A 115,343-nucleotide genomic window follows, 5' to 3' on the forward strand; every position below is an offset into this window, starting at 1 on the left:
CTTTTTCGTCGTGATCTATTGAAAGATCAGCGTTTCCAGTTCTGAAGCGCCTTGACCGCACCGATCATGGTGTCTTCGCTATGCGCGAACGAGAAGCGGACATAGCCCTTGCCGCGCATGCGGTCGAAATCCGTCCCCGGTGTCGTCGCAACGCCGGTTTCTTCGAGCATCTGCTTGCAGAACGCTTCGCTGTCATTGGTCAGATCGCGCACATCGGCATAGAGGTAAAACGCACCATCCGCCGGGGCGAACTTGGTGAAGCCCGCCTTGGGCAGACCATCGAGCAGGATTTCACGATTGCGCGCATAGGCCGCGATGTTGGCTTGCAGCTCGTCCTCGCAGTCAAAGGCCGCCACCGCCGCCAACTGTGACAACGCCGGGGCCGAGATGAACAGGTTCTGCTGCAGGCATTCGACCACACGCATCAGATCGGGCGGCACAATCGCCCAGCCCAGACGCCAGCCGGTCATGGAAAAGTATTTCGAGAAACTGTTGATGATGATGGCCTCATCACCGAATTCAAGGGCTGTGCATTCGGCAACATCGCCAAATGAAATGCCCTGATAGATCTCGTCACTAATCAGGCGAATACCGTTTTCACGGCAATAGGTCGCCAGTTCCCGATAGGTTTCAACATCAATCATGCTGCCCGCCGGATTGGACGGGCTGGCAACGATCAGGCCATCAACCGGTTCATCCAGATCAAGCAACATCTGAACCGTCGGCTGATAATGGGTTTCCGGTCCGGCGGGCAGGTTGATCGTATCAATACCCAGCGCGCTCAGAATGTTGTGATAGGCCGGGTAACCGGGGGCTGCCATTGCAACACGATCACCGGCATCAAAGGCCGCCAAAAACGCCAGCACAAAGATTGATGACGAGCCACTGGCGACACAAACCCGCGCCGGATCGACAGACATGCCGAATTTGGTTTTGTAATGCCCGGCAATGGCTTCGCGGAGCGGATCGATGCCCATGGCGTTGGTATAGCCGATCAAATCGGACTCGAGCGCCTTGGCAGCGGCTTCGCGCACCTTACGCGGTGCCGGGGTTCCAGGTTGGCCGACTTCAAGGTGATAAACAGCCTTGCCTTCCTTTTCGCGTGCATTGGCCGCACGCATCACATCCATCACGATAAAGGGCGAAATTGCACCACGAAGGGATTGCTTCAATGCCATTTGTGGGGTCCTGACATGTGTTTAAGAACAACAGGGCAGGATGATCGATGATCCCTGCCCTGTTGGTTGGTTTCTTGATTACCGGGTTCCGGCCATGCCACCACCTGCCGGGTCGGCAAGGAACTGGCAGCTTTCCGGATGGGGTGGCGTGCCTTCAAGGCACTTGATGACATTGACCGAAGACGCCCCATCGGAATTCATCGAAACACCCGATGCAGCACCAGTACCAATCAGGTCTTCGGCCATGGTGGCGATCTGTTTGGTCGCACCGGCCGGCGTGCCCGTGCCAGCAATGCCGTAATAGTATTCCCAGACAAACGGGTTCACCATCAATGCCGGCCCCATAAGCGGGGTTGAAATCATATTTGCATCCCCCGCAGCCAGATTAAGGCCAAACGCATCCGCGCCAAGACCCGCACCAAACGGTTTGTTCATGGTGGTGACACAGGCAACCGCATTGGCCGCACGATCCACAACGACAAAGCCACTGCGGCCAGCACCGGCCTGTGCGGCCTCAGAACCCGATGCGATATCCGCCAGATAACGGTTCAGGATATCGGCAAGCTCGCCACCCTCGGAAATGACAGAAGCGCCAGTGTTGGATCGCGGCGGATAGGCCAGATAAAGCGTTTCATTACCAACCTTGACTTCGGTCGCGGTTTTCCACTGCGGGCGATAGGTACGCATGTCATCAGCTGTCAATGTGCCGCCCGCCGCCGTCACGGCATTGGCGATATCCGCACCCAACGCACCGCTGTAAAACTCGCCCGGTCCCTTGACGCGCAGTGATGTCAGAAGCGCCGCCAGATTGACCGCACGGATACGGTCGCCGACTTCAAGCATCTTGCCATCCGGCATAAATGTCGCGCGCAATGCCGGGCTGGCTTCAATCCGGGCACGGTTTGCCTCGATATCCTTAACCAGCGACCGCGATACCGGCACGCCAAGGCGGGCATATTGTTCAGCAGCACTGATCAGCGAGCCCCACTGCAAACGACCATAACGTGCGCTCAGCGCATAAAGGCCGCGCGGAACGGTCGGGATGGTAGTCGGCGTCTGATCGGAACCGGTACGTGTGCCCGGACGCGGCCAGAAATCAAGGACTTCGACCTTTTTTGTTGCGCGATCATGCACAACACAAACCCCGCCACCGCCAATGCCGGCAACGGATGGCTTGGTCACGGTCATGGTGGCGTAAAGCGCCACAGCAGCGTCCGCAGCCGTACCACCGGCAGACAAAACATCCCGTGCATTCCGGACGGCACGTGGCTCATCAGCGACCACACCACCGAAATAACCGGACACTGCCCCTATTTGACCAAGATTTTCTGTTTCATTAGCACTACATGCGGCAAGACCGGCAGTCATTGCGATTGCGACCGCGATCCGCCATGATGGCTTGCGCGTCGGCACGGAACCGACATCAGTCGAACGAAAATATGGAACGCACATTTTGCTCAGACGCATTATTACTCTCACTGCCATTTTCCTTGTTGCCCTGCCTAGCACGGTTTTCGCGCAGGGTCGTTCTTTTATCCGCGATACAGAGATCGAGGAAACCCTTCGGATGTATGCCACGCCCATTTTCAGGGCAGCGGGCCTCGATCCGAATGGCGTGTCCATTTATATCGTTTCCGACAACAGCTTGAACGCATTTGTTGCCGGGGGCCAAAAGCTTTTTATCAATACTGGGCTGTTGTTAAAAGCAGAGACTCCCGAACAGGTTATCGGCGTTGTTGCCCACGAGACCGGCCACATATCGGGCGGGCATCTTTCACGCGTTCATGACCAGTTGCGCAATGCGTCTGCAATCTCGATTCTTTCCACAATTGCCGGTGTTGCTGCCGGTGTGGCTGCCGGCCGGTCTGATGTCGGTACTGCCGCCATTCTGGGCGGTCAGAACGTGGCCACCCGTAACTTCCTTGCCTATTCGCGGACCCAGGAAAGCAGTGCCGATCAGGCCGGTGTGAAGTATTTAACAGAGGCAGGCATTTCGTCGCGCGGGATGCTGGAATTCATGCAGACCCTTGAAGGTCAGGAATTGCTGAGCACGGCAAGCCAAGACCCGTATCTGCGCAGCCACCCGTTGACCGTCGAACGTGTCGATTTCCTTGAAAACTATGTATCCAACTCGTCGCTCAAGGATGCCAAGGTCAGCACCGATCTGTATGAGCGCCATGCCCGCATGCGCGCCAAACTGTTTGCCTTTACCAACCATATTCAAAATACCATGCGCACCTATCCCGAAAGCGATACGAGCATTGCCGCACGTTATGCCCGCTCGATCGCCTATTACCGGGATTCGCAGCTTGAGCCCGCGCTTGAGATTATCGAAGGCCTGATCGCCGAGGAACCATCCAATCCGTATTTCGAAGAACTGAAAGGCCAGATTCTTCTGGAATTCGGGCGTGCGCGCGATGCCATCCCGCCACTGCAAAAATCGGCTGAACTTTCAAACGGTGCGCCGCTGATCCGACTTCTTCTGGCGCATGCGATGATCGAAACCGGCGATGAGGCGTATCTTGCCCCGGCCAAGGAAAACCTGATCGGGGTACTGTCGCGCGAACGCGGCAATGCATCGGCATGGCGGTTCCGTGCGATTGTCGAAAACCGTCTTGGCAACGAAGGCGAAGCATCCCTGTCACAGGCTGAGTACAGCCTTTTGACCGGTGATCGGCAAGCGGCGAGCTACCATGCGGTGCAAGCCGACCGTAAGCTCGAAAAGGGCACGGCCACATGGGTTCGTGCGCAGGACATTCTTCAGGCGACCAATCCTGATGGCGTACCGGGCAAGGACGCCTCCAATTGACGTCTTCGCCCGCACTGCGCGCCAAGCCAAAGGCCGCGCGCGCCGTCACATCCAGAAGGGTTTTGGCGTCTGTAATGGTCGTGCTGGGATCGCTCGGCATGGCAAGTTGCAGCCTGCCCGGTGCTGGTGTGGATGTCAGTGGTGACCTGAAACTTCTGTATGCGCCTTTTTCATTATCCAACCCGCCGCGCTATTGGCAGGTCAATCAAAAGTCTGACGTGAACCCGGCCCCGCTTGGCTGGGAAGACAAGGACGGACGCATCGCGCTTGCCGCGCGCCCCGGCATGGGGGCATTTGAAATCGGTCGGCGGACAAATGTGATCGTGCTGGCCTCGCCCTTTTTGTCTTTTGATTGGCAATTCAACAGTGCGGCCCAAGTCGGGGATGTTGAACTGGTGCTTGGCTTCCGACGTCAGGCACAGGGAAGCTGGACAGAAAGCGATCTCGGATCCGGAAAACCAACCATGGATCAGGAAGTCCGCATCGCCGTTGGCCAGTATGAAGTGCGCTACGGTGAATGGCACCGCGAATATTTCGATCTGGCGACGCTTTATCGTCGATATTGGCCGGATGCCAAGGCCGACGAGGTGCGCCTTGTATGGATTGGCATTGTTTCGGGCGATGATCACATCGCCGCACAGAATAGTGTGACACATCTAACGCATATTTTACTTTCACGTTAGCAACGACATCACGTATCAAAAACCATCACATTTCATCAGGGTCAGGACCACGGCATTACACACTGGCCAGAGACAAAAGGACGTCCAATGAACTCCCATATCGCAAAACGCTTTCTTGCTGGCACAGCACTTGGTATCGGCATGCTGTTTGGAACACAGGCAGCTTTCGCGCAGGATAGCCTGAGCGCTGAACAGAAAACCGAAATCGAAGGCGTTATTGAACAATACCTGCTTGGTAACCCGGATGTTCTTTTGCGCGCGATCCAGAATGTACAATCCTGGCAGGCCGCAGAGCAGTCGCGCCAGCAGGCTGCGGCCATCACCCCTGTCTGGGATGCGCTGGTTGCCGACAGTTCCGTTCCTTCGGTCGGGCCGGTTGATGCGCCGGTGACCGTGATCGAGTTTTTTGATTACCACTGCGGTTATTGCAAGCGCGCCTTTGATGGCGTGAAGGAAATTGCCGAAAACAGTGATGACAAGGTTCGCACCATCTTTGTCGAATTCCCGATCCTGAGCGAGGAAAGCACCCTTGCCGCGCGCGCAGCACTTGCCGCCGACAAGCAGGACAAATACATGGAAGCGCACGAAGCCTTCATGACCAACCGTGGCCTGCTTGATCAGGAACGTATCAATGAACTGGCCGCTGGTGTTGGCATCGACGTTGAACAGATGCTTGAAGACATGAAGGCACCTGAAATCACCGGCATGCTGGCACAGTATTCGAGCATGGCGCGCGCCGTTGGTATCTCCGGCACCCCGGCCTTCCTGATCAACGGCACGCTGGTTTCGGGTGCAGACATGGAGCGTGTAAATGCGCTGGTCGATGCCGGACTGAAAGACGCATCCTGATCAAGACGAGCTGACCAAAAGCAAAACGCCAACATGTGCAGTTTTGTTGTTTCGCCTTCTCAATAAAAAGCAAAAGGCCGTTTCGATACTGAAACGGCCTTTCTCATTACAGCTTATCGCAAGGATATCGCCTAGATAATCCCCGCCAGTGGCGAGGACGGATCGGCATATTTCTTTTTGGGCATCCGGCCAGCAAGGAAGGATTCACGCCCGGCAATGATGGCATGTTTCATGGCGCGCGCCATCCGGATCGGGTCCTTTGCCCCGGCGATTGCGGTATTCATCAAGACACCGTCACAGCCCAGTTCCATGGCAACGGCGGCATCGGATGCACTGCCAACGCCCGCATCAACCAGAACCGGCACATTGGCATTTTCCTTGATCAGCGCAATATTGACCGGGTTCAAAATGCCCATGCCAGAACCGATCAAAGACCCCAACGGCATGATCGCGCAGCAGCCCATATCTTCAAGCATCTTGGCCTGAATGGGATCGTCGCTGCAATAAACCATCACATCAAAGCCATCCTTGATCAGGGCTTCGGCCGCCTTAAGCGTTTCGGGCATATTGGGATACAGCGTTGCCTGATCGCCCAGCACTTCGAGTTTCACCAGATTCCAGCCGCCGGCTTCGCGTGCAAGGCGCAGCGTACGCACAGCATCATCGGCGGTAAAACAGCCGGCCGTATTGGGCAGATAGGTGTATTTTTTCGGATCGACATAATCGACCAGCATCGGCTGGTTCGGGTCGGTCAGGTTTACGCGGCGCACGGCAACCGTGACGATTTCGGCACCGGATGCCTCGATCGCGATTTTGGTTTCCTCAAAATCCTTGTACTTGCCGGTGCCCACCAGCAAGCGGGACGAGAATTTCTTGCCTGCAACAACGAAACCGTCGTCATCTGCCGCAGCCAGGCCCGCTTCATGTGACCCACCGCCGATAAAATGCACGATTTCAAGCTTGTCGCCATCGGCCAGCCGGGTTTCGCCATAGGCCGTTTTGGGAACGATTTCGAGATTGCGTTCGACCGCGACCTTGGTCTGGGCGATTCCAAGCTCGCCAAGAAGTTCGGCAACGTTTCCAGCATTTTCGATGGTGCGGTCTTCACCGTTGATCGTAAGACGCATCTTTCCGTTTCATCCATGTGGTATCAAATTATTCACAATTGCCGCGCAGTATGCGCAGCACGCTCGCCCGAAGCAAGCCGTCTTGCATCGCTTTTTGGTGTTGATGGCCCGGCAAGCTCGCCTTGCTGGTCAATCATGCACCCCGGAAGCATCAGGGCCGCGTTGCTAAGGCCAATGCAAAGTTGCGTCAGACTTTGGTCGTGTTATAAACGCAACTCCAAATGTTGGGCATTCAGAAGCGGATTGCTTCGCGGTTCGGGCATTCCTGAACGGTCGAGACACCCTGCGGACTGATGCGCGATGGATGCTTCGAAGCAAGAATGGAAGTGAACGAGTTGACTGGTTTTAAGCAAAACCGACAAGAAGACTCTGGCATTCTTGGCAATGCTAAGGCATATACGCACACATCGGTTGCGATCCTTGAAGCTTTCGCCGCATTGTTCATGGCGAAATTCGGGATTCATCTGTCCAATATTCAAAAGCGGAATGCATTCAGACACGATTTAAACGTCTCGAAAGCTGCAAACGGCATGATCTACGGCTTTGGCTCCCGGAGCACCAAGAACGCCCTGGATGCCATGCGCGGATTGATCCACACACCATCATAAAGATATCGAAATGAGCAAGTTCAACATCGACAATGACGCCATTCGCCAGCTCGCCGAGCTGCTGGACGACACCAATCTGACCGAAATTGAAGTTGCCGCAGGTGACAACCGTATTCGCGTCGCCCGTCAGGGCACCATGGTTGCTGCTGCTCCGGCTGTGGCGCCGGCTGCTCCGGCTGCGTCCGCGCCGGCTGTTGCGGCGCCGTCTGATGCCGCCTCCCATCCGGGTGCGGTTAAATCGCCGATGGTCGGCGTTGTCTATTTTGCACCGGAACCAGGTGCGGCTCCGTTCATCTCGATCGGCGCAAGCATTACCGAAGGCCAGACCCTGATGCTGATCGAAGCGATGAAGACCTTCAATCCGATCCGCGCACCAAAATCTGGCAAGATCACCCAGATTATCGCGAACGACGGCCATCCGGTCGAATATGACGAGCCGCTAGTCATTATTGAATAAGCCGGGGTATCAACCGCATGTTCGACAAAATCCTGATTGCCAACCGTGGCGAAATCGCGCTTCGTATTCAGCGCGCCTGCCGCGAAATGGGCATCAAAACTGTCGCGGTGCATTCCACTGCTGATGCGGACGCCATGCATGTGCGTCTGGCCGACGAATCGGTCTGCATCGGCCCGGCAGCATCCAAAGACAGCTATCTGAATATTCCGGCCATTCTTTCGGCTGCTGAAATCACGGGGGCCGAGGCCATCCATCCGGGCTATGGCTTCCTGTCGGAAAACGCCGATTTCGCCTCCATGGTCGAAGAGCACGGCTTTGCCTTCATCGGCCCGACGCCAGAACATATCCGCATGATGGGTGACAAGATCACGGCAAAACAGACGGCCGAAAAGCTTGGCATTCCGTGTGTTCCGGGTTCTGATGGTGAAATCACCAGCGTTGACGAAGCCCGCAAATGTGCCAAGGAGATCGGCTTCCCGGTCCTGATCAAGGCATCAGGCGGCGGCGGCGGTCGTGGCATGAAAGTGGTCGAGCGCGAAGAAGACCTTGCCGAAGCATTTTCCATGACCCGTAAGGAAGCATTGCAGAACTTTGGCAATGCCGCCGTTTACATGGAAAAGTACCTTGGCAAACCGCGCCATATCGAATTGCAAGTCATCGGGGATACGCACGGCAATGCCGTTCACCTGTTTGAACGCGATTGCTCTTTGCAGCGCCGTCACCAGAAGGTGCTTGAAGAAGCCCCGTCTCCGACCCTGACGCCGGAAGAACGCGAACGTATCGGTTCCACGGTTGCCAATGCCATGATCGGCATGGGGTATCGCAATGCCGGCACCATCGAGTTCCTCTATGAAAATGGCGAGTTCTATTTCATCGAAATGAACACCCGCCTTCAGGTGGAACACCCGGTCACCGAAATGATTTCCGGTGTTGACCTTGTGCGCGAACAGATCCGTGTTGCAGCTGGTCTTGAGCTGTCATTCAAGCAGGAAGACCTTGAAATTCATGGTCATGCCATTGAATGCCGCATCAACGCCGAAGACCCGCAGACCTTTGTCCCGTCACCGGGCAAGATCAAGGAATATCATGCACCTGGCGGTCTGGGCGTTCGTGTCGACAGCGGTATTTATACCGGTTATTCGATCCCGCCCTATTACGACAGCATGATCGCAAAGCTGATTGTTCATGGTCGCGACCGTGAAGAATGCATGATGCGTCTGCGCCGTGCGCTGGCGGAATACGCGATTGGCGGCATCAAAACCACCATTCCGCTGCATCAGACGCTTCTTGCCAACCCGGACATCCAGAAAGGGGATTACGACATCCACTGGCTGGAAAAGTTCATGGGCATGAATAAAACGCTGTGATCAGCGCCTAAGCCAATTTCAAACGGGAACCTTCGGGTTCCCGTTTTTCGTTTGAGATTTAAATCAAAAATTTAATCGCGCTTCCCTATTATAAGGGACCGGTTCAAACGGGAAATGGCAACGACCTTGTCGCATGCGACCGGGTCACTCATATGTAAACAACCACCAGAAAAACAGGACCAAAGCAATTATCACTGCGATCATGTCAAACCAGCTGACCCCTGATCTTTTGATCCGCGCCTATTCCGTCGGCCTGTTTCCCATGGCCGAAAGCCATGACGATCCAACCCTGTACTGGATTGATCCGGAGTGGCGCGGCGTCTTGCCGCTTGACGGGTTTCATGTCCCGCGCAGCCTGCGCAAGGCTGTGCGCAAGGGCACGTACAAGATCCATGTCGACCGGGCCTTTCCCGACGTCATCCGCGCCTGTGCGGAGCCCACCGATACCCGCGATGATACCTGGATCAACAGCAACATCCTTGATGCATATTGTGCGCTTCACAAGATGGGCTGCGCGCATTCGATCGAGGCATGGAAAGACGGCGAGCTGGTTGGTGGTTTGTATGGCGTCAGCCTGGGCAAGGCGTTCTTTGGTGAAAGCATGTTTTCACGCGCGACCAATGCGTCGAAAGTCGCCCTCGTCCATCTGGTCGCGCTGATGCGTCAGGGGGGCTACAGCCTGCTGGATACGCAGTTCGTCAATGATCACCTCAAACAGTTCGGGGTCGAGGAAATCCCGCGCGAACGCTATCGCAACGAGCTGGCCAAGGCACTGACCGGGCGCGCCAACCTTCCGTTTGAAGTCGATCCCGAAATCCTTGAAGAAACGCTGACAGGCGGCGATAGTAAGCCACACGCGCCCTCCTGAGTTCAGCCGAGCCGATTGCCCTTCACGCCAAGACGAGCACCCCATGCAAATTCGCCCCGCCACCGAACAAGATGTTCCAGCCATTCTTGATATTGTCGCCCCCATCCTTCGGGCCGGGGATACCTATGCCATTGATAGCAATCTAAGCGACGATGAGGTCCTTTCCTATTGGATGGGAAAGGACAAGGTCACACTGGTTGCCGAGGAAGACGGCAAGATCGTTGGCACCTATTACATCCGCCAAAATCAGGGTGGCGGCGGATCGCATGTTTGTAATTGCGGCTATATGACATCCCCTGCCGCCAGTGGCCGGGGCATTGCGCGGCTCATGTGTGAAGATTCGCTTCTTCGTGCCAAGGATCTTGGATACCGCGCGATGCAATTCAATTTCGTCATCGCCAGTAACGCTGCCGCCGTTCACCTGTGGCCGACGCTTGGGTTTGAGATTGTCGGCCGCCTGCACGGTGCCTTCATGCACCCGACATTGGGCGAAACCGATGCATTGGTGATGTATCGCAAGCTGTAAGCAGCACAGATACCAAGACAGAAAAAGGGCGGGAACCATCTGGCACCCGCCCTTTTGTTATCTAAAATCTGTTCGGATCAGAACAGGAAACGCACGCGAAGGGTTCCTTCGATCGCCGAGAGTTCCTTGCGAACGCCCTCGCCCGGTTTGATTTCCTCGTCGACTTCAACCACCACATAGCCGACACCGCCTTCTGAGCGCAGATACTGGCCGCTGATGTTGATGCCACGACGGGCAAACACATCGTTGATCTTAAGCAGCACGCCCGGCACGTTGCGGTGAATGTGCATGAAGCGGGTGTGGGTACGGTCCTTAACCGGAAGCGATACTTCCGGGAAGTTCACAGCCCCCAGGGTCGAGCCGTTATCGGAATAGGTGATCAGCTTGTCAGCGACCTCGATCCCGATATTTTCCTGGGCTTCCTGGGTAGAACCACCGATATGCGGGGTCAGGATGACGTTGCTCATACCGCGCAGTGGGCTCTCGAACTGCTCGTCCTTGCCTGCCGGTTCGACCGGGAACACGTCAATTGCCGCACCGGCCAAATGACCACTTTCAAGGGCGGCGGCCAGATCTTCGATCACAATGACATTGCCACGTGCCGCATTGATCAGGTGTGCGCCCTTTTTCATCTTGGCTAGCTCAGTCGCCGTGATCATGTTCTTGGTCTGCTCGTTGGCCGGAACATGCAGCGACACCACGTCCGATCTGGCAAGCAGTTCATCCATCGACGAACAGGAATTGGCATTGCCCATGGCAAGCTTATTGATGACGTCAAAATAGATGACATTCATGCCAAGCGATTCCGCCAGCACAGAAAGCTGCGAACCGATATGGCCATAGCCGATGATACCAAGCGTCTTGCCACGTGCCTCGTATGAGCCATGGGCATTTTTCAGCCAGTCGCCTTCATGGGCGGCTGCGTTACGTTTGGGAATACCACGCAGCAGCATGATGATCTGGCCAAGCACAAGCTCGGCAACCGAACGGGTGTTGGAATACGGTGCGTTAAACACCGGGATACCGCGCATCGCAGCGGCCTGCAGATCAACCTGGTTGGTGCCGATGCAGAAACAGCCGATCGAGGTCAGCTTGGACGCAGCTTCGATAACGTCTTCGGTCAGTTTGGTACGGGAACGAATGCCCAAAAAGTGCGCTTCGGAGACAACGGACTTCAGTTCGTCCGCGTCGAGCGCAGCAGGGTAATGGTCGACATTTGAGTAGCCGGCCTCTTTGAACATCTTTACAGCGTTTTCATGGATACCTTCGAGCAGGACAACCTTGATCTTGTCCTTCTCCAACGAAAGTTTGCTGTTCACGGCGCACCATCCTTTTCTTCGCGAGGGCGACACGGGAAAATCCCCGAGCCGTTTTCAGACCAATTCCAAATGGCCTGTGGCACAATGAAATAGGACTTAGATGCGCTTCCGTCAAAGGCTTTCCCTTGCGTAAATGCGCATTGCGCCTATCTTCTGAACGCATATACCGGCTAATGCGTATAAAAATAAGGCCTCGGGAGTTAAACCGGGCGCCATGGGGACCATCTGCAGGAATTCAGATTTGGCTGTCGAAATCAAAACCGTCACCGATATTCATCAAATCGGACAGGCCCAGTGGGACAAGTGCGCCGGGTTTGACAACCCGTTTGTCAGCTTTGCCTTCTTGTCCGCCATGGAAGACAGCGGATCAACTACTGCTGAAACCGGCTGGCAGCCGTTTCACCTTGTCGCAGAAGATGAGACTGGTGATGTCATCGGGATTGTGCCGCTTTATGTCAAAGGCCATTCTTACGGCGAATATGTTTTCGACTGGTCATGGGCAGAGGCCTATGAACGTGCCGGGGGGCGCTATTACCCCAAACTGCAATCGGCTGTGCCATTTTCCCCGGTGCCGGGCCCGCGGCTGCTTGTCGCCAAGGACCATCCCGATCCCGACAGCGTGCGCAACGCCTTAATCAACGGCATGACGATACTGCCGGAAAAGCTTGGCATGGCGACACTGCATGTCACGTTTTGCAGCGGCGATGAAAGCCAGTTGATGGAACAGGCAGGTTTTCTCGCGCGCACCGGCATGCAGTATCACTGGCGCAATCGTGACTATCAGAATTTCGATGATTTTCTGGGCGCACTGAATTCGCGCAAACGCAAAAATCTACGCAAGGAACGCAAGCAGGTTCTGGAGGCCGGATACAGTTTCAAGGCACTGCGTGGGGATGACCTGAAATCCGACCATTGGGACCGGTTTTATCATTTCTATCGCGATACATCTGACCGCAAGTGGGGACAGGCCTATCTGACGCGCGACTTCTTCGATCTGCTGCATGACCGTATACGTGATCGCACGGTTCTGGTATGTGCGTTCAATGACGATGAAATGGTGGCCGGTGCTCTTAACTTGATCGGGTCTGAAACCCTGTATGGCCGCAACTGGGGTACGATCGACCGTACGCCACTTCTGCATTTCGAAACCTGTTACTATCAGGCGATTGATATCGCGATTGAGCATGGCCTTAAAACCGTCGAGGCCGGGGCACAGGGCGAACATAAAATCCAGCGCGGCTATGAACCGGTAATAACCCATTCCGCCCATCTGATTGCTGATCCGGGACTGAAACGCGCAGTCGCGCAATTTTTGACCCAGGAGCGCAATCACATCAGTCAGGACCGCGATTACATCCTTTCCGAACACAGCCCCTATCGCAAGGAACCATCAGGGTCGTAACCCAACACCGATGCCCCAAACAAAAAAAAGGCGCGGGAAATTCCCGCGCCTTTTGGATTGATATGTCTTAGGCGTCAGACAGTACGGACGTCATTGAGGAAGCCGTTAACGTGACTGCGAAGTTCGTCATTGGCGGCCGCCAATCGCCCGACACTGTCAAGCTGGCCACTGGAAAGGTCACCACTTTCGGTGGTTGCACTGGCAACGCTTTTGACTGCATTGGTGATGGCAACGTTACCGTTCGCAGCCCCTTCGACGCTGCGCGAGATTTCCTCGGTTGCAGCGCCCTGCTCTTCAACTGCACTGGCGACAACCGACATCAGTTCATCAATCTTGTTGATGGTGTCGGCAAAGCCACGCACAGCTTCGGCAGCAGCCCCGGTTTCGCTTTGCATCTCGGCAATCTTGGCCGTGATCTGTTCGGTTGCCTTGACCGTCTGGGATGCAAGGTTTTTGACTTCACCGGCAACCACGGCAAAGCCTTTGCCGGCTTCGCCCGCACGGGCGGACTCGATGGTTGCGTTCAAGGCCAACAGGTTGGTCTGATCGGCAATATCACTGATCAGATTGACCACCTCGCCAACGCTTTGTGCCGCTTCATTGAGTTTTTCAACACGCTCGTTGGTGCGTTCTGTCTGACCGACCGCTTCCTGCGTGATTTCGGTCACGCGGGCAATCTGCGAGGAAATCTCGGAGATAGAGGCCGACAACTGAGCGGTTGCAGATGCCACGGTTTCGATATTGGTCGAGGATTCTTGCGCCTGTTCGGCCACGTCCTGCGCATCCTGGTTGGCGCGTTGGGCGTGTGACGTCAGCGTCTCGGATGCGGAACGGACATCATCAAGGGCGGCGTTCACCGCATGCAGAACATCCTGGATTTTTTCGTCAAAGCCCTTGGTAAGAGTTCCCATGCGCTGGCTACGTTCAACCTGACGCTGGGCCTCGACTTTTTCCTGTTCGGCCATGCGGGCACGTTCACGTGCGTTTTCCCGGAAGACTTCAAGCGATTTGGCCATGGCGCCCACTTCATCGGCACGTTTCATGTCAAGCGTTTCGATGTCAAGATTACCAGCAGCCAGTTTACCCATAGCGTCGGTCATCTTACGAATCGGGGTCGCAATCATCCGCGACAAGGTACCACCAAACAGCACGGCCATGATGATAAGTAGAACGACGCCAACACCAAGCGTGACTTGGAAGATCTGCATGGCTTGGGCGACTTCTGCCTCAACATCAAGAATCATTTGATCGATATTCTTGGCAAGCTCGCTTGCAACCGTAGTGACCTGGTCTGATAGTTCACGCGGCTCACCCGATGCTTCAATCGCACGAGCATGGTTAACCGTCAGATAGTGGCGCATCAGTTGTGCTTGTTGCGCTGCAATTTCTTCCCATCGGTCGATAGCGCCGTCCATTTCTTCAATCAGGGCAGCGATCTCTGGGCTGATTGAAGCATATGTCTTGAGCACATCCGTACGAATGTCGATTTCTTCGCGCGCTGTTTCATACCCAGCCAAGCCAGCGCGGTCGCCGGTCGTCAGGAAGTAGATAAGTTCCTGACGTGCGACAAGATAGGCGCGATCAAGGTCGCGATAGTCGCGTTCAAATTTCGAGAGATAATCGCGCTGATCGTTGGCGTTGCTGACCTGCATGGTCGAAAAAACGCCTGCGCCAGCCACCATCAAGATTACCGCGATCATAATAGCAAAGCAGCTCATCAGCTTTGCCGGGATAGAGAGGTTCTCAAAGAATTTCATTGTATTTCTCCCTACAGACCGCTGCGACGCGCGAGTTCATTGAGATTGACCTCAACGGTCACGGCCCCGATCGGCTGACGATCTGCGTTGCTCATGGTCATGTTGAGCTGGGCAAGCCAGGCGTCAGAACCCTCGTTATATTCGGCCTCGTCGATAAACACAGCGTCGGGACCATTCGGATAGGTATTCTGAAACTTCGCTTCATCCCCCTGCCAGAAGTCGGACGTGATGGAGCTTTGCCCTACATTCAGGCCAACGGCGTCCATCACAAATATCTCGGCAAACATACCACCGGAGCGTGCCTGGACTTGTGTCAGGTAGCTCGACAGCGGATTGGTCAGAATTGCTGCAACCAACGGCTGATCTTCTGCTTCGCGTTCAGCGCGCCACTGAAGGTCTGCCGCATCAATCTGTTCTTGTGTCATGTCCTTGCGCAGCTTGTTCTGCGAACTAATGGACAGCTCAACAACCGGATTTGCCAACCATTCCCGAATGTTTCTAATCACTTCATCCGTGATCAGTGCATTGGGGTCCCCCGGCAACTCTGCCTTGGCAAAAGCAGCATGTGGCAGAACAAAAACTGTCGCTGCGAGCATACCGGCCAAAGCCACACCACTTTTGAATTTCATTCGCTTACTCCCCAGTCTATGCCAATGGCAGATCAAGACTATCTATTAGTATAGATTCTTATACAAAAGGTAAAAAACAAATACAACCTTTTTTAGAATCTATAGCGATGTGGAACCGCACGAGAGGCGCTTCCACATAAGCTATATGTGGATTGCGCGCAAAGAAACAACACTGCGACCTTGGGATATGCGGGAAATGGGCGACTGAAATCAGGCAAGAAAAAAGCGGCGGTAAAAACCGCCGCTGAGTTTGGTTGGGACACGAGCAAACTGCAGAAGATTACGTTGTTCCAGGCGCGAGACGCGCCCCTGCAAAGAACAACTGTCCATGCTGTCATAAGCAGGATGCGTGCCAACTTTATAAACCCCTCAAAAAACCGTGGTTTTTCGGGAAATTCCGGTCGCCATCCCACATGACTGAAATACGTTACCTGATAATCTTTGCATTTCAAAATGCAAAGATTGCAAAATGCGAATTAATAAGTTTGCATTTTGCAAAAATATGCTGGAGAGAATTAGAACCGCTTAATTTTCAGTAAGCTTATACACCTACTTAGCGCGTTTCTTCTTCGTCCGACTATTGAAGTTCAGAAGCGCTGGCGCCTTCTCGATGATTTCCTCGAGAATGGATTTCGCGATCTCAAGATCGTCCTTTGCAGAGTCGTCGAGCTGACTGATATAGCGCGGATCGGAGATCATCCGCTCTGCCTCATAAAGGGTCCTGAGTTCACTTTGGAACATTTCGCGCGCACCAAGCGGCAGGTTTTCCTTTGCACTCATGACAAAGAAGAATTTCAGGCTCGTCTTGATGACAATCCTGAGCATGACGACCTGAAGCTTGTGAAACTGTTTTTCCAGTTCTTCTTTTTTAGGATGGGATTCGAGCTTGTTCATCCGCTCCATAATCACCAGAGACAACGCCTTGAAGTTGTCGACTTCCTCACGAAACGGTCGATAACCGGTGACGTCGGACTTGTCGGCGTTCTTTTCAAGCGTATTGGCCAGCGCGATCAACTTTCGCGCACGCAGCTCAAGTCTGGATAGGAACTCCTCGACTTCGTTCCGAAATTTTCGTTGTGCAGCCTGGCTCATGATATTCTGGCGTTCTTTATATGATTATGCCCGGGGAACGATATCCCCGGGCACCAATCTATACTGCCAATCATTAACAACAACCTGAAAACCGAAAAAGGTCCATTTTAACCGGCCATTTCCGGATCTTTTTTCTGTTGTTTCTCGCCATTTTCATCTTCCGGATAACGGAAGGTGACAGCATCGTCTTCGATATCGACCAGCACAGCCCCACCCTTCGAAAGCTTGCCAAACAGCAACTCTTCGGCGAGCGGTTTTTTGACGTGCTCCTGAATGACGCGGCCCAACGGACGCGCCCCGAAAGCCGCATCGTAGCCGCGTTCGGCCATCCAGGCCCGCGCTGCTTCGGTCAGTTCGATCGAAACATTGCGATCCGCCAGCTGTGCTTCAAGCTGCAAGATGAACTTGTCGACAACCATCTTGACGACTTCCGGCTGCAGGTTGGCAAACGGAATCACCGCATCCAGACGGTTACGGAATTCCGGCGAGAAGGTGCGCTTGATTGCCTCTTCGTCTTCGCCAACACGCATTTCACGTTTGAAGCCGATCGGCGGCTTAGCCATGTCAGATGCACCGGCATTGGTCGTCATGACCAGCACGACATTACGGAAATCGACCGTCTTGCCGTTGTTATCGGTCAGTTTGCCATGATCCATGACCTGCAGAAGAATATTGAACAGGTCCGGATGAGCCTTCTCGATCTCGTCCAGCAGCACGACCGCATGCGGATGCTGATCAACGGCATCGGTCAAAAGACCACCCTGGTCAAACCCGACATAGCCCGGAGGCGCACCAATCAGGCGTGATACGCTGTGGCGCTCCATATATTCGGACATGTCAAAGCGGATGAACTCGATCCCCATGACCGTTGCCAACTGCTTGGTGACCTCCGTCTTACCAACGCCGGTCGGGCCCGAGAACAGATAACTGCCAATCGGTTTTTCCGGCTCACGCAGACCTGCACGGGCCAGTTTGATCGCACTGGCAACTGCTTCGATTGCCTTGTCCTGGCCAAACACAACCGTTTTCAGGTCACGCTCAAGATTTGCCAGCGCCTTGCGGTCATCGGTCGAAACCGATTTTGGTGGGATGCGGGCGATCTTGGCGACGATTTCCTCGACGTCACGCTTGCTCACCGTACGTTTCCGTTTGCTGGGGGCGACCAGCATGCGCGATGCACCAACCTCGTCAATCACATCAATTGCACTATCGGGCCGCTTGCGGTCGCTGATGTAACGCGATGCCAGCTCAACCGCAGAACGCAGGGCTTCGTTGGTGTATTTGACCTGATGGTGCTCCTCGTAATAGGGCTTGAGCCCCTTGAGGATCTTGACGGTATCGGCTTCTGACGGTTCCTCGACATCGATTTTCTGGAAACGACGCACAAGGGCGCGGTCCTTTTCAAAGTGACCCCGGAATTCCTTGTAGGTGGTTGAGCCGATGCAACGCAGTGACCCGCTTGCCAGTGCCGGTTTCAGCAGGTTGGAAGCATCCATTGCCCCGCCCGACGTCGCACCAGCACCAATCACGGTGTGAATTTCATCAATGAACAGTACAGCACCTTCGTACTCTTCAAGTTCCTTGACCACAGCCTTCAGGCGTTCTTCGAAGTCCCCGCGATAACGGGTTCCTGCCAGAAGTGCGCCCATATCAAGGGCAAAGATCGTCGCGTTTTCAAGAACCTCTGGCACATCGCCATCATTGATACGGCGCGCGAGCCCTTCGGCAATGGCGGTTTTACCAACGCCTGGATCACCGACATAAAGCGGGTTGTTCTTGGTACGACGGCACAGAACCTGAATGGTGCGGTCAATCTCGTTCTGGCGACCGATCAGCGGATCGATCTTGCCGCTCTGCGCCTTGACATTGAGGTTCACACAATAGGCTTTAAGCGCCTCGCCCTCGGCCGGGCCGCTTTCGTCGCTTTCTGGCGACATGCCTGCAACCGGCTCTTCATCGGCACCGCGCGGAATGCGACGCTCATTAAGCTCGGTCGCCTTGGCGATACCGTGTGAGATGTAGTTTACCGCGTCAAGACGGGTCATATCCTGGAGTTGCAGATAGTAAACCGCGTGTGATTCCCGTTCAGAGAACAGGGCAACAAGCACATTGGCACCGGTCACTTCCTCGCGGCCAGAAGACTGGACATGGATCGCAGCACGCTGGATCACGCGCTGGAAACCGGCGGTCGGTTTGGGGTCCACCAGACGCGCACTGATCAGGCCGGAAAGCTCGCTATCAGCGAATTCCAGCAGATCGGAACGCAGCCGATCAATATCAACCCGGCAGGCCTTCAGCACTGCCAGCGCATCCTGATCTTCGGTCAGCGATAACAGAAGATGTTCAAGAGTGGCATATTCATGCCTGCGCTCCGACGCATATGCGAGCGCACGGTGCAGGCTTTCCTCAAGATTGCGCGATAGCATATGTCACTCCTTCTCTAAGGTACACTGCAGCGGATGCTGGTTCTGGCGGGCCAGGTCCATGACCTGGTTTACTTTGGTCTCTGCGATTTCGTAGGTGAATACACCGCACACTCCGACACCCTTGCGGTGCACCTGAAGCATGATCTCGGTGGCTTCTTCACGTCCCTTTTCAAAAAACCGTTCCAGTACGTGAACGACGAACTCCATCGGAGTATAGTCGTCATTCAGCAACAGCACTTTGTACATGGACGGCTTTTTGGTCTTGGGCCGTGTCTTTGTTACGATCCCCGTGTTCGGCAGATCAGTGCCGTCATTATCCTGTTCAGTCATCGTCTACTTACCGGAACCCTTATTTCCTGCATGATCTCCATGATAGGTCATTGCCAAACTCTTTCAAAGTCCGCTACGCGGTTCTCACTAGGAATTTATTGTGCATCCGAGTTTCGTTCGTTGTCCATCTTCGATTCATTTAGGCTGCGAATAACGCACTGCAAGATCAGGCGACAAACTTCGTGATTATTGTCACTCCAAAATTATCCGGGACGCGAAAAGACACATAAAAAAACGGGCATGGCTAAAAGCCATACCCGCTTGGGACTGGAAGGTGCTGGGATATCCAACATGCATCCATTGCCTCATTTCAGCGCAACATTCGTTGCCTTGCTAATCGCATTCAGGCCGTCCGAAAAGGCAGAAAACATCAGCTCCTGCATCTTTTCACCTTCGGCCAAACTGCTTTCATAGCAGCGATTGACGATGCGTGAATGCAGCTCCTGAAGGTCTGCAAGGCTTTCAACCTTGGTCAGCTCATCAAGATCATCCTGCGAGGCTTCAAATTCTTTTTGCATCCACGTCGAAAGCTCAGTGCCAATGCCACCGGTCTTTTCAAACATCGCCATGGTTGCCTGCCAAACTTCCTCGAAACTTTTCTTCTGAGTATCAAGCAGCTCTTCATACTGAGCAGCAACCCTCGACCCGGCACCGGAAAAAACACCGGCCTGACCGGTCATGGTTTCAAAGATCTTGCCGAATGCCTCATTGGCAGCAGAAACACTTTCTTCGAATGCCTCATTGCCAGCAGTGACCATTGCTTCGACCTCTGGCGTCTTCCAAAGTTCGAAATAGGGCTCCATCCCCGTTCCGTCGATGAACAATGCACCAAAGCCAAAAACGTCGCCCTGTTTTGGCTCCACCTTAGGTTTGGCATCAACCGGCTTTGCGGTTGCGGTCGACTTGGATGGGGTTTGCGTCGTGGCCGGCGTTGCCGCAGGCTTGGAGACAGCAGACTCTGCCACCACGGTTGCCGGTGCAGCCGATTTCTCAGGCGTCGCGGGTGCCGCGGCCTTCGGCGCAGGTGCAGATTTCGATGCCGTACTTGCCGGTGCCGCAGCAGCCTTTTTCGGCGCAGACTTGGCAACGGTTTTCTTTTTCTGGGCAGAGGAAGCGGCAGACTTGCTGGTTGCCGTAGTTCTGGGTTTCGTGCTCACAGTATTGGCCTTTTCGCTTTTGGTGGGGGATTTGGGCGCTGTCGACTTGTTTGCTGGCGAAGTCACCTCGTCAGCAGGTCGCGCGGCCCCGGAATTCGCAACGGAAGGTTTCGTGGCAGATTCAGCCTGTTTTGATGCAGGCCCAGATGGCGAAGATGTCTCAGCCTTGGCAGGTTTCGGGGACTCTGCATTTTTTTCGGGAGCACCGGCCGACGCGGCATCTTTGACCGGCGTTTTGGCTGCAGATGCATCACCCTTCGCAGCCGTCTCAGAAGAAGCTGCCTGGCCTGCAGCTTTGGTCGACGCACCGTCACTCGGCGTCTTTGCCCTATCGGGCGATGATGAAGACGACGCCTTTTGCGCTTCCGCCGACGGTTGTTGAGCTGCGGCTTCGATCTCGGAAGATGTCATTACCTTCCGCTTGGCAGGCGCAGACTGCGCTGCCGACGGGACTGAAGCTGCTACAGTTTTGGGTGACGACGCGGAAGCCTGCTTGGTTGCAGTTTTCCCGGCTAGTTTCTTTTTGGAATCAGCCATTGCCTCAACCTCCTGATCACCGGAATATCCATCCGGATCAATGTTGCATTGCAACATAACCCTAGATGGAATTACCCCGTCGCGTCAAGTACAGTTTAGTGACAAATACGCCATATTTCCCGGCACGCCTCCATCGGAAAACACCGGAATTCCAAGAAATTTTTAAAATGGCAACTTGATCAAGGCATTAGCCCACAGTTTTGCTGCATTGCAATAAGTTTAGCAGACCGGGCGATAACATGAACACGTCACGCCATCGCCCGGTTGCAATATATTGGAGCCCTAACGAAGCATATTTCCGCGCACGGTTCTGTAAAACTCACCGGAGTCGCTGTTCTGGACATGATGCATCTGTGCCGCCGATTGCGATCGTGCGTTTTCAGCGGCAGGCGGCTCAGGAAGGTCTTTTTCAACCGAAGAAAGGTTTGCCAGAACTTCCGGGAACTTAAGGGCACGCAAATCATCCACACCGGATGCCCAGGTACCCAGGGTGATGCCACCCGACGAACACCCTATGGCGACCCAATAAAAATCGTCGGAATACAGACGCAGACCATCACGGTTTTGCGTTCCAAAACCTTCGGCCTCCAGCGCATCGGTGATGGCAAGATAAGAATCGCGGTCAATACGATCAACCGCCTCTTCGCCCCCAAAGGCACCAAGCGGTGCATTGACCTCTACATTGATTTCCTTGACCTGTATCGGCCCGAAGACACGGGTGGTCAGATTGAATTCCTCAAACCCGGGATACGGCGTTAATTCAAAGACGCGGACTTCCTTGTAATATTCGGCATTATAAATAATGCGAATTTGTCCTTCTGCATCGCCTGCTGCACAAGCCTGACGAAGATCATCGGCATTAAGATAAGAAAACCATGATGCCTTTCGGACAAGCGGATTACTGACGTCACTGGTTTGGGTAAATGTACAACCCGCAAGGCCTGCAATCACCAGTGCGGCAAGACCTGCTTTGGCCCAGTTGGCGCTGCGGGTCCCCGTATTGGTGTGAACTGGAGCCGTCTTTTCTGACATTCGATCCTCGATTTTTTGCTAATCTGGAGATATAAAATACAGTCTTGCGAATAAAAATGGCCATCTCAAGGCCCGAGTGACGACCACCGAAATTTGATGCTCTTAAACATTTGTTTAAGGCTGTGATGCGACAGTGAACTTATTTAGTTCTTGGGGAAACCTCAAAGCCGAGCCCGATATAATGCGTTTAATGACCCTTTCCGGGCCAACTGCAATGGCCAAAGCTCTGTCCGTGACGCGCTCGCTGAGCATGCGTGGCGTTGTTGCTGTGCTTTTGTGTCTGGTTGCGACTATTTCATTCACTGTTCTCTCGCCGTCCGCTGTGCAGGCGCGGACTTACACGGCGATGATTATTGACGGCGACACTGGCGAAACGCTTCACGAATATCGGGCGGATCACAAGGTCTATCCGGCGTCGCTGACCAAGATCATGACCCTTTACATGGTCTTTGATGCCTTGGAACATGGCAAGGTATCGCTTTCGACTCGGATGAAGGTTTCCAAACGCGCCTGGGGCCAGGCCCCCTCCAAACTTGGTCTTCAACCGGGCGAAACCATTTCCGTCAAGGACGCTATTTTGGCGCTGGTTACCAAATCGGCCAACGACATTGCGGTTGTTGTCGCCGAACATCTTGGTGGCACCGAAATCAAGTTTGCCCAGATGATGACGTCCGAAGCACGACGCCTTGGCATGTCACGCACCACCTTCCGCAATGCATCCGGCCTGCCCAACCGCGGGCAGATGACTACCGCACGCGACATGATCAAACTGGCTGTGGCGCTGCGCAAGAATTATGGCAGCTACTATCATTACTTCGCGACCCAGAAGTTCCGCTTTGGCAACCGCACCTATGGCAACCACAATAATCTTCTGGCGTCCTATTATGGTACCGACGGGATCAAGACCGGCTATATCAACGCATCGGGCTTCAACCTTGTCGCCTCGGTCAATCGCAATGGCAAACGCCTGATTGGTGTTGTGTTTGGGGGGCGCACGGCCCGCACCCGTGATGACCAGATGAAAAAGCTTCTTGATCAGGCCTATATGAAGCTGACCAAGGACGGTGAAATTGTTGTTCCGCGTCCGCGCATCAGCCCGGAAGACAAAATCCTGCCGGCGGATGCCCAGTTGCTGATTGCCAAGCGCAGCACGCTTCGCGAAGCAGAACAGCCGGGCCGGATCGACACCCAAACCGTTGTCACCCGCCTGAAGCCGGAAGCCGGTGCGGGCTGGGGCATTCAGGTTGGCGCATTTAGCGACCAGCGCCGGGCACAGGAAGCAGTCCTTGCCGCGGCACGTACCGCCCCCGATGTTCTGCGCCTGACCCGCGCTGCGGTCGAGCAGCAAGCCAGTGGTACCGGTGTTGTCTATCGCGCCCGTCTGCTGGGCTTTGATGGCGAGAACGAAGCACGCGCTGCGTGTGATGCGCTCAAGCGTGAAAACGTGGCGTGCATCCCGGTCAATGCAGGTGATGCTGGCTAAAATCCAAATTCCAAGAGATACAAAAAGGCCCGTCAGTTTTTCTGACGGGCCTTTTTAATTTTGTCTTGGCTGAACGCCTTAATTAGTGACCGCCACCCGGGGCAAAGAAGTCATCCGAAGACAGACCGCTTTTGACCAGCTGATCGGTCACCTGCCCCTTCAAACGTTTCAACCCGGCATCATCGGCGGCCTCACAGCGGGCCACGATGGCAGGCTGGGTGTTGGATGCACGCAGCAACCACCAGCCATCATCGGTGCTGACACGCACGCCATCAATGCCGCTGACCTCGGCGCCGGCTTCGGCAAGGCGGGCACGGACTTCTTCAATCAGCGCGAACTTGCGGTCATCCGGGCAGTCGATACGGGTTTCCGGCGTATTGACCGCAACCGGCATGGCGGCCCGCCATTCGGCAAGGCTTTTGCCACTTTGAACCAGAATGCGATACAGGCGCACGGCAGCATAGGTTGCATCGTCATAGCCGTAATAACGCTCGGCAAAGAAGATATGGCCACTCATTTCACCGGCGATCGGTGCCTTTTCCTCGATCATCTTGGTTTTGATCAGGGAATGGCCCGTCTTCCACATGATGGCCTTGCCACCAATCCGGTTGACCTCGTCAAACAGGGTCTGACTGGCCTTGACATCGGCAAGGATCGCAGCCCCCGGCTGACGCTGCAGAACGTCTGCGGCATAGATCTGCAACAGCTGATCGCCCCAAAGGACGTTGCCCTTGCCATCAATCACGCCAATCCGGTCACCGTCACCGTCAAAGGCAACACCCCAGTCGGCATTATGTTTGGCAACGGCGGCCTTGAGGTCAACTAAGTTGGCCTCAACCGTCGGATCGGGGTGGTGGTTGGGGAAATTGCCATCAATGTCATCAAACAACAGATGATGCGTACCAGGCAGCTTGGCCGTCAGTTTGCGAACTACGTCACCGGCTGAACCATTGCCGCAATCCCAGACAATCGTCATCGGATTGGGGACATCGCAGTCAAGCTCGGCGACAAGGCGTTCGACAAAGCGATCCTCGATATCGATGTCGCTTGCCGTGCCCTGCCCGGTTTCGAAATCACCGCTGGCGGCAATTTTGCCCAGTTGCTGAATGGCGTCGCCAAATACCGACTTGCCAGCATTAAGCATCTTGAAGCCGTTATAGTTCGACGGGTTATGCGAACCGGTAACCATGATGCCGGCATCGGTTTTTTGATCATAAACCGTGAAATACAGCATCGGGGTCGGCCCGCGACCAATGCGCACCACGTCACAACCGGTCGACAGAATGCCTTCGGCCAATGCAGCAGCCAGTTCCGGCGAGCTCAGACGACCATCACGCCCCAAGGCGACGCGCTTCCCGCCAGATCTGCGTACCATGGTGCCGAAGGCTTTACCCAGCGCATTGGCGTCTGCCGCATGCAGGGTTTCGCCAACAACGCCACGCACGTCATATTCGCGCAAAACGGAGCTATCAAACTTGTGTCCGGCGGAATTCGTCATGATTAGGATTTGCCTCCGATAGATGCACGACCAACACAGGAATAGCTGAAACCGTTTTCAGCCATCTCGTTCGGATCGTAAACGTTACGCAGATCAACGACGATCGGGTGTTTCAGCGCGTCCTTGATGCGGTCAAGGTCCATACCGCGGAATTCGTTCCACTCGGTCAGAACCACCATTGCATCGGCGCCTTCGACGGTATCGTAAGCGTTGTCGCAATAGGAAATGCCATCGAGAAGCTTCTTGGCTTCTTCCATGGCTTCGGGGTCATAGGCCTTGACACTCGCGCCTGCCGCGATCAGGGCAGGAACGATATCAAGGCTCGGCGCATCGCGCATGTCATCGGTATTGGGTTTGAAAGCCAGACCAAGAATACCGATGGTCTTTCCCGCAACAGAACCACCACAGGCCGCGATCACGCGATCGGCCATCGCCTTTTTACGCTTGGCGTTGACATCGACAACGGTTTCGATGATGCGAAGCGGGCTGTTATATTCCTGTGCGGTACGCACGAGTGCGATGGTATCTTTCGGGAAACAGGACCCGCCATAGCCCGGACCGGGATGCAGGAACTTCTTGCCAATACGGCCGTCAAGACCGATGCCGCGTGCGACATCATGGACATCCGCACCGACCTTTTCACAAAGATCGGCAATTTCATTGATGAAGGTGATCTTGGCGGCAAGGAAGGTGTTGGCCGCATATTTGATCATTTCCGACGTTTCACGGGTGGTGAAAACAATCGGGGTCTCGATCAGATACAGCGGACGATACAGATCCGACATCACTTCGCGGGCGCGCTCATCACTGGTGCCGATGACGACGCGATCCGGGCGCATAAAATCGCCAATCGCCGATCCTTCACGCAGGAATTCCGGGTTCGAGACCACTGCAAATTCTGCATCCGGGCGCTTTTGACGAATGATGCGCTCGACCTCACGACCGGTTCCGACCGGGACGGTCGATTTGGTCACAATGACGGTGAAGCCATCCATGGCTTCGGCGATTTCCTCGGCCGCGGCATAAACGTAACTCAGATCGGCATGCCCATCGCCGCGACGGGTCGGTGTGCCCACGGCAATAAAGACAGCGTCCGCATCCTTGACCCCTTCCTTCAGGTCGGTGGTAAAGGTCAGGCGGCCTGCCTTGACATTATTTTCGACCAGAACATCCAGACCGGGCTCGTAGATCGGCATGATACCGTCTTCGAGACGGGCGATTTTTTCGACATCCTTATCGACACAAACAACGTCCGTACCAAACTCGGAAAAACAGGCACCGGAGACAAGTCCAACATATCCGGTCCCGATCATAGCTACGCGCATGGAGGTTTTATCCTGGTAAGTAAATCCCGACCGGAACAGATCACATCGCTATTCCGGTCGGACATTGTTGACATGAATGGTTATTCTGCCGCTTCGCCTTCAGCGAATTCGTGAATAAGCTTGCGGACATCGTCGCGCATATCTTCACGGGCAAGGGCAAATGACATCGTGGCTTTCAGGAAGCCGATCTTGTTGCCGCAATCAAAACGACGACCTTCGAAATTATAGCCATAGAACGGTACTTTGCCGATCATTGCGGCCAACGCATCAGTCAGCTGTATTTCATTACCAGCGCCGCGCGGAATGTTTTCAAGCACCTCGAAAATGCCGGGATCAAGGATGTAACGCCCGATGGCGGACAAGGTCGAAGGGGCTTCTTCGGGTTTTGGCTTTTCCACCATGCCGCATGCACTGACAAGGCGGCCATTGGTGCCTTCGATTTCGAGCACACCATAACGGTGAACTTCCTCGCGCGGGACATCCATGACGGCAACCATGTTGCCACCCGTACGGCCATAACTGTCGACCATCTGCTTCATGCAGGGGACTTTTGACTGGATAAGGTCATCTGCCAGCAACACGACAAACGGCTCGTCACCGACCAGCGACTTGGCGCATAGAACGGCGTGCCCGAGGCCAAGCGGGTTGCCCTGACGGGTATAGGTCACACGACCGTTTTCCGGGATCATTTCAAGCGCCTTGGACAGTGCTTCTTCCTTGCCGCGCTCGGTCAGGATCGCTTCCAACTCGGCAGAGCGATCAAAATGGTCCTCAATCGCGGTTTTGCCGCGACCAGTCACAAAAATGAATTCTTCGATGCCGGCCGCAATGGCTTCTTCGACAGCGTATTGAATAAGCGGCTTGTCAACGACCGGCAGCATTTCTTTTGGCATTGCCTTGGTAGCGGGCAAAAAACGGGTTCCCATGCCTGCGACCGGAAAAACTGCCTTCTTGATTCTTTTTGACATTCAATACTTTCCTTTTTCAACCGCTGCACGCCAGTCCGTATTGGAATTGCCCGCATATATGCTTCTGCCACAATTCCAGAACACGGATCAAGCAAGCGCACGTATTATTGACGCTAATCTTTACATAGCCGTAACAAAAGGCTTCGCGCGGCATTGATCTTTGAGGCCAGATAGTCCGATCCACCGTGATCCGGGTGGACCGCCTTGATCTGCTTTTTATAGGCCCGGTTAATTTCCTCGCGGGTGGCATTATCCGACACACCCAGGATTTCTCGGGCCTCTTTCACCGTCATGCCTGACGCACTTGAACTCCTTTTGCCACCTTGGCCTTGCTCGTTATGGTTGCGGTCGCTTCCTCCGTTTTGTGCTCCGTCTTCGCCGTAGTCTTTCTGGCGCCAGCTTTGCCATCCCGTGCAATCGGGGCGGCGTTCAAGATAGGCTTCCAGAACCGCCCGGCTTTGGTCGGTTGCACTGCAACAGTCAACATAAAGCGACTGCAGGTCGTCAAGTCCCAAGCTGTCAAGATCGGCCCCGGCAAAGGGACCGCTGACAACGCCACCGCGCATTTGCCCGGTTTCAAGATCAAGCACCATATGCAGAAATTCGGTACGAATTTCCGAACTTGATCCCGCACAGGATGTGCGGTTGCCAAAACTTCCCGGCTGGGCGCGTTTTCGGGACGCGGCAAAGATCCTGCGAAAAATTGGCCACAGGAATCCAAGCTTCATCATCCGAAACAAAAACGGCACAGTCGCCGCCAAAGCCGCACCCATCGCGGCAATCTTGCCTGTGAGCAACAACCAGCCCGCAAGCATGATCAACACCAAGATGATCAGAAATAAGACAATTTTACGGATTTCTTTGGGCTCGGCCTCTGTCATCCACCGAATAAAGAAGCCAACCCCGATAAATGCTGCGATGCCGATCAAAAACCACTGCATCAACGCGGCTTTCGCAATTGATGACCAAGCCTGAGCACTTCCTCGGACCCGGTTTTCTTTTGATAGATCGAAAGTCCGGACTGCCCGCCCACCGCATAGCTTGCCACTGCGCCCAGCAAATCACGAAGCTTGCCGGCTGCACTGGCATCAAACTGTATGAAGGCACCGCCGGTTATCCGCGCAATTTCGCCAAAGGCAAATGCCGCATCCCGGTCATGGCCTTCCTGAAACATGAATGCCTTTACCCCCTTAAGCGCCAGTTTCCCGGCAATCGGGGCCAGATGATCTGGGTTTTCCTCGATACAGTCGCCGACATAAATCAAGGCATCGATTTTTTTATCACCCGCTTCACGTTCGACATGGGCCAGAACCCGTTCGATCTGAGTATGCCCGGCACGGCAGGTGACCTTGGTGATATAATCGCGAAATGATTTGGCGTTGCGGCACCAGCCACTTGATTTGCATTCCGAAAGCCCGCGAAAGAAGACAAGCTGCACATCAAGGGCGCCGACACCATCGACCGCTTCGAACATTTCCGCCTGAATTTCAGCCGCGCTGTCCCAGCTTGGCTGGCGGCTGGCGGTTGCATCCATGGCAAAAATCAGTCGTCCCTGTGCCGGCCCGGATGATGGCGCGTGTACCGCCATCTGCCGCGCTTTGCCCAGGAAGTCTGCCACTTCATTGGCGTCGGATGTCTCTGGAATGATGTCTTTGCGCGTCAAGGAGACCTGCCTGCTTCATATTCCGGTTGGACAATTTGTCGTCCCACAAGATATAGGCCGGATGCAGTCAGATCGGCAACTCCTCGCCGTCGGCCGGTTTGAAGCCGATCACTTCCAGAAGCGATCTGACTTCCTGACGGGCGGCCATGTGCGACATGCTCATCGGGATACCGACGCCCTTTTCACGCAGATCAAGCAGCGTCAGACCTTTGAGGAAAAGTTCGCGGTAAATCACGCGTTCGCCAAAACCCGGCGCCTGACGGAAGCGGATGCGATCAGCCAATTTGTCAACGATTTCGGCAATGTCGCGTTTGTTACGCGCATCAAGATGCGAAAGACGGTTGCGCATGACGATCCAGTCAATCGTGCCGCCATCAATCGCCGCCCTACGCTTGCGCGCATCCCAGACCATCTCGGCATAGATGCTGGGCCCCTTGATATCAAGGCTGTCCGGGTCAATCCGCGCCAGCATATCAAGGTCGATGAAGCTATCATTGATCGGGGTAATCAGCGTATCGGCACAGGCATGCGCCAAACGAGACAGGTAATTGTCACTGCCCGGGCAATCCATGACGATGAAGTTGCAGCCGATCACCATTTCACCAAGTGCGGTCGTAAAGCGTTCGCGCTCGTCCAGCTTGGCTTGGTTGGCATCGGGCAGTTCGCTGCGATAAATCGGCCGATGATCGGGCACCGGAAGCTTAAGGCCCTTGCGGTCGTTAAAGGCGTTCCGGTTTTCGACATAACGTGTCAGCGTCCCCTGACGGGCGTCGATATCAAGCGATCCGACCTTGAATCCCATCTTCATCAGGGAAACGATCAGATGCATCGCTGTTGTCGATTTGCCTGACCCGCCCTTTTCATTGCCGATCACGATTACATGGGCGCGATTGGACGGCGGTTGTTTGTCCGTTGCCGTCTGCTGGCCCGCGCTGTCCCCGTTCGCGCCGGTCTGTTGCACCGTCATGATAAAATGCTCCGTATCTTCAGGCTTTTTGACTTTGTCCCCAAGGCCAACCTCCCCAATGAGCCCGTTTGCACCCAAAAATCAAGGTAAAAGAGATCACGATAACAGGCATCGGTTGACTGCCCCCTAGCCAATCTAGATGCACAAAGGTAAAGATAAGGGTAGCGCAATACAAAAATGCGCCTGAAAACATATAGAAAGGACGCAATGTGAGGTATCGGGCGGCTTTGATCGGCAGCATGTTTGCAAGCCTTCTGGTGGCAACACCACAGATGGCCGTCGCACAGCAAACCGGTGGGTTCGAGCAAATCCCGCAAGACCAGAGCCCGATTGTCTTTGCCTCAGACGTCGAGGGTCAGAACAGCTTCCTGCGTCAGTATCGCGATAACAGTACGGTCTTTGTCGGCCGCTGGTATGCGCCACGCTCGGTAAGCGAATCCCCTGCCGCTGCAAGCGATCTGTACCTTGAGACTGTCTATACGACCTCCGCACCCGGTTTTCGGTTTAGCACCGCCATGGCGTCCGAGCAGTTGCTTGACATGTTTGACGCGCTTCGCGGCCGCACCAGCCTGAATGGTGCAAGCTTCGTGCAGGAAACCCGATATGGCCCGATTGCCCTGTCGCCCTTTACCCGCAACGGGTCGCAATGCGTTTCCTTTGTCGGGCAATGGGACCCGCAAACACCGGCCCAACGAGGCAGTCGCCTGCTCGGCTATTACTGCACCCCGACACAGGTTCAGGCCACACGTAGCAGCAGTGCGCCGCTCAGTGGTCTGCCAATGATTGATGCCCAGGAATTCGCCGCCGGATTCTTTGGACGATTGAACATTGAGCTTGCGGAAAATTCGGCAATTGCCGCCACTGTTGTCGCACCAGCAGATGACACCCCGCTTCAGCAGCCAGAAGGCGAAACCACCCCGCCGCCGATTGATGGCATTGATATCATCACCAACTGGCAATCGGTGCGCGGAACCGGCACGCTGCGCTTTGATCAGCCATCTGGCGAAGGCACAATGATCCTTGATGATGACCAACGTCATTGCGAGGGCATCTGGCGCCATGAAGGCGGTGCCTATCAAAGTGATACGCTTCCGTTCGGAAGCTGGTATGTCTATTGTAACGACAGCAGCTTTGCGCGCGGTATTTACACCAGCGAATCCCCGGCTGTTGTCACCGGTAATGGCAAGGACAACCAAGGACAGGCTGTCTATTTCCGCCAGGCAAACTAAACCCACCACCCTAAACAAGATACACGTGATCATGACTGCAGATATCCAAACCATCGTCATCGGGGCCGGCGTTGTCGGCCTGGCCTGTGCCCGTTCACTTGCGCGAACCGGCCGTGAAGTCCTGATCATTGAACAGCATGATGCGATTGGCACCGAAACCAGCGCACGCAACAGCGAAGTCATTCATGCCGGGATCTATTACCCGAAAGGCAGCCTGAAGGCCGAGCTTTGCGTCACCGGGCGCGAGATGCTGTATCGTTATTGCGAAGAAAACGGCATCGAACACAAACGCACCGGCAAACTGATTGTCGCCACAGCCGAAGACCAGATGGCCGCACTGGCCGGGATCAAGGACAAGGCATATGAAAACGGTGTCACCGACCTTGTCTGGCTGTCCCGCGAAGAGGCCCTTGAACGCGAACCGGCCCTTCATTGTGTCGGTGCCCTTGAAAGCCCGTCCACCGGCATTGTCGACAGCCACCAGTTGATGGTCACCCTGCTGGGTGAGGCGGAAAACAACGGCGCAACACTTGCTATCAACACCAAGGTCACAGCCGTCAGTTTCGAAAACGGGCTTTATACCGTCTGCACCACCGATACCGACGGCGAAGAAATGAGCCTGACCTGTGCTGAACTGATCGTTGCCGGTGGCCTGCACAGCCAGACCTTGGGCCGGAACTTTACCGGCCTGCCACAGGCATCTGTCCCGCCGCAGCATTATGCGCGCGGCTGTTATTTCACGCTATCGGGCAAGGCACCGTTTTCCACCCTGATCTATCCGGCCCCCGAACAGGCAGGCCTTGGCATCCACCTGACCCTTGATATGGGGGGACAGGCGCGCTTTGGCCCGGACGTGACATGGGTTGATGCACCAAACTATGACGTCCCCGAAGAACGCCGGGCAGCCTTTGCCGAAGCCATCCGCAAATACTATCCCGATCTTGATGAAAGTGCGCTTCAGACCGGCTATGCCGGGGTGCGCCCAAAAATTCAGGCCCCGGGCGAAGCGGCGCGTGACTTCATGATTGCTGATGAAAAACAGCACGGGCTTAATGGTCTTGTAATGCTCTATGGTATTGAATCACCGGGTCTTACTGCATCCCTTGCAATTGGCAGCCGGGTGACCGAGTTGATCACACAGCAAGGCGCAATGAAGGCAGCATCATAAGATCGCCCATATCATCAGCGATGGATAAAGGCATGGCCAAGCAACCTTACAGCACGTCAGGGCGGACCCGACAACCGGCGCAAAATGCGTCTGGCGGAAAAGCTGCGCCCAAATCCATCTCGCGCCGACATTTCCTTGGCGCTGGTGCGACGGGGCTTGGCGGGGCATTACTGGCATCAACACCGCTTGGCGCAGTTGCACAGCAGCTTGAACCTTTTATCCCCGCCCCCAATAGCCTGACCGAGGGTCTCCCCGGACTGACCGACACCGGTAAGCCCGAAAAAGACTTCGTCGAGGAAATGCGCGATTACGTCGTTGCGATCAGTCGGTGGGCAAAAAGCTATCGCAGTGACTTTTCGATCATTGCGATGAATGGCCTGGAACTGACCGAATTTCTTGAAAAAACCCTGTTTGCGACACGCGGCGTTGCGGAACCGGCCAGAAACTATTTGCGGGCACTTGACGGCATTTTGGTCGAAGCCCCGTTCTACGGCTTTGAAAAATACGGCGAAGCCACCAACGCCGAAGAAACCAAATACATCCTCGGCTATCTGGAACGGTTGAAACTTGAAGGCCTGCAATATCTTGCGGTCGACTACACCGAAAATCGATCCGACATGGACAAGGCACGCGCGCAGCTTCGGGGGCTGGATGCCCTTTATTACGCGGCCCCACCGCCGGGCATGCAGCTTTCATCGCTGGCAAAGGTTCCAAGCACACCTTTCGGGGCAAACCCGCATGTGATCGACAATATCCGCGAGGCAAAGAACTTTGCCCTGGTGCTTGATAGTTCGCCCTATGGCACCAAGGACGCCTATGTCGATGCGCTGGTTGCAACCAACTATGACACGTTGATCATTGATCCGTTCCATCGCGGGACCATTCCGCTGACTTATGATGATATGAAGCGGCTTCGTTACAAGAAGACCGGAACACCACGGAACTTGATTTCGTACCTCAATATCGCAACAGCCGAGACATATCGCTATTACTGGCAAAGCGGATGGCGCGCCGGAAGTCCCGATTTCCTCAGTGAAGGCAACCTGATGGCACGTTGGGGACAGGAAAACCACGTGCATTACTGGTCACGCGAATGGCAAAGCATCATCTTTGGCAGCGAAAACAGTTATCTCGGCAACATCATGAAGCTTGGCTTTGACGGTGTTCTGATGGCGGGTATTGATGAATATTCCTGGTGGCTTGACTACTAGGTCGCGCAGACATTTCGCATTCCATCATCACAAACATATGACCTGAACCTGTGCGTGATTACGCCAAGGACATTTGACGCAGCACCCCTGTTTGGGCAGTGTGGTGGGTGTCGAATGTCGGCAATTCAAAAACATAATCTGCATCGCGGCGCCAGGAGGCCCATATGTCCGAACCCATCATCCACTATTTCTTCGTGCAATCACCGTGGTCTTTTTTCGGGTTTCGCCGCGTTGTCGACATTGCCAAAAAACATGGCGTGCAAATCATCCATAAACCCTGCCGGGCAGCCGATGTCTGGGAACATGGCGGCGGCGTGCCCTTGGCAAAACGCCCGAAACCGCGTCAAGAATACCGACTTGTTGAGCTGAAACGCTGGTCGGATTATCTCGGCATTCCGATCAATCTGCATCCGACCTATTTCCCGGTGGATGAAACCCTTGCCGCGCGCACGATCATCGCCGTTCAGGACGATGGCAAGGACGTCAGTACTTTGACTGAAACCCTGATGGGGGATATCTGGCTGCGTGAACGTGATGTTTCGCTGCCCGCGACCGTGCGCGAGGCCCTGATATCAAGTGGCCTTTCGACGGAATATCTCGAACATGCCGACCTGCCAGAGATCGCCAAGATCTATGACGAGAACTGCCAGTCCGCACGCGATCGTAACATCTTTGGTGTGCCGACCTATTTTGTTGGTAACGAGATGTTCTGGGGGCAGGACCGCCTTGATTTTGTTGAACGAACGCTTCAACAGAACCCCTGATCAAGCGCGCCATAGCACCTTAAAAACCACCAAAACAAAATATTATGCGGGCACTTTTTCGCCTCTGGCACGTTAACCAGAGCAGCAGAAACAGTAAAAAAGCCCGCATCTAAATGACACAAAGCGCATCTGATTTTCAAAAAGACTTCCAGAGCCAGCTTGAGGAAAAGACACCGAACGAGCCGGAATTTCATCAGGCAGTGGAGGAAGTCGTCGGCTCCATTGCCGGTTGGTATCTTGATCAAACCGAGATGCGCAAAAATGCGGTTCTTGAACGCTGCACGGAACCGGATCGCGTGCTGCAGTTTCGCGTGGCATGGGAAGATGATGACCAACAGATACAGGTCAATCGCGGCTGGCGCATTCAGTTCAATCAATCGATGGGCCCCTATAAGGGCGGCCTTCGGTTTGCCCCGACGGTCAGTACCAGTATCTTCAAGTTTCTCGGGTTTGAACAAACCCTGAAAAACAGCCTGACCGGCTTGCCGATGGGCGGGGCAAAAGGTGGTGCCGACTTTTCACCAAAGGACAAATCCCCGCAGGAAATCGGCCGTTTCTGCCAGGCATTCATGCAGGAACTTTATCGCCATATCGGGCCAGATACCGATGTGCCCGCCGGGGACATCGGTGTTGGCAGACGCGAAATCAGCATCCTTTTTGGTCACTATATCAAGCTGACGCAAAAGTGGACCGGTGCGCTGACCGGGAAAGGTTGCCACTTTGGCGGCAGTGCCGGGCGCACAGAAGCAACCGGCTATGGCTGCATCTATTTCCTTGGTCACATGCTTGATCAGGAAAACAAGGAAATCAAAGACAAACGCATTGCGATCAGTGGTGCAGGCAATGTTGCGCTTCACGCCGCGCGCAAGGCCATAGAACTTGAAGGCAAAGTCATAAGTCTGAGTGACAGCTCCGGCACCATGCACTTTGCCGATGGCATGACAAACGACCTTCTTGATCAGGTTGATGACTGGAAAAACAACCAACGCAAATCGCTGTCAGAATTTGACGGCGGCAAGAATGCTGACTTCCTTGAAGACCAGAACCCCTGGGGGCTTGAGTGCGATATCGCCCTGCCCTGCGCGACCCAAAACGAGCTTGATGAACAAGACGCTAAGCGGCTTGTTGAAAACAAGGTGATGATGCTCTGTGACGGCGCGAACATGCCGCTGACGGCAAAGGCACAGGAAGTATTCATCAACGCCAATGTCCCGCATGCCCCTGGCAAAGCATCCAATGCCGGCGGCGTTGCAGTAAGCGGCCTTGAACAGAGCCAGAATGCGCAGCGTCTGAGTTGGGATACGGAAAACGTCGACAAACGCCTTCGTGAAATCATGTCCAAAATTCACAAAGACTGCATCGAAAACAGTCCGGACGGAAAAATCATCAATTATCGCGATGGTGCCAATCTTGCTTCGTTCAAGCGCGTCGCAGAAACCATGAATGCATTCTGGCTTTCGTAATCAAACCCGGCCGTTGATGCGATTGTAGTTTGCGGCTCTCTCACGACTGAAACCAAGGAGTTTCCCCATGAAAGTTGCCGATATCGCAATCAATTTACTGAGTGATCTTGGCGTCAAACATGTATTTGGCATCCCCGGTGACGCGATCAATGACATTACATTTGCCCTTGAAAACAGGGATGAAATTGATTTTGTCCTTGTCCGCCATGAAGAAGGCGGCGCATTTGCCGCATCCGCCCAGGCAAAACTGACCGGCAATCTTTCATGCTGTGTCGGCACGGCGGGTGGCGGTGCCATCCATCTTCTGAACGGCCTTTATGATGCCCGTCATGACCATGCCCCGGTTCTTGCCATCACAGGCCAGGTTGATTCGGAATTTATCGGCACCGAGTATCATCAGGAAGTTGACCTGAAAAAGCTGTTCGAAGACGTCACCGTCTATTCCGAGACAATCATGGATCCGGCACAGGCCCCGCGTATCCTCAAAGAAGCCTGCAAGGCCGCGATTGAAAATCGTGCGCCCGCCCATGTCTGTATCCCGAACAATATCGCCAGTGCCGATTGCGCCGATGATCCGATCAACATTGCAACCTTGTTGGCGACCCGGGAAGTTTCCCCGTCCAGCGACAACCTTGATCACGCTGCCAAACTGATTGATCAGGCATCAAAGCCCGTCATACTTGCCGGTATCGGTGGTGCCGAGGCAGCCCAAGAGATCTTTGATCTGGCGCACCGGATTGATGCACCGATCGTCAGAACCCTGCGCGCCAAAGACTGGCTTGATGACGACGATCCCATTTGCATTGGTGGGCTGGGCCTTCTGGGTGGCAAACCGGGTCAGGAGTCTGTCGAAGATTGCGATTTGCTGTGCATCATTGGCGCCGATTTCCCCTATCAGGAATTTTTCCCAAAAGATGCCAAAACCATCCAGATCGATAGCAATCGCAGCCAGATCGGCAAACGGCTTGATATTGATGCCCCGTTGATCGGCAGTGCCAAGCTATCGGTGCAAGGCCTTCTGGATCGCGTCACCCCCAAAGACACCGAAACACAGCGCAAACACTGGATCGACAAGGTCAAGGATCAGCAAGACGATTGGTCAAAGATCGAGAAGTCCGACAAAAGCCCGCTTCATCCTGCAAGCGTCATGTCCGCAATCGGGGACCAAGCCGCCGACGATGCCATTTTCCTGGTTGATACCGGAACGACCACAGCCTGGGCCGCGCGGCATTTGCGGGTAAAACGTAACCAGCGTTTCACCCTGTCATCCGGCCTTGGCACGATGGCCTTTGCCCTTTCCGGGGCCAATGGTGCGCAGCTTGCCTATCCTGATCGTCAGGTCGTCGCCATTGCGGGTGACGGCGCATTCAACATGCTGATGGGTGAACTTTTGACCGCAGCCGAATACGACCTGCCGATTACGGCGGTTGTCTTTGACAACAGCAAGCTTGGCTTCATCGCACTGGAACAGGAAGCCAAAGGTCTGCCCGAACATGCAATCGCCTTTAAAAACCCGGATATGGCGGCCATCGCCCAGGCCTGTGGCTGTCTTGGCCTGCGTGCGGAAAACACCAAGGAGCTTTCAAGCGCGCTGTCACAAGCGTTTGCAAGCAAGAAGCCAACCGTCATTCAGGTCCCGGTTGACCCTGACGCCCTGATCATGCCACCAAATCCGACCTTCTCGCAGGCACAGAAATTTGCCGTTGCCAAGGGGCGGGAAATGCTCGAAAAGCTGAGGTCCTAGGCCCAAATGCCCTGATCAATCCTGCTTTATTTTGCAGGTTCAGCTCAGAAAAAAAGCGTGGCAGCAAAGCTGACCACGCTTTTTTTTCGAATATGTTTGTGACTGTTATCCTAGGCGTTTGACGTGATCGACAACGAAACCATCTTCTGACGGATAGCTATTTTCGATCATGGCAAGGGCCTTGGTTTCGTCGCTGGCCGCAACTTCATGAGTTTGAACATCAGCCCAGCGGTCATCAAAGAGGTCGTGGGATCGGTTCTCTTTGACACATTCGCGCACAGCCTGATTGTGCAGTTCAACTTCAAATACGGTTTGGCGATGGCCTGTGAATGCAGACATATCCGCCGCTCTCCTTATATTTTGTTCGCTGGCGCCGCCCAGACGCCAACCTGTCCTGAACCGGGAATCTCAATCACAAGACACCCAACCGTGAGTCTACGTTTCGCACCTTAACGAGCCGTAAATTATCCGGTTAATTGATACTTCCAGATTAATTGCTCCGGTTTCAAGTGCGAATTTGGCATAGGCGCATGACGAATGCCCTGATTCAGGACAAATCGCCGCAAGTGCGCTGCACCATAAAAGCCAGGTTGAAACCGGCCAATTTCACCCACAAAAGAATCTTGGTCGGATCGAAAATGCCGCCTGCCTTCAAACAGCGAAGATGCTGCAGCGCACAGTGCGCGCAATAAAATTACAATGCTGCTTTGGCAAACTCCGAATAATTCCACACCAAAGCAGCCCCTCAACCGAAACGATCTTTTTTGCACATTCGCGGAATTAGAAATTGATCCAACGCACGATGCATCAAACATAAAGGGATAAGCAGGAAACAGCCTGCACCAGAAAAATGATGCTGCCAAGAGGCTGCAAGAGGATGAACGTCTTTTCCGATATCGCCTTTGATGACCACGAACAGGTCGTCTTTGCCAGCGACAAAACCACCGGCCTGAAAACCATCATCGCGGTCCACAACACCAATCTTGGCCCGTCACTTGGCGGCTGTCGCATGTGGCCCTATGCCAGCGAACAGGACGCCATTCATGATGTTTTGCGCCTGTCGCGCGGCATGACTTACAAATCCGCCCTCGCCAACCTTCCGCTTGGCGGCGGCAAGTCGGTCATCATCGGTGATCCCCGAAGCCAGAAGACGCCAGAATTCTTCCGCGCAATGGGTCGCGCTGTCGAGCAACTTGGCGGGCGCTATATCGTTGCCGAGGATGTCGGCACCAGCCCCGAAGACATGGGTCATATCGCAAGCCAGACCAAGCATGTCGGTGGCATCAATGATGGCAAGGATCCGGAGCGCACCGGTGATCCGTCCCCCTTTACCGCCTATGGCGTTTTCATCGGGCTTAAGGAAGCGGTGCGCTTCAAACATGGCAGCGACGACCTTACCGGTATGCGGGTCGCGGTGCAGGGTCTGGGGCATGTTGGATACCACTTGTGCCGGATGCTGCATGCGGCCGGGGCCAAGCTGATTGTTGCGGACCTGAACGCCGCCAGCATGAAGGCCGCCGCCATGGAATTTGGCGCAACCGCGGTTCCGGTTGATAAAATCCTGTCGGTTGATGCCGATATCCTTGCCCCTTGTGCCCTTGGCGGGGTGATCAATGATCGTACTATCGAGGAACTCAAGGTTGGTGTGATCGCCGGTGCGGCCAATAACCAGCTTGAAGATGATCGCCATGGTGAGATGTTGCGCGAAGCCGGGATTTTGTATGCGCCGGATTACGTGATTAATGCCGGCGGTGTCATCGAAGTCTATTACTGCCGCGAAGGCAAAACGGTTGCCGAAACCAACATGCATATCGAAGGCATTGGTGAAACCGTGCGCGAGATTTTTGAACGCGCCAAGGACCAGAACCTGTCGACCGGCTTTGTCGCCGATCGCCTGGCCGAGGAACGCTTTGGCCTGAAAAAGTAACAGTGCTGATCAAGCAGCACCAACCACAAACAACAAAGGCGAGGCCCATGTGGCTTCGCCTTTTTCGTTTTCCTGAATGTCTTGAAGCAGCTTATTCGGCGGCAATCGGTTCGATATTTGCCGTCACAGCCGCTGCATCATCGCAATCGCAATTGCCGCAGGTCTTGGCTTGCAGCAGTTCTGCGCGCATGTGGCAGGCGCATTTGCCACATTGCGGCGCGCAACCATGGAAACGGAAAACTTCCGCCGGACGTGTCGCCCCGCCCTGCTCGGCGGCACGGCGGACGTCTTTTTCCTTGAGCGCATTACAAATGCAGACATACATGGTGCGATTGCAATCAGTTATTAATTACGTATCGACACCTCTAAGATAAATGCGAATGGTTTTCAAACACTTTTGCAACAAACCCGGACAAAAAAATTCCCCGCAAGGCCGAACGCCTGCGGGGAATTTTCGAAAAACTGTTTTATCACAAGGTGATAAAAGTGATCAGGCCTTTGCGATGTGGCTGACCACTTTGGTCACACCTTTGATCCGGCGCACGATCGACAGGACCTTTTCAAGCTCTGCATCGCTTTGTGCCTCGCCCATGATGTAGACGACATTCTGCACCGACTGCCAACGATAGTTGACGGAGCTCACACCTTTTTCGGCCAATAACAATGCCTTGATCTGGCTTTCGATCCAGACGTCGGACACCGACTGGGTTGCCGAATCGGTCGGAACTGCGTTCTTGCCATATTCATCTTCGGCCCGGTGATAGGCATCAATCGTCTCCTGATCGGCGATCACCAGATGGTCATAGACCGTTTTGATCCGGTTATCCTGTTTGACCAGCGACATGACGTCGTAATACTTGCCCTTGGAATCCACCATGCCGGTGACCATGACATTCTGTTCCCAGATGTCGATATTCACATCCATCAGATAGGTGTGATCGACCTTGGAGAACTCGCCAAGGATGCCGGACTTGATCTGGGTATCTTGCCACTGGTCATTGCCGGTGCGGTCTTCCAACGGCATTTGCAGCGGTCCGCAGGCCGCCAGCGGCACAGCCAGCAACGCACATACCGATACCGTTTTCAGAACACGGCCGATGCCGCGGTTTACCTTGATCATTCCTGTTCTCCTTGTTCATGCCTGCCAGACATGGGTCAATCTTCTTGCGTCAGTTCAAACGCCGCAGGACGTCTACTGTTCCGACCAATAGCTATTGCAGCCAATTTTGACGAAAAAAAGCCCGACTGAGCTCAGGCGAGCACATCCTACATCAGAGATCATGAATAAAAGAAAGAAAAATGGACCGGGAATTTCGTCCCGGTCCATCTGAAAGGTCCATCTGGCAGATCAATCTTCTTCCATCGACATCAGCGATGCGTTACCGCCCGCTGCCGTGGTGTTGATCGTGATCGTCTTTTCAGTGGCAAAGCGATGCAGGAATGCCTCATCAGGCAATGCGCCGTCATCCTCGGCCCCGCTATCGGAAATCAGCGACAGGATCGCGCCGTCGCGCTTGGCCAGAAGCTGCTTGAACGACGTCACGCGATCAAGCGATGCCACGCAGGATACCCCGGCGATATCGCCATCATACATAGCACCCAGACCGGTGTTGGTGCCAACCGCCTTGACCAGCTTGGTCGGAAGGCCCGCCTGCTGTGCCAGTGTCGGAATATCGGCAAGCCATTTCTGATCACCCGCAAGGATCACCGCATTGCCCGCGGCAAGGGCGGCCCCCAGATGGCGGATGATTTTTGCCGGTTCGGCGTCCTTGTCCGCCTGGATCAGGTAAACACCACGGCCCTGACAATAAAGATCGTTGGTTTCACCGGTCGGCCCGGGCATCCGGGTTGGTGCGACAAAGCCGTTTTCCGAAAGGGCGGCAAAGTTCGCCACATGATCGGCCCCCGCCATCAGGGCATCATTACCCGATGCATCCATCTTGGCCGACAGCTTTTCAAGGATGGTCACGCGCGCATTGCCGTCAGTTGCCTGCCATTCTTCCTGGGCGGCCAGCATCGCTGCATATTCGTTGGTCGCAATGACATCCTTGACGATGATCGGTGCACGATCGTCTGACACGTCATCATTGGAAATGGTATTTGCCTTCGCAATCGGCTTGGCAAAGCGTTCGACATAGTGCGGACCACCGGCCTTTGGACCGGTCCCGGATTTGCCCTGCCCGCCAAACGGCTGGACACCAACCACCGCACCGATCTGGTTACGGTTCACATAGCAGTTGCCAACGCGCAGTTTCTGCGAAATTTCGCGCACGGTGGTATCAATACGGGAATGGATACCAAGGGTCAGGCCATAGCCCGATGCATTGATCTGATCGAGGATCTTGGGCAGATCGCGCGCCTTATAGCGCACCACATGCACAACCGGGCCGAACACTTCGCGTTCAAGCACATTGATCGACGGGATTTCGAAGCAATGCGGTGCAAAGAAGTTACCCCCTTCGCATTCCGGAAGCATGTCACAGGCATGCAGAAGCTTGGCTTCCTTTTTCATGCGTTCTGCATGGGCTTCAAGCACCTTGCGCGATTTTTCGTCAATCACCGGACCGACATCGATATCAAGGAACTTCGGATCACCAACGCGCAGTTCCTTCATCGCACCGACCAGCATTTCACACAGCTTGTCGGCAATGTCTTCCTGAACAAACAGCACGCGCAGGGCTGAGCAACGCTGACCGGCTGACTGGAAGCCGGAAATGATTGCGTCCTGCACGACCTGTTCGGGCAGTGCGGTCGAGTCCACAATCATCGCGTTCTGACCACCGGTCTCTGCAATCAGCGGCAACGGAACACCCGGGCGTTTTGCCAGCGCCTGGTTGATCACCTGTGCGGTTTCGGTTGACCCGGTAAAGGCGACACCGGCAATGCGCGGATCATTGATCAGCTGATTACCAATCACACGCCCCGGCCCCGGAACCAGTTGGAATGCCGAGCCCGGAACGCCGGATTCAAGGATCAGTTCTGCTGCACGGGCTGCAATCAGTGAAGTCTGCTCTGCCGGTTTGGCAATCACAGCATTTCCTGCTGCAAGGGCCGCGGTCACCTGACCGAGGAAGATCGCAAGCGGGAAGTTCCACGGGCTGATGCAAACAATCACGCCGCGGCCTTCAAGCGGGCTGCCTTCGCGGAAGGTTTCCTCGGCCCGGTTGGCATAATAACGACAGAAATCGACGGCCTCACGCACCTCGGCAACGCCATCGGAATAAAGCTTCCCGGCTTCGCGCTGACAGAGCGCGATGAACTCGTCCATGTTTTCTTCAAGCAGATCACCCAGACGACGCAGTGCCGTCGCGCGTTCACTTGCTGGTGTCTTGTTCCAGGTCTCATAGCCCTTGAGGGCAGCCACGACGGCGGCGTCAATATCGGCCTCGGTCGCCTGAACAAGGTCACCGACCTTTTCATCAAACTTGGCCGGGTTGATGACATCAATCGGGGTGCCCGAAACAAGTTTGCCATCAATCAGCGGGGCGGCGTTCCAGGTCTTGTTCTTGATCTCGGCAAGCTTGGCACTGAGCGGCAACAGCTTTTGCGTATCTGTCAGATCAAGCCCGCGCGAGTTGACGCGACTTGCACCATAAAGGTCAATCGGTGCCGGGATCTTCGGATGGCCTTTGCGCGGAAGGGCCGCCATCTTTTCGATCGGATCGGCGATCATTTCCTCGATCGGCAGTTGTTCATCCTGAATACGGTTCACAAAGCTGGTGTTTGCACCGTTTTCCAACAGACGGCGCACCAGATAGGCCAGAAGGTCTTCATGGGTGCCAACCGGCGCATAGACACGGCACGGAACGTTTTCGCCGTTCTTGTCGACGATCTGCTCATAAAGTGCTTCGCCCATGCCATGCAGACGCTGGAATTCAAAGGTGCGGTCATTGCCGGCCATTTCCAGAACCGATGCCACGGTGTGGGCATTGTGGCTGGCAAACTGGCAATAGAATGCATCGCGACGCGACAGCATATATTTCGCACACGCCAGATAGGACACATCGGTCGATGCCTTGCGGGTAAAGACCGGATAACCATCAAAACCGTTTTCCTGACTGAATTTGACTTCGGTATCCCAATAGGCCCCCTTCACAAGGCGGACCATCATCTTGCGCCCGACCTTGGTCGACAGATCGGCCAGCCATTCCAGAACGTGATAGGCACGTTTCTGATAGGCCTGGACCGCCAGACCATAGCCTTCCCAGCCATCAAGATCCGGATCGGCAAAGACAGTGCCGATGACATCAAGCGACAGGTCGAGACGGTTGGCTTCCTCGGCATCGACGGTAAAGCCGATATCGTATTTCTTTGCCAGAAGTGCCAGTTCCTTAAGCCGCGGGGTCAACTCGTTCATCACGCGATCATAGTTGGCAAAGTCATAGCGCGGATGGATCGCCGAAAGCTTGACCGAAATGCCTGGACTATCAATCGGCCCACGGCCATTGGCAACGCGTCCGATATCGTGAATGGCGGTTTCGTATGCCTTGTAATAGCGATCGGCATCCTTCATCGTGCGGGCGGCTTCGCCCAGCATGTCATAGGAATAACGATAGCCTTTTTCTTCATTCGCCTTGGCGCGCTCGGCGGCCTCGTCAATCGTGCGGCCCATTACGAACTGGCGGCCCATGATCCGCATGGCGTGATTGAATGCCTTGCGAATGACAGGCTCCCCCGAACGGCCGATCATGCGTTTGATCAGACGGCCCGGATCGGCCTTTTCCGCCTTGCCGAATTTGATCACCCGCCCGGTAAGCATCAGCCCCCAGGTCGAGGCATTGACAAAGAAGCTGTCGGAATGGCCGAGATGACTTTGCCAGTCGGCATCAAACAGTTTGTCCTGAATGAGCTTGTCGGCAGTCACCGCATCGGGCACACGCAGCAACGCCTCGGCCAGGCACATCAGGATGACGCCTTCCTTACTCGACAGCTCGTATTCATGCAGCAGGGCATCAATGCCGCTTTTGCCGTTATCGGCACTGCGCACGCGGGCAACCAGTTGATAGGCGCGGTTCTGAACGCGCGCGGTCTGTTCCGGGGAAAGACGCGCTGTTTCGATCAGGCGTTCAACAACGGCCTCTTCATCGGCGCGATACGTGTCACGGATCGTCTGGCGGATTTCATTCGGTTGCGGCAGTTCGGTACGGAACATGTTTAAAAGCCTCTCCCTGATGTTGGACTTTGCCGATCCCGAAGAACGCACATTATTTCAGGCGCTTCGGGGCCTTTTGCACCTCTATGGCGACAGACAATATTATTTCATCCGAAAAATGTGCTGCCATTTTTGGCTAAAATACGATATATCATCCACGATTTTTACATTCGCATAGTCACAAATACTGGCTGGACGCTTAAAATGCAGAAGAACCACAAGAGCCTGGACAAGATCGACAAACAGATCCTCCGCGAACTTCAGAACGATGGCCGCATGTCCAATGTGGAGCTATCACGCCGGGTTAATCTCAGCCCGACACCCTGTCTGGAACGCGTGCGCCGCCTTGAGCAAAACGGCTTTATCACCGGCTATATGGCGACGCTGGATCCGCGCAAGCTTAACCAGTCACTTGTGGTCTTCGTTGAAATCACTCTTGATCGTACCACACCTGACGTCTTTGACGTATTCGCCGCTGCGATCAAGAAGCTCCCTGAAATCGAAGAATGCCATATGGTCGCAGGTGGTTTTGACTATCTTGCGAAACTTCGGGTCGAGGACATGTATGCCTATCGCGAGTTCCTTGAACGGCTATCTTCTGTTCAGGGTGTCGGTCAGACTCATACATATGTCGTGATGGAAGAAGTAAAAGTCCGTCCCGGCATCGTCATTCCCTGATTTTCTTTTTTTGTTGATTCGCAACAACTTAATAGATCAAAATCGCATCCACAAAAGCAGACATCAGATCTGCTGGAAAAGTTGTTGGTTAAAACAAAACGGAAAACGGGTGCAGGAACATGTCTGAAGTCAGCTTCTACTTCGATTTCTCGTCACCTTACGGCTACCTTGCCGCCGAGCGGATGGAAGAGTTCGAAAAACGCCATGGCGTCACGGTCGTCTGGCGCCCCTTCATGATTGGCGCAGCCTTCAAACAGACAGGACAAAGCCCGCTTCTGGATCAGCCGATCCGCGGTCCTTATTTCCGGCACGACATGGAACGCTGCGCACGCCTGCAAAACATTCCGTTCCAAATCCCCAATAACTTCCCCTACGCGGCACTGGTTCCGACCCGTGCTTATTACTGGCTTGAATCGCGATCTCCGATGTTGGCGCGCAAGTTCGCCAAGGATATCTATCGCGGCTATTTTGCCGACGGGCTTGATATGTCCAACCCGGAAAACGTTTTTGCCGCCGCGACCCGCCATTCCATCAATGCATCCGAAATGCGTGCCGCCGTCGAATCCCAGAAATGGAAAGACCATGTCCGCGCTGTCACCGAGGATGCGATCAAGATGGGTGCCTTTGGATCGCCCTTCTTCTTCTACGAGGACGAACCTTTCTTCGGGAATGACCGGATCGATCAACTCGCCCAGTGGATTTCACTGCGCAAACTGACACTTGGCAGCACAACAGACAACCCCGGGCACTAGCCCCCACCAAATGTCGTCGTAGACAGAAGATGAGCTCTTCTGGAAGGCGCAGATCAGCCTTTCTACTTCACGACTTTTTCTTGCACTTTCGTGGTCGACAACCAGGTTTGCGCATTACGTGCAAGAGCTTGGCGGATATCATCGCGTGCAAGCACTTCGTCGATCATGGCGACCGCTTTCTTGCCCCAATCATTCTTGGTGCAAACCACGTGGTAATTAATTTTTTCTGATGCCTCGCGGAATGGGTGGGTGACGATCATCGGGGCGCTATCACCACCAAGACCGTTCTTTTGATTGACCTGATACCACGTCAACGCCCAGGGTGGCGCCAGCGAAAAGTCGACACGTTTCATTTCAATCATCGACAACATCGGCGCCAGGAAATTGGGCGTGGGATGTCGAACGACGCTGTCTGAGTTTGAATAGCGCTGAATGATCCTGTCTGTTTCTTCGCCATACGAAATGCCCGCCCCGATTCCGACGACAAAGCCCGCGTCAAGCAATTGCGCCAGCGAGACCTTGTCATCAATCGCTTCACGGAGCTTTCGGTTATCCGGCGAATACACCAGGTGACTGCTCTCAAGAACCGCGCTTGGCTGCTCGGAAAAATAGACAACCTCTTCGCGCTCAGCGGTCCGGATCAGTCCGGGTACGCAGTAGTTTCCCGTTTTCATCAAGGCAAACAACCGCGCCATATTGGCATGCCCCTTCACCATGTCGGGATCAAGCGACGCACCGAACAATATATCAAGGATCCCGCCATGAAGCCCCTTGCCCGCCAACGGCCCACTACCAATACCAATCGGCGGCACATCGGCCTTAAGCCAATGAATTTCCTGAAGCGTATCTTGCGCATGCGCGGACCTTTGTCCGAAAACCACAGCAACACATGAACAAAAAACCAAACAGATCAAAGTCCGGTATGACATTATTTTTTCGCCCGCATTCCCAAGACAAGATCGATCAAAATAAGGATCGGCTGCGATTTTATGGCGACCACTGGTCGTCTGCAAACAACCCATATGCGCTAAACGCTATGGATGATTTGATAGCATATAGTTAATTTCGGTACTGAAATACCGATTTAATATTGACGTTTACGTAAACTTCACCGATAACAACAGCCATAAACACCCTGCACGCGGGCCGATTTGCCCATAACAAAAAAACGGTGAAAACGGACGATGACGGTACTGAAATCTGCGGTGAACGCCCGTTCCGAAGAATTCCGCAACAATGCCGAACATATGGAAAAGCTGGTTGCGGATTTGCGCGAACAAATCGCTGCGGTCAAACTGGGCGGCGGTGAACGCGCCCGTGATCGTCATACCGGGCGAGGCAAATTGCTGCCGCGTGAACGTATTCGCCAGCTTCTTGATGTCGGCTCCCCGTTTCTGGAACTCTCGCAGCTTGCCGCACATGGCATGTATGGCGATGAAGACGTTCCGGCAGCCGGCATCATTACCGGCATCGGCCGTGTTTCAGGCGTTGAATGCGTAATTGTCGCCAATGATGCCACGGTCAAGGGTGGTTCCTACTACCCGATGACGGTAAAGAAGCATCTTCGCGCACAGGAAATCGCACTCGAAAACAACCTGCCCTGCATCTACCTGGTCGATAGTGGCGGGGCCAACCTGCCCCGTCAGGATGATGTGTTCCCGGATCGCGACCATTTCGGGCGCATCTTCTTTAACCAGGCAACCATGTCGTCCAAGGGCATCCCGCAGATCGCGGTTGTCATGGGGTCCTGCACGGCTGGTGGTGCTTATGTCCCGGCAATGTCGGATGAAAGCATCATTGTCCGCAAACAAGGCACGATCTTCCTCGGTGGTCCGCCGCTGGTGAAGGCCGCCACCGGCGAAGTCGTCTCGGCCGAAGACCTCGGTGGCGCTGATGTTCATTGCAAAACATCCGGTGTGACCGACCATTATGCCCAGGATGACAGCCACGCGCTTTCGATTGCGCGCGATATCGTCAAGAACCTCAATTGGACCAAGAACCCCGGCCTGACCTTGACCGAGCCGCGCGCACCCGCCTATGACCCGCGCGAGATTTATGGCGTGGTTCCAACCGACACCAAAAAGCCCTATGATGTGCGCGAAATCATCGCGCGCATCGTTGATGGGTCGGAGTTTCATGAGTTCAAGGCACAGTATGGCACGACCCTTGTCACCGGCTTTGCCCGTATCTTTGGCTATCCGGTCGGCATCATTGCCAATAATGGCATCCTGTTTTCCGAAAGCGCGCTGAAGGGCGCGCATTTCATCGAACTGTGTGCACAGCGCGGCATTCCGCTGGTGTTCCTGCAAAACATCACCGGCTTCATGATTGGCCGCAAATATGAAAGCGGCGGCATTGCCAAGGATGGAGCCAAGCTTGTCACCGCCGTTGCCACCGCCAATGTGCCGAAATTCACCGTTCTGATCGGTGGATCCTTTGGTGCTGGTAACTATGGCATGTGTGGTCGCGCATACAGCCCGCGCTTCCTGTGGATGTGGCCAAATGCCCGTATTTCCGTCATGGGCGGCGAACAGGCTGCGAACGTTTTGACGCAAATTCGCGCCGATGCCGCCGAAAAGCGCGGCGAAAACTGGCCAGAAGCCGAACAAGAGGCCTTCAAGGCCCCGATACGCGATCAATATGAAGAGCAAGGCCACCCCTACTACGCATCCGCCCGCCTTTGGGATGATGGCGTGATTGATCCGGCTGATACCCGAATGGTGCTTGGCCTTGGCCTGTCGGCGGCACTCAACAAACCGGTCGAAGAAACCCGGTTTGGCGTGTTCAGAATGTGAGGCCGTCATGAGCAATGTAAACACCGATAACATTTCTGATGCCGCCCTGTGTGAAATCGCTGCCAATGGTGTTGCGACCATCACGTTGAACCGCCCCGAAATTCACAATGCATTTGATGATGTCCTGATCAACGATCTGACGGCCAAGATCGAAGCCCTTGATGCAGATCCGGCTGTTCGGGTGATTATCCTGACCGGGGCTGGCAAAAGCTTTTCGGCCGGGGCGGATCTGAATTGGATGAAGCGCATGGCGGGTTATAGCCATGCCGAAAACCTTGCTGATTCCCGCGCCCTTGCCAAACTGATGAAGGTTTTGAATTTTGCGTCGAAACCGACCATCGCACTAGTCAACGGGGCTGCCTTTGGCGGCGGGGTTGGTCTGGCGGCGTGCTGTGACATCGTGATCGCGTCTGACAGCGCCAGCTTCTGTCTGTCGGAAGTCAAGCTGGGCCTGATCCCGGCGGTGATCTCGCCTTATGTGGTTGAGGCCATCGGCGTCAATCAGGCACGGCGTTATTTCCTGACCGCCGAACGGTTTGACGCCCAAACCGCCCAGCAGATCGGACTGGTGCATGAAATCACCACGACCGATGACTTGGCTGCCCGTGGACAGGAAATAGCAAAACTCCTTCTGGCCAATGGTCCGGATGCGATGCATGCGGCCAAGAACCTGATTTACGCGGTTGCCAACAAACCGATTACAGATGCCGTGATTGATGACACGGCCCAACGCATTGCCGATCAACGAAAAACGCCTGAGGCTCAAATGCGCATGACCGATTTTTTGAAGAAATAACCACTGAGCGATCCAATGGACGAGCCAAACAAACTTCCTGATCCAAACAGCTCAGAGCAATCAAACCAGTTGCTCGGTCTTCTCCGAGATCTATTTGGTGATAGCGCTAAAGAGTTGTCCGCCCTTGGAGCAGATTGGATAAGGGCTGCCCGATACAAATCATGGCTCAAAATATATGGCTTGGCGGCAAAATGGGCAAAAGAATCTGACCTTGAAACCCACCAGCCCCCCCTAAAGTTTTTACTCCCATTCATGGAGCACAGCTCACTAGATGGAGAAGACAAAACGCTATCGGAGATGTGGAGTGGTCTTCTATTAAATGCTTCATCATTCTACGAGACGAAGCATGAAACCTACACAAAGCTTCTGTCTCAAATATCTCCCGACGAAGCGAGGTTTTTGAAGCGCCTATTCAACAGTACGTCTTCAAATGCGGTCTATAATTACAACAATTTTTCTGAATTTTTCTCAGACCGACATGAAGATTTCGAAACGTCAGTGCATAATTTCAACATCCCTCACCTAGGGAATGAAGTGAACGACGGTATCGTTACTTTCGTTTTTCATGGGAATTCAATTGCTAGCATTAACAATTTTGTCCTTACCGATTGGCTCGAAGGTCAAATAATGCTGCACCTGAGCAGCTTAGGTCTTGTACGCAACAAGACTGAAAGTAGGCTTGTAGACGGTGATACGTCTTTCGCCTTCTCCTCAATGCTATCCCCGCTTGGATACGACCTCATCAATTCTTGCGAAAGGCCAGAATAACATGCCGCGCAAACTTCTGATCGCCAACCGCGGTGAGATCGCCTGCCGCGTGATCAAGACCGCCCGTCGCATGGGAATTGCGACGGTCGCCGTTTATTCCGATGCCGACGCCGATGCCCTGCATGTCAAACACGCGGACGAGGCGTACCATATCGGAGCACCCGCGCCCAAGGACAGCTATCTGCGCACCGACCGGTTGCTTGAAGTCATCGCGCAATCGGGTGCCGATGCGGTTCATCCGGGCTATGGTTTCCTGTCGGAAAATGCCGGGTTTGCCGATGCGCTGGAAAAGGCCGGCTGCGTCTTTGTCGGCCCACCGGCAAGTGCCATCCGTGCCATGGGATCGAAATCCGAAGCCAAGAAAATCATGGGCAAGGCCGGTGTGCCGCTGGTGCCGGGTTATCATGGCGAAGATCAGGACCCTGACCTTCTAGCGGCTGAGGCCGACAAGATCGGCTATCCGGTATTGATCAAGGCGTCCGCCGGGGGTGGCGGCAAAGGCATGCGTGCGGTTGAAGAGGCATCCGACTTCAAGGATGCCCTGATCAGTTGCAAACGCGAAGCTGCAAGCAGCTTTGGCGATGATCATTGCCTGATTGAAAAACTGATCGTCAAACCGCGCCATGTTGAAATTCAGGTCTTTGCCGACAGCCATGGCAATGCGGTCTATCTGTTTGAACGCGATTGCTCCTTGCAGCGCCGCCATCAAAAGGTGATTGAAGAGGCCCCGGCACCAGGCATGACCGAGGACCTCCGCGCCCAGATGGGCAAGGCCGCTGTCGATGCCGCCAAGGCGATTGGTTATCAGGGGGCTGGCACGGTTGAATTCCTGCTTGATGCGTCGGGTGCGTTCTATTTCATGGAAATGAACACCCGCCTTCAGGTGGAACATCCGGTGACGGAAAAAATCACCGGCGAAGACCTTGTGGAATGGCAGCTGCGTGTGGCCGATGGCGAAAAACTGCCAAAGGCGCAGGAAGACCTTTCGATCAACGGTCATGCCTTTGAAGTCCGCATCTATGCCGAAGACCCGCAGAATGATTTCCTGCCCGCAACCGGCAAGCTTGTGCATATGCGCATGCCGCGCGAAACCGATCATGTGCGCGTTGATACCGGCGTTTATGAAGGCGGCGAAGTTTCCATCCATTATGACCCGATGATCGCCAAGCTGATCACCTGGGACGTGGATCGCACATCGGCCCTGCGTCGCATGGCGACCGCATTAAATGATGTGCAGATCGTGGGTGTGACCACGAATACCGGCTTCCTTGGCAATATCGCCCGCCATCCGGCCTTTGAACGGGGCGAAGTCGAAACCGGCTTCATCCCGAACTATCAGGATGATCTGATCCCTGCCCCTACCACGCCTGAAAACGAGGCGCTGGCATTTGCTGCCCTTGATATCCTGCTGACCCGCGATGCGGAGGCCGCCCGTTATGCCACCCAAAGCAACGATCCCTATTCGCCCTGGCACAGCACGGCCGGCTTCAGGCTGAATGACGATAACCACCATGACCTGATCCTGCGTCATGACGGATCGGACCTGCTGGTCAAGGTGCATTACCGTGATCAGGGATATGTCATCGATATGCCTGATGGTAGCGCTATCATCGCCAGTGCCGAGCATGATGAAAATGGCGCGATCGTTGCCAGCCTGAACAACGTCCGCAAACGCGCGTCGGTGCTTCGTGACGGCAATCGTCTGATGATTTTCCGTGATGGCCGTTCGGACCGTCTCGACATCTTTGATCCGCTGGCCGCAGCTGGTGGCAACGAAGGTACCGGTGGTGGCCTGACCGCACCGATGCCGGGCAAGATCATCGCCGTCATGGCCAAGGCCGGTCAATCGGTCACAGCGGGTGACAAGCTTGTCGTGATGGAAGCGATGAAAATGGAACACACCATTTCCGCCCCCGTCACCGGCACGATCAAGGAAGTGTTCTTTGGCGTCGGCGATCAGGTCGATGATGGCGCAGAACTGATTGCGATTGAGGAGGCCGAATAATGGCCCTGATTTCCGATCTGCCAAGCCATGTCAAAATCGTTGAGGTCGGCCCGCGTGACGGGCTTCAGAACGAAAAGGCAATGGTCCCGACTGCAACCAAGGTCGAGTTGATCCATCGCCTGAATGATGCCGGTTTATCGGTGATCGAAGCCACCGCCTTCGTCAGCCCGAAATGGGTGCCACAAATGGCCGATGCGCCCGATGTCATGGCTCAGATCACCCGTAAGCTCGGTGTCACCTATCCAGTGCTGGCCCCGAACATGAAGGGCCTTGAGGCCGCGATTGCCGCGGGCGCGACCGAGGTTGCGGTTTTTGGCGCGGCATCGGAAAGCTTCTCGCAAAAGAACATCAATTGCTCCATCGCCGAAAGCCTTGATCGCTTCCGCCCGGTGGCCGATGCGGCACGTGATGCGGGCCTTGCCGTACGCGGATATGTTTCCTGCGTTCTGGGCTGCCCGTATGAAGGCGACATCGCGTCTGAAAAGGTCGCGGAGGTCGCAAAGGCGCTTTATGACATGGGCTGCTATGAAATCAGTCTGGGCGATACCATCGGTACAGGCACGCCGGCCAAGGCACAGGCGATGATCGCCGCTGTTGCCAAGCATGTACCGACCGAAAAGCTCGCCGCTCACTTCCATGACACCTATGGTCAGGCGCTGGCCAATTTGCTTGCCGTGCTGCAAATGGGTGTGGCCGTAATCGACAGTTCCGTCGCCGGTCTTGGTGGCTGCCCCTATGCCAAGGGGGCCAGTGGCAATGTCGCGACCGAGGATGTTGTCTATATGCTGAACGGGCTTGGCATCAAAACCGGTATAGATCTTGAAAAGCTTGCCGAGACAGGAAGCTGGATTTGTGATCAGATAGGAAAATCAAGCGCATCGAAGGTCAATCTGGCCTTGGCAGCAAAAAGATCAACGACCGGGGACTAATGGATGGGCCCGTCAAAATACAGCTTCAGACGGGCCACCCCAAATGATCTGCCGATGATAGGCCGCTGGCTGCATGTGCCCGAAGTCATCCGCTGGTGGGGCGAACCGGCCGAGCAACTTGAACTGATTTCCGAAGATGTCGAACTGGCCGAAATGGCGACCCTGATTGTGTCATACCGCAATCGCCCGTTTGCCTTTGTCCAGCATTACGATGCCCATCAATGGCCACAGGCACATTTTGATCCCTTGCCCCAACATACCCGTTGTCTGGACGCCTTTATTGGTGTGCCCGACATGATGGGGTGCGGGCATGGGCAGATGTTCCTAAAGATGCTGACACGCCAGCTGTTTGAACGTGGCGCGCCCATGATCGGGATTGATCCCGACCCGGAAAACGAACGCGCTATTCGGTGTTATGAGGCGATTGGTTTTGTCGCAGGGCGGGAATATGAAACCGCCAAGGGCCCGTGCCTTTTGATGACCCTTGATGCCCGCGATCAGAAACACAGCTGATTTTTCTGATCGCAAATCACCCTGCGTTCCCGCCGCCAACCACGGGCTTGTGTGGCCTCGTTTGCAAAAATTGGTCTGAGCGCGGTTTCTGGCACGCCAACCTGTAGCTGACGATGCCGGTCAAGGCACCAAACAACACAATCCCTGCGACCTGCCCCCACAAAACTCCGACGGCCCCGAAATAGATGCTGCCCAACCAGACGAGCGGGATCACGCCAAGAAACTCCTTGGCAAGATCGGCAAGCATCGCAAGATTAGGCCGCCCGGTAACGTTAAAGAAGGTATGGGACGAAAACTGCAGACCGAGGAACATGTAAAGCGGCGCAATCGCCGTACAGAACAGGCCCAGCAGGTTTGCGGTTTCCGGTGTGGTGCGAAACAGTTCAGCCAATTGGTCAGACAAAACAAACAACAGCGCTGATACCACCAGACCATAGACAACAATCAGCCCCCAGACCGAATGCCAGATGGCGCGCACCCGATCCGTGCGTTTGGCGGAAAAGTTCTGTCCAAAGATCGGCCCGATAGCTTGTGGCAAGGCCATGTAACCGACAAAGGCAAATGGCGCAATGCGTTCGATGATCGCCATCGCCGCGACGGCGTCTGACCCAAACTTTGCCATCGACGCCATGATAAAGCCGCTGGCAATTGGCGGGCCGGTTTTGGCCAGCCCGACCGGCACAGTGACCCTGGCAATTTCGCGAACATCTTGCGCGAATACAGCACGATTGAAACGGCCCAGCATGTTATGCACATTGCGCACGCCATAAAACGCAATCACCATGATCACGACGCGCGATATCACGGTGGCCCACGCAGCCCCCTCAACACCCCAGCCAAAACCAAAGATGAAGATCGGATCAAGCACGCCGTTGGTGATCGCCCCCGCGATCTTGGCCCACATCGACCGTTGTTTGGCCCCGATCACCCGCAAAAGCGCCCCGGATGCCATGCTGAGCACCAGAATGGGCAGACACAACATGACGATCTGCAGATAACTGGTGCCAAGCTCATGAACGCGGCCTGATGCGCCAAGTGCTGCCAGCATAACTGGCGCCCCCCACCAAATCGCCGCCGTCATCAGAACCGAAAGACCAACACCAAAAAGCACAATATGCGTTGCCATCACGCGCGCGCGGTCGCGGTCGCCAAGCCCCTCGGCCCGTGCCACCAACGCCGTCATTGATGTCGACACCCCAAGCGATATCGCCAGCGTGAAAAATATCAGAGGCCAGGCAAAGCCAAGTGCGGCAACAGTATCGACATCGCCCAGAAGGCTCAGGAAAAGCAGATCAAGCGCATCGACAGCCACCATCGCAACAAGTGCAAGCATGCTTGTCGAAGCCATGCTCAGGATATGGCGCAGAACCGACCCACCGATAAAATACTGCTGCTGCAACGCCATTTTGGGTTTGATCCGTCACGGTTGGAAAAGCGAGGCATCAATCGTTTTTGAAAGAGCTTGCAGATGTATCGGCACTGATAAGGAACTTGTGCCGCTGCCGCCTTGAAAGATGTTCTGTTTCTGCCGTCGATACCCGTTTCGCCGGCACAAGGTTCAAATCCGTTCCGGCCTTCCATTTCGCGGCGATGACGCTTGGATTTTGCGGGCAGAACTCATTCAAGCGGGCTATCACATGATGCTGCACACGGCTGGCCTCGGGGAATTTCCGATCGGTCCAGAACCGTTTGCGTGGCCTGAAATACCCGACCTCATCAAGAAACGAAACGCCGAAATAGTGGCAGGACTCAAGCGAATTATAAAAATGTTCGTCAAAGACAAAACTGCCATCCTTGCGCATCGAATGCGTCAGGCACCAGCCCAACATCTCGTCAAGCTGACTTGATGCGAAATCGCGCTGGGCTGGTGTCATATGTGACCAGCCATGACGAAATATCTTCGCGACATCGTAATTGTTGTGGTTGTTGAAATTGCCGCGGCTCCGCCAGCCAACCGGATATTCTTCACCCCGCCGCTCAAGGGTCGTGCGGATCAGGCTTGGCCAATGGCGAACGTCCCCTTTGCGATAGGACACGATATGGAACGTAAAACTCAGATCATCATAGCGATGGGTTTTACCATCCGATGAATACCATGGTCCCCAGTAACCGGTTTCCGGGTTTTGAATGTCGTCGAGAAAATCGCTAAAGGCCTTGATATAGGCATCATCAAGCGCAATCCCGCGCACATGTTCGCGGGCAAAATTGCGCAGACGCGGCTTGAAGCATAACTGCGCCAGACAACACAGGACCGAGCCCAGTTCGTCACGCTTGTTGCGCCCGGTTGCGGCAATATCCGACACCAGAAGATCTTCGAGATAGGCGCGCATTTTCGGGATGGTTGATACCGGCTCCAGAAAATGAAGCGGGTAGCGCGGTGCGCGTTTTTCCGTTGCCAGTTCATGCAGACGCACAATGGTCGCATCAAACTTGTGATGAAACTCGGTATATTGCCAGCCCCACGATCCATCGACCGATGATTGGCGCGCAACGTAGCTTTGATCGGTTTCGGCAAAACTGCTTTCAAGGCGCGTTACAAGATCATCCAGCAGCGGCCAATAGGCCGTGTACCGTGCAAGCCACTTGGCGTAGATGTAGAGCTGCTGGGACGCAAGCATGGTGCGGCTATATTCGCTGAACCGGCGCAATATCCCCGCCATGGCACCAAGATGATCGTTATATCTTTGCACTTTGTCGTGATAGGCACGGTCATAGCGGGCGAAATCCCGCGTAATCACGCATCCGTCAACCGCATGTGCAACTCCCGATACAGTAGTCATCTATGGTTCCGGCCACCTCGCTTGATCAAGAGAACGGCTGTCCGTGATTAGAACCACCTTCTTTGCCCAAAAGATGGCACTCATCGAAAAGTTCGGGTGTCGGTCAGAAATCACCTTAAGGGCTGCTGTCTTCACGCAAGGAACAGCCAACTAAAACCTTAAAGGTTGTCTCAAATACCAACATAAACAGCTATTAATTGCATACAGGATATTGCGACCTGACGCTACCCTTTTGGCGAAAACTATACGTATCCATATTACCAAAGATTAATATGGCGCTGATGCTCAGTTTCGCGGAACGCGCAATTCAAGTAACTCTAAAATAATAACTTTCTAAAGTTTTCTGCCCGCCATGCAGACAGAAAAAGGGGCACCCGAACGAGTACCCCTCAGTCAGAACATATTTGCCATGTTCGAATGTATAGGATTACACAGCGCGTACCGCGCTCAGGAATGCCTCGACCTTGTGACGCAGGCTTTCAGACTCCCGCGACAATTCTGACGCGGCACTAAGCACCTGTTCGGCAGCAGCGCCGGTGGACCCGGCCGCCTCATTCACACTGACGATGTTCGATGTTACCTCGGTCGTACCGACGGAGGCTTCCTGAACGTTGCGGGTGATTTCAAGGGTTGCCGCCCCCTGTTCTTCGACGGCACTTGCGATGGCGGCTGATATTTCGCTGATCTCCGTGATGGTGGACGAAATCGTGCCAATCGCCGTCACCGCCCCATCGGTTTCGTTCTGAATACCGGTGATCTGGTTGGTGATGTCCTCGGTCGCGCGTGACGTCGCGGTCGCAAGGTTTTTGACCTCTGCCGCGACAACGGCAAAGCCCTTGCCTGCATCGCCCGCACGCGCTGCCTCGATGGTGGCATTCAGGGCCAGCAGGTTGGTTTGTTCGGCGATATCGCTGATCAGACCGACCACATCACCGATCTTTTGCGCGGCCTCGGCAAGGCCACGGATCTGGATGTTGGTTTTCTCGGCATCTTCGACCGCGCGATTGGCAACCGTCGATGACTGACTGACCTGCTGGGTGATTTCAGCAATCGAGGCGCTGAGTTGTTCGGTCGCACTGGCAACGGTCTGAACGTTGGTCGATGCCTGTTCGGCGGCGGCCGCGACGATGCCCGACTGACGACTTGTTTCCTCAGCCGTGCTGCTCATGCCAGTTGCGGTTGACTGCATCTCGGTCGCGGCAGAGGCCAAGGTTTTAAGGATAACCGACATGTCCTGATCAAAGCTGGCGGTCAGCTCGTTAATTTTCGCGGCCCTTTTTTCGCGACGTTTGACGGCCTCGGCTTCTTCCGCTGCGAGCTGTTCAGCCTTGATCATGTTTTCCTTGAAGACCAGCACCGCCTTGGACATATCGCCGATTTCATCGCGGCGGTCCTGGCCTGGAATATCAATCTGCTTGTTGCCACCGGCCAGTTCCTTCATGACCTCGGTGATCTGACGGATCGGACGCGAAATACCCGTACCGATGATCCATGCGGCAAAACCACCAAGGATCACCGCGACACCGCCGACAATGGCGGTAACGATCACCGCCTGTGACGCCGCCTTGGTCGCACGCGGGCCGATTTGATCCTGTTCCGCCTTGACCGACAGTTTCAGGTCTTCGAGATTTTCGGCAACCACCGGGCCAACTTTATCGAGCGTTTCGGCCACCAGCTGATCACGCGCCGGATCCCCCACCGGCAGTGATGCAACCTTGTCGAAGGTATCGCGATAGACGATCAGGTTTGCCCCGGCAGATTGCGCCGTTTCAATCATTTGCGGTTCATCAAGCAGGGCAACAAGTTCGTCATTTAACTTTATTGCTGTCGCCAGACGCTCATCGACATTGTCTGCCGCAGCACTGTCTCCTGTCAGCAGATAGTGTTTAACCGAGACGCGTGCTTCAAGCAGGTTGGCCTGCACCCTGCCTGCTTGGTTGGACTGCAATGCGATATGGCGATACCGCACAAAGTCATCCCCGACACTGCTGATCGAGAACTCCGACCAGAGAGAGGCTAGTACGAGCAAAACCAGCACAACGCCAAAGCCGCCATATACTTTTGTTGAAATTTTGAGACGATTAAACACCGACATAAACGAGGTTCTCCCAATTACTCTGTCACCTCATTCATCATATTATATTTTTACAATCATTACGTGATATACGCGTGATTACGTCACTATGCGTTAGGTGATATCGGCCTATTCATTATGAGGACACCTTGCGTATAAGCATAAAACTTAAGAATAATCTTATATATACGTTTGATTTGGAGAAAGATTATCGTGAAATCAATGATGTAATTTCACTTATTAGAGGCTTTCCAATGCATTGAGCAATGTGGAAAAAGAAAAAGGGCCCCCTGTTCGGGGACCCTTGATTAAATGGCTCAGACTTATTCGACAATGGTCGAAGGCCGGATACTTTTCGCCGGTTACTGCAAAGCGGCGCGACGACGTTCGCGCAAAGATTGTGCGGTGACGCGACCATCACCGGTCGGCTGATAATAGACCGACATTTCCTTAAGTGCGGCGCGCACCTTGTTCAGGGCGACTTCGCCTTCGACCTTAAGGTCATAGGCGTCAAAACCACAGCGGTGCATGTAAAGGATCTGGTCACGCAGGACATCGCCAACCGCGCGAAGTTCGCCGGTGAAGCCCATGCGTTCACGCAACACCCGGCCATAGGAATATCCACGGCCATCGGTGTAGGCCGGGAAATTGACCGTGATGATCGACAGACGATCAAGATCATCTGCCAGATCTTCGGGCGCATCGCCCGGGTTCAACTGCACACCCAGACCGCCATTGCGGCCCAGAAGGCTGTCACGTTCTTCCTTGAAACGGGCGAGCGGCACAATCAGGTTTTCATCGCTTGCCGGAAGGTCGCCTTCGGCGTCAACCGTGATCCATTCCTGTTCGATCACGCTGTCATTCTTAACGATCGCCATAAAGCACCTCCTTGAACGGATCCATGCCGACACGACGGTAGGTGTCGATGAAACGTTCGCCGCTTTCGCGGATATCAATATATTTGGTCACAAGGCTTTCGATCGCATCGACCACTTCGGCTTCGGAGAAACCGGCACCGGCGATCTTGCCGATCGAGGCATCCTGGCTGGCATCGCCACCCAGCGTGATCTGATAGAATTCCTTGCCGCGCTTATCGAGGCCAAGAATACCGATATGACCAACATGGTGATGCCCGCAGGCATTGATGCAGCCGGAAATCTTGATCTTGAGCTCGCCGATATCATGCTGACGATCCAAATCCCCAAAACGTTCGGAAATCCGCTGTGACAGCGGGATCGAACGCGCGGTTGCCAAGGCGCAATAATCAAGGCCCGGGCAAGAAATGATATCGGTGACATAGCCAAGGTTGGCGGTACCAAGGTCGGCCTTGTCCAGTTCGCTCCAAACCGCGAACAGGTCGGCCTTTTTGACATGCGGCAGAACAAGATTTTGTTCGTGGGTCACACGCACATCACCAAAGCTGTATTTTTCCGAGAGATCGGCAACCAGTTCCATCTGGGTATCGGTTGCATCGCCCGGAATGCCGCCAATCGGTTTCAGCGATACGTTGGCAATCGCATAACCCGGCTGTTTATGTTCGATGACGTTCGAACGCACCCAGTTGGCAAAACGACGGTTTTCCGACTTGTGACGTTCGAAATCGGCATCGTCGTCAGAAAGGGTTTCAAATGCCGGAGGGGCGAACTGTTCGATGTAATGAGCGATTTCCGCATCATCAACGCGCAGCGACCCGTCCTTGATCTGAGCCCATTCCTCTTCGACAAGCTCGCGGATTTTATCAATGCCTTCCTCGTGAACGAGGATCTTGATACGCGCCTTGTACTTGTTATCACGGCGGCCAAAGCGGTTATAAACGCGCAGAATGGCCTCGAGATAGGAGAACAAGTCGTTCTTGCCGATAAACTCGCGGATGGTCTTGCCGACAAACGGCGTACGACCAAGGCCACCGCCAACCATGACTTCAAAGCCGGTTTCACCCGCATCGTTCTGATGCATGCGAAGACCGATATCATGGACCTTGACCGCGGCGCGGTCATTTGGCGATCCGGTCACGGCGATCTTGAACTTGCGCGGCAGATAAGTGAACTCCGGATGGAAGGTCGACCACTGACGGATCAGTTCGCAATAGGGGCGCGGATCTTCGATTTCATCGGCCGCGGCACCTGCATACTGGTCCGTCGTGGTGTTACGAATGCAGTTGCCTGATGTCTGGATCGCATGCATTTCGACCTTCGCAAGGTCGAGCAACGCATCGGGGATTTCATCAAGTTTCGGCCAGTTATACTGGATGTTCTGGCGGGTGGTGAAATGGCCATAGCCCTTGTCATAGACCCGCGCAATCATGCCAAGCTGGCGCAGCTGATCAGCGCGCAGCGTGCCGTACGGAACGGCAACGCGCAGCATATAGGCGTGCAGCTGCAGATACACACCGTTCATCAGACGCAGCGGACGGAACTGTTCCTCGGTAATGTCACCGGCAAGGCGGCGTTTTACCTGTTCGCGGAACTGTTCAGTCCGTTCATGGACAAGCTGGCGGTCAAAATCGTCATAACGATACATGGGGCTCTCCTTATACCGCCTGATAGCCGAGGTCTTCGCGGACACTCGGACCTTTGGTGCGCAGAACTTCGCGGTATTTTGTCGGCACGATATCCGCGCCCTGCTGTTCGACATCAATCAGATAAGGCCCGACAATCACGATATCGAGTTCGGGTGCACTGGCTTCAGCCAAAAGCGCATCTGCGGCCTCTTTGCCGTCAGCGATGCGGGCATCGTTGATGTTTTCGCTCCAGTTACCATCGCTGGTCAGGAACACCACCAACCCGTCTTCCAGACGGTTTGCCGTGACAACTTGCAGGGACATTCGGTTCTCTCAGCCTGTAAATCTCTCGGGTTTGGTCCTGTATCGGACCTTTTCTGCACCAGAATTTGGCTGATTACCCCTTATTGGTCAAGTTTTTTTGTGAAATATCATATATTACACTTATTTTTGTGTTTTAATAATCCACTATTGACCGCTCGGCGTACGGGTTCTACCTCATCAGTCATTGAACACCACCGCACAAGAAACCCTCCTGATATGCCTTTGAACATCATCAAACTGAGCGTCGGCACAGAAAGCCCCGAAAGCCTGAAGGAATGGCAGACCTATTTTCAGGCCATGCACGGGCGCATTTTCCACACCACACGCATGACGCCAAAACGCAAGGCAGAGATTCTTGATGGCGGATCGATTTATTGGGTGATCAAGGGGGCGGTGCGCTGCCGCCAGCAGGTCATTGATCTTGAAGAATACGTCAACGAAGAAGGCACGAAATATTGCCGCATCGTGCTGGACGAGGAATTGATCGCCACCCGCCCCTATCCGCACCGTGCGTTTCAGGGATGGCGCTATTTCCCCGATGATAAATGCCCGCCAGATGAAAAACAGGGTGGCGGCACCGATGCCCTGCCAGATGACATGGCCGATGAACTACGTGACCTTGGTCTGATCTAAACTTAGTCCTCTACAGGCGCGTCCGCTTCATCGGGATCAATTTCGCGCAAGGTCTCAGCCACTTCATTTTTAAGCCAGCTTACAAATGCCTTTACGCGCGGCCGTCGAAGGTGCTCTTCCGGGTAAACCAGATAATATGCCCCGCTTGAGGCAACGCTTTGCGCAAACGGTCGCACCAGATTGCCCGCCGCCAGATCAAGGGCGGCCAGACTGGTGCGCGCCATGGCAATCCCCTGCCCCATCAGAGCGGCCTGAATGACCATATCACCAGAGTTAAATCGAAGACCGCGACTGACATCGACACCTTCTGCACCGACACCGTTGAGCCAGAACTCCCAGTCGGCGGCATGCGGGTGATCCATAAAGGTGGTGGCATCATGAAGCAATTGGTGCCCGGCGACGTCGGCCGGTTCTTTCAGTTCGGGATTGGCGGCAAGATAGGCCGGACTGCAAACCGGGAAAGACTCGTCTCGCATCAACATTTCGCACACCAGCCCCGGATAATTGCCGCTGCCGAACCGAACCGCCAGATCAATGCCCTCGGTCCGTAAATTGACAAGCCGGTCATCGGCATGAATGCGCACATCGATATCAGGATACGCATCACGGAAATGCCCGAGACGCGGCACCAGCCATTTCACCGCAAAACTTTGCAACACACTGACCGTTACCACACCGGCTTCCTCAATCGCGGTCAGGCGTTCGATCTCCTCGGCAATGCATGAAAAGCCTGCTGTGGTTGCCTGGGCCAGTTGCGCGCCCTCTTCGGTCAGATGGATCTGACGCGGTAACCGATGAAACAGCTTGAAACCAAGATATTCCTCAAGCTGGCGGACCTGCTGGCTGATCGCGCCCTGGGTGACAAACAACTCCTCGGCCGCCTTGGTAAAGCTCAGATGGCGGGCAGCGGCATCAAAGGCGCGCACGGACTGCAAAGGCGGAAGCCGCATGGATATCACTCCAACATCATGAATTAGAATTCCTAATCCGTTTGATCAGAAATACTCGTTTGTCGCGCTCGAAATATAGACGCAATATGGCTTCAACAGCAAACATTGCATTAGCAATATTAACTCATGGAGAGAATGATGGCTTATTCACTTAGCCCTGCTCCGTCTGCCGTGGAGCGCCCGCCCAAAGCAAGTATCCGTACGTTCATCACCACCCTTGTTAGCCGCCTCAATGATCTTTCAAACCGCTTTGCACGGTTGCTTGCGGTTCGTGAAGAACGCCGGATGTTGCTCAGAATGTCAGATCAGCAGCTTGCGGACATCGGGATCACCCGTGCCCAGGCTGAAGAAGAATACCGGCAGTCTTTCCCGCTGCGATAACCCTGCAAGGGATCTGTCCTGCCGTAACCCGCCCCCACGGAACACCGCGCAAGACAGATCCACCCTTCGTGCCACCGCACAACCCATCCTTGGCCTGGTCAATGCCCTCACATTGACCAGGCTTTTTCGTGCGTCACGTTCATAGATCGCGCAACAGGTCGTAATTTGATCCATTGCATTGCGATGATTTCAATAATCCCGCAAAGTTATGGTTACATCTGACCACAACCGGCGGAATCGGGCGCATGACCTCGGAAAAGAAAACGTCAAAGAAAACCGTGAAAACAACCAAGCAGGACAGCAATGACGTGCTCGGTGACGCAACACGGCGCACGGGTAAAAGCCGATCTGCGGCCAACCGTACCGATGCGCTTTCAAAACTTGATACTGAGGCAAAGGACCACTTCTTGCTGGACTCCGAAAACCTGACCATGGACCGGATTGACGATCATCCTTCTGGCCCGAATAAAACAACCAGCCAGAACCTGCGCAACATTCCGGAAGATCAGCTTCCACCCGACATCGACCTTAATCCGAAGGCACGGGCAAAGAAGATGCAGGGCAAGCAATATCTGGAACTGATTGCCCCGCTTCATATCGAGCTTTTGAAGCTGCAAAACTGGATCAAAGCGGAAAACCTCAAATCACTGATCATTTTTGAAGGGCGCGACGCCGCTGGCAAGGGCGGCACGATCAAACGTTTTACAGAACATCTTAATCCGCGTGGTGCGCGGATCGTCGCCCTTGGCAAACCCAACGACCGCGAACTGACGCAATGGTATTTCCAACGCTATATCGAACATCTGCCCAGCGGCGGCGAGATCGCCCTGTTTGACCGGTCCTGGTACAACCGTGCGATGGTCGAACGGGTGATGGGCTTTTGCAGCATGTTTGACGTCAGCGAGTTTTTGCAATCCGTCCCCGAACTTGAACGCATGTTGATCCGATCAGGCATCCACATGACCAAGTTCTATTTCTCGGTCAGCAAAAAAGAACAGGCACGACGCTTCAAGCAGCGTCAAAGCGATCCGCTTAAACAATGGAAACTGAGCCCGGTTGATCTGGCCTCCCAGAACCTTTGGGATTCCTATACCGAGGCCAAACGCGACATGTTCTTCCATACCTCCACCACCGACAGCCCGTGGGTGATCGTGAAGTCAGATGACAAGAAACGTGCGCGCATCAACGCCATCCGGTTCTATCTGTCGCAGTTTGAATACCCCGGAAAACGGCCGGAAATCCTTGTATATGACCGCCGGATCATTCACAGCGTTGCCGAAGAACTTGATGAGGATTGACGAGATTGCCTAGTCTCTGGTCTTCCGGATGGTGAAAACATTGTCGCGGTAACATTTGCGTTCATTGACATTGCCCACGCTGCAACCTTTACTGGAGGCATATAAACCTTCGGGAGGCAAACAATGGCAATATGTGCATTTATCGGTCTGGGTGTCATGGGATATCCGATGGCCGGTCACCTGCAAAAAGCAGGTCACGACGTTACCGTTTACAACCGTACTGCAGCCAAAGCAGAAAAATGGGTGTCCGAGTTTGGCGGATCGTCCGCCCCCACCCCGGCCGAGGCGGCAAAGGGTGCGGAATTCGTATTTTCCTGTGTCGGCAATGACGACGATCTGCGCAGCGTTATGCTGGGCGACGGCGGCATGTTTGCCGGTATGGACACGGGATCTGTCCTGATCGACAACACCACCGCATCGGCCGATGTCGCGCGCGAACTTTATGCTGCGGCGAAGGATATGGGAATTTCGTTCATCGATGCCCCGGTTTCCGGTGGTCAGGCTGGTGCCGAGAATGGCGTTCTGACCGTCATGTGTGGCGGCGATCAGGATGCGTTTGATCGCGCGGCCCCGGTCATTGATGCCTTTGCCAAGTCCTGCAAGCTGATGGGTGAAAGCGGTTCTGGACAACTGACCAAAATGGTCAACCAGATCTGCATCGCCGGTCTGGTTCAGGGCCTTTCCGAAGGTGTCAATTTCGGTGTTAAGGCCGGCCTTGATATGGAAAAAGTCCTTGATGTAATTTCCAAGGGTGCGGCTGGCAGTTGGCAGATGGAAAACCGCGGCAGCACCATGGTCGAAAACAAGTTTGATTTCGGCTTTGCGGTTGACTGGATGCGCAAGGATTTGGGCATCTGCCTTGAAGAATCCAAACGCAATGGTGCCCGTTTGCCGGTCACGGCCCTGGTTGACCAGTTCTATGCCCAGGTGCAGGAACGCGGCGGCAACCGTTGGGATACCTCGAGCCTGATTGATCTGCTTGCACGCGGTTAAACTGCCGCATAGAATCAGACCGACAAAACAAAAAGCGCGACCCGTTAAGGTCGCGCTTTTTTGATGCCATATCAGGCGATACAGATCAGAGACCTGCGCGCAGCAGCGGCTCCATCTGATTGCGGTAGTTTGCCAGCGGGCCTTTATCGAAATAGCCCACCGCACATTCAAGAACGGAATCGCGAAGGGGTTTCTCACCTTCGCTCTCTGCCAGATTTTCCTCAAGGTTCTCGCGGCTCGATTTGCCGAGGCGTTCGATCTCGATATCCTGTTCGCAGCTGGTGGCCTCAAGGGTTGCCAATGACTGACGTGGATCACGACGGCGCGACGGCAGTGCGTGTTCCAAATCAATCTCGCGTTCGAATTCCTCGGCATCCGCCAGCGAAATTTCGATATCCGGGATCACACCATGACCCTGCACAATGTGGTTTTCCGGTGTTGTGTAGTAACCGGTGGTGATTTTAAGCCCACCGCCAGACGTCAGCGGCATGATGCGCTGCATCGAACCTTTGCCAAAGGACCGCTCCCCGATGATGATGCCACGACCGTTTTCACGAAGGGCCGCTGCCATCAGCTCTGCACCGGATGCCGAGCCACGATCAAGCAGGATTGCCATTGGCACTTTCTCAAAGAAATCGGATCGGTCGGCTTCGTAGCTCCTCAGTTTGCGCTCCCCACGTCCTTCTGTGGCAACGATCAGACCTTCTGTCAGGAACTGATCGGCGATATCTGCCGCACTGTCGAGAAGCCCACCCGGATTACGGCGCAAATCGACAATAATGCCGCGTGGTGATGCGATGCGGTCTTCGAGTTCCTGCAAATATTCCTGCGTCTGGTCGAGTGTGGTCGCATCAAATCGCGACACCCGGATATAACCGATATCCTGATCAATGATGCTTGCCGTGACAGAGGGCACCTCAATCCGGGCGCGCTTCACCGTGACATCAAAACTGTCTTCGACACGCTGGATGGTAAGGGTCACGGGATCCCCGACACGGCCACGCATGCGACGCACCGCCTCTGAAATCGGTTCGCCGACCATCTGGTAGCCATCAATGTGGGTAATCCGGTCATCCGGACGCAAACCGGCGCGTGCGGCGGGCGTGTCATCAATCGGAGAGACAATCCTGATGCGCTTTTCATCATCAAGGGCAATGACGATCCCGACACCGGCAAAGCTGCCTTCTGTACTTTCCTGCAGGCGGCGGAACATATCGTCGGTCATATACGCGCTGTGCGGATCAAGGTCATGCAGACTGTCATCAAGCACTGCACCAACCACACCGATCGGCGATGTGTCATCGGTTTCAAGGTCGCCCAACATCGCAATGCTGTTATCAACAAACGCCACGCGATCAATTTGCTCGACATAGGTTTCCGACAGGACCTGAAGTGCTTCGACATAAAGCTTGTCGGCATGGGCAAACTGTTCTTCGCTCGCGCCAGCGGTCACACTGGTGCGGTAAGCGTCCAGAAATCTGCGTTCTTCATCGCTTGGCCATGCCGGTCCGGCACAGGCCACCAGTCTTGTCCCGGCGAACGAAATCACCACCGCAAACAAAATTGGCAATATTCCTTTACGCAGCAACAGCTTGCTCCTGTCCTTCGATTTTTTTGACCAAATGCATATTGAACATCAAGTGGCCTTGAACAATGACAAGTCTAGCCTGCCTTTTTTCGATTGGCGACCCCTTGGCAAATAATAGATACCAGATCACGCAACTTTTACCTGTTTAAGGCATCGAACTTGGGTCTTGGGAACATATCGGTAGTCTTTTGTCATTTCGCCAGTGTGAAAGCCACAAAGCGTGACTTAAACCAATGTTGAATGCGTCCTGTCGCCCGACTGCACGAATCAGACTCGATCTTGCGGGATCGGGTCGTTATGCTACGAGGCAATAAAACAAGGTTGGCAAAAAGCCGACTGTTCCGAGCGGGCGGCTCACATTTCAGGGAGACGTCTTTTTTCATGAGCGACTTTACGCCCCCCATTTCAGATATCCGTTTTCTGATCCATGACGTGATTGGTCTGGATACGGTTTCCAACCTGCCACCCTATGGTGAAACCAGTGCGGATCTGGTTGACGCAATCCTTGAAGAAGCAGGGAAATTTGCTGCCTCCGTCCTCTCCCCGCTCAATCGTGTTGGCGACAAGGAAGGCGCAAAAATTCTTGAGGACGGTACTGTTCGCACACCGACAGGCTGGAACGAGGCCTATGCGCAATTCTGTGAAGGCGGTTGGCAAGGCATATCCGCGCCGGAAAGCGAGGGCGGCATGGGCTTGCCAATATTGCTTAGCGCTGCAGTTGCCGAAATGTGGCAGGCGGCAAACATGGCGTTTGCGCTTTGCCCGATGCTGACATCCGGCGCGATTGAGGCCCTTATTGCCCATGGATCGGACCAACAGCGTGAACTGTATCTTTCGCGCATGATATCAGGTGAATGGACTGGCACCATGAACCTGACCGAACCACAAGCCGGATCGGACCTCTCGAAAGTGCGCAGTACAGCCGTTTTGCAAGAGGATGGCAGCTACAAAATTTCCGGCCAAAAGATCTTCATTACCTATGGCGATCACGAGATGACCGAGAACATCGTGCATCTTGTTCTGGCCCGAACGCCCGATGCCCCGGCCGGTGTCAAAGGCATTTCACTGTTTATCGTTCCCAAATATCTGGTCTCGGACAGTGGTAAAATCGGCGCACGCAACGACGTCACCTGTGTGTCGCTTGAACACAAGCTTGGCATTCATGGCAGCCCGACGGCGGTTCTGCAGTTTGGCGACAAAGGCGGTGCGACCGGCTTTTTGGTTGGCGAAGAAGGCAAGGGACTGGCCTATATGTTCACCATGATGAACAACGCAAGGCTTGCCGTTGGCCAACAGGGTGTCGCCATTTCCGAACGCTCCTATCAGCAGGCGCTTGATTATGCCAACACGCGCAAACAGGGACGGGATGCCAAAACCGGCGAAGAGGCGCCGATCGCAGTCCACGGCGATGTACAGCGCATGTTGATGCGCATAAGGTCCTCGACCGATGCCGCGCGCGCACTTTCGCTTTATACCGCCGCGCAGCTTGATCTTGCTCACCATCTTTCTGACAAACAGGATCGTGCGGCAGCACAGGCGCGTGCCGACCTTTTGATTCCGCTGGTCAAAGGTTGGGCAACGGATATTGGCGTCGACAATGCATCGCTTGGTGTGCAGATCCACGGCGGCATGGGCTTTATCGAGGAAACCGGGGCAGCCCAGCACCTTCGCGACGCCCGTATTGCCCCGATCTATGAGGGCACCAACGGCATTCAGGCGCTTGATTTCATCGGACGCAAGGTGCTTAGGGATAAGGCGACTGCGCTGACGGCAATGCTTGCAGATATCAAGGAGGCGATCCGCAGCCTGAAAGATATCGATGAAACAAGCGACCTCGCCAAGGCACGCCGTGAACTGGATCACGCAATCGTCGATCTCGAAAATTCAACGGAGTGCGTGTTGGAACGCTGTGCTGCGGATGCTGATATGGCACAAGTGCTTGCCACACCATATTTGCGTCAGGCTGCCCTGTGCATTTCCGGATGGCTGATGCTGCGCTCTCTTGGCGCTCTGAACGACACCGAAACACCAGAAGACCTGCGCAAGGCAAAGAAAAAAAGCTGTATGTTCTTTTTCACTCAACTCCTGCCAGAGGCTGCTTTCATGGCGGCACAGATCAGGAATTGTACGGAAACGGAATTGCTTTAACCGCAGTCATAATTTTGCCGCGCTTTTTAACCATCACAACGTCGCACCATCTCCGCAAATGCAGAACGGTGGTGCGACTTTTTTAGTGCACCTATTCAACCCATCCGATCTTAACCACGTCGACCGACCAACATTCGGAAATCCCGCAAGATTTGAACGGGTTTGACGACAATTTCCTGTTTCGGTTTTTGATTGCTTCTCTATAATCCGCCCAATGAATCGCTTAACCCGATATATGCTCAAACAGCAATTGATCATGATGGTCTTTGTCACACTGGGGCTTCTGTGTGTGATCTGGCTTTCACAAAGCTTGCGCTTTGTTGAAATGATTGTGAATCGGGGCTTGTCGATCTCGGTCTTTTTGCAGCTGACATCCCTGCTGCTGCCAAGCTTTCTGACGATCATTATTCCGATCGCCCTGTTTTTCGTTATTGTCTTTACCTACAACAAACTGATCCAGGACCGCGAACTCATCGTCATGCGCTCGGCGGGGTTGAGCCAGTGGGCACTCGCCAAGCCGGCACTGATTGTCGCACTTCTGTCGACGGCAGTCTGCTATTTCCTGACACTGTTTTACCTTCCCTACAGCTACACACAGTTCAAGGAACTGCAATTCTCGATCCGCAATGATTTCTCATCGGTGCTGTTGCAGGAAGGCAGCTTCACCGACATTGACGGCCTGACCATTTACGTTCGCGAGGTCGGTCGCGATAACGAATTGCTGGGCATTCTGGTGCATGACGCACGTGAGCCCGATGCCCAAACGACCATGATGGCCAAACATGGCGCTTTGCTGAGGACTGACGAGGGTCCACGTATTGTACTGCTCGATGGCAACCGCCAAGAAGTCAATGCCGAGGATGGCACCATGTCGATTCTTTATTTCGATCGCTATGCGGTTGATATTGCGCAAGGTTCTGCGGAAGAAGGACTGCGTTATCAGGAAGCCCGCGAGCGCAGTGTGTATAATCTTTTAACGGGAACACCACCGGATATTGCACAACACGACTTGGGTTCTTTCCGAGCAGAGGGACATGATCGCCTGATCTCTCCCCTGAATGCCATTTCCTTTGCCAGCATCGCGTTGGCCGTTCTTGTTTCAAGCAGTTTCTCGCGACGCGGCCAAACGGGAAGACTGTTGGTTGCGATTGGTGTGATGGTCGTTTGTCAGGCAACAGGCATTGCGGTGAAAAATTTGGCTGCCAAGAATCCTGCTCTCGTTCCATTGATGTACATGAATGCAGCAATCCCAATTGCATTGGGGCTGTATTGGACATTCCGCGGCCCAGTGATCAAGGCGCGGCGCGCAATAAGCCAAGAGGCAGAAGCATGAGGATTTCACCGCTTCTGACATGGTATTTCGGCAAGCATGTCCTGATTTCAGTTCTGGCTATTCTTGCCCTCCTGATCGGTTTAATCCTGATCGGTGACACCATTGAACTGCTCCGGCGGGCGGGCAACAAGCCCGACGCCACAGTCGGCATTGTACTGCAAATGGCAACCAGTCGAATCCCGTTCATGACAGAGAAGGTCCTTCCTTTTGCCGTCCTGTTCGGTTCGATGTTTTCATTCTGGAAACTGACCGGCAATCAGGAGCTTGTAGTGACGCGCGCGGCGGGAGTTTCAGCATGGCAATTCATGCTCCCACCAATCCTGTGCGCTCTAATTCTCGGCAGCATTCAGGTAGGTGCACTCAATCCTCTATCTTCGATTCTGCTACAGAAATACGAAACGCTCGAAGCACGTTATTTGCAGAACAACGCAAGTGTCATGAACCTGTCTTCAAGCGGTCTCTGGTTACGTCAAGGCACCCAAGATGGTCAGGCAGTTATTTTTGCACGATCGGTCAGCAACCAGCAGGGCGACCAACTTGATCTTCGAAACGTGACAATCTTCCGTTTTGAAGATGCGGATGATTTCACGATGCGGGTCGATGCCGGTCGGGCTGTTCTCGAACCGGGAACTTGGCGTTTCTATGATTCATGGAGCTTCGTCCCTGGTCAGGCCAGCACGTTTGCAGAAGAAATGATGCTGCCAACGAACCTGACTGCGCGGAAGATACAGGACAGTTTCGCTTCACCGGAAACGATGTCATTCTGGGATCTGAAGCCCTTCATCACACTGCTTGAACGCGCTGGTTTTAATGCCACCCGTCACCGCATCCATTTTCACAGCCTGTTGTCGAGACCTTTACTTTTATGTGCCATGGTTTTGATCGCGGCTGCATTTTGCCTTAAATTTTCTCGACGTCGGCGCGCATCCCTTGTTATCGGAGGGGGGGTAGCAACCGGCTTCATTCTGTATTTTTGCACGGATGTGATTTCAGCTTTGGGCGTTTCCGGCGGAATTCCTCCGATTTTGTCGGCGTGGGCGCCAGCTGGAATTTCTCTGTTGCTCGGGGTTACAACATTGCTACATCTTGAGGATGGCTAGCCTATGGTCATGGCGGGGGGAATGATAAAAAAACTTGTGACCAGCACCATTCTGGGCTGTGGGATTTTCCTTGCTGGTGGTCTTGCGAGCTTGCATTCTGCCACTGCACAAACAACTGGCTCAGAAGTTCCTACGCCGGAACCAGCCATTTTGTTCAGTGCCGACGAGGTCGATTACAATCAGGAACTCCAAACTGTCACCACGCGTGGGAATGTCGAAATTTCCCGGGAGGGACGTATATTGCTTGCGGATACGGTGAGTTATGACCGAACACAGGATGTTCTCACGGCTTCGGGAAATGTCAGTATCACTGAACCGACGGGCGAAGTCACCTTCGCTAGCTACGTCGAACTGAGCGGCGATTTCAAGGAAGGGATCGTTCAGGACATTTATGTCCTGTTGGATGAGAACACCCGGATCGCCGGTGCAGGTGCCCGCCGCAGCGGCGGGAACTTTACCGAAATTGCCAAAGCAGTTTATTCCCCCTGCAAAGTTTGCGAAGACAATGGAAGTGGTTCAATACCGCTTTGGCGCATTCGCGCGGCGCGCGTGCTGCATGATTCAGAAAGTAAAACCGTGGAATACGAAGACGCTCGTCTTGAAGTCGCAGGTATTCCTGTTCTCTACACCCCATATTTTCAGCATCCAGACCCCACCGTAAAACGGCAGTCAGGTTTGCTTGCACCGTCATTCGGCAGCACCAGCCACGTTGGAAGCTACTTCAGCCAACCCTATTACTGGTCGATCGACGAAAGCAAGGACATGACTTTCACGCCGACCTATACAACCGATGAAGGGCCTGTCCTCGCAAATGAGTACAGACAGCGTCTGGACAGTGGAGAATTCGACGTCGTCAACAGCGTCACAAGAGACAGTGAGGATGACTGGCAAGGCCATATTGATGCCAAAGGACGGTTTGATATCGATCCGACGTGGCGTTGGGGCTTTGACGCCGAACAAGCATCAGAAAAAACATATCTTTCACGGTATGGGTTTGGCTCACCTTCCGTCCTGACTTCGAATCTATTTTCCGAGGGGTTTCGCGGCGCCAGCTACACGCGCGCTGATGCATACTACTTCCAAGGGCTGAAGAGTGATGATGACCGGGACACGACCCCCATTGTTTTGCCGCATCTGCAGTTTCACGGACAATCCGCGCCAGCAAAATACGGTAGCATAACAACCTTGGACTTGGATGGCCTCTCCTTGACCCGCGATGAGGGTACCAATTCGCATCGTGTGTCTGCCAAAGCCGGTTGGGAGCTCCCTCACGTCGGCACAATGGGGGATGTCACCAAACTTAGTCTCTCCGTCCGAAGTGACAACTACCTCGTATCAGACGTATCTCGCACTAATAGAGAAAACTACAGTGGATATACGGGACGCCTGCTGCCACTGGCTGCAATTGACTGGCAGATGCCGTTCGTAAGCAACCAAGGGCAGTACCAACAAGTCATAACCCCAATCGCCATGGCAGCTTGGTCTCCGAACGGCGGTAATCCGGATGAGATCCCGAACGAGGATTCGCAATCATTTGAACTGGATGACATCAACTTGTTCTCCCATGACAGGTTTGGCGGTCTGGATCGCGCAGAGGACGGTTTCAGGGCAAGTTATGGCCTTGAGTGGGGTATCTACGGACCTCAGGGCGGCTATACCAGCGCGATGTTTGGCCAAAGCTACCGCGCAAATGAAAATGATACTTTCGCAGCAGGCTCCGGACTAGATGAACATCTTTCAGACTATGTCGGGCGCGTAACTGTGGCGCCTAACCGGTACCTTGATCTCACTTACCGTTATCGTCTTTCAAACGAGGATTTTTCGGCTCGCAGAAATCAGGTAACGGCAAGTGCCGGTTCAATGGACACCTTGCGTATCAATACTACTTATGTTCATTTCACCGACGACGCTGGCAGTGAAGAATTTGATGAACGTGAAGAGTTCTATTTTCAGGCGCAACGGCAATTCAGCGAGTATTGGTCTGGGCGTGCATATGGGCGATACGACATCGATCAATCAGACCCGCTAGAATACGGTGTCGGATTCGTCTATGAGGACGAGTGTTTCATATTTGATGGACGCATCCGCCGAACCTTCTATCGTGATCAGGACCTAGGAGAGTCCGACGACTTTATTTTCCGTCTTGTATTTAAGACACTGGGCGAATTCGAATCTGCAGCCGGGTTGTAACCAAAGATGTTTTTTAAACTTTCGATGCTCAATAACGCAAAACTCGTCGCCCTACTCACTGCTATTGTGCTTCTAACGTATACGATCCCTGTCCGCGCCCAGTCGCCAGTTGGCGTCGCTGCGGTTGTCAATGACGAACCGATTTCGATCATCGATCTGGTTGAACGCATCAAGCTTGTTGCCGTCTCCTCCAACATCGAGATGACACCTCAGCGCAGCAACGAGATGGCGCCGCAGATTTTGCAGCAACTGATCAATGAAAAGCTGCAACTGCAGGAAGCCGAGCGTCGTGGCATCGAAGTCACCGATGAAGACATAGCGCGAGGCAAATCAATGATCGAGCAGAATGCCGGCCTTCCCGACGGCATGCTCGACAGGTATCTGTCGCAACGGCAAATCGCATCCGGAACGATTGAAAATCAGATCCGCCCGCAGGTCGCCTGGCAAAAAGTTCTCGGCAGCATGCGGGGTGAAGTTCAGATTTCCGAAGCCGAGATCGACGATACGCTTGAACGCATCATCAGCAACCAGAACAAGCCGCGCAACCGCGTTCAGGAAATCTTCCTGCCTGTTGATAACCCACAGGACAGCACGCGCGTTTACCAAACTGCGCAAGAAATCCGTGATGCCCTGAACAAGGGCGCGGATTTTGCGGGCCTAGCACGACAGTTCTCAGCCAGTGCAAGTGCCGCCAATGGTGGCGACCTTGGTTGGCTGTACGCCGGTGAAATGTCGGCTGACTTGCAGCAGGCGGTCAACCAGCTGCAACCCGGTGACGTAAGTGCGCCGGTCCAGACCGTCCGCGGATATTACATCGTCAAACTGCTGGATCGCCGCGTTGGTGACACAGATGCTGTTACTGATACCAGACTGGACCTTTATCAGCTGTTTGTCCCGATTAGCGGTGACATGCCGCAAGACCAGATTGACGCCAAAATCGCAGTCCTGCAAAACACCCGTGAAACGGCAAATAGCTGTGACGCCATGGCGAATGTTGCTGTCGACCTTGGATCTGATCTGAGCGGCAAGATGGAAGGCATTTCGCCCGGCGAACTTTCTGGGCCGATCCGCCAAGCCGTCACCAATCTTGATGAAGGAACACCGTCCAACATTATTCAGGTTGATGGCGGTGCGTTGATGGTGATGATTTGTAACGTCACAGAAGAAAGCAACCTGCCCAGCCGTCAGGACATTGAAAACCGTCTGCGGTTGGAACGTCTTGATATTCTGGCACGCCGCAAACTTCGTGAACTGCGCCGCCAGGCATTTATTGATATCCGGATCTGATCCGGTCGACAGGACCCCGATAGCAAGATGACAGAACGCGACCCCATCGCATTGACGATCGGCGAGCCCGGCGGCATTGGCCCCGAGCTTGCCATCAATGCATGGCTGCGTCGCACGCAGGATGAGCTTGCACCATTTTGCCTGATCTCGCCTGTAAGCACGATCACTCAAGCAATCGGCCGAAGCGGTACTGATGTTCCGGTGCGCGTGATCCGGACAATCCACGAAGCCACGTCCGTTTTTAAGGATGCCCTGCCGGTTCTGGAAATCACAGATAGCGGGACCGAAGTCGTTTCAGGTGTAGCATCACCCAAAACCGCAAGCGTCGTGATTGAGAGCATCACAAAGGCCGTCGAACTGGCGAGCACGGGCAAGGCAAGTGCCGTCGTCACCAACCCGATCCAGAAAAGTGCATTGTATGAAGCCGGTTTCCGCCATCCCGGCCATACCGAGTTTCTGGCAGAGCTCGCAGGACCGGGCACAATCCCCGTCATGATGCTGGCCAACAGCAAACTGCGCGTGGTGCCGCTAACCATCCATATCCCGCTCAAGGATGTCCCGACACAGCTGACAACCGAGCTGATTGTCGAGCGTTGCCGGATCACGCATCAGTCATTGCAAACTGCCTTCGGGATCGCCAAGCCGCGCCTTGCCATCGCCGGGCTGAACCCGCATGCGGGCGAAGATGGCACAATGGGTAGCGAAGAAAAAACCATCATGGCCCCAGCCGTCAAACAACTGCGTGATGAAGGTGTGGATGTTGTCGGCCCCCTACCGGCCGACACCTTGTTCCATGAAGAGGCACGCGCCAATTACGACGTTGCGCTCTGCCCCTACCACGATCAGGCCCTGATACCGGTCAAGACGCTTGATTTCCATGGTGGTGTGAATGTCACGCTGGGATTGCCATTTATCAGAACATCGCCCGATCATGGCACAGCACTTGATATCGCCGGCAAAGGCATCGCGCGCCCCGATAGCCTGATTGCGGCCCTGAAGATGGCAGCAGAAATGGCAACAAAACGCCTTGCGACAGGAGCCTGACCGACGTGTCAGAAGACAATGACAATACTGGCAAGCTTGCCAATGATGGCCTTCCGCCGCTGCGCGAAGTGATCGCAACCCATGATCTTTCCGCGCAAAAGAAATTCGGCCAGAACTTCCTTTTTGACTTGAACCTGACCGGGCGCATTGCCCGTGCGGCCGCACCGCTTGATGATGCCACCGTGATTGAAATCGGTCCGGGGCCCGGCGGCCTGACCCGTGCGTTGCTGTTTAACGGTGCAAAGAACCTGACCGTGATCGAGCGTGATCCGCGCTGCCAACCGGTTCTGGAACAGATCAGCAATCATTACCCCGGTGCGCTTCACGTCATTGATGGCGATGCGCTTGAGGTCGATGTCACAACATTGGGCCCGGCCCCGCGCAAGATCGTCGCCAACCTGCCCTATAATGTCGGCACGCAACTATTGCTGGGCTGGCTGATGCAGATTGATCAGTTCGCCAGCCTGACCCTGATGTTTCAAAAGGAAGTGGCTGAGCGCGTCGTCGCTCGCCCGAAAAGCAAAGCCTATGGACGTCTATCCGTGCTGTGTCAGTATCTGTGTGACTGCGACATCCTGTTTGATGTCCACCGCAGTGCTTTTACCCCACCGCCGAAAGTGACCTCTGCCGTCGTGCAACTCCGCCCCAAGGCAGATCGTTGCACCGACATCAATCTTGATAGCCTTGCCAAAATTACCCAGGCCGCATTTGGTCAACGGCGAAAGATGCTGCGCGCAAGCCTTAAGACCCTGAACATCAATGTTGGTGAATTGCTTGCAAAGGCCGGGATTACCGAAACTGTCAGGGCCGAGGAACTCAGTGTTGCGGATTTTGTCCGCCTGACACAGGTTCATGATGAAATGGCCGCTTCGTAAAGCGGCCATTTTCGTATCCGGTATCAGTCTGTCAGAAGTTTTTTGACAAAGCCCGGCAAGCCCGTCTGGCGTTCGCGCTTGATGCGTTCGGCACCGATAATGTGCTGAACATCGGCGATGCAACGATCGAGATCATCATTGATCAGCACATAGTCAAATTCTTCCCAATGGCTGATCTCCGCACCGGCCTTGGCCATGCGTTTCATAATCACGTCATCGGCGTCCTGGCCGCGATCACGCAGGCGGCGTTCCAACTCACCCGATGACGGCGGCAGGATAAAGACCGATACAACGTCATCGCCGCCCTTGTCGCGCAGTTGGCGGGCACCCTGCCAGTCGATGTCAAACAACACATCGCGGCCTTCCGACAGCGCCTTTTCAACCGGCCCAATGGGCGTGCCATAGTAGTTGCCAAACACCTCTGCCCATTCCAGCAGTGCGTCATCAGCAATCATATGTTTGAAATCGTCGACCGACTTGAAAAAGTAGTGAGTACCCTCTTCTTCGCCGGGGCGGGCTGCACGAGTTGTTGCCGAAACAGACAAGGAGATCTTGTCATCATTTTCAAGCAACTGACGGGTGATGGTCGTTTTACCGGCACCGGACGGCGCACAGAACACCAGCATCACGCCACGGCGGTTATGCGGATCGATCATGATGTTTCCTTCCCTGCCGCTTATTCGACGTTCTGGACCTGCTCGCGGAGCTGATCAATGATCACTTTAAGCTCCATGCCGCAATTGGTCAGTTCAATATCATTGGCCTTTGAGCACAGCGTATTGGCCTCGCGATTGAACTCCTGGCACAGGAAGTCAAGCTTACGCCCGATTGCGCCACCCTTGGTCAACATATCACGTGCTGCACTGATATGGGCTTTGAGACGATCAATCTCTTCGCGGATGTCGGCCTTGGTCGCCAAAATCGCTGCTTCCTGATGCAGGCGTTCGGGGTCGAACTTGCCCGCATCCATCAATTCTTCGACCTGGCGTTTCAGACGATCCTTGATGGCGTCGGCACGCGCTGATTCGCAGTTTTCAGCACGTGTAACAGTCGCCTCGATATTATCGACATGGCCGCGCAGCATGGCGTCAAGTTTTTCGCCCTCTTCTGCCCGGTGGGCGGCCATCTGATCGATGGCCTCATTCAGGCTTGCCAGCACGGCGGCATCATTGGCGTCCCGGGTTGCTTCGTCTTGCTGTGGCTCATAGGCCTCAAGCACGCCGCGCACATTCATCAGATCTGCAATGGTGCCTGCCGACAGGCTGCTGGTATTGTCAAACTCCTCAGCGATCTGGACCAGTTCGGAAAGCAGTTCCCGGTTCACTGAATAGGCATTGCTATCGCCGGAACGCGTAACATTCAGGGTCACGCCCATATTGCCGCGCTTGAACCGCTTGGAAACCGCATCGCGCACCTTGGCTTCAAGACGCTCAAACCCGCCATTCAGACGCAAGCGAACATCAAGCCCCTTGCCATTGACGCTGCGCAGTTCCCAGGTCCAGCCGAAACCATCGGCAGCGCCATCAACGCGCGCAAATCCGGTCATGCTTGAAACGGTCATCTTTTCATCCAGTTCGCTTTTGTGTTTGGGCGTTTATAACCATTGGCCCGTGTCCCGCCAAGGGTGAACACCGATCATCACGCGATAACGACAATATGGTAAACATAAGCCGTATTTCATAATGCTGCCCTATTGCTGCAGCATGTTCCGCAAAAATCAATTTCCTTATTTCAAAACCCAGTACGAGCAACAATGTCCTTTCAGTACGATGCCATTCTGATCACCGGTGCCAGTTCGGGTATTGGCGCTGCCCTCGCCCGCCATTTCGCACGCACCGGCGTGACCCTTTTTATCAGCGGTCGCAATCAAACGCGCTTGCAACTGGTGGAAAATGATTGTCGCGCCGCCGGGGCCAATGTTTATGCCGATGTTCTCGATGTGACGTCCCGCGAAACAATGGACGCCTATGTCACCCATTGCGATGAAATTGCGCAGCTCAGCCTCGTTATTGCCAATGCCGGCATTTCGGCCGGTACCGGTGGCCTTGGCGAAAGCCCCGAACAGGTTCGCGATATCTTTGCCACCAATGTCGCCGGTGTCCTGAACACGATTGATCCGGCGATCAAGGTTATGCGTGCGCGCAGACGCGGTCAGGTCGCATTGGTCGCCTCCCAGGCATCCTGGCGTGGATTGCCCTCTGCCCCGGCCTATTGCGCCAGCAAGGCGGCTATTCGGGTTTACGGCGAAGGATTGCGTGGTGCATTAGCGCCCGATGGCGTGAAGGTCAATGTCATCTGCCCGGGCTTTGTTAAGAGCCGGATCACCGATGCCAATGATTTTCCGATGCCATTCTTCATGCAGGCCGACAAGGCCGCAAAGAAGATCGTGCGGGGCCTTGAACGCAACAAGGGCATGATCGCCTTCCCCTGGCAAATGAACCTGATTATCGGAATGCTTAAGATGACACCGCAATGGTTGATGGATCTTGCGGCATCCCGGATCCCGAAGAAAACATCATCGCCCGATAGCCACGGCGAACACTAAGAAGCATAAAGGCGGCATCCGATTGATGCCGCCTTTATCATTTGGTTCGAACTCTTTGGCGTGATCACTGCCCGTCGCGGATGCGACGCCACTTGGCAACGTTGCGATTATGCTCATCAAGGGTCCGGGCAAAGGCATGCCCACCCGTCCCGTCTGCAACGAAGTACAGATCTTCCGTCGCAGCCGGATGCAGGACGGCATAGAACGCATCGCGCCCCGGATTGGTGATCGGCCCCGGCGGCAAGCCGCTGGTAACATAGGTGTTATAGGGGCTCTCAAAACGCCAATCCTTGCGCGTCAAAGGACGTTCAAGACGCTTTCCCGGGCTGAGCGCATAGGCAACTGTCGGATCAGACTGCAGACGCATATCGCGTCGCAGACGATTGATAAACACCCCAGCGACCCTTGCCCGTTCGCCAGCGACGCCGGTTTCGCGTTCAACGATGGAGGCCAGAATGACCGCCTCTTCAATGGTGTCGAACGGTAGACCTTCCTGACGGCTTGGCCAAAGCTGTTTGACCATTTCATCATGGGCTGCGCGCATGCGATCAATGATGCTTTGCTTCGTATCGCCAAACGAGAACTGATAGGTTTCGGGCAACAAGGTGCCATCGGCCGGAATATCAGTGATCTCGCCGCTTAATCCATCCACCAGATTGATCCGATCGACAATTTCGCCGGAACGAAGACCTTCGGGGATGGTGACGAACCGTTTGACCGTATCCCCAAAGGCCAGAATTTCAGCAGCCTGTTTCGGGCTGACCCGGGCCGGGAAGTGGTATTCCCCCGCCCGCAGTGACCGGTCAAGCTGACTGACGCGAACCCCGGCAAGGAAGATCAGTGGTTCGGTGATGATGTTTTCACGTTGGAAAATCTCGGCAATACCGCGCACACCGGTCCCCTGCGGGATGATGATGTCGCGTTCCTGCGCCAAATTGCTGGGCGATGTGTATTGCACATAAACATACACCGCTGCCCCACCTGTGGCGAGAGCAGCGGTGATGATCAGAAAGCCAATAAAAAGCAGAAAACGCTTCAAGGGAATGCTCCCGGGGGTTGCTCTGCTGTTTAAACGGCCTTGAAAACAAGCGATGCGTTGGTGCCGCCAAAGCCGAACGAGTTCGACAGAGCGACATTGACTTTACGCTGTTTGGCTTCAAGCGGAACCAGATCGATGCCTTTGCATGCCTCGGACGGATTGCGCAGGTTCAACGTCGGCGGAACAACGCCTTCGTGGATCGCAAGGATCGAGAACACTGCTTCAATCGCACCGGCCGCACCCAGAAGGTGACCGGTTGCCGATTTGGTCGAAGACATCGACATTTTCTGGGCGTGATCACCGAACAGGCGCTTGACCGCACCCAGTTCGATTTCATCACCCAGCGGAGTCGAGGTGCCGTGTGCGTTGACGTAATCAACGTCTTCCGGGTTCAGACCCGCATTGCGGATGGCATTGCGCATCGAACGGAAGCCACCATTGCCGTCTTCGGCCGGTGCGGTGATGTGATAAGCATCACCCGACATGCCGTAACCAGCAACTTCGGCGTAAATCTTGGCACCACGCGCCTTGGCGTGTTCGTATTCTTCTAGAACAACACAGCCCGCACCTTCGCCCATGACGAAACCGTCACGGCCTTCATCCCACGGACGGGATGCTTCGGTCGGTGTGTCGTTGTAACTGGTCGAAAGCGCACGTGCAGCAGCAAAGCCCGCCATGCCAAGACGGCAAACAGCAGCTTCGGCACCACCCGCAACCATGACATCGGCATCGCCAAGCATAATCATGCGCGATGCGTCGCCAACGGCGTGTGCACCGGTCGAACAGGCGGTAACCACCGCATGGTTCGGACCTTTAAGACCGTGTTTGATCGAAACCTGACCTGAAACCAGGTTAATCAGACAAGACGGAATGAAGAACGGACTGACACGACGGGTCTTGCCGTTATTGACGAGATCAGTTGCCTCGGAAATCTTGGGCAACCCACCGATCCCAGAACCGATCAAAACGCCGGTTGCTTCCTGATCTTCGTCGGTTTCCGGCTTCCAGCCAGAATCCGCAATCGCCTGATCAGCAGCAGCAATCCCATAGACGATAAAATCGTCCATTTTCTTCATGTCTTTGATCGAGACATGATCTTCAGCGTTGAAAAGTCCGTCACCCTCACCGCGCGGCACGAGGCCTGCGATTTTGGCAGGGATATCCGACACGTCAAACGTATCGATGCTTTTGATCCCGGATTGGCTGTTCAGCAGTTTCTGCCAAGTATTCTGTGCCCCGCTAGCAAGCGGAGTAACAGCACCAATACCGGTAACAACTACGCGTCTCATCCCGCATTACGCCTTTATTCTATGAATCCAGCAAAGACGAAAAGGGCGCCTGAGGATGCCCTCTAGGCGCCCATGTCTAACAGCAAACTTAGCTGTCCGCCTTTTCGATGAAGTCGATCGCGTCTTTAACGGTCAGAATTTTTTCAGCCGCGTCATCCGGAATTTCACAACCGAATTCTTCTTCAAACGCCATAACCAGCTCAACGGTGTCCAGGCTGTCTGCGCCCAGATCGTCGATGAAGCTTGCGTTTTCAGTGACCTTGTCTTCTTCAACACCGAGGTGCTCGACAACGATCTTCTTCACGCGATCTGCGACATCACTCATAGCTCAAATCCTTCAATAGGTTTTCTGTCAGTTAGTTTACACGTGGTACCCGTTGTGTCCCCCTATTGAAGGAGTTCCCGGGAACCGGAAACCGGCAACGAACAATCGCCAGTTTCAATATTTGGTATAGCGGCCTCTTTTAAACAGAAAAGAAGGCAACCCGCAACGGGTTAAATCATCGCCATTCCGCCATTCACATGCAAGGTCTGTCCTGTGACATAAGCTGCTTCGTCACTTGCAAGATACAGAACCGCTGCTGCGATCTCTTTGCTGTCGCCCATGCGACCTGCCGGAATACCGCCCAAAAGCTTTTCTTTCTGGGCATCTCCAAGTTCTTCGGTCATGGCCGTGGTAATAAAGCCCGGTGCCACACAGTTAACCGTAATTCCGCGCGCCGCAACCTCTTGGGCCAGCGATTTTGACCAACCGATCATCCCGGCCTTGGCAGCGGCATAGTTGGTCTGGCCTGGGTTACCGGTCACACCAACGATCGATGTGATATTGATAATACGGCCGTGGCGACGCTTCATCATGCCGCGAAGCGAGTTGCGCGCAAGCTTGAAGGCCGAGGTCAGGTTCACATCAAGAACCGCCTGCCAGTCTTCGTCCTTAAGACGCATGGCAAGCTGATCACGGGTGATACCGGCGTTGTTGACCAGAATATCAAGCTGACCACCAAGGGCTTCCTCGGCATTTTTGATCAGGCCATCGACCGATTCTTTATCCGAAAGGTTGGCCGGAACAACAACCGCGTTGCCACCGATTTCAGCAGCAACCGCTTCGAGGCGTTCCTGACGGGTGCCCGACAGAGCAACCTTCGCACCAGCTTCGGCCAGAACCTTGGCGATTTCGCCACCGATACCGCCGGTCGCACCGGTTACGAGTGCTGTTTTCCCTGCAAGATCAAACATAAATTTTCGTTCCCTTTGGGTTCGTTCGTGTTCCGGACACTCTTACAGAGCGCCGAGGAATGCTTCGATATCTGTCGGACCATTCACAGCCGTGCCACTCAGATCGCGGTCAATACGGCGTACCATGCCGGTCAAAACTTTGCCTGCGCCGATCTCTACCAGATCGGTGATGCCCTGTTCTTTCATATAAAGAACCGACTCACGCCAGCGCACGGTGCCGCAAACCTGCTCTACAAGGAGTTTACGAATGGTTTCCGGATCGTCAGTTTTTTCTGCGGTCACATTGGCAACCACCGGCTTGCCCGGTGCATTCATGGTCACAGCGCCAAGCGCCTCTGCCATGCGATCGGCTGCCGGCTGCATCAGGGCACAATGGAACGGTGCCGATACCGGCAACAAGACGGCGCGCTTTGCACCCTTTTCCTTGGCGATCTCAATCGCGCGTTCCACAGCGGCCTTGTGACCGGAAACAACAATCTGCCCGCTGGCATTGTCATTGGCAGCGGTGCAAACTTCACCCTGTGCTGCTTCTTCGGCAACCGCAACCGCGTCGACATAATCAAGACCAAGAAGGGCTGCCATCGCGCCAACACCAACCGGAACGGCGGCCTGCATCGCCTGACCACGGATTTTCAAAAGGCGCGCGGCATCGGAAATGGCAAAGGTACCAGCGGCTGCAAGGGCGGAATATTCGCCAAGGGAATGACCGGCAACAAGGTCGCACTTATCGGTCAGGGTAAAGCCGCCTTCTTTTTCCAAAACACGGGTCACCGCAAGACTGACCGCCATCAAGGCCGGCTGCGCGTTTTCGGTCAAGGTCAGTTCGTTTTCCGGACCTTCGAACATCAACGCGCTAAGCTTTTGTGAAAGCGCATCATCAACTTCCTGGAAAACTTCGCGGGCAACTGGGAATGCGTCTGCCAGTTCCTTGCCCATACCTACCGCTTGCGACCCCTGTCCGGGGAAAACGAGTGCGCGTGTCATTATATTAAATAAACCCTTGTCCGCTTCTACGAAGACTGTGCCGAAATCCGGCCCCTTGAAATTGAGCCACCCTTGATAGCGTGCGCAAGCGCACTGTCAAGAACTGAAACCTGATGGGCGCGGTTGGTTTGATTTTTTTACGCCCCAAAACTGCACGTCGCGATAACACTATAACAATAGTGTGACTTTCGGGTTTGACACCCGATTTGCGCGTTTATGGCATATTTTGCGTCATTTACGAAGGACTGGCTGTTGCGCAGCGCACAATCCCCGGCGCCCAGCATCCACAAGCTCCACCGCCGAAGCCCCATGGAAAACCAAGGCCTGCTGTCGCTTTAAGTCCGAAGACACATCGAATGCAGGGACAAACGCCGCCTTCACAATCGCGTGCATGTCGGTTATCCCGAAACCGCAATGCTCACGCAGTGACAGATCGATGTCAGAAACACGCAGGTTTCTGCCGATACTGTCAAAGCCATCGCGCTATCCCGTAATCGGCAAAAAGCTGCATTTGGCGTTGCACTCATGGGCGAAAAGTGTATATTCCGCCGTCTCACGGCTCCTTGCCGGGATTGTCCGGCTATGCCTGCATGGCACGAGGTCATGCAGGAAGAGATAAGCCAAAAGGAGTAATAGGAGTATTATGAGCAAATACGAAAGCGTGTTTATCGCACGTCAGGACTTCTCGACCGCACAGGTCGAAAGTCTGAACGAAAAGCTGACCCAGACCATCGAAGGTCTCGGCGGCAAAATCGCCAAAACCGAATATTGGGGTCTGCGTTCCCTGGCATACCGTGTCAAAAAGAACCGCAAAGGCCACTATACTCTCTTCCAGATCGAAGCTGACAAAGACGCGATCGCGGAATACGAGCGTCAGATGCGCCTGAACGAAGACGTTCTGCGTCAGATGACTGTCAAGGTTGACGAGTTCGAAGAAGAACAGTCTGCCATTCTGCGCAACCGCGACGAGCGCGGCGGTCGTGGCGGTAATCGCCGTGGCGGTCCCCGTCAGAACGGCTAACCGATAGCGAGGAGATAATATCATGGCTGGACGTCGTCTGTTTTTCCGTCGTCGTAAAACCTGCCCGTTCTCGGGTGATGATGCGCCGAAGATTGACTACAAAGATGTCAAACTGCTGCAGCGTTTCGTTTCCGAACGCGGCAAAATCGTTCCGAGCCGTATCACTGCGGTTTCGGCCAAGAAGCAGCGCGAACTGGCGAAAGCCATCAAGCGTGCACGCTTCCTGGCGCTGCTGCCCTACGCAGACCAGGTCTGAGGCAGTCGGCAAGAGACCCTTTTGAGGTCTCGGGCCGGGAGTAAATGATGCAACGTGACACCCTCATAGCGATTGGGACCGGACTTGGCAGTGCCGTTCTGTTCCTGCTGGTTCTATCAGGAAATCCGTTTGCTCTTTTGCTTTCATACTTCGGGCATCTGCCGCTTTTCCTTACGGGATTGTGGCAAGGGCCCAAACGCCTGCTGGTTGCGGCATTTGCCGCATGTATTGCCCTCATTCTTATGGGGGGATTACTGCCTTTCACGGTCTTTATGGTCGTGTTTGCCGGACCGGCGATGTTGTTGACCCGCATGGCGCTGGTCGTCCGGAAAGATCAAAATGGCAATCTTGCCTTTCTGCCTTCCGGAATTGTAGTAAGTGCCATGGCCGTCATGGTCGCGACGGTAATGATCTTCGTTACCGGAACACTGACGGCGGAAGGTGTGGACATTCAGGACTTCATCGCGAAGTTCCTGAGCCAGATGTACTCGGAAATGGGTGTCCCTATGACATCCGATGTTCAGGGTCTGATTGGTATGTTCCAGACTTACTTCCCGGCGATTGCGGCGGTGAGCTGGCTTTTGATGCTGTTCGCCAATGCCGCAATCGCACAGGCAATTTTGGTGCGTGCAGGCAAAAACCTGCGTCCGACACCAAGTATGGCAACCTTTGCCTTGCCTGGCTGGTCACTGTTTGTGTTTGCCCTGGCCGGATTTACGGTCGGCTTTGCCGATGGTTCGCTGGCTTATGTGGCGCGCAACGTCGCGGTGGTACTGGCAGTGCCGTTCCTGTTTCAGGGATTGGCGCTGGTGCATGGGCAGGCAGCCCGATGGCCGCAAAAACGTGTAATTCTGACGGTGTTTTACATCGTCGCGGTTCTGTCCACCTGGTCGTTTATCGCGATCACCGGACTTGGAATTGTTGAGCATTTAATCAGGCTGCGGGGGAAAGAACCGATGACCCGTAGCAATGAGGAGGATCGGTGATGGAAGTTATTCTGCTCCAGCGGGTAGAAAAACTCGGTCAGATGGGTGACGTAGTCACTGTCAAGCCGGGCCACGCCCGCAACCGCTTGCTGCCGCAGGGCATGGCCCTTCGTGCAACCAAAGCAAACATCTCTGTGTTCGAAGCACAGAAAGCACAGCTTGAAGCTGACAACTTGGAACGCCGTAAGGAAGCAGAAGCTGTTTCCGAGAAGATGGGTGAACTCGCAGTCACCGTCGTTCGTCAGGCATCCGACGTTGGCCAGCTTTATGGTTCGGTCACTGCCCGCGATATCGCAAACGCAGTAACCGAAGCAGGCTTCACTGTTGCCCGTACCCAGGTCGTTCTTGATCAGCCGATCAAGACCCTTGGTCTGCATCAGGTCCGTATCAACCTGCACCCGGAAGTTATCATTGAGGTAACTGCCAACGTTGCACGTTCCGAAGAAGATGCCGCTGAACAGCTCCGCAAGGGTTCTGCTGTTCTTGGCACCATCGAAGAAATGGAAGCGGAAGAAGAGGAAGCCCTCGAAGCCGCTGAAGAACTCTTCGAAGAAGAAGTTCCGGCTGACCTTGCAGAAGCAATCGAAGCTGACGAAGAAGAAACCAACGCTTAATCGCAGGTTCTTCGAACGATTTGAAAACGGCACATCCGCAGGGATGTGCCGTTTTCTTTTGCCTTAACGCCAAAGCCCGTCGATTTTTTCAAAGCATTTCAGGAGCCTGCGGCATTTGCGACCTCTGCGCTGGCGGAATACCGGCTATGAGTTATACCGATTAGCTCTTTGCGGTCTTGCGGATGCCTGCTACCTTTTCGGCCCATGACAGATCCCAATTTAGATGCCCTTTTTGCCCCGCTTGAACCGGACCATGGCGCCGACACCGAAATGGTGCTCGATCGCATGGCGCCGCACAATTTTGAAGCGGAGGCTGCCCTTCTTGGCGCGATCCTAAATAACAACGCCGCCTACGAGCGCGTGTCTGATATTCTGCGCCCGGAACATTTCGCTGATGGGCGTCACGGCCGCATCTTTGAGGCCTGCGGCAAGCTGATCGAACGCGGCCAACTGGCCAACCCGGTCACGCTCAAAGCCTATTTCAAGCAGGATGAACATCTTGCCGAAATCGGCGGTGCGCAATATCTGGCCGAACTGTCAAACAATCTGGTTTCGGTGATCAATGCCAGCGACTATGGCAAGCTGGTCTATGACCTGTATCTGCGTCGTGAACTGATCGAACTTGGCGAGGAAGTCGTCAACGAAGCCTATCAGTACGAACTTGATACCGACGCCACCAACCAGATCGAAAGAGCCGAACAGAAACTGTTCTCGCTGGCAACAGCCGGTTCTGCGGAATCGGGCTTTGTCGCCTTTGGCCCTGCCCTGGCCAAGGCCTATGAGAATATCGATCACGCCTATAAAAACGCCGGGCGCGTTGTTGGCGTGACCACGGGCTTGCGCGATATTGACCGCAAACTGGGTGGTTTGCACCCATCTGACTTGCTGATCCTTGCCGGTCGTCCGTCGATGGGTAAAACAGCCCTTGCGATGAACATCGCGTTTAACGCCGCCATCGCATCGCATCAGAACCGCGCAGCAGGCGAAGACACCCGTGATGAAACCCGAACCGGGGCGATTGCCGTATTCTCGCTTGAGATGGCGGCCGAACAGCTTGCCGGGCGCCTTTTGTCGCAGGCGGCCGAGGTTTCGGGCGATAACATGCGCCGTGGTGATCTGAACGAACAGGATTTTGAACGTCTGTTGCTGGCAACCCAGGAACTCAATACCGTTCCGCTTTATATCGATGATACGCCGGCCCTGCCGGTATCGACACTTCGCACACGTTGCCGCCGCCTGAAACGTCAGCACGGCCTTGCGATGATCGTCGTCGATTACCTGCAGCTTCTGGCACCGCCGACCAACTTCCGCGGCGATGGCCGCGTGCAGGAAGTCTCGGAAATTACCCGTATGCTCAAGGCGATTGCCAAGGAGCTCGAAGTGCCGGTGCTTGCCCTTTCGCAGCTCTCACGTGCGGTCGAACAGCGCGAAGACAAACGTCCGCAGCTTTCCGACCTTCGTGAATCCGGCTCGATCGAGCAGGACGCCGACGTCGTGATGTTCATTTATCGCGAACAGTACTATCTCGAACGTGCCGAACCGGCCCAACGTCCGGAAGAAGCCACCGACAAGTTCGGGGAACGTTACTCGCAGTGGCAGGAACGTCTGAACCACGTTTACAACACTGCCGAGGTTATTGTTGCCAAGCAGCGTCACGGCCCGGTGGGCAACGTGCGCCTGTTCTTTGACGGGAACTACACCAAGTTTGGTGATCTTGATCACACAGAAGAAGAATATGAATAGAGGATAGGGCAACCACCCATCCACCAACGGATTCCACGGGGTATTACGAATGACCGTTCTTCCCGCCGTCGGCCGTGCTGCCGAGTGCGCGGAACTGCAAATCAATCTGAAAGCAGTTGCCGACAACTATAAAACCCTGACCAAACGCTATACCGGGCGCACCTGTGCGGCTGTGGTAAAGGCGAATGCCTATGGTCTTGGCGCCGAAACCATTGTCCCGGTCCTGAAAAAGCAGGGATGCCGGCTGTTCTTTGTGGCACAAGCCAACGAAGCCGCCGAACTGTTCCCGGTTTTGCGTGGTGGTGGTCGCATTGCGGTTCTGAACGGTGTCCTGCCCGGTGACGAGGAATTCTTTATTGAAAATGACGTCATCCCGGTTCTGAATGATCTTGAACAGATCGAACGCTGGTCAAACCTGTGCCGCGAATATGAACGTCCGGCCCCGGCCTTTATCCATCTTGATACCGGCATGAGCCGCCTTGGCCTAACCCCGCATGATGTCAGCAACCTTGTCGATCGCTATTCATCCCTGCTCTATGGGTTTGAAAAGGCCGGTTACATGACCCACCCGGTCGCGGCTGATGAGGCCGGCAACCCGGTCACCAAGGAACAGTACGACCTGTTCATGAAATGGTATCGTCGCCTGCCACCGGCCCCGCGCGGGTTCTGTAACTCGTCGGCGATTTTCCGCAACGATGACTACCATCTGGAATTCTGCCGTCCGGGCATCGCCCTTTGGGGTGGAAACCCGACGCCGGAAACCACCAACCCAATGCGTTCGGTCGTAAACCTCAAGGTCAAAGTCCTTCAGGTGCGCGAAATCGATGAGCCTCAGACAGTTGGTTATGGCGGCACCTGGCAGGCAAAACGCAAATCGAAAATCGCCACCCTTGCAGTCGGGTATGCAGATGGCTGGCTGCGTTCACTGTCCAATTCCGGCAAGCTGATCATCAAGGGCCATGAAGTTCCCTATGTCGGGCGTGTTTCGATGGATGCGATTACGGTTGATATTACCGACCTTCCGGGCAAAACGCTTAAGGCCGGGGATATGGTGTCGCTTCTTGATGACAAGATGACGGTTGACGACGTTGCATCTGCTGCTGGTACAATCGGTTATGAAATTCTAACTTCTCTTGGACATCGCTACCGGCGGGTTTATACAGAGAGCTAAATCATAATAGCCAGCCAGACAATTCCGGCAGGTCGATAACAGGGGACTTCGAAGTACAGATGCCGATCTTTGCGCCGGTTGGCCATATGTTTCTGACCTTTTTGGCCCTTGTCGGTCGCGTCACGGTATTTGCGGGTCGCACCATCGGCCACATGGTCACACCACCGATCTATTTCCGCCTGATTTTCAAACAGATGCGTGAAATCGGCTATTTCTCCTTGCCGGTTGTCGCCATGACCACCCTGTTTGCCGGGATGGTTCTGGCGCTGCAATCCTATTCCGGGTTTTCGCGCTTTTCAGCCGAAAGTGCGGTTGCGACCGTGGTTGTCATTTCCATGACCCGCGAATTGGGCCCGGTTTTGGCGGGCCTCATGGTGGCGGGTCGTGTCGGTGCTGCCATTGCCGCAGAAATCGGCACCATGCGTGTGACTGAACAAATTGATGCGCTGGTGACCCTGTCGACCAATCCGTTCAAATATCTGGTCGTACCGCGTGTGATTGCCGGTTTGATCACCCTGCCCGTTCTGGTTCTGATCGGCGATATCATCGGGGTGATGGGTGGTTATCTGGTGGGCGTGAACAAGCTTGGCTTTAATGACGGCTCCTATATCCGTAACACGTTCCAGTATCTCGAACAGCTTGATGTCGTTTCGGGCCTGGTGAAGGCCGCGGTGTTTGGCTTTATAATCACGCTGATGGGGTGCTATCACGGGTATCATTCCCGGGGTGGCGCACAGGGTGTTGGTCAGGCAACGACCAATGCGGTTGTTTCAAGCTCCATCCTTATCCTGATTTCGAACTATATCGTCACCGAACTGTTCTTCACGCGATAAGGGCCGGTTGACAGGATCATGAGCAACACAGCCAAGATATCGCTTCGCAACGTTCACAAGGGCTTCGGCCCGAAAAAGGTGCTTCAGGGTGTCGACCTTGACGTCGCCAAGGGTGAATCGGTTGCCATCATTGGCGGATCGGGTACCGGCAAATCGGTTACGCTGAAATGCGTTCTGGGCCTTCTTACCCCGGATCAGGGGTCTATCAAGGTGGACGGGGTCGAAATGACCACCGCATCACAGGCCGAACGCGATGCCATGCTGGCAAAGACCGGCATGCTGTTTCAGGGGGCTGCCCTTTTTGACTCACTCACCGTTTGGGAAAATGTCGCCTTTGGCCTGATCGAAGGTCAGGGCATGAAACCCGCCAAGGCCCGCGATCTTGCCATTGCCCGGCTTGAGGATGTCGGTCTGGCGGCTGATATCGCCAATATGTCCCCGGCATCACTTTCGGGCGGCATGCAAAAACGCGTGGGCCTCGCACGTGCCATCGCGACCGAGCCTGAAATCCTGTTCTTTGACGAGCCGACCACCGGCATTGACCCGATCATGGGCGATGTCATCAATGATCTGATTGTCAAATGCACCCGTGAACTGGGGGCCAGCGCGATGACCATCACCCACGATATGGCAAGTGCACGCAAGATCGCTGATCGGGTTGCCATGCTTTATCAGGGCAAGATCATCTGGGATGGACCGGTTGCCGATATCGACACGTCCGATAACCCCTATTTGCAACAATTCGTTGCCGGTGATATCGAAGGTCCGCTTGAACTTGATCTCAAGCATCTCTGAGCGTTGCCTGACCGACATACGCCCTTACTGACACTTCTTTGATCTGCGGAGCATTCTGTGGCCAAAACCCAAAGCCGTTTCATCTGCCAGAACTGCGGTGCCGAATACCGCAAATGGACCGGGCGTTGCGACGCATGCGGTGAATGGAACAGCATCGAGGAAGAACGCGTTGAAAGCGGCCCCAAGGCCACCGGCGGCATCGCCGGGGGTGCCAAGGGCAAGACCATCGAATTCGTCGCCCTTGAAGGCGAAAGTGCCAGCCCGAAACGCATCATAAGCGGTATCACCGAACTCGATCGTGCGTGCGGTGGCGGGCTTGTGCCGGGGTCGGCCCTTCTGGTCGGCGGCGATCCGGGGATTGGTAAATCAACCATCCTACTTCAGGCCGTCGGGGCGATGGCCGCCAAGCATAAATGCGCCTATATCTCGGGCGAGGAAGCGGTTGATCAGGTCCGCATGCGCGCCGCCCGCCTTGGCCTTGAAAAATCCAAGGTCGATTTTGCCGCCGCGACCAGCCTGCGCGACATCATCACCACCCTTGAAGCCAGCAGCCACGACGTGGTGGTGATTGACTCGATCCAGACCATGTATGCCGACACCCTTGATAGTGCACCGGGCACGGTTTCACAGGTCCGCGCCTGTGCGCTGGAACTGATCCGCCTCGCCAAGCGCAAGGGATTTGCCGTGCTTTTGGTCGGTCACGTTACCAAGGAAGGCCAGATTGCCGGTCCACGTGTGCTGGAACACATGGTCGATACGGTTTTGTATTTCGAAGGCGAACGCGGCCATCAGTTCCGCATCCTCCGTGCAGTGAAAAACCGTTTCGGCGCGACCGATGAAATCGGCGTGTTTGAAATGGGTGATGCGGGCCTGGTCGAGGTCCCCAACCCATCCGCGCTGTTTCTGGCAGATCGTGATTCCCCGGTCAGCGGCACGGCGGTCTTTGCCGGACTTGAAGGCACACGTCCGATGCTGGTCGAAATTCAGGCCCTTGTTGCGCAATCGGCTCTTGCCACCCCACGTCGTGCGGTTGTTGGCTGGGACTCTGCGCGCATGAACATGATTTTGGCCGTGCTGGATGCCCGGTGTGGCCTGCCGCTTAGTCAGTTTGATGTGTATCTCAACGTCGCCGGTGGTTTGCGGGTTGGTGAACCCGCGGCCGACATGGCGGTTGCGGCGGCACTGATTTCAGCGGTCGCCGATGCGCCGGTTCCGGGCGAGACGGTGATTGTTGGTGAAATCGGCCTTTCGGGGGAAGTCCGCCCGGTAGGCCAGCTCGAATCGCGACTGAAAGAAGCCACCAAACTTGGGTTTGGCAATGCCTATACCCCCAAGAATGGCACACAGGGCAAGAAGAAGATGTCGATCAAGGGCCTCAATCAGACCGAAATCGGCCATCTTCAGGATTTGGTAAACCTCTTCGGCGACGATGTCCGCGACAAGGTGCGTCCGCGCGAAGGCATGTATTAAGCACCTTCAAAGCACGACTGCCCCGCCACCCGGACTGACGAACAAGGTTTACGCATAAATGGATTTCTCCGCCCTTCCCGATCTTGGCGCACGTGATGTGTTTGATCTGATTGTTGTCGGCATTTTGCTGATATCAGGGATCTTTGCCTTTTTCCGCGGTTTTATCCACGAAACCCTGTCAATGATGGGTTGGGTCGGCGCCGGGCTTGTCGCGCTTTATGGCTATCCGGTTGCGCGGCCCTATGTGCGGGATTTGATCCCGTCCGAACTGATTGCCGATCTGGCAACCGGGGTTGGCCTGTTTCTGATTTCGTTTTTGATTTTCTCGTTCATCAGTGGGCGCATTGGCCGGGCGGTTCAGAATTCCGGCCTCGATAGCCTTGATAGCACCCTTGGCTTTGTATTCGGGCTTTTGCGCGGGGCCTTGATCGTCTGTATCGGCTTCCTCGCCCTGTCCTGGTTGCTGCCAGCAGATTCGCAGCCCGACTGGGTCCGTGATGCCCGCACCCGCCCGGTTCTGGAAGAAGGTGCCTTCCTCATTATGCGCATGGCACCTGACGAAATTTTCGATACCACCGCGCAAGAGCTTGAGCGCGCTCAGCGTGAGGCCGATGCGAACGAAAAAACCTATCGCCAACTTCTTGGTCCGGAACCAAAAGGGACTGGACCCGCGCCCCTAAACGGGTATACAAGGCCCTCGCGCGATGATTTGGATCGCCTGATTGAGGCGACCACTAACGAGTGAGGCGTGTGGGTTTCGTAAGAATAACGAATTCCGTGCGCCACCGGCGAGAGAGCGGAACCCACTCATGCTGACCACCAATCCATTTGATGACGACAAGCTACGTGAAGAATGTGGCGTCTTTGGCGTTTTTGGCTCCCCCGATGCGACGGCATTAACGGCCCTTGGCCTGCATGCGCTGCAGCATCGCGGACAGGAAGCCGCAGGCATTGTGTCCTATGACGGCGAAGATTTTCCGGCACATCGGGCATCCGGCCAGGTTGGCGATATCTTCGGCTCCGAAGATGTCATCAAAAGCCTGCCCGGCCACCGTGCGGTCGGCCATGTCCGCTACTCGACTGCGGGTGGCAAGGGCCTTCGCAACGTTCAGCCGCTTTTTGCCGATTTTGAATTCGGTGGTCTGGCGATTGCCCATAACGGCAACCTGACCAACTCGCTTGCGGTGCGTGAACGCCTTGTCAAACGCGGCTCGATCTTCCAGTCGACCTCGGATACCGAGACCTTCATTCACCTGATCGCAACCAGCCTGTATGAAAAGATCGTCGATCGCCTGATCGATGCGGTCCGTCAGGTTGAAGGCGCTTATTCGCTGGTCGTCATGACCCAGAAGAAACTGATCGGTGTGCGTGACCCGCTGGGTGTGCGTCCGCTGGTTCTGGGCAAGCTCAATGATGCCTATATCCTGTCATCGGAAACGGTTGGCCTTGATATTGTTGGCGCGGAATTCATCCGCGACGTCGAACCGGGTGAAATCGTTGAAATTACCGATGATGGCCTTCGCTCCATCAAGCCGTTCAAGCCGCAAAAATCGCGCTTCTGCATTTTCGAGCATGTCTATTTCGCCCGCCCCGACAGCATTGTCGAAGGCACAAGCGTCTATGACGTGCGCAAGCATATCGGTCGCGAACTGGCCCGTGAATCCGCTGTTGATGCCGACGTTGTCGTGCCGATCCCGGATTCCGGCGTGCCGTCCGCCCTTGGCTATGCCGAGGAAAGCGGTATTCCGTTCGAACTGGGCATCATCCGCAACCACTATGTCGGGCGTACCTTTATCGAACCGACCGATCAGATCCGCCACCTTGGCGTGAAGCTGAAACATAACGCCAACCCCGGCAAGCTTAAGGGCAAGCGCGTTATTCTGGTCGATGACTCGATCGTGCGTGGCACCACCTCGACCAAGATTGTTGATCTGGTCCGTCAGGCCGGTGCGGCCGAAGTCCATATGCGCATCACCAGCCCCCCGACCATGAACCCGTGCTTCTATGGCGTTGATACCCCGTCCAAAGACAAACTGATGGCGGCCAATCACGACATCGAAAGCATGGCAAAAATCATCGGTGTCGACAGTCTGGCCTTCGTCACCATTGATGGCCTGTATCGTGCGACCGGCCTTGAAGGCCGTGACAACGATAATCCGGCCTTCTGTGATGCGTGCTTCACCGGCGATTACCCGATCAAGCTCACCGATCACAATGCCGAAAACAAGGACCGCAAACTCAGCCAGTTGGTTGAAAGGCAGTCTGCATGACCGACACCAAACGTCTTGAAGGTCGCGTTGCCCTGATCACCGGGGCTTCGCACGGGATCGGATGTGCGGTTGCCAAACGCTTTGCCGCCGAGGGTGCGCAAGTAATTGCGATTGGTCGTAATGTCGGCGCGCTTGAAGAACTCAGTGACGAAGTGACCGATGCCGGTGGCAAGATCACCCTGCTGCCGCTGGACCTGACCATGTTCGACAAGATCGATATGCTGGGTCCGACGATCTATGAGCGGTTTGGCAAGCTTGATATCGTTGTGGGCAATGCTGGCCTTCTGGGCGAAATCGCCCCGGTTGGTCACATTGATGCGCAGGTGTTCCAGAACACCTTTGCCACCAATGTCACGGCAAACTTCCACCTGATCCGCACAACGGACAAGCTTTTGCAGCTTTCAGAAGCTGGCCGGGCAATTTTCGTGACCTCGAACGCATCAAGCAAGGGTCGTGCCTTCTGGGGCCTCTATGCATCGACCAAGGCAGCCCTTGAAAGCCTTGTTCTGTCCTATGCCCAGGAACTCGAACAGACCAAGGTCAAGGTCAATCTGGTCAATCCGGGCCGCATCCGCACCAAAATGCGTGCCGAAGCCTATCCGGGCGAAGATCCCCAAACGCTTCCGACCCCCGAAAGCATCACCGACGTGTTTGTCGACCTGGCAGACGCCAGCTGCACCAAGCACGGCGAAGTGGTTGACGCTTACTGATCCTAAAGTAACATCGAATAGTCAAAGGGCCCATGACGGGCCCTTTTTTCGTACAGTGCGACGTGTCTACGAATTCGGCGATAAATACGCATCAATGCATTGCCATCACAGGTACTTGACCGATAGCATGGGCACCAACTCAAATCCGCACAGGTATCGGAGCACAGCATTTCATGAATTCCGCCCGCCTTTCCAAATTTATCCACTCTATGGGTGTTGCTGTCATGCTCGTGACCATTGGCGGCAGTGCCGCACTCACAAGCGCCACAGCAGCAGATAACAGTGCTTCAATGGCTTCGCTTCCGGAAACGGATGCACAACGCGGCAAGGCCCTGTTTGCAGAACGCGGATGTGTGATTTGTCATTCGGTGAACAATGTTGGCAGTGACGTGGCCACCAGCCTTGATGCGTCAAACATGGATCAATCACGCAACCCGTTCGAATTTTTCGCGCGCATGTGGCGCGGCGCCCCGCAAATGCTCGCCCTGCAAAACGCCGACCTTGGCTATCAGATTGATTTTTCCGGTCAGGACATCGCCGATATTTTTGCCTTTGTCCAAAACCGTGAAATTCAGGAAGGCTTCACCGAAGATGACCTGCCTGACCATATCAAGGAAATCATCGATAACGGTCCATCCATTCCGACGAAACGTTGATAAAAACAAGCGCCCAATAGCCTCTATCTAAAGGAAGCACCTTCATGACTGAAAAGTTTGAGAAATTCTCAAAGGCATTGGACGAATTGATCAGGGAAGGTGATATGCTGCATATGAGCATGCAGTACATTTTCATGCCTGAAAAGTTTAAAAGGGCTGCCGAAGAAAAATTTGAAGACCCCAAGAAAACAAAAAAATACTTAGATGATCTACCCGATTTCTATACATCATACCAATCATGGTACTCCGAAGCGCAGTCTTTAATTGCACAAATACTCCCCAACAGACTTACTGATTTTCAAAATTATTATGAATACCCACGAGTACGGAAAGAAACCACCTTCCAGAACTACATGATAAAAGACATGCTACAGGGGTTGCGAGTTACTCGATATGGCAACGAAGTAGTAGCTGATGGTAGCAGCGCTATTCCAGAGTTTGTCCAGCAGCTCAATATAGTTAAAGCAGCTCGTGAAAAATTGAATAGCACGTTGATCGACCTAACAAATTTATTACAAGCAGACGTTTTCGATAGTGAAATTGACAGTGCACAAGCACTTGCAAAATCCGGCTTTCTTCGCGCCGCTGGGGCTATCTGCGGTGTAATAATTGAAAAACACCTTCAGTCAGTTGCCAAACAACGCAAGATATCTATCAAGAAGAAGAACCCAACAATTGCTGACCTTAATGAAGCTCTGAAAGCAGCGGAGGTAATATCAGTTCCGCAATGGCGGTTTATCCAACATCTTGCTGACATAAGAAATCTGTGCGGCCATGCAAAAGGAAGCGAACCGACTGTTGATGACATCAACGATCTCGTATTGGGCACCAACAAGATCATAAAAAATATTTTTTAGAACTCAGACCAATAATAAGAAAAAAGCCGCCCTCGTTTCCCACGGGCGGCTTTGTTGTGTTTGGCAACAAGTCGAAACTAGCGTTTCTTTTTCTTGTTGGCATAAGGGTTGTCACTGCTGCGCAGGTAAATACGGATCGGAACGCCCGGCATGTCGAAATCTTCGCGCAGACCATTGATCAGATAGCGCGTATAGCTTTCGGGCAGTTCGGCTGCCTTGGAGCAGTTGATAAAGAAGCTTGGCGGACGCGATTTCGCCTGGGTCATATAGCGCAGGCGAATACGACGCCCGGAAATAACCGGCGGCAAATGGCGTTCGGTGGTTGCTTCAAGCCAGCGGTTGAGCTGCGATGTCGGGATGCGGCGGCTCCAGATATCGTGGATATCAAGAACGGTCGGCATCAGGCGGTCCGTGCCACGTCCGGTCAGGGCCGAGAAGGTCAGAACCGGAATACCCTTGGCCTGGGCAAAGGACGTATCAAGCTTGTCACGCAGTTCCTGCATGACGCCCTTTTTGTCGATGATCGCATCCCACTTGTTGACCGCAATGATCAACGCACGGCCTTCTTCAAGCACCATACGCGCAATCGTCAGGTCCTGCTTATCAAGCGTGTTGGTCGCATCAAGCATCAAAACCACGACCTGCGCATAGCGGATCACGCGCAGCGTATCGGCAACCGACAGCTTTTCAACGCGGTCATCAATCTTCTTCTTGCGGCGCATACCGGCGGTATCGACCAGACGGATCGGGCGGCCTTCATAGGACCAGTCGACCGCGATCGAATCACGGGTGAGCCCGGCCTGCGGCCCGGTCATGACGCGCTCTTCGCCAAGCAACTGGTTCAGAAGGGTTGATTTACCGGCGTTCGGACGGCCGACAATTGCCAACTGGATTTTCGAATTGTCACGCGCGCCTTCGACAATCAGTTCGCCATCTTCGTCTTCGTCGTCCTCGCTGAATTCGATTTCATAGGACGGGAAGACTTCACCTTCATCATCGGCAAAACCGTCGTCGTCGTCGAAATCTTCGTCTGCAAGGCTGTCCGCACGGGCCTCATCCAACGCTTCCTGTGCTGCTTCGCGTGCATGCTGTCTGGCGACGCGTTCGCGGTCTTTCCATTCTTTCCAGTGAGGCTCAAGCATGTCATAGAGCAACTCGATCCCGAGGCCATGCTCGGCCGAGATCGGCGCGACATCGCCAAGGCCAAGGCCATAGGCCTCATAAAGGCCCGGATCCTGATCACGGCCTTCGTGCTTGTTGGCAATGACATAGACCGGCTTCTCGCGTTTGCGCAGCCAATCGGCAAAATGGTTATCAAGCGGCGTCAAACCGGCACGGGCATCAATCAGGAACAGCGCAACATCGCATTCCTCGAACGCCTTTTCACTTTGCTGGCGCATCATGCCTTCGACGGAATTATCAAACGCTTCTTCCAGACCGGCGGTGTCGATAATGTCAAAAGACATATCGCCAAGGCGTGCCTTGCCATAACGGCGGTCACGGGTCACACCGGGCTGATCGTCCACAAGCGCCAGCTTTTTGCCGACCAGACGGTTAAACAGGGTCGACTTCCCGACATTGGGGCGACCGATAATGGCAACTTTCAGCGACATCTGATTTTCAGACTCTCGTAATAAAAGGCGTTATGCGCCGTGGGCACATTGACCCACGGCGCATCGCAAATCCTGCAAGGCAAATCGCCTTGCCTAAAACTGTATCCTGATCAGCGATATGCGATTAGATCGGCATCCGCAGTCAGGAAGTAAAGGCTGTCACCGGCAACAGATGGCGGCAGGGTAATTGGCCCGGATACTTCGTCCTCACCAAGAATGTCACCGCTATAAGGGGAAACAGTCATTACTTCGCCCTGCTCGTTACCAACGATCAACCTGTCACCGGCCAGTACCGGCCCTGTCCAGACAATCGGGCCTTCCTGATCCTCGGGATCGGTAAAACGGGGCAGAACGGTCACCCATTTAACCTGTCCGGTGCGTCGACGCAAGGCAATCAAGTCATTTGTGTTGGTTAGCAGGTATACATATTCGCCGGCCACCCAAGGTGACTGGATGCCACCGGCCTCAAGTTCCCAGACACGAACCCCGGTGCGAAGGTCAATTGCGGTCGTCAAACCGGAGTTACTTGTCGCAATCACAAGGTCATTATCAATCACCGGCAGGCCGCGAATATCGGCAATCGCCGAAACCGCATCGGTACGACCGGCCGCCGCCAGCGCATCCGACCAGATCACCTGACCGTTTTCAACGCGAAGGGCATAAAGTTCCCCCGTCGAATAGGCCGAAATGACAACGCCCTGATCCACCGCCGGGCTGGCACCACCGATAAAGGACGCGCCCTCGGACGCACCGCGATGGTTCCAAAGCGTTTCACCCGTGCGCGCATTCAACGCGACGGTCTGGTTATCGATGGTAATGGCAAACACACGTCCACCGCGCACAGTCGGCGCGGAACGCATAGGTGCTGTGACCTGTTGACGCCAAAGGATCGTCGCGCTTGGCGCATCAATGGCAATGATTTCGGCAAAGCCCGTCGTGGCATAGATCACACCGGCCTCATAGGCCAGACCGCCGCCCAAAAGCGTGCTGTCTTCTTCGTCCTCAGGGGCGAGTTCAAGCGACCAGATACGCTTGCCCGATGATGCGGCAAAGGCACGAACTTCGGCGCTGGCATCGATGGTAAAGATCACACCGCGCGCGACAATCGCCTGATTAAGCAGAAGGTTGTCATCCATCGACCCTTCGCCGATATCAATCGACCAGTCCTGTTCGAGAACGTCGTTATCAAGGGCAACGTGATGAAGTGCGTGGCTCGGATAGCCGCCATTTTGCGGCCAGTCGACCATCGGTTCCGGTTCGGGCAAAATCACGCGCTGGTCGGTCAGTTCAATGTCGGGCTGAACCGTGCTTTGCAGGGCAAGGACAGAAATACGCTCGCCGGGAAGCGGCGGATCTTCTGCCTCGCCAAGCCAGCTTGAACACCCTGCCAAAAGGCCCGTCAGGCCCATTACGCAAAGAAGTGACTTAATACCGCGTGTGGTCAAAACCGTATCCCCTGAAAAAACTCACGTCATATGGATCGCGGATTGCGATCCATTGATGCCCGAAGAACCTCAGGCACCAACAGCCTTGAGAATTTCACTTGCCCGTGCGCGCATTCCGGCCGGCGCACTGTTATCATCAGCAATCTCGGTCAGAAGCGGTTTGGCAGCTTCGACCTCACCACCCGCGATATGCAGAAGTGCAATCATTTCACGTGCAGAGTAATACCACGCATTCTCGGGCACTGCGATCGGCTCAAGACGCGTGATCAGGTCCTGCGCGCTTTCGGCACTGGCACTGTTCATTGCGATCTGAACAACCGCAAGATCACGATAAACCTGATCAATGTCGGAATTACCGGCAATCGCTTCGAGTTCGCTGATTGCAGACGGCGTTGCATCCGCGCGAAGGTAGACGGCTGCCTTCTGGAAATGACCAAGCGCGACAAAATCGGCATTGCCATCAGCAATGATCGCATCAAGGGCAGCCAATGCGGCGTCTTCGTCGGTTGCGCTGTCCTGTGCCAGTTCGACGGCATTGGCAAGACGGGTACCGTTTTCGATGCTGGTGCTGGTTTCATAGGTTTTCCAGCCTTCACGACCGGCAACCCCCAGCACAATGGCCGCTGCAACGCCGATCACGTATTTCCCGTATTTGCGCCACAGCTCTTCGCTGCGTTCACGCTTAAGGTCTTCTTCGACTTCCTGGAAAATATCAACCACGAAAACGGCTCCAATCCGGTCACAATAAAGCGGGCAACCTGCCCGCTTATCTGAAAAATTTCTGGCAAGGATTTAACGCGCCAGCGGGTACAGGGTCAAGTCTGCTCGACACCATTCCGGTTATTCCTACGATTATTTTGCCCCGCCCTTGGATTAAGCGGGATCGCAATAACCGTTTCATGGCTGATATCAGCGCCATGTGGCCCAATTCGGGCACAGCAAACCCAACGGGAAAGAATTGCCTGCCAGACACACATTTTCCCCGCGACATCGCCGGTTTTAAACGGCTTTGAAATGTTTGAACGCCACCATCACCGCACCCGGATGCTTTTTGACGGTGATGCACAGGGCTGAAAACGCCCACCATCAGTGCCACATGTCGTTTTATCGGGGACAAAGATACAGTTCGGCACAGGGCTTGCTTTGGTAAATGCCAAGGGAACAGATTTGAACTTGTCATCGGTCATATTTGCCCGGTGAGCGGACGGAGACCACAATGAAACGTCGCGAGACTGCACATACCAAGCCCGCAAAACGGCGCCTTATCCGACAGCGTATCCTTGCCGGGCTGTTTGCAGCCTTGATGGGGTCCACTGTGTCGGGCTGTGGAACAACGATGTCCGATGTTGTCGGCACCAGCCTGTTTACCGGCGGCGAATGGTATATTGCCTTTGACGTGGTCAGCATCATCAATTCCGACAAAACCCTGATTGACCATGCGGTTTCGCTGTCGACCGGTCAGGACTGCTCCACCATCCGCAAGATTGACGGCAAGTCCTATTGCAAAAAGGAACCGGTGCCAGAACCGCCGCTTTATTGCTATCGCTCGCTTGCGGCGGTCAGTTGCTATCGCACACCTGATCCCTATAACACCGGATCGCAAACCGTTGATTGGCCGCCAACCCGTTCGCGCAGCCTCTAAAATCCGGTCTGTTTTTCATCCATTGAAACTTGAGGCGTCGGTCAATCCGCGCTACCGTGTCATCAGGCTGTCATTTTCCCGTTGTGGCAAAGGACAATCTCGAACACACGCTGCCGGAGTACCACATGGGAACATTGTTCGATTTGGCCAAATACCGCAAAGCCAAAAGCTTTGTTCATTTTGACCGGGCTGAACTGATGAAACTCATGAACACATATTCCCGACAGGTTGCCAGCGGCGCCTGGAAGGATTATGCCATCGATCATCTGGACGGGATGGCGATGTTTTCGATTTTCCGTTCAACCCACGAAACCCCTCTTTTCACGGTCATCAAGCTCGGTAACGAGCACAAAAATGCCGGACAATATGTTGCCCTGCATAGCGGTGAGCGCATCAAACAAAGCGCTGAAATCGTCAATGTGCTTGAAGCCATCGAAAAACGCGCCCGCAAGGTCGTCCCCCTGTTTAAAACAAACTCCTGACGGTTCCCAGACGTGACCAGCCCCTTATCGGCCAGCCTTTCGGGCCGACACCCCCTATTCGCGCTTGCCGTGCTGGCCTGCCTGCTGTTGCCAACAGCGGGCCACACAGCAGGCATGAGCAAGGAATACCAGACAGGTTACTATGCCTATCAGGCTGGAGATTACGTGCGCGCACAGTCCTTCTGGCATCTGGCGGCACAGGAAAACGATCCATATGCGCAATATGCGCTGGGCCTGCTGTATTTTCGTGGTGATTTGGGTGCCCCTGAATACGAAATGGCGGCCGAGTGGTTTGGCAAGGCTGCAAAGACCAACCATGGCGGGGCGACCTATTATCTTGGACTGATGCATTTCAACGGATTTGGCCTGCCCTACGATCATTTTCGGGCCACAAAGTATTTCAAGCGTGCGCTGCGCATTGATCCGCACAATGCCAATGCCGCCTATATGATCGGCGCGCAGTATTTCCACGGTCGTGGGGTCCGACAGAACTTTGTCGAGGCCGCGCATTACTTTGAAATTGCCGCGAACGAAAACATGCACGCCGCACAATTCATGTACGGTGCCTTGCTTGAACGTGGCTGGGGCGTGAAACAGAATTATGCCGACGCCTATTACTGGCTAAGACGTGCTGCACGCGGCCCGATCAGCTTTCCCGAAGGTGCCAACGAGGCAGAACCACTGAACCCGCAGGCCGCACTGGACGCGCTGGAACCAAGGCTCCGGCCCGAGGAAATTCAACGGGTTGAAAAACGCCTCGCCCTTGATGCGACGGGATAGGCTTGCAAGCACCAGATACGACACGCGCACCTGATTTCTTTCAGGTGCGCGTGCGCATTAAGGTCTGTTTTGGCCGGTCTTACTCGGCAAGCTTATAGGCAATCACATAATCGCCCGGCTTGGTGCCAATTGATCCATGACCACCTGCGACGATCAGCACATATTGCGTCCCGTCATCGGTTTCATAGGTCATCGGCGTTGATTGACCACCGGCCGGAAGACGGGTTTCCCAAATCTTCTCGCCGGTCGTTGCGTCATAGGCACGGAAATAGTTATCAACCGCCGCGCCAAGGAACGCCACACCACCCTTGGTCAGGATCGGGCCACCAATGCCCGGCACACCAAGTTCGAATGGCAACGGCAACGGGGTCATGTCTTCGACCGTACCGTTTTTGTGCATATAGGCAATCTCGCCCGTACGCAGGTCGGCACCGGCAACATATCCCCATGGCGGGGCCTGGCACGGAATGCCAAGCGGCGACAGGAACGGTCCCATTTCAACCGCGTAAGGCGCACCTTCGTTACGGTTAATCCCCATTTCACTGGCCTTTTCACTGCCACGGGGCGGCACCTCGGCACGCGGGATCAGGCGCGAGGTAAAGGCAAGATAGGTCGGCATGCCAAACATGATCTGGCGTTCCGGATCAACCGCAACACTGCCCCAGTTGAACGTCCCGAAGTTGCCGGGATACACCAGCGTCCCTTCCAGAGACGGCGGCGTGTAGCGGCCTTCGTATTTCAACAGATGGAATGCTATGCGGCACGCCATCTGATCAAACAGGGTAATGCCCCACATGTCCTTCCCGGTCAGCGGTTCCGGCATGAAGGTCAGGTCTGAAACCGGCTGGGTCGGGGCGGTATGATCCTCGGGAATTGCGCCACCGGGTGCGGGCACCTCGGTCACTGGAATGATCGGCTCACCGGTGCGGCGGTCCAGAACATAGATATCGCCCTGTTTGGTTGGCCCGACCAGTGCCGGAACGGTTTCCCCATCGGGGCTGGTGATATCAAGCAGGGTTATATGACATTACTAACATTGTTCACATACACAAACTTCCTTGCTAACATGGCTGTTTAGCTGCCACTGTGCCTACAGACCTTACCTGCACCGCCAGCATGCTGGCGGTGCAGGTAAGGTCTGATATCACAGCCTCAAGATGACAAACAAAACCCGGTGCCCGACATTTGGAATGAGGGAAGCATGCTGACAGTTCCCTACTACACGGTTGCCAAAACAGCGGATGTCGTTCGACCTGCAACGATCATCCGCGATACCGAGTGGGATCAAGTGAAGAGCCACAGTCTCCCTACCGGTTTCCACTATCTTGTCTATGACGGATGCAGAATTGTTGAGCCGGTCTTATTCTATCTCCATGACAAATGCGTCCGGTCCTCGAGAATTCCCTCGGTAGGAAACACACAAACAGCTTTAACCTATGACCTGTATGAGTGGTTCACATATCTAGGCTTGATTCATAGGGATTGGGACGCTGCTTGTTTCGATGACATCGAACTATATCGCGACAAGCTTTTATGCAGCAAATCACCTAAAACCGGTAAACGATATGCTGTTGCAACAGTACGCCGCAGGCTTGGCACCATCGTTGACTTCTATGAATGGGCGTCCAGACAAGGCTTGATTGAATTTGATGCGAAAGAGTTTTACGAAGAACGTATCAAACCCCGAAATTATGCAATTACCCGGATGGCGCATGTTCAATCCGGCGACAATACGGTCAAAACGAGTAAACTGCTTCCGAGAACCTATAACAGTGAAACGGCTGAGGCATTTTCTCCCGAAGCTCTTCAACGAGTGCTCGCCGAACTTGGTTCGATCCCCGGAGACAAAGCTGATCGTCGTCCATGCAGAGACCGGCTCATTGCCAGCCTTGCTGTCGCCACAGGAATGCGACTTGACGAATGCGCCAACCTCACTCTGTCGCAATACAAGAATCTCAAGAAAGATGGTAGCTACAGCAACGTCGCATTGCCTCTTTACAAAACCAAAGGCCTGAAGCCGCGCACAGTTGTCGTACCGGGCATAATCCATGATGATCTGCGACATTACGTAAAAACAGAACGGGCCCGTGCGGTTCGACGCGCGAAAACATCTGTCGAGGCTCTTTTTGTCAATCACGCCCATGCCAAAAGAAATCCGGGTGAAGCAATGACAGCTCATTCCATCTGGCGCCACTTTCAGCGCGCGGTTCTGAAAGCCGGTCTTGTATGCCCTTCCCATAAAAACGGCACAACCAGCCCCTTAGACAGACCTGAAGCCCTGCACAGCTTTCATCACCTCCGTCATACCTTTGCGGTTACCATGTATTTTGAACTGGTTCGCGCGGGCAAAGCAGAACCCTGGCTCAGCCTGCGAACATTGCTTGGCCATAGTCACATAACGACAACAATCAATACATATTTGCGGAGTGTACAAATTCGGGAAGCACTCATGACAGATACCCTGAATACGTATCTCAAGGCCCTACGCGATGGCTAGAAAGCGCATGGACAGATCTTTTCTCACGTATCGCCCGGGTGCGGCACCTGCCTTCGACAGGAACAACCTGGCCCGTCCGGAAAAGGAAGAGAGAGAATACGGGGTTATCCAAAAGCTGTCACCTGACGGAAAACTGTGTCAACTCACGCTAAACTGTCCCCGTACCGCAAAATCCAACCGCGGCAGTGCCCAGATCAATGTCAGCGACGATTGGCTGAAAGCCGAACATCTGTCTGTTCCGTTTGCTACGGCCATTTTCTCGCATATTCGCAAGTTTGGTCCCTCTACCCAGGTCAACAAGGTTCAAGCTCTCAATCGCTTCTTTGCTTTTATGTGCGAACAGGGAAAAGCACATTTTAAACTGTCGGATCTGACCACAACTCTTTTTAATGAGTACATTTTCTGGCTCGACACCCAACAGCTTACAAGCAAAACGAAAGCCGGGTTAATCTCCCCACTCCGTGTTGTATTGCACTATCTTAAACAAAATCCACAATATACAAGCGAAGTCCCTGGGGATGCTTATATCCAGCCAAATCCCTGGCCTGGAATAAACGAGCAAATTGCTCATCGACCAATTTTGGCTATCACCGATCTTGTAACGATTGAGCGCGCCTGCATCAAAGAAATGCAGACATGGATGCGCAAATGGGAAGAAGGAAACGACTTTATTAAATCAGGTAGAGAACGCCTGCAGGCGGGTGCTTCACCCACCGAGCATAGACTTGAAACATTGCTGGCAATCATTGAAGACCGCTATGGTGGCTATGTGACGAACAGCAAACAATTCTTTGCTGACGGCGATGGCCGGCGACGACAAATCGAGTTTTTCGGAGGGATCAAGGGTATTGCTCCGTGGCTGTATGCAACAAAGCGCTCTCTGGTCCCGTTTGTCGTGATGATGGCAATCAGGACGGCCTTCAATCCGGAAACCATACTGGCTTTACGAAAATCCGCCCTTCGGGAGAGCTCGTTACTTAAAGGAAGTGCCGAACTGGCGCCGAGATATCGGGTGGTCGGCGGGAAGAAACGCGCGCGAGGCGATCAGGTTCGAACCTATCCTCAGGATAGCACAGAGATTGATAGCCCGATTTCCATTTTCAACAATGTCGGAAAGCTGACCCGTCGCCTCCCAAATGCCGAGCACGATCCCGACCATGATATGCTCTTCATATTTCAGGGCAGAAATTACGGAAGGGCTCATCATTATCTCAATGCAACCTGCACCTTCCCTAACGCACTTTCTGCTTTCAGAAAAGATAATCAACTCCCTGATTTCAGCTTGTCGAACATTCGCCCCACCATCTCGGAGATTGTCAATCAACTGAGTAACGGGGATATCAAGGCACAACAGGCAATTCTCAATCATTGGCACACAGAGACAACGGAAACGCATTATGTGTCGGAAGCGGCCCGGCACCGCAGACGGGAAACATTGGGCAATCTTTTGAACCGACGGGAACGATATATCCGGACATCTGGAAAGTCCGATGACCGTATCAATCTTCCAAACAATACAGGTCGCGCCGCAACGCCGGGGTTTGAATGCACCGACCCCTATGATTCTCCTCTCGCATCCCAGTCCACAGGACAACTCTGCACCGCCTGGGGAGAGTGTCCGCTATGTCCTCGCGCCGCCGTGATCCCCGACAATTCACACGCTTTGGCACAACTGCTTCATCTCCACAATGCCATTGAGAAAGCACGTCACGATTTACCGCCAGGTCGCTGGCTATATTGGTCAACGGTACAAAAGGCCCTGAACAATTGGCTCAGCAAGTTCCCGGCCAAGAGTGTTTGGCATGAGGCCAAAAACATTCAAAGAACCCACGCCATTCTGATCGAATGACATGAACCCTATACAAACCGCTACAGCATATCATCTCATGGCAGCGGAAGATCTGCGGGAAACGAGGATCAACCGCCATTCCCGCTGGTCTGATGACAGATGGTTCTTCGACAATCTGACGCCAGGTCACGACGCTGCAGCCAGCACCATACGCTGGGATTTCATCATGCCGGACGGCAGTAAATTCGTTGATCCTAAATGGGCGATATTGCTCGACGCGCATCGTCGACTGGTCTGGTCATTGATTGTCGACCCAAGACAGCGACATAGATACAAGCCGGGCTCAATGGGCAAGCTCTCCCGGCGGGTTCATTATCTTGCCCGCTGGATGGGCAAATCCGGCTACGCTCATTTCGGCGCGCTTGATACCAACGCATTCGCCCAATATCTTGATGACCTGCTGATTGATAAACGCGATAAAGCCAATCTCAATGCCCTGTATCTTATGGAACATCTCGCATTACCTGTTTCTTTGGGATATCAGGCCCCTGTTCTGGCAAAAGCCGGAATTCCTGTACCGGGCAGCGCCCCCTGGCATGGCATGACGGCGTTCGAGGTCGCGAAACAGCTGGCAGGCAGGGAACAGGGATCCGTCCCGCCCGTCCCGGACCCCATATTTTTACACATAATGACCAGTGCCTTGCGCATGCTTGATGAAGCAGAGGATATCATTTTACAGGCTCGGCATTTCGCGGACACCAAAGACCTGCTGGTTGCCGAAAAATATGCACCAGACAGGCAGCATTTACGGGATCGCATCAACTCTCTGACTGACGCGTGCCTGATCCTCATCCAGGGATTGACGGGTATCAGAGTGAGTGAATTGCTGGGACTGCAAGCCTCTGATACGCCACTGGCACAAAATACCTTGCCCGATTGCATAAAAATTGAACCGTCGGCCAGCGGTCTTCATGAGATATTTTATCTTTCCGGTCATATCTACAAGACGACGAAAACGCCTCGCCCGGTCACCTGGGTCACCGGACTGCGCCCGGTCGGGAGTGATCACCTTCCTGTTCCGGTCAAGGCAATATCTGTCATCGAAAGGTTGTACGCCCCCTGGCGCACTCGAAGAAACATCAACGAACTGATTGTCGGTTTTAGCCGAACAAAAAGCCTGACCAAAGATGTGAAAGCCCATACTTTAAGTTGGGTCAATCGCTGCCAGAGAAGGTTCTTTGTCAGAAGCGGTGTTAAGGATTGGACTGTTACTTCTCATCAATGGCGCAAATCCTTCGCCCAATATGTCATCCGAAGCGACAGCTGCATGCTCCCGGTGCTTCGGGAGCATTTCAAACACATCAGTATGGCGATGACGGAACAGGGATATATAAATGCGGATCCAGAACTGAAACAGATCCTTGATGATGCTGCGGTTCAGTCAACGGTCTCTCTCATTGGCGAAATGATTGCCGGCAGAAAAAACGTCTCGGGGGCCCTCAGTGGAAAACTGAAAGAGACTGCGAATCAACTCGGAAAATCTCTGGACAACCGTCCCGAAGATGACCGCCCACGCGATATTGAAGAACTGGTTCGTACCTCGGGTATACGGGCACATGATATTCGCTGGGGAAAGACATCCCTCGGAACCTGCCTGTTTCGACAGGGAACCGGGAATTGTACCATCGGTTGCTCTGCCCGATGGGTGATCAGTGCGCCGCTATGGTCGGCCGCACGCCCGGATTTATGTTGGGAATGTCAAAACCTTGTCCTTGACGAGACTCATTTGCCCTTCTGGAAAGACCGCCGGGCCAAATTGCAAGATGATCTGAAAACGGCAACAACCAATGATGACTTTGCTCTCGCACAACTCTGCAAACAACGCCTCGAACAATGTATTATGGTGCTAAACAAGCTTGAAACCACCGAAGCTGCAGCTGCAGAAAACAACAATCCCGGGTAATGAAACCATGTCACCCACATCTGTTGAAGCCGCATTCATGATGGCGATTGATCGGCTCCTCGCGCGTCATGCTCTGAAAGCCAATTCCAGCAATACACCCAAAATCAACAAAAGTATGGTTGCGCGCGAAGCCGGGCATAGCCGGACAACACTGTACAAATATCCCAAAGTGCTTGAGAGACTGAAATCATTTGAGGCAACAGCAAAATCATCAAAACAAAATGAGATCATGAGTCTGCGTCAGGAAATCGCCAAATTAAAACAGGAAACCGGGACGGCGAGAGACCTGATGGCAGCAATGCTGCTTCAAATGCGCGAGATGGAACGACAAACGGCTTCAAGAATTCGCCAGGCAGTACGTATGACACAAGCAGAAGGTTCTGATACGTAATGGGCCTTCCACGACACAGGAAGACTCTTAACAAGCCTTTTACATCAATCGTGGTGTCTACGCCAAGCCTCTCCTAATGCACATGTCTCCCATCTTCCATAAATCATCCCACTTACGACAGATCACTTCCGCAGATCAGCAGAGAGGCGCCTCCCCAAGTTCATGCCTTTGCCCAGTCTGCCAGATTGACAAATAGCCCGAACCAGATTGACATAGGCCAAGGGCGACGAAAACAAAGCCGGTCAACCAGCGGCGCGGACGCATCCAGTCTGCAAGTCCGACAAGAAGCGAAGTAAGTTGCGGCACGACCGAAAACGGTACCAATGGAAGTGACAACGACAGCGCAAAGACCGCCATCAGAATGAAACCCTTTGCGGCGGAGCCTGTTGCGGTTGCGGCCCCCATCAGGCCGAAAAGGATCGGCGCGGCGCAGGCGGGAATATTCAGGCCAAACGCAACGCCCTGAACCCATGGGTTTTTCGTGATCCGCCATCCGACTGGCGCAATCCGGATACGCCGCCGAAACCGTCCCCCTGCACCGAACAGGAAGACAATTCCGATGACCATATAGAGTGCCCCAAAGATCAGCCATGCCCCGGTCTGAACCCCGATCATGCGTTGTCCCAGCATGACGATCACGCCGCCGAAACCGCCCATGACCAGAAGGCGTGCGAGCATGAATGCAGCTAGAGCCCCAACCCGCATGCGCAGTGAACGGTCACACTGGCTGTTGAGAAACAGCATATGCGCGCCAATCGTGCAGGGCTCGATAAATCCCAAAAATCCCAAGCCCAGCGCAAGAAAGATCAGGTTGAACAGGTCCGGTGTCACGTTTGTAAATTCCTTATCATCGTCGCATGGTGTTACCCGGCACAACAGGACAGTCTGGCGACATCTCTCGCAAAGCCCTGAGCGGCAAGTTTCAGGCCCTCGACTGTGGTCAGATAGGGAAAAATCGTGTCGCCAAGTTCTTGGGCGGTCATCCCAAACCGTATGGCCAGCGCCATTGTCTGAATGCTGTCACAGCCCTCGGGTGCCAGTATCTGAGCGCCCAGCAAGCGGTCAGTTGCTTCATCTGCAATGAGTTTTATCAAACCGCGTGTATCACGGGCGGCAAGTGATCTGGGCACCAGATCAAGCGGCACGACAGATGTCTTGACCACAAAGCCCCGTTTCTGTGCCTGAACCTCGGAGAGACCTACGCCAGCAACTTGTGGATCAGTGAAGACAACCCAGGGCATCGTTGTGTTGTCATATGTCTGTTCGTCACGGTTATAGGCATTTATTGCCGCAAGTTTGGCGCCATAAGCTGCCATATAAACGAACTGGTCGCGCCCGGTCACATCGCCCGCAGCATATACATCAGGACGCGTCGTCCGCATGTACGCGTCCACAACAATTCCGCCATTCGAATTTACTTCAATTCCGGCCGTTTCGAGGCCTAATCCGTTTGTATTCGGCTTACGGCCTGTCGTTACCAGGATATGTTCAGCAAAAAGAACCTCGGCCTGGCCATCAACGTTAATGGTCAGTTCCGTTTTATCATTCTTCCGTTCAACCCTCTCGTAGGTGAGGCCCGTGCGAACGGATACCCCTTCATTCCTTAACTCCTGAGTGAGCGATGCAGCAATTTCCGGTTCTGCTTCGGGAAGAAGCCGTGACCGTGTCACCAGCGTAACCGAGCTGCCGAGCCGTGCAAACATCTGAGCCAGTTCACAACCGATATATCCGCCGCCAATCACGAGAAGTGATCGTGGCTGCTGATCAAGTTCAAGTGCCGTTGTACTGGTCAGACAGGGGACATTCTCAATGCCTGGAATATCGGGAAATGACGGGGATGTGCCGGTTGCAATGATTGTCTTTCTTGCAACAAGCTTTTTGCCGTCAAGCAGAAGACCGGTGTCATTAAATATAACGTCCCCTTCGAGATAATCGATACCATCATATTCGGGCAGCAGATCGATATATTTCTTCTGACGCAAACCGGAAACCAGATCCTCTTTAGCCTTGATCAGGGACTGCCAGTCAGCGACATGAGCGTTTCCGGAGAGGCCGGGAAAACGCGCAGCGGCCCCCGCACCATGCACGGCCTCTGCGGCACGGATCATGGTTTTGGAGGGAACACACCCGACATTGACGCATGTGCCGCCAATCATTCCCTTGCCGATAAGTGCGACCCTTGCGCCCTGTTCAGCGGCCGTAATCGCCGCCGAAAAACCGGCCGAACCCGCGCCGATGACAGCAAGGTCATATTCCTGTTTGTCGGTCGAACAACAATTGTTCATATTATTTTCCTTTCCGGGTGGTTGGTTGTGTATCGGTCTCGCAGCAAGCGCGCGCACGGGCTCGTTGTCGGTAGCCGTACAGTGCCAGGGCAATGAACAGGAGTAATCCGGGTATGAGGACATAGTCTATCCAGCCCAGCCATGCCGAGAGTCCAAGGGCCCCGAACGAGACAACAAGGATTGGTGTGAAACAGCAGATCACAGCAAAAATTGTTCCGACGATCCCGGTTTTGAAAATGGTGTTGCCACGCATTATTTAATCCCGCGCCTTGGCCGGATAACCGGCATTTGTCGAAGCGATCCCGATGGTTTCCACATTGGCGACTGACGGGTCGAAGGTGACAGTTGCGGTTTTTTTATCGAAGTTGACGTCTACGGCCTCTACGCCGGTGACGGCTTCCATCGCGGTTTTGACCGTCACCGGACACAGGGCGCAGGTCATGTTTTCGATGTCGAAAACGGTTGTTTGTTCATCCTGCGCTGTGGCGCTGGCAGCAAGCGCCGCAGTTGGGAGGTAGCCTCCCGGATATATGACAGCCAGTCCCAGGGCAAATGCCCCGGCCAGAATAATGCCTGTTCGTTTCATCTCGATTTCTCCTAATAGAACAGCGGTGCCCACCAGTTGATTGTCAGGGCCAATCCCACCAGCACGGTTGAGAACCACAGGGCGGCTTTGGTGATCAGTGCGGATTCCGGACGGGCGCAGTAAGACCCGTCGTCACAAGCTGGCTTGGTCTTGAAATAGACCTGCCAGAACCCCAGCCCGATAAATATCAGAGCCACCGTCGCGAAGAGTGGTTTGTAAGGTTCAAGAGCCGTCAGATTGCCGATCCAGGCCCCCGACACCCCCAGCATCAGAAGCAGGAGTGGTGCGACACAGCAGGCGGATGCAAGAATGGCTCCGACCACTCCACCAGTTGCAAGCAGACCTCTTTTTGTCTGCTTCCCGTCATCCGACAACAGGTCGTCCGATTTGATATCGTTCATGTGGTTTACCTCGAATTCGATTCGCAGTTAAGATACAGTCTGTAGCTGCTACAGATTAAAGAAGGTTTTGATCACATGGACGATCACAATTCCGGGAGGCGACTAAAGCGAGCAGAATTGTCGAAGGTGACAGGCTGTCATCTTGAAACGATCCGCTATTATGAAAAGACCGGCATGATGCCCGATCCGCGGCGCAGCAAAACGGGTTACAGGCTGTATGACGAAACACATGTTTCCCGGTTGCGGTTTATCCTGCGCGCCCGTGATCTGGGTTTTTCGATTGAAGATATCCGGGGGTTGCTGACTCTTATAGATGGTCAGTTGCAAACATGTTCGGAGGTCAAACAGCGTACGGAAAGCCATCTTGCTGACGTGCGCACAAAAATTGATGACCTGAAACGGATCGAACAGGTTTTGGCGGAAACGGCAGCTCAATGTTCAGGAAAAGATGTGCCTGAGTGCCCTGTTCTGGAAGCCTTGTTCCACGTTTGAAGTAGTAGCTTGTGAGTTCGGCTTCATCAAAAGGACAAAGAGGCCAGTTATCAATTTTTACAACATTGTCAGCATGCCAACAAATGAAGTAAATTTCAATTATTCCCAAATCCTTGAGCTAAATATCAACAAAAACTTATGATGGAATGCCAGATTACAAAAAAGGATACGCCCCAAGTAATATATAAAATAGGAAGTATTTAGCAAGATAAACCAAAAAAGTTTCTGTTTATATAATTAAATCGGCAAGAGTAAAATATTGGTTTTTCGGTTTGTTCCACAGTAAAACCCCTCTACCTCTTATGCGTCTCTTTATCATTGATCCCAGAAAGAACGCCACATTCCTCTACATCCCGTCCATCTTTGCAACTTTCTCTTAGTGAAACGAGTTGTATTTCTAGCGCTTGTAGAGTGGCAATCTGTGATTGCACATGAGATATGTGATCATCAAGTAAAACGTTGACCGCATTACAAGGCTGATGAGGCTCATCCTGATGCTGCTGTAGTTCGGAAATCTCCGCCAGAGATAGACCCAGAATTCTGCAGCGACGGATAAATCTCAACCGTTGACCATGCTTTTTGGTATAGACGCGGTAGCCGTTTTCTCTCCGCCCTACCGACGGCAATAGGCCCTGCTGTTCATAGAAGCGGATTGTTTGTGTGTCGATCTCTACTAACCGTGCCAACTGACCAATGCGCATTTGTCCTCTCCACCCTATTGACCTTATAGTTACTATATAGTTTTGAATGGTAACACTGTAATTTAAAGTGGAACCATGTCATGAGTATATTCTGTGATAGCCTTTCTGGTAGTGATGCACCTCCGCCATCGAATACCGATGAACCGAACGCCTTCGAAGCATCAGAGCAATGGATCAGTATTTATGCAGTGCCAAAAATGGACTGCCCGTCAGAAGAACGAATAATCCGCCTCGCCCTGAATGGCCTTAAGGAGATTCAGACCTTGTCCTTCGACTTGTCGAACCACCAGTTGGAGGTCGTACACAATGGCGAAGTTGCCGCTATCACTACAAAGTTGGAGACCTTGGGGCT

The 115,343-nt window shown here is 54.3% G+C and carries 107 protein-coding genes (1 of these 107 running past the window's edge); 60 read left to right on the plus strand and 47 right to left on the minus strand.

Annotated elements, in window-relative coordinates:
* Window positions 1-26 precede the first annotated feature (26 nt).
* Both TH4_RS13635 and TH4_RS13640 read right to left on the minus strand, forming a co-directional pair.
* Entirely contained in the window at window positions 27-1,178 is a 1,152-nt protein-coding gene (locus tag TH4_RS13635; protein WP_064781533.1) for a pyridoxal phosphate-dependent aminotransferase, read from the minus strand.
* A 78-nt stretch (window positions 1,179-1,256) separates the two neighbouring features.
* Window positions 1,257-2,645, minus strand: coding sequence for a gamma-glutamyltransferase (locus tag TH4_RS13640; protein ID WP_064781535.1), 1,389 nt, complete (start codon window positions 2,643-2,645; stop codon window positions 1,257-1,259).
* On the opposite strand from TH4_RS13640, the gene TH4_RS13645 reads away from it, so the two are divergent.
* The 3 genes from TH4_RS13645 (at window position 2,632) to TH4_RS13655 (ending at window position 5,519) form a co-directional block, all read left to right on the plus strand.
* A complete protein-coding gene (locus TH4_RS13645) occupies window positions 2,632-3,987 on the plus strand; it encodes a M48 family metalloprotease (protein ID WP_064781537.1) in 1,356 nt (451 codons plus the stop codon). The two genes, TH4_RS13640 and TH4_RS13645, sit on opposite strands and share 14 nt — an antisense overlap.
* Window positions 3,984-4,670: a hypothetical protein gene (locus TH4_RS13650; protein WP_245227879.1), complete on the plus strand. Its 687-nt coding sequence runs from the start codon at window positions 3,984-3,986 to the stop codon at window positions 4,668-4,670. The genes TH4_RS13645 and TH4_RS13650 overlap by 4 nt, the downstream gene beginning before the upstream one ends.
* 87 nt (window positions 4,671-4,757) lie before the next feature.
* Window positions 4,758-5,519 (plus strand): DsbA family protein, encoded by a 762-nt coding sequence (locus tag TH4_RS13655; RefSeq protein ID WP_064781541.1) that lies wholly within the window; start codon window positions 4,758-4,760, stop codon window positions 5,517-5,519.
* 131 nt (window positions 5,520-5,650) lie between these two features.
* On the opposite strand, the gene thiS is transcribed toward TH4_RS13655, so the two are convergent.
* Entirely contained in the window at window positions 5,651-6,646 is a 996-nt protein-coding gene (gene thiS, locus TH4_RS13660; RefSeq protein ID WP_064781543.1) for a sulfur carrier protein ThiS, read from the minus strand.
* 320 nt (window positions 6,647-6,966) lie between these two features.
* Here thiS and TH4_RS13665 point away from each other — a divergent pair, with 320 nt between their 5' ends.
* From TH4_RS13665 to TH4_RS13685, 5 genes are all read left to right on the plus strand, one after another.
* Entirely contained in the window at window positions 6,967-7,254 is a 288-nt protein-coding gene (locus TH4_RS13665) for a type II 3-dehydroquinate dehydratase (RefSeq protein ID WP_064789769.1), read from the plus strand.
* 10 nt (window positions 7,255-7,264) lie between these two features.
* Window positions 7,265-7,711: an acetyl-CoA carboxylase biotin carboxyl carrier protein gene (locus tag TH4_RS13670; RefSeq protein ID WP_064781547.1), complete on the plus strand. Its 447-nt coding sequence runs from the start codon at window positions 7,265-7,267 to the stop codon at window positions 7,709-7,711.
* Window positions 7,712-7,728: 17 nt separating this feature from the next.
* Window positions 7,729-9,078 carry an acetyl-CoA carboxylase biotin carboxylase subunit gene (gene accC / locus TH4_RS13675; protein WP_008890611.1) on the plus strand — a complete coding sequence of 450 codons (1,350 nt, stop codon included), beginning with the start codon at window positions 7,729-7,731 and terminating at the stop codon, window positions 9,076-9,078.
* Window positions 9,079-9,280: 202 nt separating this feature from the next.
* The gene (gene aat / locus TH4_RS13680; RefSeq protein WP_064781549.1) at window positions 9,281-9,946 is read left to right on the plus strand and encodes a leucyl/phenylalanyl-tRNA--protein transferase; all 666 of its coding nucleotides are present in this window, start codon (window positions 9,281-9,283) and stop codon (window positions 9,944-9,946) included.
* A gap of 43 nt (window positions 9,947-9,989) precedes the next feature.
* Complete coding sequence (locus TH4_RS13685) at window positions 9,990-10,472, plus strand: GNAT family N-acetyltransferase (RefSeq protein WP_064781551.1); 483 nt, start codon at window positions 9,990-9,992, stop codon at window positions 10,470-10,472.
* Between the two features lie 77 nt (window positions 10,473-10,549).
* Here the strand turns inward: TH4_RS13685 and serA are convergent, their stop codons facing one another.
* Entirely contained in the window at window positions 10,550-11,791 is a 1,242-nt protein-coding gene (gene serA, locus TH4_RS13690) for a phosphoglycerate dehydrogenase (RefSeq protein ID WP_063088315.1), read from the minus strand.
* Window positions 11,792-12,032: 241 nt separating this feature from the next.
* Here serA and TH4_RS13695 point away from each other — a divergent pair, with 241 nt between their 5' ends.
* The gene (locus tag TH4_RS13695) at window positions 12,033-13,193 is read left to right on the plus strand and encodes a GNAT family N-acetyltransferase (RefSeq protein WP_209272278.1); all 1,161 of its coding nucleotides are present in this window, start codon (window positions 12,033-12,035) and stop codon (window positions 13,191-13,193) included.
* A 74-nt stretch (window positions 13,194-13,267) separates the two neighbouring features.
* Here TH4_RS13695 and TH4_RS13700 read toward each other — a convergent pair whose 3' ends face one another.
* The 7 genes from TH4_RS13700 to TH4_RS13735 all read right to left on the minus strand — a co-directional run bounded on the left by TH4_RS13700 (window position 13,268) and on the right by TH4_RS13735 (window position 22,153).
* Window positions 13,268-14,950, minus strand: a complete 1,683-nt coding sequence (locus TH4_RS13700) for a methyl-accepting chemotaxis protein (RefSeq protein WP_064781555.1) — start codon at window positions 14,948-14,950, stop codon at window positions 13,268-13,270.
* Between the two features lie 11 nt (window positions 14,951-14,961).
* Window positions 14,962-15,579 carry a hypothetical protein gene (locus TH4_RS13705; RefSeq protein ID WP_064781557.1) on the minus strand — a complete coding sequence of 206 codons (618 nt, stop codon included), beginning with the start codon at window positions 15,577-15,579 and terminating at the stop codon, window positions 14,962-14,964.
* Between the two features lie 549 nt (window positions 15,580-16,128).
* Entirely contained in the window at window positions 16,129-16,671 is a 543-nt protein-coding gene (locus TH4_RS13710; RefSeq protein ID WP_008890603.1) for a hypothetical protein, read from the minus strand.
* 107 nt (window positions 16,672-16,778) lie between these two features.
* Window positions 16,779-19,097, minus strand: a complete 2,319-nt coding sequence (gene clpA / locus TH4_RS13715; protein ID WP_008890602.1) for an ATP-dependent Clp protease ATP-binding subunit ClpA — start codon at window positions 19,095-19,097, stop codon at window positions 16,779-16,781.
* 3 nt (window positions 19,098-19,100) lie between these two features.
* Window positions 19,101-19,427, minus strand: a complete 327-nt coding sequence (gene clpS / locus TH4_RS13720) for an ATP-dependent Clp protease adapter ClpS (protein ID WP_008890601.1) — start codon at window positions 19,425-19,427, stop codon at window positions 19,101-19,103.
* Window positions 19,428-19,732: 305 nt separating this feature from the next.
* Window positions 19,733-20,584: a phasin family protein gene (locus TH4_RS20780; protein WP_167351221.1), complete on the minus strand. Its 852-nt coding sequence runs from the start codon at window positions 20,582-20,584 to the stop codon at window positions 19,733-19,735.
* Window positions 20,585-21,403: 819 nt separating this feature from the next.
* Complete coding sequence (locus tag TH4_RS13735; RefSeq protein ID WP_064781563.1) at window positions 21,404-22,153, minus strand: hypothetical protein; 750 nt, start codon at window positions 22,151-22,153, stop codon at window positions 21,404-21,406.
* Window positions 22,154-22,367: 214 nt separating this feature from the next.
* Between TH4_RS13735 and TH4_RS13740 the strand changes: the two genes are divergently transcribed.
* Window positions 22,368-23,636 (plus strand): D-alanyl-D-alanine carboxypeptidase, encoded by a 1,269-nt coding sequence (locus tag TH4_RS13740; RefSeq protein ID WP_064781698.1) that lies wholly within the window; start codon window positions 22,368-22,370, stop codon window positions 23,634-23,636.
* A gap of 82 nt (window positions 23,637-23,718) precedes the next feature.
* Here the strand turns inward: TH4_RS13740 and pgmG are convergent, their stop codons facing one another.
* The 6 genes from pgmG to TH4_RS13770 form a co-directional block, all read right to left on the minus strand.
* Window positions 23,719-25,134, minus strand: a complete 1,416-nt coding sequence (gene pgmG, locus TH4_RS13745) for a phosphoglucomutase/phosphomannomutase PgmG (RefSeq protein WP_064781565.1) — start codon at window positions 25,132-25,134, stop codon at window positions 23,719-23,721.
* A gap of 2 nt (window positions 25,135-25,136) precedes the next feature.
* Complete coding sequence (locus tag TH4_RS13750; RefSeq protein ID WP_064781567.1) at window positions 25,137-26,459, minus strand: UDP-glucose dehydrogenase family protein; 1,323 nt, start codon at window positions 26,457-26,459, stop codon at window positions 25,137-25,139.
* An 80-nt stretch (window positions 26,460-26,539) separates the two neighbouring features.
* Entirely contained in the window at window positions 26,540-27,427 is an 888-nt protein-coding gene (gene galU, locus TH4_RS13755) for a UTP--glucose-1-phosphate uridylyltransferase GalU (RefSeq protein WP_008890594.1), read from the minus strand.
* A gap of 113 nt (window positions 27,428-27,540) precedes the next feature.
* Window positions 27,541-28,368: a J domain-containing protein gene (locus TH4_RS13760; protein WP_064781569.1), complete on the minus strand. Its 828-nt coding sequence runs from the start codon at window positions 28,366-28,368 to the stop codon at window positions 27,541-27,543.
* Window positions 28,368-29,090, minus strand: a complete 723-nt coding sequence (locus TH4_RS13765; RefSeq protein ID WP_064781571.1) for a hypothetical protein — start codon at window positions 29,088-29,090, stop codon at window positions 28,368-28,370. Before TH4_RS13765 ends, TH4_RS13760 begins: the two co-directional genes overlap by 1 nt.
* Before the next feature lie 67 nt (window positions 29,091-29,157).
* Window positions 29,158-30,057 carry a division plane positioning ATPase MipZ gene (locus tag TH4_RS13770; RefSeq protein ID WP_008890591.1) on the minus strand — a complete coding sequence of 300 codons (900 nt, stop codon included), beginning with the start codon at window positions 30,055-30,057 and terminating at the stop codon, window positions 29,158-29,160.
* A 239-nt stretch (window positions 30,058-30,296) separates the two neighbouring features.
* Between TH4_RS13770 and TH4_RS13775 the strand changes: the two genes are divergently transcribed.
* The 6 genes from TH4_RS13775 to TH4_RS13800 all read left to right on the plus strand — a co-directional run bounded on the left by TH4_RS13775 (window position 30,297) and on the right by TH4_RS13800 (window position 37,636).
* Window positions 30,297-31,286, plus strand: a complete 990-nt coding sequence (locus tag TH4_RS13775) for an MORN repeat-containing protein (RefSeq protein ID WP_245227881.1) — start codon at window positions 30,297-30,299, stop codon at window positions 31,284-31,286.
* A 31-nt stretch (window positions 31,287-31,317) separates the two neighbouring features.
* The gene (locus tag TH4_RS13780) at window positions 31,318-32,454 is read left to right on the plus strand and encodes an NAD(P)/FAD-dependent oxidoreductase (protein WP_064781574.1); all 1,137 of its coding nucleotides are present in this window, start codon (window positions 31,318-31,320) and stop codon (window positions 32,452-32,454) included.
* A 32-nt stretch (window positions 32,455-32,486) separates the two neighbouring features.
* Window positions 32,487-33,665, plus strand: coding sequence for an endo alpha-1,4 polygalactosaminidase (locus TH4_RS13785; RefSeq protein ID WP_064781699.1), 1,179 nt, complete (start codon window positions 32,487-32,489; stop codon window positions 33,663-33,665).
* Window positions 33,666-33,829: 164 nt separating this feature from the next.
* Window positions 33,830-34,429, plus strand: a complete 600-nt coding sequence (locus TH4_RS13790; protein WP_064781576.1) for a 2-hydroxychromene-2-carboxylate isomerase — start codon at window positions 33,830-33,832, stop codon at window positions 34,427-34,429.
* Window positions 34,430-34,542: 113 nt separating this feature from the next.
* Window positions 34,543-35,892 (plus strand): NADP-specific glutamate dehydrogenase, encoded by a 1,350-nt coding sequence (gene gdhA / locus TH4_RS13795; protein ID WP_064781577.1) that lies wholly within the window; start codon window positions 34,543-34,545, stop codon window positions 35,890-35,892.
* Between the two features lie 67 nt (window positions 35,893-35,959).
* Window positions 35,960-37,636 (plus strand): thiamine pyrophosphate-dependent enzyme, encoded by a 1,677-nt coding sequence (locus tag TH4_RS13800; protein ID WP_064781579.1) that lies wholly within the window; start codon window positions 35,960-35,962, stop codon window positions 37,634-37,636.
* A 105-nt stretch (window positions 37,637-37,741) separates the two neighbouring features.
* Here the strand turns inward: TH4_RS13800 and TH4_RS13805 are convergent, their stop codons facing one another.
* A complete protein-coding gene (locus TH4_RS13805) occupies window positions 37,742-37,975 on the minus strand; it encodes a hypothetical protein (protein ID WP_063088334.1) in 234 nt (77 codons plus the stop codon).
* Between the two features lie 538 nt (window positions 37,976-38,513).
* On the opposite strand from TH4_RS13805, the gene TH4_RS13810 reads away from it, so the two are divergent.
* On the plus strand, window positions 38,514-39,563 hold the full coding sequence (locus TH4_RS13810; RefSeq protein ID WP_064781581.1) for a Glu/Leu/Phe/Val dehydrogenase dimerization domain-containing protein: 1,050 nt from the start codon (window positions 38,514-38,516) through the stop codon (window positions 39,561-39,563).
* 91 nt (window positions 39,564-39,654) lie between these two features.
* Here TH4_RS13810 and TH4_RS13815 read toward each other — a convergent pair whose 3' ends face one another.
* The 3 genes from TH4_RS13815 to putA all read right to left on the minus strand — a co-directional run bounded on the left by TH4_RS13815 (window position 39,655) and on the right by putA (window position 44,715).
* Window positions 39,655-39,888: a (2Fe-2S)-binding protein gene (locus TH4_RS13815; protein WP_063088336.1), complete on the minus strand. Its 234-nt coding sequence runs from the start codon at window positions 39,886-39,888 to the stop codon at window positions 39,655-39,657.
* 165 nt (window positions 39,889-40,053) lie between these two features.
* Window positions 40,054-40,683 carry a BON domain-containing protein gene (locus TH4_RS13820; RefSeq protein WP_064781583.1) on the minus strand — a complete coding sequence of 210 codons (630 nt, stop codon included), beginning with the start codon at window positions 40,681-40,683 and terminating at the stop codon, window positions 40,054-40,056.
* A 228-nt stretch (window positions 40,684-40,911) separates the two neighbouring features.
* Window positions 40,912-44,715: a bifunctional proline dehydrogenase/L-glutamate gamma-semialdehyde dehydrogenase PutA gene (gene putA, locus TH4_RS13825; RefSeq protein ID WP_064781585.1), complete on the minus strand. Its 3,804-nt coding sequence runs from the start codon at window positions 44,713-44,715 to the stop codon at window positions 40,912-40,914.
* Window positions 44,716-44,919: 204 nt separating this feature from the next.
* Here putA and TH4_RS13835 point away from each other — a divergent pair, with 204 nt between their 5' ends.
* Window positions 44,920-45,393, plus strand: coding sequence for an Lrp/AsnC ligand binding domain-containing protein (locus TH4_RS13835; protein ID WP_008890579.1), 474 nt, complete (start codon window positions 44,920-44,922; stop codon window positions 45,391-45,393).
* Between the two features lie 119 nt (window positions 45,394-45,512).
* Window positions 45,513-46,145 (plus strand): 2-hydroxychromene-2-carboxylate isomerase, encoded by a 633-nt coding sequence (locus TH4_RS13840; protein ID WP_064781587.1) that lies wholly within the window; start codon window positions 45,513-45,515, stop codon window positions 46,143-46,145.
* A gap of 62 nt (window positions 46,146-46,207) precedes the next feature.
* Here TH4_RS13840 and TH4_RS13845 read toward each other — a convergent pair whose 3' ends face one another.
* Entirely contained in the window at window positions 46,208-47,026 is an 819-nt protein-coding gene (locus tag TH4_RS13845) for a hypothetical protein (protein ID WP_064781589.1), read from the minus strand.
* 303 nt (window positions 47,027-47,329) lie between these two features.
* On the opposite strand from TH4_RS13845, the gene TH4_RS13850 reads away from it, so the two are divergent.
* Genes TH4_RS13850 through TH4_RS13875 form a run of 6 tightly spaced genes read left to right on the plus strand, consistent with a single transcriptional unit; the run spans window position 47,330 to window position 53,951 of the window.
* Window positions 47,330-48,940 (plus strand): carboxyl transferase domain-containing protein, encoded by a 1,611-nt coding sequence (locus tag TH4_RS13850; RefSeq protein ID WP_064781591.1) that lies wholly within the window; start codon window positions 47,330-47,332, stop codon window positions 48,938-48,940.
* Between the two features lie 7 nt (window positions 48,941-48,947).
* On the plus strand, window positions 48,948-49,736 hold the full coding sequence (locus TH4_RS13855) for an enoyl-CoA hydratase/isomerase family protein (RefSeq protein ID WP_064781593.1): 789 nt from the start codon (window positions 48,948-48,950) through the stop codon (window positions 49,734-49,736).
* A gap of 15 nt (window positions 49,737-49,751) precedes the next feature.
* Complete coding sequence (locus TH4_RS13860; RefSeq protein ID WP_064781594.1) at window positions 49,752-50,504, plus strand: Abi-alpha family protein; 753 nt, start codon at window positions 49,752-49,754, stop codon at window positions 50,502-50,504.
* A gap of 1 nt (window position 50,505) precedes the next feature.
* Window positions 50,506-52,509: an acetyl/propionyl/methylcrotonyl-CoA carboxylase subunit alpha gene (locus TH4_RS13865; RefSeq protein WP_064781595.1), complete on the plus strand. Its 2,004-nt coding sequence runs from the start codon at window positions 50,506-50,508 to the stop codon at window positions 52,507-52,509.
* Window positions 52,509-53,438, plus strand: a complete 930-nt coding sequence (locus TH4_RS13870) for a hydroxymethylglutaryl-CoA lyase (protein WP_064781596.1) — start codon at window positions 52,509-52,511, stop codon at window positions 53,436-53,438. The genes TH4_RS13865 and TH4_RS13870 overlap by 1 nt, the downstream gene beginning before the upstream one ends.
* 3 nt (window positions 53,439-53,441) lie before the next feature.
* Window positions 53,442-53,951 carry a GNAT family N-acetyltransferase gene (locus tag TH4_RS13875; RefSeq protein ID WP_064781597.1) on the plus strand — a complete coding sequence of 170 codons (510 nt, stop codon included), beginning with the start codon at window positions 53,442-53,444 and terminating at the stop codon, window positions 53,949-53,951.
* Window positions 53,952-53,967: 16 nt separating this feature from the next.
* Here the strand turns inward: TH4_RS13875 and TH4_RS13880 are convergent, their stop codons facing one another.
* The 6 genes from TH4_RS13880 to TH4_RS13905 form a co-directional block, all read right to left on the minus strand.
* Window positions 53,968-55,356, minus strand: a complete 1,389-nt coding sequence (locus tag TH4_RS13880) for an MATE family efflux transporter (protein WP_064781598.1) — start codon at window positions 55,354-55,356, stop codon at window positions 53,968-53,970.
* A 37-nt stretch (window positions 55,357-55,393) separates the two neighbouring features.
* A complete protein-coding gene (locus TH4_RS13885; RefSeq protein ID WP_064781599.1) occupies window positions 55,394-56,731 on the minus strand; it encodes a hypothetical protein in 1,338 nt (445 codons plus the stop codon).
* A 427-nt stretch (window positions 56,732-57,158) separates the two neighbouring features.
* Window positions 57,159-58,826, minus strand: coding sequence for a methyl-accepting chemotaxis protein (locus TH4_RS13890; protein ID WP_064781600.1), 1,668 nt, complete (start codon window positions 58,824-58,826; stop codon window positions 57,159-57,161).
* Between the two features lie 341 nt (window positions 58,827-59,167).
* Window positions 59,168-59,683, minus strand: coding sequence for a DUF934 domain-containing protein (locus tag TH4_RS13895; protein ID WP_008890568.1), 516 nt, complete (start codon window positions 59,681-59,683; stop codon window positions 59,168-59,170).
* On the minus strand, window positions 59,670-61,325 hold the full coding sequence (locus tag TH4_RS13900; RefSeq protein ID WP_064781601.1) for a nitrite/sulfite reductase: 1,656 nt from the start codon (window positions 61,323-61,325) through the stop codon (window positions 59,670-59,672). Before TH4_RS13900 ends, TH4_RS13895 begins: the two co-directional genes overlap by 14 nt.
* A gap of 10 nt (window positions 61,326-61,335) precedes the next feature.
* On the minus strand, window positions 61,336-61,629 hold the full coding sequence (locus TH4_RS13905) for a DUF2849 domain-containing protein (protein WP_064781602.1): 294 nt from the start codon (window positions 61,627-61,629) through the stop codon (window positions 61,336-61,338).
* Window positions 61,630-61,845: 216 nt separating this feature from the next.
* Between TH4_RS13905 and TH4_RS13910 the strand changes: the two genes are divergently transcribed.
* Complete coding sequence (locus TH4_RS13910; RefSeq protein ID WP_064781603.1) at window positions 61,846-62,262, plus strand: DUF1489 family protein; 417 nt, start codon at window positions 61,846-61,848, stop codon at window positions 62,260-62,262.
* Between the two features lie 2 nt (window positions 62,263-62,264).
* Here the strand turns inward: TH4_RS13910 and gcvA are convergent, their stop codons facing one another.
* Window positions 62,265-63,212, minus strand: a complete 948-nt coding sequence (gene gcvA / locus TH4_RS13915; RefSeq protein ID WP_064781604.1) for a transcriptional regulator GcvA — start codon at window positions 63,210-63,212, stop codon at window positions 62,265-62,267.
* Window positions 63,213-63,350: 138 nt separating this feature from the next.
* Here gcvA and TH4_RS13920 point away from each other — a divergent pair, with 138 nt between their 5' ends.
* The 3 genes from TH4_RS13920 to TH4_RS13930 all read left to right on the plus strand — a co-directional run bounded on the left by TH4_RS13920 (window position 63,351) and on the right by TH4_RS13930 (window position 65,884).
* Window positions 63,351-63,593 (plus strand): DUF1127 domain-containing protein, encoded by a 243-nt coding sequence (locus TH4_RS13920; RefSeq protein ID WP_008890563.1) that lies wholly within the window; start codon window positions 63,351-63,353, stop codon window positions 63,591-63,593.
* A 245-nt stretch (window positions 63,594-63,838) separates the two neighbouring features.
* A complete protein-coding gene (gene ppk2 / locus TH4_RS13925) occupies window positions 63,839-64,891 on the plus strand; it encodes a polyphosphate kinase 2 (protein WP_064781605.1) in 1,053 nt (350 codons plus the stop codon).
* Window positions 64,892-65,014: 123 nt separating this feature from the next.
* Entirely contained in the window at window positions 65,015-65,884 is an 870-nt protein-coding gene (locus tag TH4_RS13930; protein WP_064781606.1) for an NAD(P)-dependent oxidoreductase, read from the plus strand.
* Window positions 65,885-65,969: 85 nt separating this feature from the next.
* On the opposite strand, the gene TH4_RS13935 is transcribed toward TH4_RS13930, so the two are convergent.
* Entirely contained in the window at window positions 65,970-67,472 is a 1,503-nt protein-coding gene (locus TH4_RS13935) for a S41 family peptidase (protein WP_245227886.1), read from the minus strand.
* A 381-nt stretch (window positions 67,473-67,853) separates the two neighbouring features.
* Between TH4_RS13935 and TH4_RS13940 the strand changes: the two genes are divergently transcribed.
* The 7 genes from TH4_RS13940 to rsmA all read left to right on the plus strand — a co-directional run bounded on the left by TH4_RS13940 (window position 67,854) and on the right by rsmA (window position 77,449).
* Window positions 67,854-69,620, plus strand: a complete 1,767-nt coding sequence (locus tag TH4_RS13940) for an acyl-CoA dehydrogenase family protein (protein WP_064781608.1) — start codon at window positions 67,854-67,856, stop codon at window positions 69,618-69,620.
* 235 nt (window positions 69,621-69,855) lie between these two features.
* Window positions 69,856-70,953, plus strand: a complete 1,098-nt coding sequence (gene lptF / locus TH4_RS13945; protein WP_064781609.1) for an LPS export ABC transporter permease LptF — start codon at window positions 69,856-69,858, stop codon at window positions 70,951-70,953.
* Window positions 70,950-72,053, plus strand: a complete 1,104-nt coding sequence (gene lptG, locus TH4_RS13950) for an LPS export ABC transporter permease LptG (RefSeq protein ID WP_064781610.1) — start codon at window positions 70,950-70,952, stop codon at window positions 72,051-72,053. The genes lptF and lptG overlap by 4 nt, the downstream gene beginning before the upstream one ends.
* A gap of 21 nt (window positions 72,054-72,074) precedes the next feature.
* Window positions 72,075-74,243, plus strand: coding sequence for an LPS-assembly protein LptD (locus TH4_RS13955; protein ID WP_245227888.1), 2,169 nt, complete (start codon window positions 72,075-72,077; stop codon window positions 74,241-74,243).
* A gap of 6 nt (window positions 74,244-74,249) precedes the next feature.
* Window positions 74,250-75,530, plus strand: coding sequence for a peptidylprolyl isomerase (locus tag TH4_RS13960; protein WP_064781612.1), 1,281 nt, complete (start codon window positions 74,250-74,252; stop codon window positions 75,528-75,530).
* A 27-nt stretch (window positions 75,531-75,557) separates the two neighbouring features.
* Window positions 75,558-76,574 carry a 4-hydroxythreonine-4-phosphate dehydrogenase PdxA gene (gene pdxA, locus TH4_RS13965; protein WP_064781613.1) on the plus strand — a complete coding sequence of 339 codons (1,017 nt, stop codon included), beginning with the start codon at window positions 75,558-75,560 and terminating at the stop codon, window positions 76,572-76,574.
* Window positions 76,575-76,579: 5 nt separating this feature from the next.
* Window positions 76,580-77,449 carry a 16S rRNA (adenine(1518)-N(6)/adenine(1519)-N(6))-dimethyltransferase RsmA gene (rsmA, locus tag TH4_RS13970; RefSeq protein WP_064781614.1) on the plus strand — a complete coding sequence of 290 codons (870 nt, stop codon included), beginning with the start codon at window positions 76,580-76,582 and terminating at the stop codon, window positions 77,447-77,449.
* A 23-nt stretch (window positions 77,450-77,472) separates the two neighbouring features.
* Here rsmA and gmk read toward each other — a convergent pair whose 3' ends face one another.
* Window positions 77,473-78,105, minus strand: coding sequence for a guanylate kinase (gmk, locus tag TH4_RS13975; protein WP_064781615.1), 633 nt, complete (start codon window positions 78,103-78,105; stop codon window positions 77,473-77,475).
* Between the two features lie 20 nt (window positions 78,106-78,125).
* Entirely contained in the window at window positions 78,126-79,010 is an 885-nt protein-coding gene (locus tag TH4_RS13980; protein WP_064781616.1) for a YicC/YloC family endoribonuclease, read from the minus strand.
* A gap of 192 nt (window positions 79,011-79,202) precedes the next feature.
* On the opposite strand from TH4_RS13980, the gene TH4_RS13985 reads away from it, so the two are divergent.
* Entirely contained in the window at window positions 79,203-79,994 is a 792-nt protein-coding gene (locus tag TH4_RS13985; RefSeq protein WP_064781617.1) for an SDR family NAD(P)-dependent oxidoreductase, read from the plus strand.
* A 64-nt stretch (window positions 79,995-80,058) separates the two neighbouring features.
* On the opposite strand, the gene mltG is transcribed toward TH4_RS13985, so the two are convergent.
* From mltG to fabD, 5 genes are all read right to left on the minus strand, one after another.
* A complete protein-coding gene (mltG, locus tag TH4_RS13990) occupies window positions 80,059-81,033 on the minus strand; it encodes an endolytic transglycosylase MltG (RefSeq protein WP_064781618.1) in 975 nt (324 codons plus the stop codon).
* A gap of 29 nt (window positions 81,034-81,062) precedes the next feature.
* A complete protein-coding gene (gene fabF, locus TH4_RS13995) occupies window positions 81,063-82,322 on the minus strand; it encodes a beta-ketoacyl-ACP synthase II (RefSeq protein ID WP_064781619.1) in 1,260 nt (419 codons plus the stop codon).
* An 88-nt stretch (window positions 82,323-82,410) separates the two neighbouring features.
* Window positions 82,411-82,647 (minus strand): acyl carrier protein, encoded by a 237-nt coding sequence (locus TH4_RS14000; protein ID WP_008890547.1) that lies wholly within the window; start codon window positions 82,645-82,647, stop codon window positions 82,411-82,413.
* Between the two features lie 170 nt (window positions 82,648-82,817).
* Window positions 82,818-83,558, minus strand: a complete 741-nt coding sequence (fabG, locus tag TH4_RS14005; RefSeq protein WP_008890546.1) for a 3-oxoacyl-[acyl-carrier-protein] reductase — start codon at window positions 83,556-83,558, stop codon at window positions 82,818-82,820.
* Between the two features lie 42 nt (window positions 83,559-83,600).
* A complete protein-coding gene (fabD, locus tag TH4_RS14010) occupies window positions 83,601-84,542 on the minus strand; it encodes an ACP S-malonyltransferase (protein WP_064781620.1) in 942 nt (313 codons plus the stop codon).
* Between the two features lie 643 nt (window positions 84,543-85,185).
* Between fabD and rpsF the strand changes: the two genes are divergently transcribed.
* The 14 genes from rpsF to TH4_RS14080 all read left to right on the plus strand — a co-directional run bounded on the left by rpsF (window position 85,186) and on the right by TH4_RS14080 (window position 97,924).
* On the plus strand, window positions 85,186-85,563 hold the full coding sequence (gene rpsF, locus TH4_RS14015; protein ID WP_008890544.1) for a 30S ribosomal protein S6: 378 nt from the start codon (window positions 85,186-85,188) through the stop codon (window positions 85,561-85,563).
* 22 nt (window positions 85,564-85,585) lie between these two features.
* Window positions 85,586-85,819 (plus strand): 30S ribosomal protein S18, encoded by a 234-nt coding sequence (gene rpsR / locus TH4_RS14020; RefSeq protein ID WP_008890543.1) that lies wholly within the window; start codon window positions 85,586-85,588, stop codon window positions 85,817-85,819.
* Window positions 85,820-85,866: 47 nt separating this feature from the next.
* A complete protein-coding gene (locus tag TH4_RS14025; protein WP_063088484.1) occupies window positions 85,867-86,805 on the plus strand; it encodes a DUF2232 domain-containing protein in 939 nt (312 codons plus the stop codon).
* Window positions 86,805-87,419, plus strand: a complete 615-nt coding sequence (rplI, locus tag TH4_RS14030) for a 50S ribosomal protein L9 (RefSeq protein WP_008890541.1) — start codon at window positions 86,805-86,807, stop codon at window positions 87,417-87,419. Before TH4_RS14025 ends, rplI begins: the two co-directional genes overlap by 1 nt.
* Before the next feature lie 204 nt (window positions 87,420-87,623).
* Complete coding sequence (locus tag TH4_RS14035) at window positions 87,624-89,162, plus strand: replicative DNA helicase (RefSeq protein ID WP_008890540.1); 1,539 nt, start codon at window positions 87,624-87,626, stop codon at window positions 89,160-89,162.
* A 49-nt stretch (window positions 89,163-89,211) separates the two neighbouring features.
* On the plus strand, window positions 89,212-90,333 hold the full coding sequence (alr, locus tag TH4_RS14040; RefSeq protein WP_064781621.1) for an alanine racemase: 1,122 nt from the start codon (window positions 89,212-89,214) through the stop codon (window positions 90,331-90,333).
* Window positions 90,334-90,392: 59 nt separating this feature from the next.
* Window positions 90,393-91,166, plus strand: a complete 774-nt coding sequence (locus tag TH4_RS14045) for an MlaE family ABC transporter permease (RefSeq protein ID WP_008890538.1) — start codon at window positions 90,393-90,395, stop codon at window positions 91,164-91,166.
* Between the two features lie 18 nt (window positions 91,167-91,184).
* Window positions 91,185-91,961 carry an ABC transporter ATP-binding protein gene (locus tag TH4_RS14050; RefSeq protein ID WP_064781622.1) on the plus strand — a complete coding sequence of 259 codons (777 nt, stop codon included), beginning with the start codon at window positions 91,185-91,187 and terminating at the stop codon, window positions 91,959-91,961.
* 57 nt (window positions 91,962-92,018) lie between these two features.
* Window positions 92,019-93,431 (plus strand): DNA repair protein RadA, encoded by a 1,413-nt coding sequence (radA, locus tag TH4_RS14055; protein WP_063088371.1) that lies wholly within the window; start codon window positions 92,019-92,021, stop codon window positions 93,429-93,431.
* A 58-nt stretch (window positions 93,432-93,489) separates the two neighbouring features.
* Window positions 93,490-94,176, plus strand: coding sequence for a CvpA family protein (locus TH4_RS14060; RefSeq protein ID WP_008890535.1), 687 nt, complete (start codon window positions 93,490-93,492; stop codon window positions 94,174-94,176).
* 64 nt (window positions 94,177-94,240) lie between these two features.
* Window positions 94,241-95,701: an amidophosphoribosyltransferase gene (gene purF, locus TH4_RS14065; RefSeq protein WP_063088372.1), complete on the plus strand. Its 1,461-nt coding sequence runs from the start codon at window positions 94,241-94,243 to the stop codon at window positions 95,699-95,701.
* A complete protein-coding gene (locus TH4_RS14070) occupies window positions 95,698-96,411 on the plus strand; it encodes an SDR family NAD(P)-dependent oxidoreductase (protein WP_064781623.1) in 714 nt (237 codons plus the stop codon). The genes purF and TH4_RS14070 overlap by 4 nt, the downstream gene beginning before the upstream one ends.
* Before the next feature lie 173 nt (window positions 96,412-96,584).
* Window positions 96,585-97,067 (plus strand): c-type cytochrome, encoded by a 483-nt coding sequence (locus tag TH4_RS14075; protein ID WP_245227892.1) that lies wholly within the window; start codon window positions 96,585-96,587, stop codon window positions 97,065-97,067.
* A gap of 44 nt (window positions 97,068-97,111) precedes the next feature.
* A complete protein-coding gene (locus TH4_RS14080) occupies window positions 97,112-97,924 on the plus strand; it encodes a hypothetical protein (protein WP_064781624.1) in 813 nt (270 codons plus the stop codon).
* A 77-nt stretch (window positions 97,925-98,001) separates the two neighbouring features.
* Here the strand turns inward: TH4_RS14080 and der are convergent, their stop codons facing one another.
* The 3 genes from der to TH4_RS14095 form a co-directional block, all read right to left on the minus strand.
* Window positions 98,002-99,537, minus strand: a complete 1,536-nt coding sequence (der, locus tag TH4_RS14085) for a ribosome biogenesis GTPase Der (protein ID WP_064781625.1) — start codon at window positions 99,535-99,537, stop codon at window positions 98,002-98,004.
* A 110-nt stretch (window positions 99,538-99,647) separates the two neighbouring features.
* The gene (locus TH4_RS14090; protein WP_231959765.1) at window positions 99,648-100,982 is read right to left on the minus strand and encodes an outer membrane protein assembly factor BamB family protein; all 1,335 of its coding nucleotides are present in this window, start codon (window positions 100,980-100,982) and stop codon (window positions 99,648-99,650) included.
* Window positions 100,983-101,051: 69 nt separating this feature from the next.
* Window positions 101,052-101,702, minus strand: coding sequence for a tetratricopeptide repeat protein (locus TH4_RS14095; protein ID WP_064781627.1), 651 nt, complete (start codon window positions 101,700-101,702; stop codon window positions 101,052-101,054).
* Window positions 101,703-102,198: 496 nt separating this feature from the next.
* Here TH4_RS14095 and TH4_RS14100 point away from each other — a divergent pair, with 496 nt between their 5' ends.
* From TH4_RS14100 to TH4_RS14110, 3 genes are all read left to right on the plus strand, one after another.
* Window positions 102,199-102,624, plus strand: coding sequence for a hypothetical protein (locus TH4_RS14100; protein ID WP_008890527.1), 426 nt, complete (start codon window positions 102,199-102,201; stop codon window positions 102,622-102,624).
* A 125-nt stretch (window positions 102,625-102,749) separates the two neighbouring features.
* The gene (locus TH4_RS14105) at window positions 102,750-103,106 is read left to right on the plus strand and encodes a DUF2794 domain-containing protein (RefSeq protein ID WP_008890526.1); all 357 of its coding nucleotides are present in this window, start codon (window positions 102,750-102,752) and stop codon (window positions 103,104-103,106) included.
* A 12-nt stretch (window positions 103,107-103,118) separates the two neighbouring features.
* The gene (locus tag TH4_RS14110) at window positions 103,119-103,886 is read left to right on the plus strand and encodes a tetratricopeptide repeat protein (protein WP_245227894.1); all 768 of its coding nucleotides are present in this window, start codon (window positions 103,119-103,121) and stop codon (window positions 103,884-103,886) included.
* A 79-nt stretch (window positions 103,887-103,965) separates the two neighbouring features.
* On the opposite strand, the gene TH4_RS14115 is transcribed toward TH4_RS14110, so the two are convergent.
* Window positions 103,966-104,907 carry a PQQ-binding-like beta-propeller repeat protein gene (locus TH4_RS14115; protein ID WP_483414619.1) on the minus strand — a complete coding sequence of 314 codons (942 nt, stop codon included), beginning with the start codon at window positions 104,905-104,907 and terminating at the stop codon, window positions 103,966-103,968.
* Between the two features lie 180 nt (window positions 104,908-105,087).
* Here TH4_RS14115 and TH4_RS14120 point away from each other — a divergent pair, with 180 nt between their 5' ends.
* From TH4_RS14120 to TH4_RS14135, 4 genes are read left to right on the plus strand one after another with little or no spacing between them, the layout of a single operon-like run.
* The gene (locus tag TH4_RS14120; protein WP_063093908.1) at window positions 105,088-106,383 is read left to right on the plus strand and encodes a tyrosine-type recombinase/integrase; all 1,296 of its coding nucleotides are present in this window, start codon (window positions 105,088-105,090) and stop codon (window positions 106,381-106,383) included.
* 7 nt (window positions 106,384-106,390) lie between these two features.
* On the plus strand, window positions 106,391-108,232 hold the full coding sequence (locus tag TH4_RS14125) for a phage integrase SAM-like domain-containing protein (protein WP_157097757.1): 1,842 nt from the start codon (window positions 106,391-106,393) through the stop codon (window positions 108,230-108,232).
* Between the two features lie 37 nt (window positions 108,233-108,269).
* Complete coding sequence (locus tag TH4_RS14130) at window positions 108,270-110,135, plus strand: site-specific integrase (RefSeq protein ID WP_157097758.1); 1,866 nt, start codon at window positions 108,270-108,272, stop codon at window positions 110,133-110,135.
* A gap of 7 nt (window positions 110,136-110,142) precedes the next feature.
* Window positions 110,143-110,526: a hypothetical protein gene (locus tag TH4_RS14135; RefSeq protein WP_063093914.1), complete on the plus strand. Its 384-nt coding sequence runs from the start codon at window positions 110,143-110,145 to the stop codon at window positions 110,524-110,526.
* 135 nt (window positions 110,527-110,661) lie between these two features.
* On the opposite strand, the gene TH4_RS14140 is transcribed toward TH4_RS14135, so the two are convergent.
* Genes TH4_RS14140 through TH4_RS14160 form a run of 5 tightly spaced genes read right to left on the minus strand, consistent with a single transcriptional unit; the run spans window position 110,662 to window position 113,798 of the window.
* On the minus strand, window positions 110,662-111,357 hold the full coding sequence (locus tag TH4_RS14140; protein WP_209272279.1) for a cytochrome c biogenesis protein CcdA: 696 nt from the start codon (window positions 111,355-111,357) through the stop codon (window positions 110,662-110,664).
* Window positions 111,358-111,389: 32 nt separating this feature from the next.
* On the minus strand, window positions 111,390-112,811 hold the full coding sequence (merA, locus tag TH4_RS14145) for a mercury(II) reductase (RefSeq protein WP_063093918.1): 1,422 nt from the start codon (window positions 112,809-112,811) through the stop codon (window positions 111,390-111,392).
* Between the two features lies 1 nt (window position 112,812).
* Window positions 112,813-113,064, minus strand: a complete 252-nt coding sequence (gene merF / locus TH4_RS14150) for a mercury resistance system transport protein MerF (RefSeq protein ID WP_063093920.1) — start codon at window positions 113,062-113,064, stop codon at window positions 112,813-112,815.
* Between the two features lie 3 nt (window positions 113,065-113,067).
* Window positions 113,068-113,397, minus strand: a complete 330-nt coding sequence (locus TH4_RS14155; protein ID WP_062956565.1) for a heavy-metal-associated domain-containing protein — start codon at window positions 113,395-113,397, stop codon at window positions 113,068-113,070.
* A gap of 11 nt (window positions 113,398-113,408) precedes the next feature.
* Window positions 113,409-113,798, minus strand: coding sequence for a mercuric transporter MerT family protein (locus tag TH4_RS14160; protein ID WP_062956566.1), 390 nt, complete (start codon window positions 113,796-113,798; stop codon window positions 113,409-113,411).
* Between the two features lie 75 nt (window positions 113,799-113,873).
* On the opposite strand from TH4_RS14160, the gene TH4_RS14165 reads away from it, so the two are divergent.
* Window positions 113,874-114,290 carry a MerR family transcriptional regulator gene (locus TH4_RS14165; protein ID WP_062956567.1) on the plus strand — a complete coding sequence of 139 codons (417 nt, stop codon included), beginning with the start codon at window positions 113,874-113,876 and terminating at the stop codon, window positions 114,288-114,290.
* Window positions 114,291-114,583: 293 nt separating this feature from the next.
* Here the strand turns inward: TH4_RS14165 and cadR are convergent, their stop codons facing one another.
* Window positions 114,584-114,991 carry a Cd(II)/Pb(II)-responsive transcriptional regulator gene (gene cadR, locus TH4_RS14170; RefSeq protein ID WP_063093925.1) on the minus strand — a complete coding sequence of 136 codons (408 nt, stop codon included), beginning with the start codon at window positions 114,989-114,991 and terminating at the stop codon, window positions 114,584-114,586.
* A gap of 80 nt (window positions 114,992-115,071) precedes the next feature.
* Between cadR and TH4_RS14175 the strand changes: the two genes are divergently transcribed.
* Window positions 115,072-115,343 carry the 5' end (the start) of a cation efflux transmembrane domain-containing protein gene (locus tag TH4_RS14175; RefSeq protein ID WP_062956568.1) on the plus strand. The gene runs 625 nt beyond the window's last position, so the window shows 272 of its 897 coding nt (coding positions 1-272); it begins with the start codon at window positions 115,072-115,074; its stop codon lies beyond the right edge, outside the window.

Source organism: Thalassospira tepidiphila MCCC 1A03514, assembly GCF_001662875.1.
GTDB lineage: Bacteria > Pseudomonadota > Alphaproteobacteria > Rhodospirillales > Thalassospiraceae > Thalassospira > Thalassospira tepidiphila.

Excerpts from the sequence above, each read along its gene's own strand:
- TH4_RS13635 (WP_064781533.1), bottom strand. The coding sequence starts at position 1,178 with ATGGCATTGAAGCAATCCCTTCGTGGTGCAATTTCGCCCTTTATCGTG.
- TH4_RS13640 (WP_064781535.1), bottom strand. The coding sequence starts at position 2,645 with ATGCGTCTGAGCAAAATGTGCGTTCCATATTTTCGTTCGACTGATGTC.
- TH4_RS13655 (WP_064781541.1), top strand. The coding sequence starts at position 4,758 with ATGAACTCCCATATCGCAAAACGCTTTCTTGCTGGCACAGCACTTGGT.
- thiS (WP_064781543.1), bottom strand. The coding sequence starts at position 6,646 with ATGCGTCTTACGATCAACGGTGAAGACCGCACCATCGAAAATGCTGGA.
- TH4_RS13665 (WP_064789769.1), top strand. The coding sequence starts at position 6,967 with ATGGAAGTGAACGAGTTGACTGGTTTTAAGCAAAACCGACAAGAAGAC.
- TH4_RS13670 (WP_064781547.1), top strand. The coding sequence starts at position 7,265 with ATGAGCAAGTTCAACATCGACAATGACGCCATTCGCCAGCTCGCCGAG.
- accC (WP_008890611.1), top strand. The coding sequence starts at position 7,729 with ATGTTCGACAAAATCCTGATTGCCAACCGTGGCGAAATCGCGCTTCGT.
- aat (WP_064781549.1), top strand. The coding sequence starts at position 9,281 with ATGTCAAACCAGCTGACCCCTGATCTTTTGATCCGCGCCTATTCCGTC.
- TH4_RS13685 (WP_064781551.1), top strand. The coding sequence starts at position 9,990 with ATGCAAATTCGCCCCGCCACCGAACAAGATGTTCCAGCCATTCTTGAT.
- TH4_RS13700 (WP_064781555.1), bottom strand. The coding sequence starts at position 14,950 with ATGAAATTCTTTGAGAACCTCTCTATCCCGGCAAAGCTGATGAGCTGC.
- TH4_RS13705 (WP_064781557.1), bottom strand. The coding sequence starts at position 15,579 with ATGAAATTCAAAAGTGGTGTGGCTTTGGCCGGTATGCTCGCAGCGACA.
- TH4_RS13710 (WP_008890603.1), bottom strand. The coding sequence starts at position 16,671 with ATGAGCCAGGCTGCACAACGAAAATTTCGGAACGAAGTCGAGGAGTTC.
- clpA (WP_008890602.1), bottom strand. The coding sequence starts at position 19,097 with ATGCTATCGCGCAATCTTGAGGAAAGCCTGCACCGTGCGCTCGCATAT.
- clpS (WP_008890601.1), bottom strand. The coding sequence starts at position 19,427 with ATGACTGAACAGGATAATGACGGCACTGATCTGCCGAACACGGGGATC.
- TH4_RS13735 (WP_064781563.1), bottom strand. The coding sequence starts at position 22,153 with ATGTCAGAAAAGACGGCTCCAGTTCACACCAATACGGGGACCCGCAGC.
- TH4_RS13740 (WP_064781698.1), top strand. The coding sequence starts at position 22,368 with ATGGCCAAAGCTCTGTCCGTGACGCGCTCGCTGAGCATGCGTGGCGTT.
- pgmG (WP_064781565.1), bottom strand. The coding sequence starts at position 25,134 with ATGACGAATTCCGCCGGACACAAGTTTGATAGCTCCGTTTTGCGCGAA.
- TH4_RS13750 (WP_064781567.1), bottom strand. The coding sequence starts at position 26,459 with ATGCGCGTAGCTATGATCGGGACCGGATATGTTGGACTTGTCTCCGGT.
- galU (WP_008890594.1), bottom strand. The coding sequence starts at position 27,427 with ATGTCAAAAAGAATCAAGAAGGCAGTTTTTCCGGTCGCAGGCATGGGA.
- TH4_RS13760 (WP_064781569.1), bottom strand. The coding sequence starts at position 28,368 with ATGCAGTGGTTTTTGATCGGCATCGCAGCATTTATCGGGGTTGGCTTC.
- TH4_RS13770 (WP_008890591.1), bottom strand. The coding sequence starts at position 30,057 with ATGACGGTGCAACAGACCGGCGCGAACGGGGACAGCGCGGGCCAGCAG.
- TH4_RS13775 (WP_245227881.1), top strand. The coding sequence starts at position 30,297 with ATGTTTGCAAGCCTTCTGGTGGCAACACCACAGATGGCCGTCGCACAG.
- TH4_RS13780 (WP_064781574.1), top strand. The coding sequence starts at position 31,318 with ATGACTGCAGATATCCAAACCATCGTCATCGGGGCCGGCGTTGTCGGC.
- TH4_RS13785 (WP_064781699.1), top strand. The coding sequence starts at position 32,487 with ATGGCCAAGCAACCTTACAGCACGTCAGGGCGGACCCGACAACCGGCG.
- TH4_RS13790 (WP_064781576.1), top strand. The coding sequence starts at position 33,830 with ATGTCCGAACCCATCATCCACTATTTCTTCGTGCAATCACCGTGGTCT.
- gdhA (WP_064781577.1), top strand. The coding sequence starts at position 34,543 with ATGACACAAAGCGCATCTGATTTTCAAAAAGACTTCCAGAGCCAGCTT.
- TH4_RS13800 (WP_064781579.1), top strand. The coding sequence starts at position 35,960 with ATGAAAGTTGCCGATATCGCAATCAATTTACTGAGTGATCTTGGCGTC.
- TH4_RS13805 (WP_063088334.1), bottom strand. The coding sequence starts at position 37,975 with ATGTCTGCATTCACAGGCCATCGCCAAACCGTATTTGAAGTTGAACTG.
- TH4_RS13810 (WP_064781581.1), top strand. The coding sequence starts at position 38,514 with ATGAACGTCTTTTCCGATATCGCCTTTGATGACCACGAACAGGTCGTC.
- TH4_RS13815 (WP_063088336.1), bottom strand. The coding sequence starts at position 39,888 with ATGTATGTCTGCATTTGTAATGCGCTCAAGGAAAAAGACGTCCGCCGT.
- TH4_RS13820 (WP_064781583.1), bottom strand. The coding sequence starts at position 40,683 with ATGATCAAGGTAAACCGCGGCATCGGCCGTGTTCTGAAAACGGTATCG.
- putA (WP_064781585.1), bottom strand. The coding sequence starts at position 44,715 with ATGTTCCGTACCGAACTGCCGCAACCGAATGAAATCCGCCAGACGATC.
- TH4_RS13835 (WP_008890579.1), top strand. The coding sequence starts at position 44,920 with ATGCAGAAGAACCACAAGAGCCTGGACAAGATCGACAAACAGATCCTC.
- TH4_RS13840 (WP_064781587.1), top strand. The coding sequence starts at position 45,513 with ATGTCTGAAGTCAGCTTCTACTTCGATTTCTCGTCACCTTACGGCTAC.
- TH4_RS13850 (WP_064781591.1), top strand. The coding sequence starts at position 47,330 with ATGACGGTACTGAAATCTGCGGTGAACGCCCGTTCCGAAGAATTCCGC.
- TH4_RS13855 (WP_064781593.1), top strand. The coding sequence starts at position 48,948 with ATGAGCAATGTAAACACCGATAACATTTCTGATGCCGCCCTGTGTGAA.
- TH4_RS13860 (WP_064781594.1), top strand. The coding sequence starts at position 49,752 with ATGGACGAGCCAAACAAACTTCCTGATCCAAACAGCTCAGAGCAATCA.
- TH4_RS13865 (WP_064781595.1), top strand. The coding sequence starts at position 50,506 with ATGCCGCGCAAACTTCTGATCGCCAACCGCGGTGAGATCGCCTGCCGC.
- TH4_RS13870 (WP_064781596.1), top strand. The coding sequence starts at position 52,509 with ATGGCCCTGATTTCCGATCTGCCAAGCCATGTCAAAATCGTTGAGGTC.
- TH4_RS13875 (WP_064781597.1), top strand. The coding sequence starts at position 53,442 with ATGGGCCCGTCAAAATACAGCTTCAGACGGGCCACCCCAAATGATCTG.
- TH4_RS13880 (WP_064781598.1), bottom strand. The coding sequence starts at position 55,356 with ATGGCGTTGCAGCAGCAGTATTTTATCGGTGGGTCGGTTCTGCGCCAT.
- TH4_RS13885 (WP_064781599.1), bottom strand. The coding sequence starts at position 56,731 with ATGACTACTGTATCGGGAGTTGCACATGCGGTTGACGGATGCGTGATT.
- TH4_RS13890 (WP_064781600.1), bottom strand. The coding sequence starts at position 58,826 with ATGTCGGTGTTTAATCGTCTCAAAATTTCAACAAAAGTATATGGCGGC.
- TH4_RS13895 (WP_008890568.1), bottom strand. The coding sequence starts at position 59,683 with ATGGCGATCGTTAAGAATGACAGCGTGATCGAACAGGAATGGATCACG.
- TH4_RS13900 (WP_064781601.1), bottom strand. The coding sequence starts at position 61,325 with ATGTATCGTTATGACGATTTTGACCGCCAGCTTGTCCATGAACGGACT.
- TH4_RS13905 (WP_064781602.1), bottom strand. The coding sequence starts at position 61,629 with ATGTCCCTGCAAGTTGTCACGGCAAACCGTCTGGAAGACGGGTTGGTG.
- TH4_RS13910 (WP_064781603.1), top strand. The coding sequence starts at position 61,846 with ATGCCTTTGAACATCATCAAACTGAGCGTCGGCACAGAAAGCCCCGAA.
- gcvA (WP_064781604.1), bottom strand. The coding sequence starts at position 63,212 with ATGCGGCTTCCGCCTTTGCAGTCCGTGCGCGCCTTTGATGCCGCTGCC.
- TH4_RS13920 (WP_008890563.1), top strand. The coding sequence starts at position 63,351 with ATGGCTTATTCACTTAGCCCTGCTCCGTCTGCCGTGGAGCGCCCGCCC.
- ppk2 (WP_064781605.1), top strand. The coding sequence starts at position 63,839 with ATGACCTCGGAAAAGAAAACGTCAAAGAAAACCGTGAAAACAACCAAG.
- TH4_RS13930 (WP_064781606.1), top strand. The coding sequence starts at position 65,015 with ATGGCAATATGTGCATTTATCGGTCTGGGTGTCATGGGATATCCGATG.
- TH4_RS13940 (WP_064781608.1), top strand. The coding sequence starts at position 67,854 with ATGAGCGACTTTACGCCCCCCATTTCAGATATCCGTTTTCTGATCCAT.
- lptF (WP_064781609.1), top strand. The coding sequence starts at position 69,856 with ATGCTCAAACAGCAATTGATCATGATGGTCTTTGTCACACTGGGGCTT.
- lptG (WP_064781610.1), top strand. The coding sequence starts at position 70,950 with ATGAGGATTTCACCGCTTCTGACATGGTATTTCGGCAAGCATGTCCTG.
- TH4_RS13955 (WP_245227888.1), top strand. The coding sequence starts at position 72,075 with ATGATAAAAAAACTTGTGACCAGCACCATTCTGGGCTGTGGGATTTTC.
- TH4_RS13960 (WP_064781612.1), top strand. The coding sequence starts at position 74,250 with ATGTTTTTTAAACTTTCGATGCTCAATAACGCAAAACTCGTCGCCCTA.
- pdxA (WP_064781613.1), top strand. The coding sequence starts at position 75,558 with ATGACAGAACGCGACCCCATCGCATTGACGATCGGCGAGCCCGGCGGC.
- gmk (WP_064781615.1), bottom strand. The coding sequence starts at position 78,105 with ATGATCGATCCGCATAACCGCCGTGGCGTGATGCTGGTGTTCTGTGCG.
- TH4_RS13980 (WP_064781616.1), bottom strand. The coding sequence starts at position 79,010 with ATGACCGTTTCAAGCATGACCGGATTTGCGCGCGTTGATGGCGCTGCC.
- TH4_RS13985 (WP_064781617.1), top strand. The coding sequence starts at position 79,203 with ATGTCCTTTCAGTACGATGCCATTCTGATCACCGGTGCCAGTTCGGGT.
- fabF (WP_064781619.1), bottom strand. The coding sequence starts at position 82,322 with ATGAGACGCGTAGTTGTTACCGGTATTGGTGCTGTTACTCCGCTTGCT.
- TH4_RS14000 (WP_008890547.1), bottom strand. The coding sequence starts at position 82,647 with ATGAGTGATGTCGCAGATCGCGTGAAGAAGATCGTTGTCGAGCACCTC.
- fabG (WP_008890546.1), bottom strand. The coding sequence starts at position 83,558 with ATGTTTGATCTTGCAGGGAAAACAGCACTCGTAACCGGTGCGACCGGC.
- fabD (WP_064781620.1), bottom strand. The coding sequence starts at position 84,542 with ATGACACGCGCACTCGTTTTCCCCGGACAGGGGTCGCAAGCGGTAGGT.
- rpsF (WP_008890544.1), top strand. The coding sequence starts at position 85,186 with ATGAGCAAATACGAAAGCGTGTTTATCGCACGTCAGGACTTCTCGACC.
- rpsR (WP_008890543.1), top strand. The coding sequence starts at position 85,586 with ATGGCTGGACGTCGTCTGTTTTTCCGTCGTCGTAAAACCTGCCCGTTC.
- TH4_RS14025 (WP_063088484.1), top strand. The coding sequence starts at position 85,867 with ATGCAACGTGACACCCTCATAGCGATTGGGACCGGACTTGGCAGTGCC.
- rplI (WP_008890541.1), top strand. The coding sequence starts at position 86,805 with ATGGAAGTTATTCTGCTCCAGCGGGTAGAAAAACTCGGTCAGATGGGT.
- TH4_RS14035 (WP_008890540.1), top strand. The coding sequence starts at position 87,624 with ATGACAGATCCCAATTTAGATGCCCTTTTTGCCCCGCTTGAACCGGAC.
- alr (WP_064781621.1), top strand. The coding sequence starts at position 89,212 with ATGACCGTTCTTCCCGCCGTCGGCCGTGCTGCCGAGTGCGCGGAACTG.
- TH4_RS14045 (WP_008890538.1), top strand. The coding sequence starts at position 90,393 with ATGCCGATCTTTGCGCCGGTTGGCCATATGTTTCTGACCTTTTTGGCC.
- TH4_RS14050 (WP_064781622.1), top strand. The coding sequence starts at position 91,185 with ATGAGCAACACAGCCAAGATATCGCTTCGCAACGTTCACAAGGGCTTC.
- TH4_RS14060 (WP_008890535.1), top strand. The coding sequence starts at position 93,490 with ATGGATTTCTCCGCCCTTCCCGATCTTGGCGCACGTGATGTGTTTGAT.
- purF (WP_063088372.1), top strand. The coding sequence starts at position 94,241 with ATGCTGACCACCAATCCATTTGATGACGACAAGCTACGTGAAGAATGT.
- TH4_RS14070 (WP_064781623.1), top strand. The coding sequence starts at position 95,698 with ATGACCGACACCAAACGTCTTGAAGGTCGCGTTGCCCTGATCACCGGG.
- TH4_RS14075 (WP_245227892.1), top strand. The coding sequence starts at position 96,585 with ATGAATTCCGCCCGCCTTTCCAAATTTATCCACTCTATGGGTGTTGCT.
- TH4_RS14080 (WP_064781624.1), top strand. The coding sequence starts at position 97,112 with ATGACTGAAAAGTTTGAGAAATTCTCAAAGGCATTGGACGAATTGATC.
- der (WP_064781625.1), bottom strand. The coding sequence starts at position 99,537 with ATGTCGCTGAAAGTTGCCATTATCGGTCGCCCCAATGTCGGGAAGTCG.
- TH4_RS14100 (WP_008890527.1), top strand. The coding sequence starts at position 102,199 with ATGAAACGTCGCGAGACTGCACATACCAAGCCCGCAAAACGGCGCCTT.
- TH4_RS14105 (WP_008890526.1), top strand. The coding sequence starts at position 102,750 with ATGGGAACATTGTTCGATTTGGCCAAATACCGCAAAGCCAAAAGCTTT.
- TH4_RS14120 (WP_063093908.1), top strand. The coding sequence starts at position 105,088 with ATGCTGACAGTTCCCTACTACACGGTTGCCAAAACAGCGGATGTCGTT.
- TH4_RS14125 (WP_157097757.1), top strand. The coding sequence starts at position 106,391 with ATGGACAGATCTTTTCTCACGTATCGCCCGGGTGCGGCACCTGCCTTC.
- TH4_RS14130 (WP_157097758.1), top strand. The coding sequence starts at position 108,270 with ATGGCAGCGGAAGATCTGCGGGAAACGAGGATCAACCGCCATTCCCGC.
- TH4_RS14135 (WP_063093914.1), top strand. The coding sequence starts at position 110,143 with ATGTCACCCACATCTGTTGAAGCCGCATTCATGATGGCGATTGATCGG.
- merA (WP_063093918.1), bottom strand. The coding sequence starts at position 112,811 with ATGAACAATTGTTGTTCGACCGACAAACAGGAATATGACCTTGCTGTC.
- merF (WP_063093920.1), bottom strand. The coding sequence starts at position 113,064 with ATGCGTGGCAACACCATTTTCAAAACCGGGATCGTCGGAACAATTTTT.
- TH4_RS14155 (WP_062956565.1), bottom strand. The coding sequence starts at position 113,397 with ATGAAACGAACAGGCATTATTCTGGCCGGGGCATTTGCCCTGGGACTG.
- TH4_RS14160 (WP_062956566.1), bottom strand. The coding sequence starts at position 113,798 with ATGAACGATATCAAATCGGACGACCTGTTGTCGGATGACGGGAAGCAG.
- TH4_RS14165 (WP_062956567.1), top strand. The coding sequence starts at position 113,874 with ATGGACGATCACAATTCCGGGAGGCGACTAAAGCGAGCAGAATTGTCG.
- cadR (WP_063093925.1), bottom strand. The coding sequence starts at position 114,991 with ATGCGCATTGGTCAGTTGGCACGGTTAGTAGAGATCGACACACAAACA.